The organism is Stenotrophomonas sp. LMG 10879 (assembly GCF_002750935.1).
Lineage (GTDB): Bacteria > Pseudomonadota > Gammaproteobacteria > Xanthomonadales > Xanthomonadaceae > Stenotrophomonas > Stenotrophomonas lactitubi_B.
In genome coordinates this window covers 168675-281684 of the sequence record NZ_PEJT01000006.1, presented here as the reverse complement: position 1 = coordinate 281684, position 113010 = coordinate 168675, and the positions used below count along the sequence as shown (strand labels likewise).

The window sequence follows — 113010 nt, the reverse complement described above, 5'->3', positions numbered from 1 at the left end:
CATCATTCCTGCTCGCCGCCGCCCTGCTGCTCAGCCTCCCGCTTGCCGCCAACGCAGCCACCCCGCAGCAGCAGCGCATGGCCGACTGCTCGGCCAAGAACAAAGGGCTGAAGGGCGACGCCTACAAGTCCGCGCAGAGCGCATGCCTGAGCTCGCACGCAGCCGCCCCGGCAACCCCCACCACGCCGCAGGAACGCATGAAGAAGTGCAACGCCGACGCCGCCACCAGGAAGCTCGCCGGCGACGCCCGCAAGACCTTCATGAGCAGCTGCCTCAAGGCATCGTAAAAACAGCGAAGAAAGGCCCATCCACGCATGGCGTGGATCTACTGAAGAAAGGCCCATCCACGCACGGCGTGGATCTACTGGCCACCGGAAAACTGTCGAAGGCGGGGCGGTGTCGGATTGCGGGGCATCCGCGCCATGGATGGCGCGGCTGAGCCTACAAGGACGTACTTGCGGCGTCCCCGCCATCCGACACCGCCCCGCCACCCCACGGATAGCCCGCTGTTGCTGTTGCTGTTGCTGTTGCTGTTGCCGTTGATTCGGCAGGTGCAGGGCGCAGCCCTGCCGGCAAACCTCACCCCAACGCCCGCGCCTTCAACTCGCCCTGCTCATGCAGCGTAACGAAACGCCCCTTCTCATCCCGCCCGACCTGCGCCAGCGCCACCTGCGGATCATGGGTGAAGAACAGATGCACGTTGCGCGCCAGCTTGTCCTCCAGGAACTGCCGCTTCTCGTCGATCAGCAGCTCGGCATTGCGGTCGTAGCCCATCGTGATCGGCACGTGCACCCACGAACGACCGGGAATCAGGTCGGCGCAGAACACCACGCCGCCGTGCGCCCCTGCGCCTGCATGGCCCTGCCCCACGATCTCGGCCAGCATCAGCCCCGGCGTGTGGCCGTCGCTGTAACTGAAACGCACGCTGTGGCCGAGCACCTTCGAATACTCACCGTCCACCACTTCCAGGCGCCCACTGGCCTGCAGCAGGCCCGGCAGTTCCGGAATGAAGCTGGCACGATCGCGCGGGTGCGGCTGCAACGCGCGCTGCCAATGCTGCGCACCAACCACGTACGTCGCATTGGGGAACAGCAGTTCCGGTTCGCGGCCTTCGCGCCACGCGGCCAGCAGGCCACCGGCATGATCGAAATGCAGATGGCTGAGAACCACCACGTCGATGTCTTCGTGCTCAAAGCCGGCTTCGCGCAGTGAATCGATCAGCACATGCTGGCTTTCCTGCACGCCATAGCGCTCGCGCATGCGCGGATCGAAAAACGCACCGATGCCGGTTTCGAACAGCACCGTCTTGCCTTCCAGCGGGCTCGCCAACAACGCGCGGCAAGCCAGCTCGATGCGATTGAGCTCGTCTGGCGCTGCCCATTTCTCCCACAACGCACGCGGCGCATTGCCGAACATTGCACCGCCATCCAGGCGCTGGGTATTACCGCGGATCGACCATAGTTTCATGGCGCAATTATCGGTCGCCGCTCGTTAAATAATCGCTAGCGGGAAAATGAAAAACCCCGCCGTTGCGGGCGGGGTTCTCAGGTTGCATCCGCCGGGCATGGCCCGGCGCTACCGCCGGATCAGGGAGCCGGCACGACCTGGGCGCTGCCGACCGGGTTGCGCGGATCGCTGCCGCCAAACAGCTTGTTGGCCTTGCGGTCCCACTCCACCGTCTGCAGGTTGCCCCATACGTGGCTGGAACCACGGCCGCCGGCAGCGACCTCGCCCGGCAGGTCGATCTTGTGGCCCATCGCCTGCAGCTGCTTGATGGTGGCGGCGTCGAACGCATTGCTTTCGGCTTCGATCAGATCCGGCAGCCACTGGTGGTGGTAGCGCGGCAGCGCGGCAACCTGCTGCGCATCCAGGCCAGCGTCGTAGCCGAGGATGCCCAGCAGCACCATGGTGATGATGCGGCTGCCACCGGGCGTGCCCAGCACGATCACCTTGTCGTCGTTCTCCATGAACGTCGGCGTCATCGAGCTGAGCATGCGCTTGCCCGCTTTCGGTGCATTGGCGGCGTAACCCATCACGCCAAACGCGTTGGGCGTGCCCGGCTTCAGCGCGAAGTCGTCCATCTCGTTGTTCAGCAGCACACCGGTGCCCTTCGGAATCAGGCCCGAGCCGTACAGCAGGTTGACGGTCTGGGTGGCGCCGACACGGTTGCCGTCGCGGTCGATGATCGAGAAATGGGTGGTCTCGTCATCTTCCAGCGGCGTCGGGTTGCCCGACAGCAGGTCGCTGGGGGTGGCCTTTTCCGGGTGGATGGTGGCACGCAGGCCCTGCGCGTAATCCTTGCTGGCCAGCACCTTCTGCGGGATCTGCACGAAATCCGGATCGCCGAGGAAGAAGGTGCGGTCACGGTAAGCACGACGCATCGACTCGACCACCAGATGGGTGCGGTGCGCGGCATCCATCTGCTTGATGTCCCAGCCTTCCAGGATCTGCAGCATGCTGGCCAAGGCGATGCCACCGGAGGACGGCGGCGGCGCGGTGGTGATCTTCCAGCCGTTGTAGTTGAAGACGATCGGCGCGCGCTGCTTCACGCGGTAGCCGGCCAGTTCCTCGGCAGTCCACTTGCCACCGGCCTGCTTCACGCCGGCCAACAGCAGCTTGCCGGTCTGGCCCTTGTAGAAGCCATCGAAGCCGCCGGCGGCCAGGCGCTCCAGGGTCTGCGCCAGTTCCGGCTGCTTGAACAGGTCACCGGTGGCGATCGGCTTGCCATTGCGCAGGTAGACCTCGCGCGTACCGGGATAGCGCTCCATCACTTCGCGGCGCGAGGCATAGCCCTTGGCCATGCGCTCATAGACCGGGAAGCCTTCACGCGCGATGCGGATCGCCGGCTGCAGCGAGGCCGCCAGCGGCAGCTTGCCGTGCTTGGCCGACAGTTCGACCAGCGCCGCCGGCAGGCCGGGAATGCCGGCCGACCACGGACCATTGACCGAACGATCGCGGTCCAGGTCACCCTTCTTGTCGAGGAAGGCCTGCGGCGTGGCCGCGGCCGGTGCGGTCTCGCGCGCGTCCAGCATCACGTCCTTGCCGGTGGCCGCATCATGCAGCAGGAAGAAGCCGCCGCCGCCCAGTCCAGAACTGATCGGCTCGACCACGGCCAGGGTCGAGGACACCGCCACCGCCGCATCGAAGGCGTTGCCGCCCTGGGCCAGGATGTCGACACCGGCCTGGGTGGCCAGGGCGTGGCCGCTGGCGATGGCAGCACCATCAGGACGCTCGGCGCGGGCCGGGGCATCAGCCCAGGCGACGGAACTCAGCAGCAGGCCGAGCAACAACAGGGGGCGGGCGAACGGCTTCATTCGGATGGGGGCTCCGCATAGAGTTCGGGATGATCGTGCTGCAGTTGGCGCAGCTTGGCCAGCAGCTCGATTTCGGTTTCGACGATGTCCGGATCGGGGTCGATGCATTCGACCGGGCAGACGACCACGCACTGCGGTTCGTCGAAATGGCCCACGCACTCGGTACAGCGGGCGGGGTCGATCACGTAGATGGTTTCACCCATCGTGATGGCCTGGTTCGGGCAGGCCGGCTCGCATACGTCACAGTTGACGCAGAGCTCATTTATTTTCAGCGACATGGCGATACTCCACGCCCGCGCCTTGGGACAAGGACCGGCCTGCGCGGGCGCGCGGGCCGGTCAGGTCATCAGCGGCGCCCATCACAGGGCGCCGCCCGGGTCGTGCCGCAGCACGACCGCCTCGGCTCGGTCTTACTTGGCTTCGACGAAAATGTACTCGGCACCGGTCGGCTGGACAACGGCCTGCACGCGGGCGTTGTCGGCGGACTGGCCGATGAAGACGACGCGCACGCCCTTCATCGAATCCGGCGAGACGTCCTTGAACACGACCTGGATCATGTCAGCCATCTTGCCCGAGGCCGACGAACCGAAGGCCAGCATGTTGCCCGGCTGCACGCCACGGGCCACGGCCTGGGTCGCGCTCTCGGTCTGGCGCTCGTACTTGGCCTGGAAGTCCGGGTCGGTTTCCGGCGAGAGGTAGTACAGGAACGGGCTGTTGGTGATGTTGCCCATGTTCTGGATGGCCACTTCCTGCAGGTACTTCTTCCAGCCTGCGTCGTCTTCCTTGGCCGGGGCGACCAGCGCCTGCTTGGCTTCGTCGACCGGAGCGGCTTCTTCCTTCTTGCAGGCGGTGAAAGCCAGGGCAAACGAGGCGATCAGCATCGCGCGCATGGTGTTGTTCATGGGTTTCCTCCCGGAATGTTGCGTGTTGGTGTGCGTAATGGGGTGCGTGGTACTACAGGATCTACTGCTGGGCAGGGCTTACGACTGCGCCGACTTCGCTTCGCGGACCTTGCGCAGCGCATCGAGCACGGCGGCCGGCACGAAGCCGGACACATCGCCCCCCAGGCGTGCGATCTCGCGGACCAGCGAGGACGAGATGAAGCTGTGCTGCTCGGCCGGGGTCAGGAACAGGGTCTCGACCTCCGGGATCAGGTGGCGGTTCATGCTCGCCATCTGGAATTCGTACTCGAAGTCGGACACCGCGCGCAGCCCGCGCAGCAGCACGCCGCCCTGCACCGAACGTACAAAATGGGCCAGCAGCGTATCGAAGCCGATGACCTCGACGTTGCTGTGGTGGCCGAGGGCGCCACGCGCCAGCTGCACGCGCTGTTCCAGCGGCAGTGCCGGTCCCTTCGAGGGGCTCTGCGCCACGCCCACCACGACCTTTTCAAACAGCGGCGCGGCCCGGCTCACCAGGTCGATGTGACCGTTGGTGATGGGGTCGAACGTGCCGGGATAGACGGCGATGCGGCGGTTGGCCACGGTCATGGGCGGTTGCAGATGTTCAGATGAGGTCAAAGTGTAGCAGCGGCACGGCGGTACAGGGCAAAGCGCACTTCGCGGGTGCTGCCATCGCGGTGCAGCAGCCATTCCGGGGGCAGCGCCGGCACGTGGCTGGCTGGCGACTCGAGGTACAGCCAGGCATCGGCGGCCAGATGCCGCGGCAGCTGGGCCAGCACGTCCTGCCACAGGCCATCGGCGAACGGCGGGTCGATGAACACCAGATCGGCCTGCTGCGCCGGCGCGGCCTGCAGCCAGCGCAGCGCGTCGGCCTGGGCGACCGTGACGCTGTCGCCCGCCTGCAGTTTGGATACGGCCGCGGTCAGATTGCGTCCCAGCTGCGGATCGCGTTCGACCAGGGTGGCATGCGCGGCACCGCGCGAGACGGCTTCCAGCCCAAGCGCGCCGCTGCCGGCGAACAGGTCCAGCACGCGTGCCCCGCCCAGCTTGGGCGTCAGCCAGTTGAACAGGGTTTCGCGCACGCGGTCGCTGCTGGGCCGCAGGCCCGGCAGGGTCGGCACCGGCAGCCGGGTATTGCGCCAGCGCCCGCCGATGATGCGGACCTGGCCGTCATTGCCACCACGGCCGCTCATCGGCGCCCCCGGCGGGAGGTATTCGAGAATTTCAGCATGAGCGGGATTGTAGTTCGGCCGGGCGGCGCCCGGCACCCGCAGAAGCCACAGCAACGGCCGAAGCAACGGCAAAAGCCTGCTATCCGTGGGTTGGCGAGGTGGGTCCGGTTGAGGGGGCCGCTGCAAGTACGTCCATGTAAGCTCGGTCGCCGCATCCATGCGGCTCACGCCCCCTCAACCGGACCCACCCCGCCTTCGACAGTTTCCTGCGATCTGTCGGAACGTCTCTTGGGGTCAGATCCTGGTTTGGATTTCGATATCTGAGAGATTTCATCCACGCATGGCGTGGATCTACTGCAGGTCGCGACGATCTGTCGAAGGCGGGGCGGTGTGGGTGGGCTGGACCGTTGGCGCCATGGGCCCGAGGCATGCCTCGGGCGGGTTGGGCAGGATGCCCAACCCCGGTCTTGCCGTGTGCGCAGGACAGCGCACACGAGCAAGGCGCCATCGAGCCCCCATGGGTGAGGGCGCTTTGCCTGCGAAGCACTGCTTCGCAAGCGCCCGAACGCCCAGCCGCTAGCGGCTGGGCCGGTCTGGGGGTCTACGGCGTGTCCTGCCCACCCACACCGCCCCGCCATCCCACGGAATGCCCGCTGTTGCTGTTGCCCTGGCCTCTGCGGGTGCAGGGCGCCGCCCTGTCCGACCAACCCCTTGATTTCGGGACAATCACCCTTACCCCTTGGCGAGGCCGCACGCGCTTGCGCGGCATTGCACATGGAGCCCTAACCGATGTCCGAGACGATCCAGACCGAAACCCTTGGCTTCCAGACCGAAGTCAAGCAGCTGCTGCAGCTGATGATCCACTCGCTGTACTCCAACAAGGAGATCTTCCTCCGCGAGCTGGTCTCAAATGCCGCCGACGCTGCCGACAAGCTGCGCTTCGAAGCCCTGACCCAGCCCGAGCTGCTGGAGGGCGACAGCGAACTGCGCGTGCGCGTCAGCTTCGATCCGGCCGCACACACCATCACCATCGAAGACAACGGCATCGGCATGAGCCGCGCCGATGCCATCACCCACCTCGGCACCATCGCCAAGTCCGGCACCGGCGACTTCCTGCGCCAGCTGTCCGGCGACCAGAAGAAGGATTCGCAGCTGATCGGCCAGTTCGGCGTAGGCTTCTACAGCGCCTTCATCGTCGCCGACGAAGTCGAAGTCACCTCGCGTCGCGCTGGCCTGGCCGCCAGTGAAGGCGTGCGCTGGACCTCGCGTGGCGAAGGCGATTTCGACGTTGCCACCATCGACAAGGCCGAGCGCGGCACCCGCATCGTCCTGCACCTGAAGGATGGCGAGCACGACTTCGCCGACGGCTGGCGCCTGCGCAGCATCCTCAAGAAGTACTCCGACCACATCGGCCTGCCGATCCAGATGCCCAAGGAAGGCGGCGAAGAAGGTGCTGCCGTCGAATGGGAGACCGTCAACCGCGCCAGCGCGCTGTGGACCCGCCCGCGTACCGAGATCAGCGATTCGGAGTACACCGAGTTCTACAAGCACGTCGCCCACGATCACAGCGATCCGCTGGCGTGGAGCCACAACAAGGTTGAAGGCAAGCTGGAGTACACCTCGCTGCTGTACGTGCCGGGCCGCGCGCCGTTCGACCTGTACCACCGCGATGCCCCCAAGGGCCTGAAGCTGTACGTGCAGCGCGTGTTCGTGATGGACCAGGCCGAGCAGTTCCTGCCGCTGTACCTGCGTTTCATCAAGGGCGTGGTCGATTCCAACGACCTGTCGCTGAACGTCTCGCGCGAAATCCTGCAGTCGGGCCCGGTCATCGATTCGATGAAGGCCGCGCTGACCAAGCGTTCGCTGGACATGCTGGAGAAGCTGTCCAACGACAAGCCCGAACAGTACGCCGCGTTCTGGAAGGAATTCGGCCAGGTGCTGAAGGAAGGCCCGGCCGAGGATTACAACAACCGTGAGAAGGTCGCCGGCCTGCTGCGCTTCGCCTCCACCCGTGGCGAGGCCGATGCACAGACCGTGTCGCTGGCCGACTACATCGGCCGCATGGCCGAAGGCCAGGACAAGATCTATTACCTGACCGGCGAGAGCTACAGCCAGGTACGCAACAGTCCGCACCTGGAAGTGTTCCGCAAGAAGGGCATCGAAGTCCTGCTGCTGACCGACCGCATCGACGAGTGGCTGATGGGGTACCTGACCGATTTCGACGGCAAGGGCTTCGTCGATATCGCCCGCGGCGACCTCGACCTGGGCGCTCTGGAAAGCGAAGCGGACAAGCAGGAACAGCAAGCCGCTGCAAAGGACAAGCAGGGCCTGGTCGAGCGCCTGAAGACCGTGCTCGGCGATGACGTGGCCGAAGTGCGCGTGTCGCACCGGCTGACCGATTCACCGGCGGTGCTGGCCATCGGCGAACAGGACCTGGGCCTGCAGATGCGCCAGATCCTGGAAGCCAGCGGCCAGAAGGTACCCGACAGCAAGCCGGTACTGGAGATCAACCCGGGTCACCCGCTGATCGCCAAGCTGGATGCCGAAGCCGATGGCGCACGTTTCGACGATCTGGGCCGGGTGCTGTTCGACCAGGCTGCGCTGGCCGCCGGCGACAGCCTGAAGGATCCGGGTGCGTACGTGGCCCGTCTGAACAAGCTGCTGCTGGAGCTGTCGGCCTGATCGATGCCCGGATCGCCCAGCCTGGAGGGTGCCAACCCCGGTTGGCACCGCCATTGGCCTGGTAGACGCCAACCTTGGTTGGCGCTTCAAAAGCTGCCGAGGATGGCTTGACAGCGAAAGCGTGCCAACCAAGGTTGGCACCTACCAGAGCCGCTCGGATCAGGCCCGTCCCAGAGCCGGTCGACTCGGGCCCGCCCAGAGCCGGTCGGATCAGGCCTGCCGGTCCAGCAGCGAGCCCAGCATCTGGTCCTCGCGGCGGATCAGCGCAGCGTTGGCAGCAAAGGCCACCACCTCGGCCTTGGCAGCCAACAGGTCACCCAGCGGCGCGGACGGGTCGGTGTCACCAGTGGAGATCACGCGGGAGTCCACCCCGCCCTGCGCTGCGGCATCGCGCTGCAGTTGCAGGCGCGGTGCAGCCGCGGTCGCCAGGTTGGCCACGTTGTGCGCGGCCACCTGCACACCCCGCTGGGCCGCACGCATCCCGCTGAGGGCAATACCGGTCACATCGTTCATCGGGAGGTCTCCCAGGCCACCCAACGCAGCCTTCCGCACCGGTTAACGGCCGCGCGGCTGCGACCTTGAGTCCACGCCGGCCAGACAGGCCCGGGTGGTAGCATATCCCTCTGATTTCAGCGCCTTTTGCCAATGCTCAGTTTTTTCCGCCGCAAGAAGCCCCAGGACGCCGCCACAGCGGACGCGCCCAAGACCCAGCACTACTCGGCTGAAGAGCTGGCGGCGGCATTCCCGTCGGCCGCGCCGCCCGAGCAGGCCCCGGCCGCACCGGTAGCCCCGCCCGTGGCGGATGCGCCTGTGCCAGCTGCCACGCCCGAAGTCGTCGCGCCCGCAACGTCAGCAGCGCCGCCCTCGCAGGCAACGCTGGAATCGCCGCAGGAAACCACTGCCGAAGCCCTGCCGGAACGCGTGCTGGCACCGGAGAACTTCGCAGCCGAGGCGGCCGCCGCTGCTGCGGTGCTTGCCCCGCTGGCCCCGGTCATCCCCGCGCAGGAACCGGCCGCCCCCGCTGCCGACCTGCCGGTGCTGGTCGATGCCCCGCCCGCCCCGGCCGGCAAGCCCGGCTGGCGCGAACGCCTGCGCAACAGCGCTTTCGCCCGCAGCTTCGGCGGCCTGTTCTCGCGCAATCCCAAGCTCGATGACGACCTGCTGGACGAGATCGAGACCGCACTGCTGACCGCCGACGTCGGCGTTGCCGCCACCACCGAGCTGATCGCCGACCTGCGCAAGCGCATGAAGGCGCGCGAATTCATCGATGCCAACGCCCTGCTGGCGGCACTGCGCGCCGATCTGATCGCGATCCTGCAGCCGGTGTCCAAGCCGCTGGTCATCGACCGCAACGCCAAGCCCTTCGTGGTGCTGACCGTTGGCGTCAACGGCGTCGGCAAGACCACCACCATCGGCAAGCTGGCCAAGCGCTTCAAGGACGAGGGCCACAGCCTGATGTTGGCCGCCGGCGATACCTTCCGCGCCGCTGCCGTGGCCCAGCTGCAGATCTGGGGCGAGCGCAACGGCGTGGCCGTGGTCGCGCAGGGGCAGAACGCCGATGCCGCCTCGGTGGCCTACGACGCACTGCAGGCCGGCAAGGCCCGTGGCACGTCGGTACTGATCGCCGATACCGCCGGCCGCCTGCACACCCAGTCCGGGCTGATGAACGAGCTGGGCAAGATCCGCCGCGTGCTCGGCAAGATCGACGAAAACGCGCCGCACGAAGTGCTGATGGTGATCGACGGCACTACCGGCCAGAACGCGCTTTCGCAGCTGCGCCAGTTCAATGCCGCAGTCAAGGTGACTGGCCTGGTGGTGACCAAGCTGGACGGCACCGCAAAGGGCGGCGTGGTGTTCGCACTGGCCCGTGAGTTCGGCATTCCGATCCGTTTCGCCGGCATCGGCGAGCGCCCGGAAGACCTGCGCGTGTTCGATCCGGAAGCGTTCGTCGACGCCCTGTTGCCCGAAGCGCTGGGCGCCTGATACACCGTGCAGCCACGCATGGCGTGGCTCTACTGCAACCCGGTAGAGCCACCCCATGTGTGACCGGCCGCTGCCGTAGTAGAGCCACCCCATGGGTGGCTGCCCCCTGGAGTACCGATGCCCCGCCAGCAGAACGCCAGCGCCATGCCAGCCCCCGAGCACGGCTTCGTCGCCCGCCTGCTGCACTGGTTTGACGACCACGGCCGCCACGACCTGCCCTGGCAGCATCCGCGCAGCCCGTATCGGGTCTGGTTGTCGGAGATCATGCTGCAGCAGACCCAGGTGGCAACGGTCATTCCTTACTTCCACCGTTTCCTGCAGCACTTCCCCACCCTGCCCGACCTTGCCGCCGCCAGCAACGACGCGGTGATGGCGCAGTGGGCCGGGCTGGGTTACTACGCCCGTGCGCGCAATCTGCATGCCGCCGCCAAGCGCTGCGTGAGCGAGCATGGGGGCGAGCTGCCGCGTGATTTCGATGCCCTGCACGACCTGCCCGGCATCGGCCGCAGTACCGCCGGCGCGATCCTCAGCCAGGCCTGGAACGACCCGTTCGCGATCCTCGACGGCAACGTCAAACGCGTGCTCAGCCGCTATCACGGCGTCGAAGGCTTTCCTGGCCTGCCCGCCGTCGAAAAGCAGCTGTGGTCCATCGCTGAAGCGCAGGTCGCGCAGGTACCGGCGGGACGCATGGCCGACTACACCCAGGCGCAGATGGACCTCGGTGCGACGGTCTGCAGCCGGTCCAGACCGGCCTGCGTGATCTGTCCCCTGCAGGCCGATTGCGTGGCACGTCGCGAAGGCCGTACGGCCGAGCTGCCAACAGCAAAGCCGGGCAAGGTGCTGCCCGAACGCGAGGCGGTGGCCCTGCTGCTGCGCGACAAGCAGCAGCGCGTGCTGCTGCAGAAGCGGCCGGATACCGGCATCTGGGCGCAGCTGTGGACGCTTCCGCAGGCCGATGCGGGCAGCGAGCTGCAGGACTGGTTCGACGTGCACGTCGATGGTTCACTGGAAGATGCCGAGGAACTACCGGTGCTGCAGCACACCTTCAGCCACTACAAGCTGCATCTGCAGGTATTGTCACGCCTGGTGCACGGCCTGCGCGTGGAAGAACCCACGCTGCGCTGGGTCGGCGCTGCCGAACTGCCCGCACTGGGCTTGCCAGCCCCCATCCGGAAGCTGCTTGATGGCACCCCCATCAAGACCCCGAAGCAAACCTCCGCGAAATCCCGCAACCACAAGTGAGTGCCATGCCCCGAACCGTCTTCTGCCAGTACGAACAACGCGATGCCGAGGGCCTGGACTTCGTGCCTTACCCGGGTGAGCTCGGCCAACGTGTGTTCAACCACATCGGCAAGCCGGCCTGGACCGCATGGCTGGCACACCAGACCATGCTGATCAACGAGAACCGCCTGTCGCCACGAAAGCCGGAGCATCGCGCGTTCCTGGAAACGGAACTGGTGAAGTTCCTGTTCGAGAAAGACGCCGAGAAGCCTGCCGGCTTCACCCCGGAAGCCTGATCTGGAGGCAGCGCCGGGCCATGCCCGGCGTTCCCGCATCCGCCGGGCATGGCCCGGCGCCACCGGCCTATTTCGCGGACTCTTCGCGTTCCTGCACCTGCGCCTGGCGCAGTTGCTTTTCCTCTGCCCGCAGCGACTTCACGTCCAGCTTGCGGATGGTCTTGATGAAGCACGGCATGCGCGGGCCGCTGGTCGGGTCGCGCACCAGCACCTTGTCGAACGGTGCCGAGACGCGGCCCATGTGACTGGTCAGGCCGATCGCCGGTGCGTAGGACAGATCCGGGCACGGCCCGCTCAGCTCCAGCAGGTAGGCCTCGCTGGGCTTGGTCCAGACCGCCAGCGCACTGTCGCCCAGTTCGGTCCAGCCGTTGAGGCTGCCGAAGAACTGCATGTCCTTCTGCGGTGCCCCGGCGTGGGCACGATACAGCTCCAGCTTCTCGGCACTGCCCAAGCGGCCAGTGGTTGCACAGCCAGCCAGGGCCAGGCACAGCCCGGCGATCAACAACGGGGTCTTCATGGCGATCTCCACGGGGGAACTGTGCCGATCATGCACCCGCCGGGGTGGTGCCGGCGCAACGGCCGGCAGCCCAGTTCAGCCGTTGGTCGGCGGTCCCAGGTCGCTTGCAACCGCGGTAATCGCCAACCTTGGTTGGCGCTTGGCCTGCTGGAGCAGCCGACGGTCGGCATCTACCAGAGCGGGGCCAGCCCGCTCAGACGTCGGCGTGGGCCAGCGCGTGCAGGCGCCCTTCGCGTCCGGTAGTCGCCAACCTTGGTTGGCACTTGGCCTGCAGGAGCAGCCGACCAAGGTCGGCATCTACCAGAGCGGGGCCAGCCCGCTCAGACGTCGGCGTGGGCCAGCGCGTGCAGGCGCCCTTCGCGCAGCTCCAGCACCCGGTCCAAGCGCCGCGCCAGCGAGCGGTCATGGGTGACCAGCACCAGGCTGGTGTGACGGGCACGGTTGAGCTCGAGCATCAGCTCGAAGACGGTCGCGGCCGTGCGGTCATCCAGGTTGCCGGTCGGCTCGTCGCCCAGCACGCAGGCCGGGTGATTGACCAACGCGCGCGCCACTGCAGCACGCTGGCGTTCGCCACCGGACAATTCGCCGGGCTTGTGGTCCAGGCGATGGCCGAGGCCGACCGATTCCAGCAGCGCGGTCGCACGCGTACTGGCCTCCGCAACTGCGGTACCGGCCAGCATCACCGGCATCATCACGTTTTCCAGCGCGGTGAATTCCGGCAGCAGGTGGTGGAACTGATAGACGAAACCCAGCGCCTGGTTGCGCAGCAGGCCGCGCGAGGTGTCCGACAGCGCGGACATGCGCTGGCCGGTGACGTAGACCTCGCCCGCGGTGGGCGTGTCCAGCCCGCCCAGCAGGTGCAGCAGCGTGCTCTTGCCGGCGCCCGAGGCGCCGATGATCGCAACCGTCTCGCCGGCGGTCACCGTCAGGTCCAGGCCATCGAACACCGGGGTCTGCATGCGCCCTTCAGCGTAGGTCTTGCCCAGCGCTTCGGCACGGATCACTTCATCGCCGCGATTGAAGACCTTATTCATAACGCAGGGCCTCCGCCGGCTGGGTGCGTGCTGCCCGCCAGGCGGGATACAGAGTGGCCAGGAAGCTCATCAACAGCGCGACCAGGGTGATCACCACGATGTCGCTGGTCTGCATGTCGGTGGGCAGGCCGGTGATGTAGTACACATCCTCCGGCAGCAGCTTGATCTTGAACACCGCTTCGATCGCGCCGAGGATGCGCTCCAGGTTCAAGGTCAGGGTGATGCCGCCGATCAGGCCTGCGAGGGTGCCGAAGATGCCGATCAGCGAGCCCTGCACCATGAACACCTGCATCACCCCGCCCGGGGTCAGGCCGAGGGTGCGCAGGATCGCGATGTCGGCCTGCTTGTCGGTCACCAGCATCACCTGCGAGGACACCAGGTTGAACGCGCCCATGGCGATGATCAGCGAGAGCAGGATGCCCATCACCACTTTTTCCATGCGCAGCGAGTGGTACAGGTTGGCGTTCTGCTGGGTCCAGTCGCTGACCCGATAGGCGCCACCGAGGTTCTGCGCCAGGTCCACGCCCACCTCCAGCGAGCGGTCCATGTCATGCAGTTTCAGGCGGACGCCGGTGGCACCATCGGAACGCAGTACGCGCTCCAGGTCCTTCATGTTGGCAAAACCCACACCGCGATCGACTTCGTTGTAACCGGCCTCGAAGATGCCGCTGACGGTGAAGCGTTTCATCCGCGGCACCGCGCCGGCCGGCGTGCCCTGCACTTCCGCGAAGGTCACCAGCACCTGGTCACCGACATCCACGCCCAGCCAGACGGCCAGTTCCTTGCCCAGCAGCAGGTTGAAGCTGCCCGGGGTCAGGCTCCCGTAGCTGCCCTTGGTGACCTTCTTGTCGATCACCGATACCTTGGGCTCCAGCGCCGGGTCGATGCCCTGGATGATCGCACCCTGCACGCGCGGGCCACTGATCATCGACTGGATCTCGATATACGGCGCAGCACCGGCCACACGCGGGTCCTTGTTGGCCACGTCGACCACGCGCATCCAGTCCGGCATCGGCTCGCCGTCGCGGCTGATGGTGGTGTGTGCGGTCATCTGCAGCAGGCGGCTGCGGATCTCCTTCTGGAAACCGCTCATCACCGCCAGTGTGGTGATCAGCACCGTCACCCCGAGCGCGATGCCCAGGATCGATGCCATCGAAATGAAGGAGATGAAGCCGTTGCGGCGCTTGGCGCGCAGGTAGCGCAGGCCAATGGCCACGGGAATGGGTTTGAACATGCAGGCACGCCAGTCGATTCAGCCTATGGTGCCACCGACCGGGGCTTACGGGAAACGGCGCGTGCGGATACGGCCAGTCGCAGTTCACGTCGCTGCCCGCGATCGAGTACATCCGGCCAGAACAACAGCCGTCGACGACGCCAGCCTTCGCGCCACTGCAGCAGCAGCCAGGGCCCGCGCACCACCAGTCGCGGCTCGGCAATGTCCTGCCCGTCCACGCGCAGCGGCTCAGGCAGGGGCGGCAACTGCAGCAACGCGCGGGGCCGCCGCAGGAGCCAGGCCAGCTCGGCCAGGCCCAGCACCCAGACCCCGATCAGTACGGGAACGAGGTGCCCCGGCGGCAGATCCGAGGCACGCAGCAGCCACGGCGCAGCCAACAGTACCGCCAGCTGGGCGCTGGCCTGCAGCCGCGAGGGGCGCCACTCAAGGCTTGAGGGCGAGGATCTTGTGCATGAGGGGGACGGCGTGCGCATGTGGGCAGGCCTCGTAGCCCATGAACCAGCGCCACAACTTATCGTCCTCGCAGTCGAGCAGGAACAGGAAAACCTCGCGCTCTTCGGTCGGCGCACTGCTCCATTCGCGGTCCAGGTAGCGACCGAACAACTGGTCCAGTTCACGCATGCCGCGCCGGCAACGCCAACGCAGCTTCTTCAGCAGAACATCTTCTTCCATCGTGTCTCTCCAGATACAGCAAAGCCACGCATGGCGTGGCTCTGCTGGGAGGCGCAGCCACGCGTGGCGTGGCTCTACCGGGTACAGCCGGGCCGTATCAGGCGCGGCGTTCCATCATCAGCTTCTTGATCTCGGCGATCGCCAGTGCCGGATTCAGACCCTTCGGGCAGGTCCGGGCACAGTTCATGATGGTGTGGCAGCGGTACAGCTTGAACGGATCTTCCAGATCGTCCAGGCGCGCACCGGTGTCCTCGTCGCGCGAATCGATGATCCAGCGGTAGGCCTGCAGCAGGATCGCCGGGCCCAGGTAACGCTCGCCGTTCCACCAGTAGCTCGGGCAGCTGGTCGAGCAGCACGCGCACAGGATGCACTCGTACAGACCATCAAGCTTCTTGCGGTCTTCCGGCGACTGCAGGCGCTCACGGTCCGGCGGTGCCGGGGTCTGGGTGCGGATCCACGGCTTGATCGAGGCGTACTGCGCATAGAAGTGGGTCAGGTCTGGAACCAGATCCTTGACCACGTTCATGTGCGGCAGCGGGTAGATCGGCACTTCCTTCTTGCCGCAGTCCGAGATGGCTCGGGTGCAGGCCAGGGTGTTGGTGCCGTCGATGTTCATCGCGCACGAACCACAGATGCCTTCGCGGCACGAGCGGCGGAAGGTCAGGGTCGGGTCGATCTCGTTCTTGATCTTGATCAGCGCGTCCAGGACCATCGGGCCGCAGGCGTCCAGATCGACGTCATAGGTGTCGGTGCGCGGATTGCTGTCGTCGTCCGGACTCCAGCGGTAGATCTTGAAGGTGCGCACGTTCTTGCCGCCGGTCTTGGCGGGGAAGTGCTTGCCCTTCGTGATCTTGGAATTCTTGGGGAGTGAAAACTCGGCCATGGCTGCTCTCGTTGGCTCAGGCGGCCCGCGCCCGAGGGCGCGGATTGCATGTTAGGCGGGGTCGGATCAGTACACGCGCGGCTTCGGCGGCACCACGGACACGTCATCAGTCAACGTGTACATGTGCACCGGACGGTAGTCGAAGCTGCACTTGCCCTTCTCGTCCACGCTGACCAGGGTGTGCTTCTGCCAATTGACGTCGTCGCGGTCCGGGAAGTCCTCGTGCGCGTGTGCGCCGCGGCTTTCCTTGCGCTGCTCGGCCGAGTTGATCGTCGCCACCGCATTCAGCAGCAGGTTGTTCAGCTCGTAGGTCTCGATCAGGTCCGAGTTCCAGACCAGCGAACGGTCGGAGACCTTCACGTCCTGGAACGAGTCGAAGATCTTGTCCATCTTCTCGCAGCCTTCCTTCAGCGTCTGGCTGGTACGGAAGACCGCCGCGTCAGCCTGCATGGTGCGCTGCATGCGATCGCGGATGACCGACGTCGGCGTATCGCCGTTGGCGTGGCGCAACTTGTCCAGCAGGCCCAGCGCCTTGTCGCAGGCGTCGGCCGGCAGGGTCTTGTGCGCCGCGCCCGGGGTGATCGTCGCAGCGCAACGATTGGCCACCGCACGCCCGAACACCACCAGATCCAGCAGCGAGTTCGAGCCCAGGCGGTTGGCACCGTGCACCGAAACGCAGGCCGCTTCGCCGATGGCGTACAGGCCCGGCACGACCGCGTCGGGGTTCTCGCCGTCCTTGCGCACCACTTCGCCGTGGTAGTTGGTCGGGATGCCGCCCATGTTGTAGTGCACGGTCGGGATCACCGGGATCGGCTGCTTGTGCACGTCGACGCCAGCGAAGATGCGGGCGCTCTCGGCGATGCCCGGCAGCTTGTCGTCGATCACGCCCGGGCCGAGGTGGGTCAGGTCGAGCAGGATGTGGTCCTTGTGCTCGCCGACGCCGCGGCCTTCGCGGATTTCGATGGTCATCGAACGGCTGACCACGTCACGCGACGCCAGATCCTTGTAGTGCGGTGCGTAGCGCTCCATGAAGCGCTCGCCGCTGCTGTTGCGCAGGATGCCACCTTCGCCGCGGACACCCTCGGTGATCAGGCAGCCGGCGCCGTAGATGCCGGTCGGATGGAACTGCACGAACTCCATGTCCTGCATGGCGATGCCGGCGCGCATGGCCAGGCCGCCACCGTCGCCGGTGCAGGTGTGCGCCGAGGTGGCGCTGAAGTAGGCACGGCCGTAGCCGCCGGTCGCCAGCACCACGCCCTGGGCGCGGAACAGGTGCAGCGTGCCGTCGGACATGTCCAACGCCAGCACGCCGCGGCAGGCACCTTCGTCATCGAAGATCAGGTCGAGTGCGAAGTACTCGATCATGAAGCGTGCGTCGTGCTTCAGCGACTGCTGGTACAGCGTGTGCAGCATCGCGTGGCCGGTACGGTCGGCCGCCGCGCAGGTACGCTGCGCCGCCGGGCCTTCGCCGTACTGGGTGGTCATGCCACCGAACGGACGCTGGTAGATCTTGCCTTCGGCGGTGCGGCTGAACGGCACGCCGTAGTGCTCGAGCTCGATGATCGCCGGAATCGCTTCACGGCACATGTACTCGATGGCGTCCTGGTCGCCCAGCCAGTCCGACCCCTTGATGGTGTCGAAGAAGTGGTAACGCCAGTCGTCCTCGCCCATGTTGCCGAGCGCAGCGGAGATACCGCCCTGGGCGGCGACGGTGTGCGACCGGGTCGGGAAGACCTTGGTCAGGCACACGGTCTGCAGGCCCTTGGCGGCCAGGCCGAACGTGGCACGCAGGCCGGCGCCGCCGGCGCCCACCACGACCATGTCGTACTTGTGTTCGGTAATCTTGTAAGCGGACATCTAGTCTGGATTCCTGTCTTGGCGCCTGGGCTCAGGCAACGCCGAGGGCGATGCGGCCCACCGCAAACACACTGACGATCATGCCGAGCACGGCGACGAACTTCACCGCGGTCTGCAGCACCAGGGCCAGCAGCGATTCGTGGATGTAGTCCTCCAGCACGACCTGCAGGCCGAGCTGGGCGTGCCAGAACATGGCGATCAGCAGGCCGATCAGCGGAACGGCGTTCCACGGCTTGGCGATCGCGGCAGTGGCGGTCACGTAATCCGAGCCCAGCAGGCCCAGCACGAACACCAGGAACCAGATGCCCAGCACAACCAGTGCGGCGGCGGTCAGGCGCTGATGCACGAAGTGCTCGGTGCCGGTCTTGGCCGAACCGAGACCGCGCACGCCCTTCAACGGGGTACGGAACTTGCTCACGCGGCACCTCCGAAAATCACATAGGCCCACACCGCCAGGGTGATCAGCAGGCTGCCGATCACCGACATCCAGCTGCTGCGGATGAAGGTGGCAATGCGGAATCCGATCGCGAAGTCCTGCACGATATGGCGGATGCCATTGCACAGGTGATAGGCGAACGACCATGTCCACGCGAACAGGAACACGCGGCCATACCAGGCCCCGGCATGGCCGGTGAAGCAGTTCCAGGATTCGGGCCCCATCATCAGAGCCAACAGGCCTCCGGCGATGATGAGGGCACCAACAGACAGAAAGACGCCAGTGGCTCGATGCAGGATCGAGGTGGCCATCTGAATCTGCCAGCGATACACCTGAAGGTGCGGAGAAAGGGGACGTTGTCTGGTCGCCATTCGCTGGGCTCGTTGTCTCGGCTGGGCGGCATAAGGCCGCGTTGGCTCAATGCTGATCAAAAATCGATGCAGCGTCCGTTTTTTTCCCAATCGCCATACCGCACCGGATCGAGTCCGCCGCGGCCACCGAATTCCTCTTCCACCTCTGGTTGTTCCACGGGCACAGGGACCGGGGGAACCAGCGGGGCTTCAGCTTCGGCGTCGGGAGTGGGGGTTGTTTGGCCTATCATGATGGGTCTCGCAACGCACAAATTTTAGACCTCGTTCACGTGCCTGACAACCTTCCCCCTGCTTTCGTCGCATATCCGCGCCTGCCCGGCCATCAATTGCTGAGCCTGCAGGGCGTGGATGCAGCGGCTTTTGCCCATGCCCAGTTCAGCAGCGACGTGACCGCCCTGCCCCTGCTGCACTGGCAGTGGAGCGCGTGGCTGAGCGCCAAAGGCCGCACCCTGGCGGTGTTTCAGCTGCTGCGGCTGGCCGATGACCATGTGCTGCTGGTGCTCGCCGACGGCGATGCCGATGCGATTGCGTCGCAACTGCAGCGTTTCGTGTTCCGCCGCAAGGTGAAGGTGGCGGTGCGCAACGATCTGGCCGTGGCCGGTGCGTTCACCGCGCCCGAGGCCGCCAGTGGCGCCGCCATTGCGCGCAGCGCAGGTGACGGCTGGGAGCTGGACCTGGGTAGCGACGCGCTGCCGCGCACCCTAGTTATTGCCGCCAGCGATACCTTTGCCGCCGGTAGTGACGCCGATGAGGCCGCTTTCGCCCTGGCCTGGCGCCAGGCCGATCTGCGCTACGGGCTGCCGCGGCTTGAAGAAAGCCAGCGCGAAGTGTGGACGCCGCAGCAATTGGGCCTGGACCGCCTCAACGGCTACAGCGTGAAGAAGGGCTGCTACCCCGGTCAGGAAATCGTCGCGCGCACCCATTTCCTCGGCAAGGCCAAGCGCGCGGTGCAGCTGCTGCATACCGCAGCATCGGCGCAGGCGGGCGATGGCGTGCAGCAGGATGGCGCCGCGCTCGGCACCCTGGCCAGCGTGGCCGGCGATCTGGCACTGGCCGTGCTGCCGCTGGAGACCAGCGACAGCGAACTGCAGGTGGGTGATGCGCCCGCGCAGCGGATGCCGCTGCTGGACGGGTTGGCGCGCTGAGGCGCCGATCCGGTACGTCATCCACGCATGGCGTGGATCTACCGAGCCCGAGCCCCTGTTCCGGTGGGTGCGGACCGTCGGTCCGCACTGCGATCAAGCAGCCGAGCGTGGACTCGGCTCTACAGGACTACAGGCGCTCGCCGGTTTCCGGGTTGAAGAAATGCAGGCCCTGCGGGTGGATCGCCACCCGGATGTCCTCACCCACGCCCGGCAGCGACTGCGGCGCCACGCGCATGGTCAGCGCGTGCTGGCCGCTGCTCATGTTGACGAAGATCTCGTTGCCGACCGGCTCGATGCCTTCGATGCGCGCGGTGAACGCATGCGTGTCTTCGCTGCCTGCCGGCTGCAGGTGCTCGGGACGCACGCCCACGGCGATCGGCTTCTGCAGCCACGCCGGATCGATCGTCGCCTGCCCCAGCGGAGCACGCCAGTCGCCGTCGACCACGGTCACGCCACCGGCATCGCCCTGCAGCGTACCGCGCAGCACGTTCATCGCCGGGCTGCCGAGGAAGCCGGCCACGAACAGGTTGGCCGGACGGTCGTACAGCGCCATCGGCGTGTCGATCTGCTGGATGATGCCGTCCTTCAGCACCACGATGCGCTGGCCCAGGGTCATCGCTTCGACCTGATCGTGGGTCACGTAGATCATGGTGGTGCCCAGCTTGCGGTGCAGCTGCGCGATCTCGGTGCGCACGCTGTGGCGCAGCTTGGCATCAAGATTGGACAGCGGCTCGTCGAGCAGGAACACCGCCGGCTCGCGCACCAGCGCACGGCCCAGTGCAACACGCTGGCGCTGGCCGCCGGACATCGCCTTGGGCAGCTTGTCCATCATCTCGGTCAGGCCAAGCGTCTGCGCAGCTTCGCTGATGCGCTTGTCGATGGTCGCCTTGTCATGCCCGCGCAGCTTCAGGCCAAAGGCCAGGTTCTCGGCCACGGTCATGTGCGGGTACAGCGCGTAACTCTGGAACACCATCGCGATGTCGCGATCCTTCGGTGCCACGTCATTGACCACGCGATCACCGATGGTCAGCGTGCCGCCGCTGATCTCTTCCAGCCCGGCCACCATCCGCAACAGGGTCGACTTGCCACACCCGGACGGGCCCACCAGCACCATCAGTTCGCCGTCGGCCACCTCGAAGGTGGCGTCCTTCACCGCGACCTGGCCGTTGTCGTAGACCTTGCGCACACCCTGCAACTGCACTTTTGCCATTTCACTCATCCAGTCCGCCCGACGCCGGGCTGTCTTTTGGGACTGCCTCGGCCCTCCCGATGGCAGTGATGATTGCGCGGTTGCCGCATGACGGCGACCACTGCAATCGAATACAGTTGCCCATTCTGCCATGTAAACGTTTTCACGTGGCACTATCCGAACGTCGGTGCGCGCCGACCTGCACCGTCGACCGAACGAAGGGTTGCCGCTGTAGTGGTTTCGATTGGAACGGTGCTCCGGCAAGCCGGAAAACCGATCCAGATGAGCCTCGGACAGGCAGTTGCGCGGATGTCCCCCGAACCCAGCCATGAAGCGATTGACAACGATGTCACCCGGATCTGAAACTCGAGCGATGCACGACACACTCTTCCTGTTTGGTGCCACAGGTGATCTGGCCCAGCGCTACCTGTTCCCTTCGCTGCTGCGCCTGCTTGGCGACGGCCTGCTGCCGGAGGATTTCCGCATCCGTGCGCTGGCCCTGTCAGGCCATGACACCGAAGCCTTCCATGACATCCTGCGCCCGCGCCTGCAGCAGGCGATGCCGATGGCCAGCCAGGAGGACATCGCCTCCCTGCTGCGTCGCATCGACTACCGCTCGGTCGACCTGCGTGACGTCGACTCGGTCGCCGCCGCGGTGTCGGACCTGGTCGACCGCCGCTGCGTGAGCTACCTGGCGATCCCGCCGGGCCTGTACATCTCCACCTGCGAAGGCCTGGCCAAGGGCGGCGCACTGGCTGCACCGGCACGCCTGATGCTGGAGAAGCCGATCGGCAGCGACAGCGAAAGCGCCGAGGAGATCATCACCACCATCGGCCAGTGGATCGACGAAGACCGCGTGTTCCGCCTCGACCACTACCTGGGCAAGGCGGCGGTACAGAACCTGATCGCGCTGCGCTTCGGCAACACGCTGCTGGAAGCGGTATGGAATCGCAACTACATCGAATCGGTGCACATCCTGGTCGCCGAAAGCGAAGGCGTGGATGGCCGTGACGCCTACTACGCACGCTCCGGCGCCCTGCGCGACATGGTGCAGAGCCACATCCTGCAGCTGCTGTGCATGGTGGCGATGGAGCCGCCGGCGTCGCTGGAAGCCGACCGCATCCGCGATGAGAAGGTCAAGGTGCTGCGTGCGCTGCGCCCGCTGGATGCCAAGCACGCCGCGCGTGACAGCGTGCGCGGCCGCTATACCGCCGGCAGCATCAACGGCCAGCCCGCACAGGCCTACCAGCCGCCGGAAGGCAGCGACGTGGAGACCTTCGCCGGCGTCACCGCGCACATCGACAACTGGCGCTGGAGCGGCGTGCCGTTCCACCTGGTCACCGGCAAGCGCCTGCCCGAGCGCACCACCCGCGTGGTGGTGACCCTCAAGCCGGTCACGCACTGGTTGTTCGAACGCCCGCAGCGTGCGCAGGCCGCACCGAACCGCCTGGTGTTCCAGCTGCAGCCGCAGGAGAACATCGAGCTGGGCCTGATGAGCAGCCTGGCCGGCCCGGAATGGGGCGCGCTGGAACTGCAGCCGCTGGAACTGGAACTGTCGGTACCGACCGGCCTGCATCGCCGTATCGCCTACGAACGCCTGTTCCTGGACGCCTTCAACGGCAACCACACCCTGTTCGTGCGCGATGACGAAGTGCGCGCCGCCTGGGCCTGGATCGACAGCGTCGCCGATGCCTGGAAGGCAGCCGACCTGCCGCTGGAACCCTACCCTGCCGGCCAGTGGGGCCCGGCCAACGCGGTCGACTTCCTGCCGCAGGGCGTGGATGCGCCGGATAGCGGAGCGTCGGAATGAGCGCCAGCAGCCAGCCCGTGCTGGTCGCCGACATCGGTGGCACCAATGCCCGCTTCGCCCTTGCCGACACCTCGCAGGACGCCCCGCTGCTGAAAGAGAGCATCCGCGAGTACGCAGTGGCGGAGTTCCCGTCGCTGGGTGATGCCGCGCGCCACCATCTGGAACAGATCGGCGCCACCGCAGGCCGTGGCGTGTTCGCAGTCGCCGGTCGTGTCGATGGTGACGAAGCCCGCATCACCAACCATCCGTGGGTGATCTCGCGCAGCCGCACAGCCGCGATGCTGGGTTTCAACGAACTGCACCTGATCAACGACTTCGCCGCGCAGGCGATGGCGATCTCGCTGCTGCAACCCGATGACGTGGTCCAGGTCGGCGGTGCCGCCTGGGTTCCGGGCAAGCCGGGCCAGCCGCGCAACTACGCAGTGATCGGGCCGGGTACCGGCCTCGGCGTCGGCGGCCTGATCCTTCGCCACGGCCGCTGTTACCCGCTGGAAACCGAAGGCGGCCATGTCAGCTTCCCACCGGGAACGCCGGAAGAGATCCGCATCCTGGAGATCCTGTCCGAGCAGTTCGGGCGCGTCTCCAACGAGCGGCTGATCTGCGGCCCCGGCCTGGTCAACATCCATCGCGCCATCTGCGAGATGGCGGGTATCGACCCGGGCCAGCTGCAACCGGTGGACGTGACCGCCCGCGCCCTGCACGGCGATCCACAGGCGATGCGTACCGTGGATGTGTTCTGCGCGGTGTTCGGCGCCATTGCCGGCGATCTGGTGCTGACCCAGGGCGCCTGGGACGGCGTGTTCCTGACCGGTGGGCTGACTCCGAAGATGCTCGATTCATTGCAGCACTCCGGTTTCCGCCAGCGCTTCGAACACAAGGGCCGGTTCTCTTCGATCATGGCGCGGGTGCCGTCGCTGGCCGTGATGCATCCCCACGCCGGACTGCTGGGCGCCGCTGCCTATGCCGCCGACGCCGAACGTGACGCACCAGGAGTTGCCGCATGACCCCGATTTTCCAGGACGACCGCATCGATTTCATCAACCACGGCGATGCCGATGGCTGGATCGAAGCGGTCGCTGCCGAAATGGCACAGGCGATCAACCACGACATCACCGAGCTGGGCCGCGCACGCATCCTGTTGTCCGGCGGTACCACGCCGGCACCGGTGTACCAGGCGCTGGCCGAGCTGGACGTGCATTGGGACCGCGTTGAAGTGAGCCTGGCCGACGAGCGCTGGCTGTCGCCGCAGGATCGCGACAGCAATGCATGGCTGGTGCGCGAGAACCTGCTTACACGTGCCGAAGGCGCGCACTTCGATCCGCTGGTGCGGATCGGCAAGCCGCTGCCCGAGTGCGTGTACACCGCCAACCTGCAGGCGCAGCACAGCCAGGCGCCGAGCCTGGTCGCACTGGGCATGGGCAATGACGGCCATACCGCCTCGCTGTTCCCGGGCTCGAAGGACCTGACCCGCGCGCTGGAAAGCACCCTGCCGTATGCCGCGCTGGATGCCACCGGCTGTCCCGGTGCCAACCAATGGCCGCTGCGCATCACTCTGACCCCGCGTGGCCTGGCCCAGTGCCGCCAGCGTCTGCTGCTGCTGCGCGGCAAGCAGAAGCTGCAGGTGCTGCGCCAGGCTCTGGACAGCAACGACCCCCAGCAGTATCCGATCCTCAACGCGATCAACCTGGACGGCGCGCGCCTGCGCGTCCACTGGGCTGATTGATGTCGGCGGCGGCGCCTTGCTGCCGCTTGCCTCTCGCCACCTCGAACGCCGGTAGCCAATGAGCCTCCATCCGCAACTGCAAGCCATCACTGAGCGCGTCATCCGCCGCAGCGCCGCCTCGCGCGCCGCCTATCTGGCAGCGATCGACGCCTCCCTGCGCGATGGCCCGTTCCGCAGCCGCCTCAGCTGCGGCAACCTCGCCCACGGTTTCGCCGCCTGCGGTGGCACCGACAAGAGTCGCCTGCGCGGCGGCGTGACGGCCAACCTGGGCATCATCACCGCCTACAACGACATGCTGTCGGCGCACCAGCCGTTCGAGGCCTATCCCGAACAGATCCGTGCAGTGGCCCGCGAACTCGGCGCTACGGCACAGGTTGCCGGTGCCGTGCCAGCGATGTGCGACGGCGTCACCCAGGGCCGTGGCGGCATGGAGCTGTCGCTGTTCTCGCGTGATGTGATTGCCCAGGCCACCGCGATCGGGCTCAGCCACGACATGTTCGATACCACCGTGTACCTCGGTGTGTGCGACAAGATCGTGCCGGGCCTGCTGATCGGCGCCCTCGCCTTTGGCCATCTGCCGGCCGTGTTCGTGCCGGCCGGCCCGATGACGCCGGGCATTCCCAACAAGCAGAAGGCCGAAGTGCGCGAGCGCTACGCCGCCGGCGAAGCCACGCGCGAAGAACTGCTGGAAGCCGAATCGGCCTCGTACCACGGTGCGGGCACCTGCACCTTCTACGGCACCGCCAATTCCAACCAGGTGCTGCTGGAGGCGATGGGCGTGCAGCTGCCGGGCGCGTCGTTCGTCAACCCGGACACCGCGCTGCGCGATGCACTGACCCGCGAAGCCACCGAGCGTGCGCTGGACATCACCGCGCTGGGCGACGATTTCCGTCCGCTGGGCCGGATCATCGACGAGCGCGCGATCATCAACGCGGTCATCGCGCTGATGGCTACCGGTGGCTCGACCAACCACACCATCCACTGGATCGCCGTGGCGCGCGCAGCCGGTATCGTGCTGACCTGGGACGACTTCGACGAGCTGTCGCAGCTGATTCCGCTGCTGGCACGCGTCTATCCGAACGGCGAGGCCGACGTGAACCGCTTCGCTGCAGCCGGTGGCCCGGCGTTCGTGTTCGGCGAACTGATCAAGGCCGGCCTGATGCATGGCGATCTGGTCAGCGTGGCCCGTGGCGGCATGGCCGACTACGCCCGCGAACCTCAGCTGCGCGAGGGCAAGCTGGTGTATCTGCCGGGCCTGGAACGCAGCGCCGATGAAGAAGTGGTGCGCGGTGTCGACAATCCGTTCGAGAGCCAGGGCGGCCTGCGCCTGCTGCGCGGCAACCTCGGCAAGTCGCTGATCAAGCTGTCGGCGGTGAAGCCGCAGTACCGCACCATCGAAGCGCCGGCCGTGGTGGTCGATGCGCCGCAGGTATTGAACAAGCTGCACGCGGGCGGCCTGCTGCCGGAGCATTTCGTGGCGGTGGTGCGCTACCAGGGCCCGCGTGCGAACGGCATGCCGGAACTGCATTCGCTGGCACCGCTGCTCGGCCTGCTGCAGAACCAGGGCCGGCGCGTGGCGCTGGTCACCGATGGTCGCCTGTCCGGCGCGTCCGGCAAGATTCCGGCGGCGATCCACGTGACCCCGGAAGCCGCACGCGGTGGTCCGCTGGGCAAGGTACGCGAGGGCGACATCATCCGCCTGGATGGTGAGGCCGGCACGCTGGAAGTGCTGGTGGACGCGGCCGAATGGGCGGCGCGTACGCATGCGCCGAATACTGCGCCGGCCGCCAATGACCTGGGCCGCAACCTGTTCGCGATCAACCGGCGCGTGGTGGGTCCGGCGGATCAGGGTGCGATCTCGATTTCGTGCGGTCCGGCGGCGGCTGATGGTGGGCCGTGGGATTACGACGCGGAGTATGAGCTGGGGCACGATGCGGCGGCTGCGGCGGCGCCGCATGAGGCGAAGGACGCCTGAGGGATTGAAGAGCGTTGCGGGTATGCGTGGGCGGTGAGTGTCCTGGTTGAGGCGGCGGGTAGCCCCCACCAGGACACGCCGTAAACCCATCCATGGGGGCTCGGTCGCGGCATCCATGCCGCTCACGGTCCTGGTGGGGGCTACCCGCCGCCTCCGGACAGTTTCCCGGCGCCCTCGCGCCGCGAAGTGATCACTGAAAATCAAATTCGAAAGCAAAGGCAGAAGCAGAGCTATGGGTATCGAACAACATCAGGTGCGGGCGGCGGAGTTGCTGCATGCGGCCGGCATCCTGCCGGTGGTGACGATTCATACGCTGGACCAGGCGCGTGCGGTCAGTGCGGCGTTGCTGGAAGGCGGATTGCCGGCGATCGAGCTGACGCTGCGGACGCCGGTGGCGATGGAAGCGCTGGCGATGCTCAAGCGCGAGCTGCCGGATGTGGTGGTCGGCGCCGGTACGGTGCTGACGGTGGAGCAGATGCAGCAGTCCATCGATGCGGGCGCGGATTTCCTGGTGACCCCGGGTACGCCGCCGGTGCTGGCTGATGCGCTGGCTGCGGCACCGCTGCCGGTAGTACCGGGTGCGGCGACGCCGACCGAGCTGCTGTCGCTCTACGCGCGCGGCTTCCGTGTCTGCAAGCTGTTCCCGGCCACGGCCGTGGGCGGCCTGGCCATGATCAAGGGCGTGGCCGGCCCGATCGCCGACCTCAAGCTGTGCCCGACCGGTGGCATCACCGAGAACACGGCGGCCGAATACCTCGAGCAGAAGAACGTGGTCTGCATCGGCGGCTCGTGGATGGTGCCGGGCAACTGGATCGACGCCGGCCAGTGGGACAAGGTGCGCGAAAGCGCGGCGCAGGCCGCGAAGATCGTCAAGCGCGTACGCGGCCACTGAGTCTGACGCAGCTGTAGAGCCGAGCCCACGCTCGGCTCCACGCCAGCGGAATGGAAAGCAGCCGAGCATGGGCTCGGCTCTACAGGGCCAGCATCCAGAGCGCGCGCAGCGCGCGACCCGCTCCTGCACTTCCCTCTTCATTCCGCGGTAGCGGCGCACGGAACCTGTCCGTGGCCCTGCGGAGGGATGGCGCAGGGGCGTAAGCGCCATGGATGGCGCGCCCGAGCCTCCAGGGATGGATTCACGGCGTCCCCTGCGCCATCCCTCCGCAGGGCCAACCCCATGAAACCAACCGCACACCGCGAGGGGCTCAGCCGTTGGCCGAAACCCTTACAGCGGCCGTGCCGGATCCACCAACCCATACTGGCTGGCCATCCGCGCCAACGCGATGTTGTCGTGGATTCCCATCTTCTCGAACAACCGCGCCTTGTGCGTGTTCACCGTCTTCGCACTCAGGCTCAGGCGCCGCGCGATGTCTTCCTGGCGCAGGCCCTGGGTCAGCAGCAATGCCACTTCCAGCTCACGCGGCGACAGGTTGTCGAACGGCGAGCCGTTGCCTTCCACGGTGGACAACGCCAGGTTCTGCGCGATGCTCGTGCCCAGGTAGCGTCGTCCGGCGGCCACGTCGCGCACCGCGCGCAGCAGTTCCTGTGCATCACAGCCCTTGCCGATGTAACCGGCAGCACCGGCTTCGAGCAGGCGCTTGGGCAGCGGACCGTCCTCCAGCACCGACACGATCACCACCCGCGTGCTGCGGTGGCCACGGACGATGCGCTCGGTCACTTCCATTCCGCTCACCCCGGGCAGGTGCAGATCACACAGCACCACGTCCGGTTGCAGCTGGCGGATCGCGGGCAGCGCGTCTTCGCCGGTCTCGGCCTCGCCCACCACTTCAATGTCGGTTTCACTCGACAGTATCATCTTCATCCCGGTGCGGACCAACGCGTGGTCATCCACCAGCTAGACTCGAATCGTCATTCACGTACCTCTTCGAATGCGGCCAATACGGGTCAACCTAGGCAGGAGCACCTGACCACTGCAAGCGCGGATGTTGCGCAATTCCGGCGTTCTGCCTTGCGCATCACATTCTTCACGCACTGATCGTGCCCCTTGCCCTGCAGAACCCGTTACAACGAAACAACCCGTCCCTCAGGTAGACGCCCTTGGGAGGGCATCCACGTCACTCCCCTTGCGTGATCGCTTCGCTGGCCGTCGCTGGCGGCGAACCGTGCCGTCGCCATGGATGACGGCGGCTGAACATGACCAGGTAGCACCCTACCACCCAAACCAGCGCGGCACACCATCCGGCCAGGATGTCGGAGGGATAATGCACCCCCAGATAAACCCGGGAAACGCTTACCAGCAGGCTGAACGACGGCGCCAGCAGCAGCACCGGCCAGCGCCAGCGGGTATTCCAGGCCAGCAGCACCAGGGTGACCGCCAGGGTCATCGAGCCCATCGCGTGGCCACTGGGGAAACTGAACGTGGATTCCGGCGCGATCGATTCCCACAGGCTGGGCCGGTCGCGCTGGAAGAAGTGCTTGCTGCCCATGTTCAGCAGCGCCGACCCGACGAAGCTCACGGCCACGAAGGTCGCTTCACGCCAACGCCGGTGCCAGGCCAATGCGCCGACAATCAGCACGTCGGCCGGGATCAGGAACCACTCGTAACCCAGTTTCGACAGCAGCACGAAGATGCGGTCCAGCCACGGCGAATGCAGGCCGTGCATCTGCCACAGCAGCGGCGCATCGAAGTGGAAGGACTCGAACTCGTGCACTTCGTCGGCCAGGGCGACGAATCCGGCCAGCGGCAGCAGCACACCGGCAAACAGCAACAGCAGCCGCCAGGCATTGCGCGCCATCCAGTGGCGGAAACCGGAGGCTGGCTCCGGTGCAGCGAGGATCGTCGGCTTACCCGGCGCTTCGGACATAGGTGCGTTCAACGTAATCATCGATCAGGGCGACGAATTCCTGGGCGATGTTCTCGCCACGCAGGGTCACCTTCTTCTCGCCATCGACGAACACCGGTGCCGACGGTGCTTCGCCGGTACCCGGCAGCGAGATGCCGATGTTGGCATGCCGCGACTCACCGGGCCCGTTGACCACGCAGCCCATCACCGCCAGGGTCATGTTCTCCGCACCCGGGTGCTGGATCTTCCACAGCGGCATCTTTTCGCGCACGTGGTTCTGCACCACCTTGGCCAGTTCCTGGAAGAACTCCGAGGTGGTACGGCCGCAGCCCGGGCAGGCCGTGACCAGCGGGGTGAACGCGCGCTGGCCGGTGGTCTGCAGCAGTTCCTGGGCGACGATCACTTCCTGCGTACGCGACTGGCCCGGTTCGGGCGTCAGCGAAATGCGGATGGTGTCGCCGATGCCTTCCTGCAACAGCACGCTCAGCGCCGCCGCCGAGGCGACGATGCCCTTGCTGCCGATACCGGCTTCGGTCAGGCCCAGATGCAGGGCGAAGTCCGAACGCTGGGCCAGATCGCGGTAGACCGCGATCAGTTCCTGCACGCCGCTGACCTTGGCCGAAAGGATGATGCGATCGCGCGGCAGGCCGATGTCCACGGCCTGCTCGGCCGAATCCAGCGCCGAACGGATCAGCGCCTCGCGCAGCACGCGGCCGGCGTCCCAGGGCTGTTCGCGATGGTTGTTCTCGTCCATCAGCTTCGCCGCCAGGGCCTGGTCCAGCGAGCCCCAGTTGGCGCCGATGCGCACCGGCTTGTTGTAGCGGATGGCGAACTCGATCAGCTGGGCGAACTGCAGGTCCTTCTTCTTGCCGAAGCCCACGTTGCCCGGGTTGATGCGGTACTTGGCCAGCGCTTCGGCACAGGCCGGTTCGGCCGTCAGCAGCTGATGGCCGTTGTAATGGAAGTCGCCGATCAGCGGGACATCGATGCCCATCATCGCCAGCTTGTCGACGATGCGCGGGATCGCCGCCGCCGCTTCGACGGTGTTGACGGTCAGGCGCACCATTTCCGAGCCGGCGCGCCAGAGCTCGGCGACCTGCTTCACGCTGGACGCCACGTCGGAGGTGTCGGTGTTGGTCATCGACTGCACCACCACCGGCTTGCCACCGCCCACGGTGACTCCACCGATCTGGACCGATTGGGTCAGGCGACGGGGCCAGGCAGTGGCATCGGAGGGGGCTGTAGGGCGGGTGACGGCGTCATGCATGCGGGCATTCTAACGCCCGCCCCGACCTTGCGGGTGTGTCGCATTCAGGCGGCAGTGCGGCTGCGGCCGATTGTCGCAGGCAGGCATCCCCGCGAACGCATACGATGGGCGCGAATGACCGGTCCCGACGCCCCGTTTCTCCGAACCCTGTGCAGCCTGCGCTGGCTGGCCGTGGCTGGCCAGGCGGCCACCATCCTGGTCGCCACCTGGGTGCTGGGACTGCCGTTGCCGCAACTGCCGTTGTGGTCGGGCGTGGCCGTGCTTGCCGTATTCAACCTGTATACGCAACTGCGCCCGGAACCGGCCGATACCGCGCCGCTGACCGCCTTCGGCCACATCCTGGTGGACGTGATCATCCTCACCTGGATGGTCAGCTGGAGCGGCGGCATCGCCAATCCGTTCGGCTCGCTGTTCCTGATCCTGATCGCCCTGGCCGCGTTCGCCCTGCCCCTGCGCTGGGCCCTGGCCGTGGCCAGCGCCTGCCTGCTCGGCTATGCCGCCAGCGGACTGTTCGGACAACCGCTGCCGGCCGGCTACTTCAACGCACTGGACCTCAATCGCTGGGGCGTGATCGCCACCTTCCTGCTGTCCGCTGCGGTGGTGCTGATCTTCTCCACCCGGCTGGCGATCGCCCTGCGCGAGCGCGAGCTGGAACTGTCGGCGCTGCGCGAACGCTTCGCGCGCAACGAAGGCATCGTCGCCCTGGCCACGCATGCGGCCTCGGTGGCGCACGAACTGAACACGCCGCTGGCGACGATGACACTGCTTGCCGACGACGTGGCCGAGCGCAGCGAAGAGCCGGAAGTGCGCGAGGACATGGAGACCCTGCGCGAGTTGCTGGTGCAGTGCCGTGAGCGCGTGCTGGCACTGGCCGCGCCGGCCTCCAACGACCGCCCCGGGCGCGCCCGCTCCACCGCCCAGCAGGTGCTGGAGCAATGGCGGCTGGTGCGCCCGACCATCGATCTGCACCGCAACGACGACGCGCCGCTGCGCCTGCCGCTGGACCCGGGCGTCGGCCACCTGCTGATGGTGCTGCTGAACAACGCGGCCGATGCCGGCGAGCAGGCTGGCCGCCCGCGCGTCGACCTCAGCCTGCGCATCGAAGGCGAGGACCTGATCGGCGAAGTACGCGACTACGGCCATGGCTTCGATGCCCGCGCCGCCGTCCTGCCGGGCAAGCTGTTCGGCAGCAGCAAGAGTGAAGGCATGGGCGTCGGTCTTGCCCTGTCCCATGCCACCATCGAACGCCTGGACGGCGAGATGTGGATGCGCCCGGCCCAAGGGGCCGGTAGCCGCGTCGGCTTCCGCCTGCCGTTGGCCCCCCGCGAGGAATGACCATGACTGCTTCTACCCTTGGCCTGCTGGTCGACGACGACGAACTCTACCTGCGCACGCTGCAGCGCAGCCTGGCCCGCAAGGGGCTGGAGACGCAGACCGCACAGGATGCCGCCAGCGCACTGGCACTGGCCCGCCAGCATCCGCCAGCGTTCGCACTGATCGATCTGAAGCTGGGCAGCGATTCCGGCCTGGCGCTGATCCAGCCGCTGCGCGCGCTGCGTGCGGACATGCGGATCCTGCTGGTGACCGGCTATGCCAGCATCGCCACCGCGGTGGAGGCGATCAAGCTCGGCGCCGACGACTACCTGCCGAAGCCGTCGACGGTGCCGATGATCCTGCGCGCGCTGGGCGAAGAAGACGATGGTCCCGCCGATGACGGCGAGATGGAAGTGCCCGATGCGATGACCCCGATCAGCCGCCTGCAGTGGGAACACATCCAGCAGGCGATGCACGAAACCGGTGGCAACGTGTCGGCGGCCGCGCGTCTGCTGGGCATGCACCGGCGTTCGCTGCAGCGCAAGCTGGCCAAGCGGCCGAGCCCGGAACGCGATCCGAGCCGGTAACGCGGCGTCGTATCCGCCGGCATGGCCTGGCGCTACCGGGGTAACGAAGGGTAGCGCCGGGCCATGCCCGGCGGCATTCCCCGCCCGCGTCAGCCCTTCAGCTGGGCCAGCAGCTCACGGGTCAGCGGGTCGTTGACCTCGACATCCTCACCCTGCAGAGCGGGCAGCAGGCCGCTGGCCAACTGCTTGCCCAGCTCGACACCGAACTGGTCGAAGGCGTTGATGTTCCAGATCACCGACTGCACGTACACCGCGTGTTCGTACATCGCGATCAAGGCACCCAGCGCCTGCGGGGTGAGCGCATCGAGCAGGATCATCGTGCTCGGGCGGCCACCCGGGTAATCGCGGTGCGGATCGTCGCTGCCCTGGCCGTTGGCCAGCGCTTCGGTCTGCGCCAGCAGGTTGGCCATCAACGCCTGGTGGTTGACCGTATACGGGTCGTCGTTGTGCACGCAGCCGATGAAATCGGCCGGAATGATGCTGGTGCCCTGGTGCAGGGCCTGGAAGAAGCTGTGCTGCACGTCGGTGCCGGCACCGCCCCACCACACCGGCACCGTGTCGGTGGTGACCGGCTGGCCATCGCGCTGCACGCGCTTGCCCAGGCTTTCCATCACCAGCTGCTGCAGGTAGGCCGGCAGCAGCGCCAGGCGCTGGTCGTAGGTCATCACCGCGTGCGTGGCAGAGCCCAGCAGATTACGGTTCCAGATGTCGGTCAGGCCGTGCAGCACCGGCAGGTTGCGCTCCAGCGGCGCGTCCAGCGCATGCGCATCCATCTGCGCGGCACCTTCCAGCAATTGCTCGAAGCGCTCGAAGCCGATGGCCAGTGCGATCGGGAAACCGACGGCCGACCACAGCGAATAGCGGCCCCCCACCCAGTCCCACATCGGCAGCACGCGTTCGGCGGCAATGGCGAAGGCCTTGGCGGCGCGTTCCGGATTGGCGCTGACCGCGTACAGGCGCTCGCTGCCGCCCAGCCAATCGTGCAGGATCTGGCCGTTGAGCAGGGTTTCCTGGGTACCGAAGGTCTTGGAGATCAGGATGCCAGCGGTCTTCGCCGGATCCAGCGTGGCCAGCGTGCGCTGCATGGCGGCGCCGTCCACATTCGACACGAAATGCACGCGCAGGCGTGCACCGGTGACCGGACGCAACGCGTCGGCGACCAGGCGCGGACCGAGATCGGAACCGCCGATGCCGACGCTGACCACATCGGTCACGCCACTGTCTTCCAGCGCGCGCACCAGCACACCCATGCGCTGGCGGATGCCGCGCGCGGTGGCATAGGCCTCGGCCGCCACCGGCGCATCGACCACATCACCGCGCAGCGCGGTATGCAGCGCGGCGCGGCCTTCGGTCAGGTTGACCTGCTCGCCACGGAACAGGCGCGTGATGGCACCGCCGACATCACGTTCGGCAGCCAGCGCCAACAGCGCCTGCAACGCCGCGGCATCGTATTTCTGCCGGGCGAAGTTGACATACAACGGACCGACCCGCAGCGCCAGGTCCTGCACACGGCCGGGTTCGGCGGCGAGCAGGCCGGGAATGCTTGCGCCCTTCAGGCGCTGGGCGTGGGAATGCAGCGAGTCGAATCCGTTGTTCGTTGTCATGCGGCCTGGGTCGGGATCGTGTCGTTGGTGTGGGAGATCTGGTTGTTGCCATCAACGTACACCAGCTTCGGCTTGAAGCTGTCGGCTTCCTGCTCGGTCATGCTGGCGAAGGCGGCAATGATGATGATGTCACCGACCTGCACGTGGCGCGCGGCGCCACCATTGAGCGAGACGACGCCGCTGCCGGCTTCGGCGCGGATCGCGTAGGTCGAGAAGCGCGCACCGTTGGTCACGTCCCAGATGTGCACCTGCTCGAATTCACGGATGCCAGTGGCAGCCAGCAGATTGTCATCGATGGCGATCGAGCCTTCGTAGTTCAGCTCGGAATGGGTGACGGTGGCGCGGTGAATCTTGGTCTTGAGCAGGGACAGGTGCATGGGGGCGCTGCAACGGCAAAGGAAAGAGCGGATTCTAGCACCCGCTTGGCCGTCATCAGGGGGCTGCGACGGGACGCTGAAGACCGTTCAGGCGCCCTCGACCGGTAGCGCTGCCGGGGCATGCCCGCAGGCGCCGTACAGCGACAGGCCGAACACCGTATGGAAGGTCAGCCCGGCGACCAGGCCGAAGCCGCCCGCGGCCAGCACCGACAGGCCGTAGCTGATCACGTCGAAGGTATCGACATAGCGCAGGCGCTGCAGCAGCGGACCATTGTCCGCGCCCGGCCAGGCACAGGTCGCCATGGCCAGCGCGCCCAGACCGAACCCCACGAGCAGAAAGGCGGTCCGGCGCAGACGCCGCTGGGACTGCAGGATCAGCGCCATCGGCAGCAACACCGCGATGGCGTTGCACACGCCCAGCACGAACATCAGCGCACCGCCGGTGAGTGCCGGTACGGGCGTACGCGCGAAGTCGAGCGCAAACAACAGGCCGCCCATCAGCTGGGCAGGCACCATGCCGGCGGCCAGTACCGCCAGGATCGAGGCCCGGGCAAGACGGCCGGTAGTAGTAGTGGGGGTATTCATTTCCGGTCTCCCGTCCATGGGAAGGTGAGAGGCGCCCGCTGCGGGCGCCCCTGAGCCGCATGCGGCTCAGAACTCCAGGTTGTCGATCAACCGGGTGGTGCCCAGGCGGGCGGCGATCAGGGCCACGCGGCCACCGCCATCAAAGGTCGGTTCGGCCAACTCCGGGGTGCGCAGCACCGCGTAATCCACCTGGAAGCCGGCCGCCTGCAGCGCAGCCGTGGCTTCGGCCTCGATCTGCGTGCGCGTCTGCCCGGCCACGTAGCCTTCGCGCATGCCCAGCAGGGTGCGATGAAGGGTGGTCGCCAACGGGCGCTGCTCGGCGCTGAGGTACTGGTTGCGCGAGCTCTTGGCCAGGCCATCGTCATCGCGCACGATCTCGGCACCGACGATCTGGATCGGGAACGACAGCTCGGCCACCATCTGCTTGATGACTGCCAGCTGCTGGTAGTCCTTGCGACCGAACACGGCCACGTCCGGCTGCACCTGCAGGAACAGCCGTGCCACCACCGTGCAGACGCCATCGAAATGGCCCGGGCGGCTGGCGCCTTCCAGCACTTCACTGACACCGGGCGCATGCATCTGCGTGGTCTTGTCCACGCCCAGCGGGTACATCGCTTCGACGCTGGGCAGCCACACCGCATCGCAGCCCACCTGCTCCAGCCCAGCCACATCGGCTTCGGGGGTGCGCGGATAGCGGCTGAAATCCTCGTTCGGCCCGAACTGCGTCGGGTTGACGAAGATGCTGGCCACCACCTTGTCGGCGTACTGCTTTGCCAGGGTGATCAGCGCGTGGTGCCCGCCATGCAGGTTGCCCATGGTCGGCACCAGCGCCACGCGCAGGCCCTCGCCCTTCCACTGCGCGATCTGCGCGCGCAGTGCACCGAGTTCGTTGAAGGTCTGGATCATTGGGCGTACGCGTGCTCTTCGTCGGGGAAGCTGCCATCGCGCACGGCATCGGCGTAGGCGCGGGTGGCGCCGGCCACCGAGCCGCCTTCGGCCAGGAAGTCCTTGACGAACTTCGGACGGCGATGGCCGCTGTCCAGGCCGAGGAAGTCGTGCAGCACCAGCACCTGGCCATCGCACTGCGGACCGGCACCGATGCCGACGGTCGGCACGGGAACGGCAGCGGTAACGGCAGCGGCAACCGGCGTCGGCACGCATTCGAGCACCATGATGCTGGCGCCCGCCTCGGCAACGGCCTTGGCGTCTTCCACCAGCTGGCGCGCGGCATCGCCACGGCCCTGGATCTTGAAGCCACCCAGGCGCAGCACCGACTGCGGGGTCAGGCCCAGGTGCGAGCAGACCGGGATCTCGCGCTCGACCAGGTAACGGATGATGTCGACCTTGAAGCCGGCACCTTCGATCTTGACCATCTCCGCGCCTGCCTGCAGCAGCTGCAGCGAAGCATCCAGCGCGCGTTCCGGGGTGGCATCGGCACCGAACGGCAGGTCGGCGATCAGCAGCGCACGCTGCAGCACGCGGGCGACCGCGCGGGTGTGGTAGACCATGTCGGCCACGGTCACCGGCAGGGTCGAATCGTGACCCTGCACGACCATGCCCAGCGAATCGCCGATCAGGATCAGGTCGACGCCATTGGCATCGAAGGTGCGCGCGAAGCCTGCGTCGTAGGCGGTCAACATGACCAGCTTCTGGCCATTGCGCTTGGCCTCGGCCAGGGCGGGAACGGTCCAGGGCTTGCTGTCTGCGTGGGTGCTCATGTGCTGATAACCGGGGGAGATAACCCGGGCATTATCACCCTAACGGCGCGATCCCGCAGGCATCCACCCGCATCACTGCATCCCGCACGCGGCCATGGCCGGGAATGGCCAGATCGGCGGCGATTTCGGCCAACGGCACCAACACGAACGCACGCTCATGCAGATAGGGATGCGGCACTTTCAGCTCGGGGAGGTCCAGCACCTGCTCGCCGAACAGCAGCAGGTCCAGATCCAGCGCACGCGGCCCCCAGTGCACGGCAGGGTCGCGTACGCGGCCGAAGCGCTGCTCCAGCGCGAGCATGGCCTGCAGCAGCGCGACAGCGGACAGATCGGTGTCGACCGAGGCCACTGCGTTGACGAAGGGCGGCTGGTCCTCGTTGCCCCATGCCGGCGTCGCGTACAACCGCGACGCCAGCGTCAGACGGGTTCCGGGCAGTTCGCCCAGCGCGGCGACGGCCGCGCGGACGGTGTGGGCTGCGTCGCCAAGATTGGCGCCCAGCCCGATCCAGGCAGCGGTCATCGATTACTCGGCGGCACCGGCAGCGGCGCCATCAGGACGACGACGACGGCGACGACGCTTGCGCGGTGCCCCAGCCTCCTCATCGCCGGCTTCGCTGTGCAGCGAATCCAGCGACGAATCCAGCTCATGCCCGGACTGCGCCTGCGCTTCGCGCCAGAACGCGACGTCGGCTTCGTGCTCTGCCGATGCCACCTGGCGCAGGGCCAGGAAATCGAAGGCGGCACGGAAACGGGGGTGGCTGAGCGTGCGCATCACGCGCTTGCGCTGACGCGAACTGAAGCGCGCCTGCAGCAGCCAGATCTCCTGCATCGGCAGCGAGAAACGGCGCGGCAATGCGATAGTGCTCAACTGCTGCACAGTGACGCGGTCGGCGGCACGGCGCTGCGCCTCTTCCGGTGCCACGCCCTGCTTGAGCAGGGTTGCCTGCGCGCGGCAATAGGCCGGCCACAGCAACAGCGCGAACAGGAACGCCGGCGACACGGGCTCGTCATTGGCCACGCGTGCATCGGTGTTGGCCAGGCCCTCGACCAGCATGCGGCGCAGCGCACCGGTGCGGTTCGACTTCAGCGCCTTGGCGCTTTCCGGGAACAGCACGTCGAACAGGCCATAGCGTTCCAGCCCTTCGAAGCTGGCCACGCCGTGCCCGGACAGGAACAGCTTGAGGACTTCCTCGAACAGGCGCGCCGGTGCGGCTTCGTTGAGCAGGCCGGCCAGCTGCGGGATCGGTGCGGCGGTGCCCTCTTCGATCTGGAAGCCGAGCTTGGCCGCCAGACGGACCGCACGCAGCATGCGCACCGGATCTTCCTGGTAGCGCTGCACCGGGTCGCCGATCAGCTTCATCAGGCGTGCCTGCACGTCTTCGAAGCCGCCGGTGTAGTCACGCACCGAGAAGTCCTCGATGGCGTAGTACAGGGCATTGCAGGTGAAGTCGCGGCGGATGGCGTCGTCTTCGATGCTGCCGTACACGTTGTCGCGCACGAGCATGCCGTTTTCCATCTCGCGGTCGCCGCTGCCGTCATCGATGTTGGCACGGAACGTGGCGACTTCGATGATCTCGCGGCCGAACACAACATGGGCCAGGCGGAAACGGCGGCCGATCAGGCGGCAGTTGCGGAACAACTGCTTGACCTGTTCGGGCGTGGCATCGGTGGCCACGTCGAAATCCTTGGGTTGGCCATTGACCAGCAGATCGCGCACCGCGCCGCCGACAAGGTAGGCGCCGAAGCCGGCATCGCGCAGTCGATAAAGCACGCGCAAAGCGTTCGGGCTGATGTCCTTGCGGGAGATCGTGTGCTGGTCGCGCGGGATGACGCGCAGGCTGAACGGTGATGTAGCAGAGGAAATGATGTTGGCGCTTCCGGTTGAAGTTTCGGGATTGCCCAATGGCATCGAGGTGCATATACTAGCGCTCCTGCACCGGCAGCGACACACTGCTCCCTTCGTCTAGTGGTTAGGACGTGGCCCTCTCAAGGCTAAAACAGGGGTTCGAGTCCCCTAGGGAGCACCAGTCGCCGCAGCAGGAACCGAAAAAGCCCGCCTTGTGCGGGCTTTTCTGTTTTCCGGATGCTCGATTCCAACCGGCGTGGTCGCTTTGGCGCCTCCCTGTTCCTGCGCGGGAGGGGGCGGGCCACCCTTTCCTGGACACGCCAAAGCCCATCCATGGTGCTCGATGGCGCCATCCTTGGCGCCAACGGTCCAGGAAAGGGTGGCCCGCCCCCTCCTGACAATTTCCCGCGACGGCGGCCGCAACAGACTCGGCACCAGGCTTTGAAGCATCCGCCGAAGCCGTATGGCCGGGCGCGAAGGCGGGGCAGCCCGAGCCGGGACCGTTGGCGCCATGGATGGCGCCATCGAGCCCCCAGGGATGGGTTTACGGCGTGTCCCGGCTTGGGCTGCCCCGCCTTCGCTATCGACGACAATCAGGCGCCGACGAAATGCAACCGAAGCCAGGCACACGTCAGCCTTCCATCTGCTCCAGTTCCTTGCCCTTGGTCTCGCGCACGTAGCGGATGACGAAGATGATCGAGAGGATCGCGGCAACGGTGTAGATGCCGTACGCACCGGCCAGGCCGATGCCGGCCAGCAGCATCGGGAAGGTCACGGTGATCGCGAAATTCGACGTCCACTGCGCCGCACCAGCCACAGCCAACGCCGGGCCGCGGATCTGGTTCGGGAACATCTCGCCCAACATGACCCACATCACCGGGCCCCAGGACATGTTGAAGAACACCACGTAGACGTTGGCCGCCACCAGCGCCAGCCGGCCCATGCCGTCGGACAGCTGCAGGCGACCATCGGCCAGGCCGCCACTGGCGAAGGCGACCACCATCAGCAGCAGCGCCACCGACATGCCGACCGAACCGACCCACAGCAGCGGCCTGCGGCCGATGCGATCGATCAGCAGCACCGTCAGCAGGCAGGCGCCGATGCTCAGCGCACCGGACAATACGTTGATCAGCAGCGCATCGCTTTCCGAGAAACCCACCGCCTGCCACAGCACGGCGCCGTAGTAGAACACCACATTGATGCCGACCAGCTGCTGGAACATCGCCAGGCCGATGCCGACCCAGACGATGGGACGCAGCTTGCCGGTGGCCTTGCTGAGCAGGTCACCGAATCGCGGCTTGTGCTGGTCCTGGGCCAGGCTCGCTTCGATCTCGGCCTGCTTGTTCACCGCGGCGCGTTCACCGTACAACCGGCCAAGCACCGCCCTCGCCTGCGCCTGCCGGCCCTTCATCACCAGGAAACGCGGGCTCTCCGGGATCACCAGCAACAGCAGCAGGAACAGCAGCGACGGCAACGCCTGCATCCAGAACATCCAGCGCCACGCCTCCTGCCCCAGCCAGAGCGGCTCGGTCGAGGCACCCGCGGCCCGGGCCAGAAGATAGTTGCTGAGGAACGCCGCGAACAGGCCGCAGATGATCGCCATCTGCTGCACCGTCGCCAGCCGGCCGCGATAGCGCGCCGACGCGACTTCGGCGATGTAGGCCGGCGACATCACGCTGGCCGCACCGACGGCGAATCCACCGAGCACGCGCGCGCAGACGAACAGCCAGGACGCATGTGCAGCGCCGGCGCCCAGCGCCGACACCAGAAACATCACGGCCGCCACGATCAGCACGCCACGACGTCCCAGCCGATCACCCAGCCAGCCGGCTGCGAACGCGCCGATCGCGCACCCCAGCAGCATCGAGGCCACCTCGAAGCCGAGCGCGGCCTCGCTGGAGTTGAAGGCCTGGCGCAGACCGTCGACGGTGCCATTGATGACGCCACTGTCGAAACCGAACAGGAAACCACCAAGAGTGGCGGCGCAACTGATCAGGACGATGAAGGCCGTGTTCTCACCGCCATTGGAGGCGGCACCGGGCTGGACTGGCGACATGAAGGATCCTGCAAGGAAGGGGGCCGACCGAAGCGGGCCGGCGGCCTTGGCAGCGTCGCACAGGGCGGGCATGCCGCCAAATGGGCATTAGGTGCGCCAATCTGCCCCACTTTCACACGGCAACCGACACCGGGGGCCAACCTGTTCTAGAATTGGCAGGTTCAGAAAGCGATTCGCCCCCTACCCATGCCCTTTGTCGTCACCGAAAACTGCATCAAGTGCAAACACACCGATTGCGTGGAAGTGTGCCCCGTGGATTGCTTCCACGAAGGCCCGAACTTCCTGGTGATCGACCCGGACGAGTGCATTGACTGCACCCTCTGCGAACCCGAGTGCCCGGTCAACGCGATCTTCCCGGAAGACGATGTGCCCGCGGGCCAGGAAGGTTTCGTCGCCCTCAACGCCGAGCTGGCGAAGGCGTGGCCGGTACTGACCGTGCGCAAGGACCCGCCGGCCGACGCCGGTGAGTGGGATGGCAAGCCGGACAAGCTGAAGCTGCTGGAGCGCTGAGGCGCCACCAACGGCAGAAAAAAGGGCGCCATGGGCGCCCTTTTTTGCTTCCGGTAGCGCCGGGCCATGCCCGGCGGAACCTTGGACCGCGCTGCGCGCTCGCCGGGCATGGCCCGGCGCTACCGGCCATTACGGGGCCAGCTTCGCCTTCAGCGCGGCAATCAGCTTCACCGGCGCTGCGGCGGTGGCCGGCAGGCCACGCGGGTCGACCGCGGAGATGTAGGCACCGGCGTCGACGGCGACCACGCGGACCAGGAAGTTGCTGCCTTCGTAGGCCACGTCGTACGAGCCCAGCAGCTGCGCGCGGGTAGCGATGGTCAGGCCTTCCACGCCTTCCAGCGCGGTACCGACCTTGGCGAAGGCTTCATCCTTGCTGCCGGCAACAGTGAAGCCGGTGGCGCTGACCGCCGGAGCGGCGGCGGCCGGCGTGGCCGGCTTGGTCGCCGAGCTCAGGGTCGGCACCTGGTTGTTGCCGGCGCCTGCCGGCAGGTTCAGGTCCGGCGGCACTTCCAGCGGACGCACTTCCGGGGCCAGGGCATAGTCACCCTTGACGCCACGCTTGAAACAACCGGTGGTGCCGGCGGCGACAGCTACAGCAAGCAGGGCGCAGGACAGCACGCGGACGGCGGAAACGGATTGGCGCATGTGAATCTCCTGGATCAGACCAAGACGGAAGGTCAGTGGCTGGAAAGGGCTTCGAGGGCGGCGATATCGCCGGCGAGATGGTCGGCGGCAGGCGTGTGTGCTGCCGAAAGCGGGAGCAGCGGCAGGCGCAGATCGTGACCGATGCCGATCCGACGCAACAGCGCCTTGACCGGAATCGGGTTGGATTCGATACCGCAGAAGTCATGGAACGGCTGCAGGCGCGCATCCCAGGATTCGACGGCTTCATGGTCGCGGGCAGCGGCCAGGTCGCACATCCGGCGGTAGGCGCCGGGCAGCACGTTGGAGCCGACCGAGATCAGGCCGTCCATGCCGGCCTGGATCGAACGCGCGGCAGTGCCGTCATCACCGGTGAGCACGGCGAAGGTCGCGCTGCGCAGGTCCAGCAACGCGCGCACGCGGCCGGTATCACCCACCGCTTCCTTGATGCCGACGATGTTCGGATGGCTGGCGAGCTCGGCCACGGTCTCCGGCAGCATGTCGCAACCGGTACGGCCGGGCACGTTGTACAGCACCACCGGCAATCCGGCCTGGTCAGCGACCGCGCGGTAATGCGCGATCAGGCCGGCCTGGGTCGGCCGCACGTACGGCGGTGTGACCACGAGAGCGTGGGTGGCACCGAGCGCGGCGGCGCGGCGGGTCTGCTCGATGGTCTTGGCGGTGCCGGACAGGCCGGTGCCGGCCAGGACCGGAACGCGGCCGGCGATGCGCTCGACCGCGCTGGCCAGCAGCTGGTCGTACTCCGCATCGGACAGGGTGGCTGCCTCGCCGGTGGAGCCGGCAACGACAACGCCTTGGACGCCGCCCTCCAGCTGCAGGTGCAGCAGGCGCTGCCAACCGTCGGGGTCGAGTGCACCGTCGGCCCGGAAGGGGGTCGCCAGCGCGGTGATGAGGCCGGAAAGGGACAAGGACGTGCTGCTCTTGGCTGGGGAGGGAAAACGCCCGCCACGAAAGGCCGGGGGCGATCTGAATGTTACTTGCGGCGCGAAAGCACGGGCAAGTATGCTGGACACCGGTGGATCCCCGCCTCTGGCGGGCATTCAGACTAACGCATGCATTACCCGGAATCGCCTTGACCGACACCACCCCGCGCCCAGCGCCGAGCGAAAACCACCTCCTGATCAACGCCTATACGACGCATCCGGAGTCCCCCCTGTTGTCCGTCACCCGCCGCATCGCCGACAGCGGGTGCAATCTGGTGGATGCACGTCTGGCCACCGTGGGCCGTGATGTCTCGGTGACCGCACTGGCCACCGGCTCCTGGGATTCGGTCGCCAAGCTGGAAGCGATGCTGACCCGGCTCGAACGCGAGGAAGGCCTCAAGCTGGTCTGGTATCGCACCGAAGCCAAGCAGGCGCAGTCCAACCTGCTGCCGTACATCGTCGAGGTGATCGCTGCCGACAAGCCGGGCATCCTGTTCCAGCTGGCCGATTTCTTCGATCGCCAGGGCATCACCATCGAGACCCTGCAGAGCACGCGCTACCGCGCCATGCAGACCGGTGCGGAGATGTTCAGCGCACAGGTCACCATCGGTGTGCCGGCCAACATGCACATCGCTGCCCTGCGCGACGATTTCCTCGAGTTCTGCGACCACTTGAACCTGGACGCGATCATGGACCCGATGAAGTTCTGATTGAAACCCTGAATTTTTCGCGCGCTCCTCACGGGCGCGTGGCGTTTCATGCAATTGTCGTAGAAAGAACCCAGGCTCGACAGAAGGACCTCATGAACAACGGCGATACCCTGGACAGCACCACCCTCTCCCTGCCGCTGGCGCTGTCCGGCGGCGCCCACGCCACCCTCGGCGATTACGCCGGCCAGTGGCTGGTGCTGTACTTCTACCCCAAGGACAGCACCCCGGGCTGCACCACCGAGGGCATCGACTTCAACGCACTGCTGCCCGACTTCAGGAAGGCGGGTGCGGTCGTGCTTGGCGTCTCCCGCGACTCGGTGAAGTCCCACGACAACTTCTGTGCCAAGCAGGGCTTCGCGTTCCCGCTGGTCAGTGATGCCGACGAAGCGCTGTGCACCGCCTTCGACGTCATCAAGATGAAGAACATGTACGGCAAGCAGGTACGTGGCATCGAGCGCAGCACCTTCCTGATTTCCCCCGACAGCCGCATCGTGCAGTCATGGCGCAAGGTCAAGGTCGCCGGCCATGCCGACGCCGTGCTTGCCGAACTGAAGGCCCATCCGTCCAAGTGAGTCCCATCGCCCACTTTGTCCGCCACCACCCTGCCCTGCAGCAGGTCGTGGTGGTTTTTCCCTGTCCGTAACCAGGAACCGATGATGACCCGAGGCAAGCGCATCTACGTGCTGGATACCAACGTGCTGATGCACGATCCCACCGCGCTGTTCAAATTCGAGGAGCACGATGTCTACCTGCCCATGCAGGTGATCGAGGAGCTGGACAACGGCAAGAAGGGCACGACCGAAGCGAGCCGCAATGCGCGCCAGGTCAGCCGCTTCCTCAACGAGCTGGTGCAGGCTTCGGGCCTGGACAACCTGGCCGAGGGCATTCCGCTGCAGCGGCCGCAGGGCCTGCAGCTGCGCGGCAAACAGAGCGTGGGCAAGCTGCGCTTCCAGACCAGTCATTTCGACGCGGGCAAGAGCTTTGGCAAGGTCATCCCGGACAACGCCATCCTCGGCGCGATCCTGGCGCTGAAGGAAGAAACGCCTGAAATCCCGGTGGTGTTCGTCTCCAAGGACATCAACCTGCGGATCAAGGCGGCCATCGCCGGCATCGTTTCGGAAGACTACGAGAACGACCGTGCGCTGGACGATTTCAGCCTGCTCTACACCGGCGCCACCGAGCTGCCGGAAGACTTCTGGAAGCGCCACGGCGAGGATCTGCGCAGCTGGAGCGACAAGGGCCGCACCCATTACGAAGTCCTCGCCCAGGAGGGTGAGGAGTGGTACCCGAACCAGTACGTCTACCTGCCGGGCGAAGATGAAGTCGAACTGCGTGTCAGCAAGATCGTCGGCGATGGCAAGGTGGTGCTGTCGCTGGTCGATGACTTCCGCCATGGCAGCCACGCCGTGTGGGGCATCAGCGCGCGCAACCGCGAACAGAACTTCGCGCTCAACGCACTGATGGACCCGGAAATCGACTTCGTCACCCTGCTCGGCACCGCCGGCACCGGCAAGACCCTGCTGGCGCTGGCCGCCGGCCTGGCGCAGACGATGGACCAGCAGCGCTACCGCGAGATCATCATGACCCGCGCCACGGTCAGCGTCGGCGAGGACATCGGCTTCCTGCCCGGCACCGAGGAAGAGAAGATGACGCCGTGGATGGGCGCGTTGACCGACAACCTGGAAGTGCTGACGCACAACCAGGAAGGCGGCACCTGGGGCCGCCAGGCCACCAACGACCTGCTCGCCAGCCGTATCAAGATCCGTTCGATGAACTTCATGCGCGGCCGTACGTTCCTGTCGCGTTACCTGATCCTGGACGAGGCGCAGAACCTGACGCCCAAGCAGATGAAGACGTTGATCACCCGTGCCGGCCCCGGCACCAAGATCGTCTGCCTGGGCAACGTCGAACAGATCGACACCCCGTACCTGACCGAAACCACGTCGGGCCTGACCTATGCGGTGGACCGCTTCAAGAACTGGCCGCACAGCGCACACATCACGCTGCGTCGCGGTGAACGTTCGCGTCTGGCCGATTACGCGTCGGAGGTGTTGTGAACCGTTGCACCCGTCTGCTGCTGCCCTCGATGGCGATCGCCATCACCACGCTGCTCGCTGCCTGCGCGACCACGCAGGGACCGGCCAGCGTGCCGACCACCGAACGCAGTGGCCAATCCTGGGTGGTCACCCGCCCGATCATCGCCGCACAGGTGCTCGATACCTGCTCGCGCCCCAGCCCCGGCCGCGAGGCCGGGCGGGTCAGCGGCTACTGGGCACCGAGCCGGCAGCAGGTGGACCAGCTGGAAGCGAAGCTCGCAACGCTGGAAACGCAGGTGCCGCACGTCATGGATTTCGATCGCCAGTACGTCGGCATCGAGCTGGACGGAAAGCGGGTGATCTACATCAACGCGTTCCATCTGCCTGAAGACAACCGTCTGCGACCCGCCCGCGAAGCGGTGCGGGTCTGCGATGGTGGCGCGCAGTTCTGGGGCGCGGTCTTCGATCCGGCCAGCGGCACCTTCAACGAGCTGCAGTTCAACGGCGGCTTCGGCGGGCCCTGAGGGCCCGCCATGGGAATCCGCCTGCCCACCTGGGTCTGGATCGGCGCGGTCGCGCTGTCGTGCGTGGCCGGCATGGTCAATGTGGTCGGCTTCCTGGGTTTCGAACACCAGGCGGTCAGCCACATGACCGGCAGCACCAGCCAACTCGGCATGGCGCTGGCGCAGGGGGATTGGCGCGCGGTCGGCCACCTGTGGGGTCTGCTGATCGCGTTCTCACTGGGCGCGATGGTCAGCGGGCTGCTGATCCAGGACAGCGCACTGCAGCTGGGCCGCCGCTACGGCGTCGCGCTGGCGCTGGAATCACTGTTGCTGCTGGTGGCCATTCCGCTGTTCAAGCAGCATCAGATATGGGGCGCACTGGCAGCCGCGATGGCCTGCGGACTGCAGAATGCGATGGCCACCACGTTCAGTGGCGCCGTCGTACGCACCACCCATCTCAGCGGCATGTTCACCGATCTCGGCATCGGCCTCGGCCACCTGCTGCGCGGACTGCCGCTGCAGGTACGGCGCCTGACCCTGAGCGGCCTGATCATCAGCGGCTTTCTCGCAGGCGGCGTCATCGGCGCCTGGCTGTTCGTGCGCTGGCAGTACGACGCCCTGCTCGCCCCTGCCCTGCTGACCGGACTGACCGGCCTGGGCTATGTGCTCTACCAGCAGTGGGCACGCTGGCGGCGCTGAGCATGGCGTCATCCACGCATGGCGTGGATCTACGTTGTCCCTCCGATCATTTCCGCGATCTCCACGCATGGCGTGGATCTACTGCAGGAAGCCGTCAGAGGCGGGACGGTGTGGGGCTGCAGGACCGTTGGCGCCATGGATGGCGCCATCGAGCCCCCATGGACGGGTTTACGGCGTGTCCTGCAGGCCCACACCGCCCCGCATCCCACGAGATGCCGCCGTTGCTCCGGGTGTTGCTGTTGCTTCTGCGGGTGCCGGGTGCAACCCGGCCGGCACTACCCCCACACTGGGCAGCACGGCACAATCACCGCATGAGCCCGACCACCCCCGTTTCCGCCCTGACCATCGCCGGCTCCGATTCCGGCGGCGGCGCCGGCATCCAGGCCGACCTGAAAGCCTTCGCCGCGCATCGCGTGCATGGCCTGTCGGTGATCGCCGCACTGACCGCGCAGAACACCCGCGGCGTCAGCGCCGTGCACGTGCCGCCGGTCGACTTCCTGCGTGCGCAGATCGAGGCCTGCTTCGACGACTTCGATATCCACGCAGTGAAGCTGGGCATGCTGGCCAACGCCGAGGTGATCCACGCCGTGGCCGATGCACTGGAACGCCATCGACCACCGCACGTGGTGCTGGACCCGGTGATGGTCGCCACCAGCGGCGCCCGCCTGCTGGAGGACAGCGCGCTGCAGGCAATGCGCGAACGGCTGCTGCCACTGGCCAACCTGGTCACCCCCAATGCACCGGAAGCGGAGCTGCTGGTGGGCCGCAGCATCGCCAATGGCAACGACGCAGAGCAGGCCGCCGCCTCACTCCTTGATCTGGGTGCCGGTGCGGTACTGCTGAAGGGCGGCCACCTGCATGAGGGCAACCGCGTGGTCGACCGTTACTTCGATGGCGTCAGCAGCGAAGAGTTCATCCATGCCCGCCTGCCCTTGGATGCGCACGGCACAGGCTGCACGCTGGCCTCGGCCATCGCCGCGCAGCTGTGCAACGGGCTGAGCCTGGCCAATGCCTGCGAAGCCGGCATCGACTACGTAGCGCGCGGCTTGCAGCAGGGCTACGCGCCCGGCCGCAGCGAGGTGCTGGTACTCGACCACTTCGGCGCGGCACCACACGCATGAGCGATTCGCCACGCGCACTCGCCGTGGACAGCGGCGATGGCCACCATTACGAGGTCATCGCCTGCGTACCTGCACAGCCGCTGGCGCGGTTGTTGTGGCTGCCAGCGCTGGGCGTGGCCGCACGCCATTACCTGCCGCTGGCGCAGGCACTGTCCGCCCGGGGCGTGGCGGTCTACCTGCACGAATGGCGCGGCAATGGCAGCAGTTCGCTGCGCCCGTCACGCACCCAGGATTGGGGCTACAAACAGATCCTCGACCACGACCTGCCGGCCAGTCAGGCGCTGCTAGCCGCTGACGACAACGCGCAGGACGTGCTGCCATGGATCATTGGTGGTCACAGCCTGGGCGGCCAGCTGGCCTGCGTACACGCCGGGCGCCAGCCGCAGGCGTTCGATCGATTGTGGCTGGCCGCCAGCGGCACCCCGTTCTGGCGTACGTTCCCGTCACCACGTGGCTGGCTGCTGCCCCTGATCTATCGCTTCCTGCCATGGATCGCGCGACGTCAGGGCGTGCTGCACGGGCGCCGGCTGGGCTTCGGCGGTACCGAAGCACGTGGATTGATCGCCGACTGGGCGCGCGTAGGGCTGAACAATCACTACGCGGCTGTGGGCATGGACGAGGATCTGGACGCCCAGATGACGCGTGTGCATGGCAGTGCGCAGGCGGTGCTGATGGAAAACGATTGGCTGGCGCCTATCGGATCGATGCAGGCGCTGCTGGCGAAACTGCCGAATGTCGCCTCACAGCTGCGCGTGCTTTCTGCGCAGGAGCTGGGTACGCGAGCCGACCACTTTGCGTGGATGAAACACCCGGAGGCTGTCGCAGAGGCGTTTTTCATTCAGTTGGGTGAAAATTTTCACAAAAGCGTTGACGACTCGCGCCGACATCCGCATAATTCCGCTCCTGTCGCAGGGCGCCCGTAGCTCAGTTGGATAGAGTACCTGGCTACGAACCAGGCGGTCGGGAGTTCGAATCTCTCCGGGCGCACCACTCGACAGACCTTCAGCATCCGCCGCTGGAAGTGCAGTAAAATAGAGAAGTAAGTTGATTGTGTACCGCGCGCCCGTAGCTCAGTTGGATAGAGTACCTGGCTACGAACCAGGCGGTCGGGAGTTCGAATCTCTCCGGGCGCACCACACACGATCAACACAACAAGTTTATGTAATTGGCGCCCGTAGCTCAGTTGGATAGAGTACCTGGCTACGAACCAGGCGGTCGGGAGTTCGAATCTCTCCGGGCGCACCATTACACCGAAACAGCAGGCCTCGGCCTGCTGTTTTTTTTTGTGTGTTTTTCGGCAGGGTTGCACCCTGCACCCGCAGAGGCAACAGCAACAGCAGAAGCAGGCATTCCGTGGGTGGCGGGGCGGCATGGGTAGGCAGGACACGCCGTAAACCCATCCATGGGGGCTCGATGGCGCCATCCATGGCGCCAACGGTCCTGCCTACCCATGCCGCCCCACCTCTGACAGATTTCCGCGATCTGGTAGATCCACGCCATGCGTGGATGAATCTCATCGAGATCAAATATTTCGACAATTGAACGAAAAGCATCCACGCATGGCGTGGATCTACGTGTCGACCAAGGTCGACACCCACCAAGAGCAGGCCAAGAGCAGGCCATGCCATCCAACAGATCGCGGAGATCTGTCGAAGGCGGGGTGGGTCCGGTTGCGGGGGCGTGAGCCGCATGGATGCGGCGACCGAGCTTACATGGACGTACTTGCAGCGCCCCCCGCAACCGGACCCACCCCGCCATCCCACGGAATGCCCGCTGTTGCTTTGGCTGTTGCCGTTGCCGTCGATTCGGCAGGTGCAGGGCGCAGCCCTGCCGCACCCTACCCCTCTGCCATCGCCTGCCACCATTGCGCCAGCAGCTCCGGCCGTCGCAGGCGCTCGCGCCACCAGCGCAGGGCCGCGCCATCTTCGCCGGTGCGCCACGCCAGCCAGAAGGTCTCTTCCGGCTTGTGCTCCTCGACCTCGCGGATCACCAGCTGGCCGCGTGCCACCGCCGCGCGCGCGCACGGTTCGGGCAGGAAGCCGAATCCCAGCCCCTGGCACTGCAGCTTCAACTTGCTGGCCATGTCCGGCACGGTCAACGTCTCCTGGCCCATCAACAGACCCACGGTGCGTGGCAGCAGGCGTCGTGCCGAATCGGATACCGCGATCGCGCAGTACGGCGCCAACTGCTCGCGGCCCAGCACACCCCGCACGGTCGCCAGCGGATGCTCCGGCGCCACCGCAAACACGAAACCCACGCTGCCCAGCGGCTCGACCACGTAGCCCCCGCCACTGGGACCCTCGCCCGGTGCACCGACCAACAGGTCGGCGCGCCGGTCCAGCAGTGCTTCCCAGGTGCCGGACAACGCCTCGCCAAACAGGCGCAATCGGGTCGGCGCCGCCACCTCACGGAATGCAGCAATATCCGGCCCCAGCAGCCAGGTCGGAAACACCGAATCCACCGCCAGGGTCAATTCCGCCTCCCAGCCCGAGGCTACGCGCCGTACCCGAAGCTCCAGCTCCCGGGCCGCACGCAGCAGGTGCCTGCCCTCCTCCAGCAACGCGCGCCCGGCCTCGGTCGGCTCCGCCCGCGGGCCGATCCGGTCGAACAGCTGCACCCCAAGGTCCTCTTCCAGCTTGGCCACGGTGTAGGAAATGGTCGAGGGCACCTTGTGCAGGGCCTTGCCGGCGCCGGCGAAGGAGCCTCGGCGGCCGATCGCGTCCAGGATCTGCAGGGCATCGAGGCTGAGCTTGAGCATTCGAAATTTTCGATGATGGCTGTCAAAACTATCCGTTTTTCAAACCCAAGGTGCAAGCGGATACTTCTCCTCAACGGGAAAACACAGCGGCTGCCAGCCCATCCCGCCCCATCGAAACCATCGAACAAGGAGATTCCATCATGCTGCAGATCCGCAAGAGCGCTACTCGTGGCCTGGCCGAGCATGGCTGGCTGTCCTCGCGCCATACCTTCTCGTTCGCCAGCTACTACGACCCCCGCTATGTGAGCTTCGGCCCGCTGCGGGTCATCAACGAAGACAAGGTGACCGGCGGCCAGGGCTTCGGCACCCACAGCCACAGCAACATGGAGATCGTCTCCTACGTGCTGGGTGGCGCGCTGGAGCACAAGGACTCGATGGGCACCGGTTCGGTGCTGCGCTACGGCGACGTGCAGCGCATGAGCGCCGGCAGCGGCGTCAGCCACAGCGAGTTCAACCATTCGGCCACCGATCCGGTGCATTTCCTGCAGATCTGGATCTTCCCGCAGACCGAGAACATCACGCCGTCGTATGAGGAGACCCACTTCACGCCGGAGAGCAAGCGCGGGCAGCTGCGCCTGATCGCCTCGCCGGATGGCGCCGATGGCTCGCTGCACATCCACCAGGATGCGCGCATCTTCGCCACCATCCTCGATGGCGAGCAGAAGCTGCATCACGCCCTGGCTGCCGGACGCGGCGCGTATGTGCAGGTGGCGCGGGGCCAGCTGCAGGTCAACGGCATCACCCTGGAAGCGGGTGACGCCCTGCAGGTCAGCGACGAGGCACAGCTGACCCTGGAAAACGGCAACGACGCCGAAGTGCTGGTGTTCGACCTGCCGCTGTAACCCACACGCCCGCGATGCCGTCCGGCATCGCGGGCGTGTCATGTCGCAACGCGATCAGAACTTGTACGTCACCGCCAGCCGCACGTTGCGCGGCTCGCCCCAGGTGTAGGTGCTGTACCAGCTGAAGATCGTGTAATAGCGCTTGTCCAGCAGGTTGTTGACGTTGACGGTGGCCGACAGGCGATCGTTGAACTGGTAGCGCGCCATGGCATCCAGCAGCCAGTACGGCTGGGTGCGATGGACCACCGACGCACCATTGGCCGGGTTGGTGATGATGCCGAACGTGGAATCCTGCCAGCGCGCGCCGCCACCGACGGTCAGCCCCTGCCAGTCGCCGCGCAGGCGGTAGCTGGTATGCAGGCTGAACTGGTTTTCCGGCTCCAGCGTGGACACCTTGGTCCCTGCCTGGCGGGCGATCTTGTGCGCAAAGCCGCCCTGCACCTGCCAGCCCTCGGCCAGTTGTCCGGACAACTCCAGTTCGTAGCCCTTGGTGCGCACCCCCATCAATCCGCGATAGGCGATATCGCCGGTCGGCGTCTTGCCACCGGTAGGCTGGGCGAAGTTGTCCTGGTCAAGCTGGAACAGCGCCGCGCTGGCATTGAAGCGGCCGTCGAAGAACTCCGCCTTCAGACCCATTTCATAGCTGCGGCCTTCCAGCGGATCCAGTGCTTTGCCCTGTTCGTCGCGCTCACCCTGCGGCTTGAAGATGGTGCTGTAGCTGGCATACACCGAATAGTGCTCGCCAAGGTCGTAGACCACGCCGGCATACGGCACGAACACGCCGCTCTCGCGCGTCTGCGGCGAACGGTAGCTGGCCAGGCGGCTGCCGACGATCACCTTCAACGGGTCGGCCACATCGAAGCGACCGACCACGTACAGGCCGTTCTCGCGGGTCACTTCATTGTTGCCGTAGCCGCGCTGCCATTCCGGTTCCGGGATATCACCCTTCCAGCTGTTGTAATCGGCAACGGCGGTCGGGTAGCCGGGCTGCGGCGAATAACCGGTGTTGGTCCAGCGCTTGCGCGACGCACTGCCGCCGACCACCAGTTCATGCTGACGACCGAACAGGCCGAAGTTGCCGCTCAGGTAGAAGTCGGCAGCGTTGCTGACGGTCTTGCCGACATACTTGCCCAGCCACAACGAAACGCCTTCGCCGGTGACCGGATCGGGGTTGCCACCGGCAGCACCAGCCAGCGCCGCATCGTAGCCGTTGACCTGGTGGTTGAGCTGCAGCTTGGCCACCCAGTCGTTGTCGAAGGTGTGCTCCAGCGTGGCAAAACCGGTGCGCACGTACTGGCGCCAGCCACTCCAGTGGGTACCGTTGTTGAACGAGCGCGGCATGTCATTGAAATTGCCCTGGCTGTCCAGCAACGGAATGCCGCCCCACGTCGAGCCCTTGGGATCGCTCTCCAGCACGTCGCCGCCCACGGTCAGCAGCGTGCGTTCGCCCAGATCGGCTTCCAGCACGGCATAGCCGACCTTGCTGGTGCGCTGGTAGAAATCCAGATTGGAATGCTTGTCCTGCCAGGCACCTACCGCACGCCCACGCACGCGGCCATCGGCAGTCAGCGGGCCGCCGACATCGACTTCGGCACGGTAGTCATCCCAGCGGCCGACGCCGAGCGTCGCGCTGCCAGCAAACTCCTTGCCCGGCTTCTTGCGCACCAGGTTGATGGTCGCGCCGGGATCGCCCATGCCGGTCAGCAGGCCGGTGGCGCCCTTGAGCACTTCGATGCGGTCGTAGATCGCGGTATCGCTGAGCGTATTGCCGGCCGAATAGGCCGAGTCGCGCGACATCGGAATACCGTCGTACTGGAAGTTCTGCACGGCAAAACCACGCGCGTAGTACTCGGTGCGCTCACTGTCGTAGGTGACGATGCTGATGCCCGGGGTCACCCGCATCACGTCATCGATGCCGTCCAGGCCGAAGTCATCCATCTGCGCACGGGTGATCACGCTGATGGTCTGCGGGGTCTGCCGCGGCGTCAGTACCAGGCGGGTAGCGGTGGCGATGGTGCCCGGCGTGTAGGCGCCGCTGCCTTCGGTGATGGTGCCCAGCTGGTTGGCGGTGACCTGCACGGTCTGCAGCGTCTGCGAGGGCGTTTTGCCCTCTTCTTCAGCCGGTGCGGATTGCGCCGAGGCGGCGCCGGCAGCGGCCACTGAGGTCAGCAGAAGACCATGGGCAAGAGCCCTCGCCAACGGGCGACGACGCAGGGAGAGCACGGAAAAACGAACAGGCACGGACGACACGACGGGACCTCCACGAAGGGGTGGGATCCTCTGGCGGCGGCTCGAGGGAATGGGGGAATGGCGGCCAAGGGCCGCAGGCGCAGGAGTTTACTCTCCTGCGCTTCCGCTGTCGTGGGTGGCGCCCGGGCCCGAGCAGGCGCTGCCCCGTGGCAAACGTCAGCCGTCGACGGCCGCCACCGCCTCCAGGATCAGTGCTGCCACTTCGGCCGGATGCGAGGCCATCGAGGCATGGCTCGCTTCCAGCTGCAGCAGGCGCTTGGGCTGCAGGCGTTCTGCCATGGCCTTCTGGTTCTGTGGCGAGATCATCCGGTCCTGGCTGGAAAGCTGGTACCAGCTCGGCTTGTGCTTCCACGCCGGATCGCTGATCGCATCGCCGAAGGTGCTGGCCAGCGGCGCCTTCTGGGTCACCGCCATCACCCAGCCTTCGTCGGCGCTGAGGTCCTGGCAGAAGCTCTCATGGAACTTGTCCGCGCGCAGCCACAGATAGCCATCGCTGTCCGGGGCAAGGTTCGGTGCCGCTTCGGGCAGGTGCTGCTGGGTAATGCCGCCCGGGCTTTCACCGCTGTCCGGCGCAAATGCAGCGATATAGACCAGGCCCTGCACGTTGGGCTCGTTGCCGGCTTCGGTGATCACCGCGCCCCCGTAGGAGTGCCCGACCAGCACCACCGGGCCATCGATCTGGCGGATCATCCGGCGCGTCCGCTCGGCGTCGTTGACCAGCGAGGTCAGCGGCAGCTCGACCGCCTTCACCTGGTCGTGGCCCTTGCGGTGCAGTTCCAGGATCACCTTGGCCCAGTGTGCGGCCCCGCCCCAGAAGCCATGGACGAGGAGGATGGTCGGTGTGGTGCTCATGCGCTGATCTCCGGCAGCGGCCGGGCGGAATGCCGACCGTCGGGCTACTCTCCACCGATGGCGTTAATCAACGGTGACGCATCCGGACCACTGCAATCGTATGCGTCGCCCGATGTCACGCATTGCACTTGCCCGGCGCGCCTGAAAACGTTTTCATGAGGGCGATCCTCTGGAGCCTTCCTCGCGCATGACGCCTTCTTCTCCCCGCGCCCAGCAGCACGCGACCCGCGCTGCGTTCTTCATTCCCGGCTTTGCCACTGCTGCCTGGGCACCGATGGTGCCGTTCGCCAAGGCCAAGGCCGGGTTGTCCGATGCCAGCCTCGGCGGGCTGCTGCTGTGCCTGGGGCTGGGCTCATTGCTGGCGATGCCGCTGGCAGGTGCGTTGACCGCGCGGCTGGGCTCGCGCCGCTTGATGATCGCCACCACGGCGTTGATTCTGCTCGCCCTGCCACTGCTGACGCTCGCTCCTACGCCGCTGGCACTGGGGGCGACGCTGTTCGTGTTCGGTGCGGGTGTGGGCGCGATGGACTGCACGATGAACATGCAGGCGGTGGCCGTCGAGCGCGATGCGGGCCGCCCGATGATGTCCGGCTTCCACGCGTTCTACAGCATTGGTGGCTTCGTCGGCGCCGGCTGCATGACCGGCCTGCTGGTTCTCGGTACGCCGCTGTGGCTGGCGTCACTGGTCGCCGTGGCGGCCATGCTGCTGGTGGCCGTGCTGTCGGCCCCGCACTGGCGCCCGCAGCGCATCCTGCATGATGGCCCGATGCTGGCCGTGCCGCACGGCGTCGTGCTGTTCATCAGCGTGCTTGCCTTCGTGGTGTTCCTGGCCGAGGGCTCGATGCTCGACTGGAGCGCGGTATTCCTGGCCGAAGTGCGGCAGGTGCCGCGCGACCAGGCCGGTGCCGGCTTTGCGGTGTTCACGCTGGCGATGACCGCGATGCGCCTGTTCGGCGATGGCATCGTCGAGCGCCTTGGCCGCACCCGCACCATCGTCATTGGCGGCATCACCGCAGCAGCCGGCTTCGCGCTGGCCACGCTGGTGCCCTCCTTCGCGATGGCACTGGTCGGCTACGTGCTGGTGGGCCTGGGCTGCGCCAACATCGTGCCCGCCCTGTTCTCGATGGCCGGCCAGCAGCGCGCGATGCCGGAGAGCATTGCGATCACCGCAGTCACCACGCTGGGCTATGCCGGCATCCTTGCGGGCCCCGCAGCGATCGGCGCGCTCGCCCACGCCACCAGCCTGGGCTTTGCCTTCCTGTGCGTGGCGGCGATGCTGCTGGGCGTGGCGGCGTCGGCGCGTTCACTGGCCCGCCGCCTGCCCTGAAGGCTCAGCTGCGCGCTGGGGTCTTTGCCGGTGCATCGACGCCGTGCACCAGCCACTCGGCCTGGGCCGGCAACTGCGGCGCTGGGCACGCGGACTTCGGGTGGTGTTCGTCGCGCGCCATCCAGTCATCGACCACCCCGGCCAGCAGGTCCAGCCGCAGCGGCAGGGTGATGTGATCTTCGCCGCGCATCTCGATGTAGTGCGCACGCGGGTTGGCCTGTGCCAGCGCACGCCCCTGGCTGACCGGAATGTGCTGGTCGCCCTGTCCGTGCAGCAGCAGCACGCAGGCACGGGTATCGGCCAGCGCGCGTGCCACGTCCACCTGGTCCAGGTCCACGTCGATGCGGCGGCTGGCGGCGGCCACCACCTGGTTGATGTCCTGGCCGCCGTAGCGCCAGCGTGCATACGAGGCGATGGCCTGTGCCTTCAACCCTTCCGGCTGCAGCGCCATCAGATGCGGAATCATGGTGCGGATCGCTACGCCGGCATTGGCGAACGATTCCATCGCCACCACGCCGGCCACCTGGTCGCCCAGTTTGTCGGCGGTGAACAGTGCGGTGGCCGCGCCATAGGAAACACCGAACAGGTACAGCGGGCCAGTCACTTCGCCGCGCGCGCGCAGCTCGGCGATGACGTCCACCACATCATCCGATTCGTAGGTGCCGTAGCCGGAGGGACCGGTGCCGGACTGGCCATGGTTGCGCAGGTCCAGGGTGACCACGCGGTAGCCCGACTCGGCCAGCTGCAGCGACCACGGCAGCATCGAATCGCCGTTCATCATCCAGCCGTGCAGCAGCACCACGGTGCCACGCGGCGCCTGCGCGCGGAACGGCTGCGGTACCGCCAGGCTCAGCCCGGTATCCAGCGGCAGGCCGTTCTGGTGCTGCTGCGGCAGGTAGTGGTAGCGCGCGCCATAGTCGCCCGGATCGAAAGCACGCCAGAAGATCGGCACGCCATCACGGCCCGCGGCGAAGCCATGCCGGTTCGGCAACGCAGCCACGGCCGCGGCGATCCGCGGCTGATCAAGCAGGGTCGAAACGCCACCGGGCGCGATCAGGCGGTCGCTGAGCGAGGTGGACGAGGCGGTCATCGAAGAAGAGCATGCAGCCAGCCACAGGCCGGCGCACGCCAGCAAAAGCAGCAGCAGGCGCTTCATGGGCAGTCAGGGGAAAAGTGCGACAGCGTGGCAGGTTAGCGGTCACGCCCGACGCCATCTATCGCAGCCGGATGACGGGTTGATGACAGCGCAGGATCGATTCAGCTTGTCACAATGTCGCGACCGGCCGAAGCATTGATCCGGATCAATGAACGCCATCGCATCAATGGCCACAGTGCCGGCATGCGCACCTCGTTCAAGCTCGCCATTGCCCTGGCCGCCACATTGGCCGCCGCCTACGGCATCGCCCGCAGCACGCCGTACTGGTTCGCCCCGCGGCAACAGGCCGAGGTCGATATCCACGACCCGACCCTGATCGAGCAGGGCCGGTATCTATCGCGTGCCGCCGACTGCGCCGCCTGCCATACCGCACCCGGCGGCAAGCCCTTCGGCGGTGGGCTTGGCATGCAGACACCGATGGGCACGCTGTACTCGACCAACATCACCCCGGACCCGGATACCGGTATCGGCGCGTACGACTATGCGGATTTCGAGCGCGCGGTGCGGCGTGGCATCCGCCATGACGGCCAGCCGCTGTATCCGGCAATGCCCTACGCCTCGTACGTGATCGCCAGCGATGCCGAGATCAAGGCGCTGTATGCCTACTTCATGGGCGCAGTGCAGCCGGTCCGGCAGGACAACGCCGACAGCACCATTCCATGGCCGGCCAACATGCGCTGGCCGCTTGCCTGGTGGCAGCTGCTGTTCGCGCGCCCGCGCAGTTTCATCCCTGATCCAACCCTGGATGCCGGCCAGCAACGCGGCGCCGAACTGGTCGAAGGCCTGGCCCATTGCGGCGCGTGCCATACCCCACGCGGGCTGGCCTTCCAGGAAAAAGCGATGGCCGATGACGGCAGCCGCCAGTTCCTGTCCGGATCGGTGCTGGAAGGCTGGTATGCGAAGAACCTGCGCAACGAATCAACTGGCCTCGCCAGCTGGAGCGAAGCCGAGATCGTCGAGTTCCTGCGCACCGGCCGTACCGATCGTTCCGCGGCCTTCGGTGGTATGGCCGATGTGGTCGAGCACAGCACGCAGTACCTGTCCGACGCCGATCTGCTGGCGATGGCGCGGTATCTGAAGCAGCTGCCAGCACGCGACGGTCGCAGCGCGCAGTGGACGCCGGGCAGCGACAACACCACCGCCGCACTGCGCGGCGGCGACTACCGGGTGGCCGGTTCGCTGGCCTACGCCGAACACTGCCAGGCCTGCCATCGTGCAGATGGCCGTGGCATGCCACGGGTCTACCCTGCCCTGGCCGGCAACTCCATCGTGTTCGCCGACGATCCCAGTTCGCTGGTGCAGGTGACCCTGATCGGTGGACGCACGCCGCACACGCCGCATGACCGGATGGCGTTCACCATGCCGGGCTTCGAGCAGCTGCCCAATGCACAGCTCGCCGACATCCTCACCTTCATCCGCAACAGCTGGGGCAACCAGGCCAGTGCGGTCAGTGAACTGGACGTGGCGCGCATGCGCCGGGTAGTGCGTGACAAGCCGGTGCATGTGGTCCCGCAGGAGACGGCGCAATGAGGCGTTCGAAGAAGCGTTCCAGAGCGATGATCGCCAGCGCAGTGGTTGCGGTGCTGCTGGCCGGCGCCGGCACGCTGCTGTACCAGCATCTGTACCCGGACCTGGACGCGGAGGTGGCGAGGACTCTGGATATCCTCGACGGTCACGGCCAGGTGGTGGGCCAATACCACGTGCCCAGTGCCGAAGAGATCGCCAGCCTCGGCAACGCCGACGCGGTGATGTTCGGCCGTCGCCTGCTCAACGAGACCGCACGCCTGCTTCCGGACAACGTCGGCAACGATCTGAACTGCAATTCCTGCCACATGGCCGAGGGCAAGCGACCGTTCGGCAATCATTACTTCAACACCGGCGGCGGCAGCTACCCGCGCTACATGCCGCGCCCGGGCAGGGAAATCGGTCTGGCCGAGCGCATCAACGGCTGCCTGCAGCGTTCGATGAACGGCAAACCGCTGGCCAAGGATGCACCGGAGATGCGCGCGATGCTGGAATACATGGCGTGGCTGAGCCGCCCGGTACCGGAGGGTGCACGCGTAGCCGCGCCCAGCGAAGGGCCGATCGACAGCACGCTGACGCCGGACCCGATACGTGGGCAGGCGCTGTATGCCGCGCAGTGCGCTGTCTGCCACGGCAACAACGGAGAGGGCCAGCGCGATGCCAGTGGCGATATCGCGTTCCCGCCGCTATGGGGCGAGCGCAGCTTCAACATCGGTGCCGGCATGGCGCGGTTGTACAAGGCCGCAGGCTTCGTCAAGCACAACATGCCGCCGGCGGTGAGCCGTGAACCGCCTCTGGGCCAGCAGGTGATGCCCGACCAGGATGCAGTGGATATCGCCAGTTACTTCATCAACCAACCGCGCCCGGACTTTGCCGGCAAGGCCAAGGACTGGCCACGCGACCCGAAACCGAAGGACGCGCGCTACTGAGGGACGTCGCCGGTGTTGCCGGCGTCACACAACACACTCCCTGCATCTGCGCGTCACCGCCATGTCATCGGCGCTGCCGACACTCCCGGACTTTCCTCTCCTGAAGGTCCGGTTTCGATGCGAACGATTGCGCGCTTTCCCCGTATCTCGCTGCTTGCCCTGCTGATTGCTCCCGCACTGGATGCCCTGGCTGAAGCACCGCAGGGCGATGCCGCCGATACGCGAAGCGCCGACGCGCGGACCCTGGACCAGGTGCAGGTGATCGGCCAGGCCACCAGCTATGCCAAGACCTCGGTGCGCCAGGAAACCTTGAACCGGCAGACCGTGTTGAGCAGCGTCAATGGCGCGCTCAACGAAGTGCCTGGCGTGGTCGTCAGCGAAGCCGATGCCACCGGCTCGTCGGTCTGGGGCACCCAGATCAGCATGCGCGGCTTCGTCACCAACCGCGATACCCAGCAGATCGGCACCACCATCGACGGCCTGCCCAATGGCGGCTCCGGGTATGGCGGCGGATCGCTGGCCAACCGCTACATCGATACGCTCGACCTGGAAACGGTGGAAGTGAGCCAGGGCACGGCCGATATTTCCTCGCGCTCGAACGAAGCGCTGGGCGGCACCCTGAACTTCCTCACCAGCGATCCGCTGCAGGAACAACGCCTGCGCATGGTGGTGGGCGCCGGCGACAACGAAGCGCGCAAGTACTACGTGCGCTACGACACAGGCCTGCTGGGTGGACATACCCGCGCGTGGATCAGCGCATCCTCGGCGCGCGTGCATGACTGGATCGATGGCACCGGCCACACCAGCAACGACAACATCGCCGGCAAATTCATCACAGAGCTGGATCGCTGGACCCTGACCGGCTACCTGTCCTACAACGATGCCGACGAGCCGGAGTACACCAGCGTTTCACCGAAGGGGTTCGCCACCAACCCGGACCGCGACGGCCTGGTCGGCACCCTGACCGGCATTCCGTATCTGGACCAGAACTACCGCTCCGGGTCACGCGCACTGCGCGAGAACACCTTCGGCTACCTGCGCGCGGCCTTTGATGGCGGCAACGGTTTCAAGGCCTCCATGGCCGCCTACGGGCACCGCATGCAGGGCCGCGGTGACTGGCTGCCGCCGTACCTGGCCGATGTCAGCGACGATGGCGCCGGTCGCCCGCAGTCGGAGTACCTCGGCGGCAGGACCGTCTACGGCGGCAGCAACCGTGGCCAGATCTACTTCGTGAACCCCGATGGCAGTTCCGCCCAGCGTCTGGCCAACTGCACGCCGCGACTCGGCTTCAGCGCCGAGTACGACCCCGACTGCTACGCCGGCAATGTGCAGGGCGCGCAGTCCTACCGCCATTCCCACTACGACAACGATCGCATGGGCGTCACCGCCGACGTCGAATGGCGGCAGACCTTCGGCGCGATCGACAACACGATCCGCGGTGGCCTGTGGGTGGAGAAGCTCGACCGTTCCGTGCGCCGCGACTGGCACCGCCTGCTCAACGTCGGCCAGGACATCGCCTTCGACCACCAGCCCTACTGGGTGCAGTTCGAAGACAAGTACAAGGTCGATGAGCAGATGTACTACGTCGAGGACGTGGCCCGCTTCGGTCCGTTCAGCGCGCGCCTCGGTGTAAAGCAGTTCTTCGTCGACCAGTCGCGTCGCCGTGTGATCGGCGCCGCCGAGAATGTGAAGTCAGATTCGAAGTCCGATCCGCTGCTGTCCACCGGCTTCACCTGGACCCCGGGTGTGGAAGGCATGGAGCTGTTCGCCGGCTACTCGCAGAACTTCGCCGCGATCCCCTCCGGCGTGCTGGGTGAAACCGATCCGCAGCGCTTCCGCAACGTCGAACCGGAAACCGCCGACAACATCGAACTGGGCATGCGCATCAGCCGCTGGCCGCTGACCGCTTCGGTCACCCTGTACAACATCAAGTTCGACAACCGCATCGTCTACCTGCCGGCCGGCCTGGTCAGCGGCATCGACTACCTTGGCGAGACCGATGGCGTCTACGAGAACTTCGGCGGCGTGGAGAGCAACGGCCTGGAAGCGGCCTTCGGCTACGGCTGGGACAATGGCTGGCGCATCAATGCCGCCTACACCTACAACCGCTCCAAGTACCTGGGCAGCGGCAACGACGCGCGCGACACGCAGCTGGGCATCGTCGACGGTGCCAAGGTGATCGGCCAGCCCGAGCAGATCCTGGTGGTGTCGGCCGACTGGCAGGGTGAGAACTGGAACTTCGGCCTGTCCGGTCGCTACCTCGGCGAGCGCTACCTGGATGCGGCCAATGTCAACAAACTGCCTTCGGCTACCGTGTTCAACGCCAACATCGGTTTCGACCTGCAGGGCCTGTCGCCGCGCCTGAAGGGCATGGGTGCCAACCTGGTGGTGAGCAACCTGACCGACAAGCGCTATCTTGCAGGGGTGGACGGCCGCGACAACGCCTTCATCGGCGCCCCGCGCACCGTCGGCATCTCCTTCCGCGTGGACTTGTGAGTGTGACCCTGTGACCGATACCGGCCGACGCCGACTGTTGCAGGCCGGCGTCGCCGCCGGCCTTTGGCCGCTGCTGCCCAGCATCGCCCGGGCAGCAGCGATCGCCCCTGCTTCGCGCACGCGCAGCCTGCAGGACCTGCAGCACATCGTGGTGTTCATGCAGGAGAACCGTTCGTTCGACCACTACTTCGGCACCCTGCCGGGCGTACGTGGTTTCGGCGACCGCTTCGTTGTCCCAGCGCCGCCCCTGCCCGGCAGCGACCACCCGCGCAGCCTGTGGCTGCAGCCCGATGCCAGCGGGCAACGCGCGATCGCCCCCTTCCCGTTGGATACCGCTGCGCACTTCGGCTACATGCGGGTGGAAGGCACGCCGCACACCTGGCCGGATGCACAGCAGGCGTGGGACCACGGACGCATGGCGCACTGGCCCAAGGCCAAGCAGAACCATTCGATGGGCTACTTCCAGCGCAGCGACATGCCGTTCCAGTTTGCCCTGGCCGATGCGTTCACCCTGTGCGATGCCTACCACTGCGCGATGCAGGCCGGCACCAACCCGAACCGCGTGTTCCTGTGGACCGGCCACAACGATGCCCAGGCCCGTGCAGGCGGCCCGGTGATCGCAAACTCGCACGACAATTTCCCCGAGCAGGGCGGCCATCCGGACTCGTACCGCTGGACCAGCTATGTCGAGCGACTGCAGCAGGCCGGCGTGTCCTGGCAGATCTACCAGGACATGGCCGACAACTTCACCGACAACCCGCTGGCCGGGTTCGAGGCCTTCCGCCAGGCACACCGCGGTGACCCGGGGCATGACCCGGAACTGCGCGCACGCGGCGTCAGCACCCGTGGTCTGGCGCAGCTGCGCGAGGACGCGATCAACGGCCGCCTGCCGCAGGTCAGTTTCATCATCGCCGATGCGGCCGGCAGCGAGCATCCGGGGCCGTCCAGCCCCGCGCAGGGCGCCGCCTATACTGCACGCCTGCTGGATGCATTGACCGCCGACCCGGAGGTGTGGAGCCGCACCGCCCTGCTGTTGATGTTCGATGAGAACGATGGCTTCTTCGACCATGTGCCGCCACCGGCACCGCCCTCACCGCTTGGCGATGGCTGGGCCGGTGCGTCGGCGGTCAGCACCGAGGGCGAGTACCACCGCAACCCGGCACCAGGCGACGAGAAATACGATGCCGCCGGGCTGCGCGGGCGCCCCTATGGGCTCGGCCCGCGCGTCCCGTTGTATGTGATTTCGCCGTGGAGCCGTGGCGGCTGGGTCGACTCGCAGGTGTATGACCACACTTCGGTGCTGCGTCTGATCGAGCGACGCTTCGGCGTGGCCGCGCCGGACATCTCGCCGTGGCGGCGTGCGGTCTGCGGTGATCTCAGCAACGCCTTCGACTTCGCCCAGCGCGACACGCGCCCCTTCGTCAAGGCGCTGCCGGACGTCACCGCCGTGGCAGCGCGCGCCGCCGCCCTGCCCGGCCGTACCGTGCCTGCGCTGCCCGATGGCCTGCATCCGGCCCGCCAGGAGCCGGGCGTGCGTCCTGCGCGGGCACTGCCCTATCGGCCGCAGGTGCAGGCCACGTCGGTGGATGGCCTGGGCATCACCCTGCAGCTGGCCAGCGATGGCGCCACGGCCGTGCTGCATGTCTACGACCGCCTGCGACTGGACGCCATCCCGCGCCGTTACACCGTGGTACCGGGTGCCCCGTTGCAGGATCGTTGGCCGCTGGATGCACAGGGTCGTTACGACCTCTGGCTGCTGGGGCCGAATGGATTCCATCGCCACTATCGCGGTGCGGGCACGCTCGCGCCGCTGCATGCACAGGTGGAACGCGCGGACGGCCAGCTGCGGCTGGTGCTGCGCAATCCATCGCCTTCAGCTCGCAGCGTCAAGGTGCAGGGCGGTGCCTACGCGGGCCACATGCCCGTTAGGGAACTGCAGCTGGTGGCCGGCGCGGAAACCGTCCTGGCCTGGGACCCGACACCCACCGCAGGCTGGTACGACCTGATCGTGCGCTCGGAGGGCGTCGAGCAACGCCTGGCCGGCCGTGCCGAAGATGGCCGCGCCGGCACCAGCGACCCCGCCATGGGCACCGCACCGTTGCGCTTCGAACACGGCTGAGAGTACTTCCGTAGCGCCGGGCGCTTGCCCGGCTCTACAGGGCAGGACAGCCGGCTCAGGCCTCCTGCAACCCCGGTCGGCCGTGCTCCACTGCATAGCGCTTCCAGCTCTGCAGCGTGCCGTTCGGTCGCATGACCGTATCAAGGGTCTTCATGTCACCGATCCAGGCATCGCGGGTGACATCACACAGCACGTAGCCGCGCTTGTCCGTCGTCGCCTTCAGGTGCGGACTGTGCCGCAGCTGGTTCTCAGCATACGCATCCACGCCCTGCCCGTCGGCGCCCGAGCTGATCGAGGTCGCCAGGAACTCGCTGGAGATCACCCCGGAATGGGTGTTGTCCTGCACCAGGTCGCTGGCATAGTGGCGGTGCGCATCGCCACAGGCGGTCACCACGTTGCCGAAGCCCACCTTCTGGATGTGATCAAGCAGGCGCCGGCGGCTGCACATATAGCCGGACCACTGGTCATCGGAAGACTGCACCACGCCGTCCTTCTCGCGCATGTAATTGCCCAGTGAGACCTGGTGCGCGATCGCGTGCCAACGCGGCGCGGCATCGGCCAGGCCATCGAACAGCCATTGCTCCTGCTTCGCACCCACAATGCTGCGCTCGGCAGATTCCACCTGTCCGCGCTGCGCCATGTCCACCTGCTTGCTGCGGTACTGGCGGGTATCGAGCAGATGCAGGTCCAGCAGCGTGCCGTAACGCGCGCGACGGAACATCTGCATATGACCATCGCGCGGGAACGACGAAGCGCGCAACGGCATGTTCTCGTAATACGCCTGGAACGCCTGTGCGCGGCGCAGCAGGAACAGTTCGCTGGGCGTACCATCCGGGTCTTCGGCACCCGCCCAGTTGTTGTCCACTTCATGGTCGTCGAACGTCACGAACCACGGTGATGCGGCGTGCGCGGCCTGCAGGTCCGTATCGGTCTTGTACTGCGCGTAGCGGCGGCGATAGTCGTCGAGCGTATAGGTCTGTGGGCCAACGTGGTTGCGCAGGTTGGTGAACGGCTGACCGTTCATCTTGCGCACGCCGGTCTGGCTTTCGCCCTCGTAGATGTAGTCGCCGTAATGGAACACGAAATCGAGTGGTTCCTCGGCAATATGTCGCCACGCCGTGTAGTGCCCCTCCTCGAAATGCTGGCAGCCGGCCACCGCGAAGCGCACGCGCTTGATCAGCGCGTTCACGGCAGGCAGGGTGTGGGTGCGTCCGATCGCACTGGCATGGCCTCCCACGGTGAAGCGGTACCAGTACGGCCGCCCAGGCAGCAGGCCGTCCAGTTCCACGTGCAGCGCATGGCCAAGTTCGGGGTGGGCCAGCGAGGTTCCCTGCCGCACCACGGTGCGCATGGTCTCGTCCGTGGCCACCTGCCATCCCACCACCATCGGCCGGGTGGGCATGCCGCCACCGAACACCAAGGGCTCGGTGGCCAGCCGCGTCCACAGCACCATGCCGTCGGCCGACGGATCACCGGATGCCACGCCGAGGGTGAACGGCGTACTGGCAAAGCGCGGCGACGCCAGCAGATTGCGTGGATTCAGTGCTGCTGCATCGCTCTGCGCAGCCAGCGCGCTCGCAGTCCCGGCCCACGCCCCCAATGCGGAAAGTCCCGACAGGGCAAGGAAGCGCCTGCGATTGATCGTATCCAAGACGGCCGCCCTCAGTTGTAGATGATGTGGAAGTAGAAGAAGCGACCGTAGTCATCGATCTCGGTGCGGAAGCGTCCGTTCGGACCGGTGCTGTAGGTCGGCTGGGTATTGAACAGGTTCTTCGCCTCGTACTTCAGCGTCACGTGCTTGCTGACCTTGTGGCTGAAGGCCAGGTTGAAGGTCATGTACGGGTCGTAATACGAGTCCAGCCACTGGGTATCGCCGAAGTCGACCAGCATGCGGCTGCGGTAGGTGCCGGACACGCGCAGCTGCGAGCTCTTCCACGGCATGCGCCAGATCACCGAGCCGTTCACCGACCAGTCCGGCTGGTACAGCAGGCGGTCGAGGCGGCGCTCGCTGCCATCACTGATGCGGTAGTTGGTCTGTCCGTCCAGTCGGGTGGCATTGAGGTACATGTCGAAGCGCTGGCGGCCCCACTGCAGATTGCGGTTTGCCACCGCGAACTCGATACCGCGCAACGTCGACTCATCGGTGTTCATCGGCTGGGTGATCCGGTAGCGGACATCACCGATGTTCTCGAACGTGGTCAGGGTATAGATGTCGTCCTTGATCACCTTGTCGAACATCGCGACCGACACCAGGCCGTTGTTGCCGTTGAAATACAGGTCCCAGGCCAGGTCGAGATTGGTCGAGCGGCGCGGCTGCAGCGAGGCATTGCCCTGCTTGATGGTGCAGAAGCCTCCGCCCAGCTCGTCGTCGCCACAGCTGGTGCTGGTGGCCTGGGCGATGTTGCTGGGCGTCGGCCGCCCCAGCGTGCGGCTGGCGGAGAAGCGCAGGCGCTGGTTCTCGCTCAGCTTGAAGGTCGCATTCAATGACGGCAGCAGGTTGTTGTAGCCGCCACTGCTCTTGCGGAATGCCGAGGTGTAGGTGGTACCGCCATCATCGCTGAACGGGCTGAACGCATCGAAGGTAGTGTGGTCATAGCGCAGGCCACCGATCAGCAGCAGCCGGTCCCAGGCGTAATGCGCCGAGACGTAGGCATTGGCGATGTCCTCCACGTACTTGTAGTCGCTGGTGAAATCGGCATTCGGGTAGGCCGCATCGTTGTTGCCCAGCTTCGGGTACAGCTCGTCATGCCACTTGCGGTTGTCGATCAGCGGGAAGCCGGGGACGCTGCCAAGCAGGGTCGAACCCGGATACAGATAGTCGTTCAGGGTCGCGCTGGTCTTGTAGTAGTCGAAATCGATGTCCTGCCAGATCTTCAGGTGGCGATACTCGGCACCGGCGGCAAGACCGAAGCCGCGCGCATCGGCATCGATGTTGTAGCTGAAGTCGGCACGCAGGTTGTCGATGCTCTCCTTGGCGTCGCGCGGTGAGATGTAGGCCTGCGCGGGATTGAGCTTGAACGCCGAGCTGGTCAGCAGACTGGAGTCCGACACACCCACCGCGTTCGGAAAGCCATGGCTGTCGTTGGCATAGTCGACGAACAGGTTGCTCGGGTACGCGCGTACGCCCCAGTAGACCTGGGTGTTGTGGAAGGTCTCTTCGGTGTGGCCGGCGCGCAGGGTCAGCCGCGAAAGGTCGCCGATATCCCAGTTGAAGCTGGCGATCGCACCGCGGTTGCTGCGGTCCCAGCGGTCATGGCGGTTCTTGATGTAGATGCTGTTGATCTGGGTGGTGCCGCCGTCCTCGGTCTGGTTGCGTATCGGGAACTTGGCATTGCCATACAGATCGGTCTTGTTCATCGTCGAGTTCTCGTAGAACCGGTACGAGTACAGCAGCAGCGAGGCATAGAACGGATCGTCCGACGGCTTCCATTCCAGCTTGGCCGAACCACCGAAGTTGGTGATGTAGTTGGTGTAGGTGCCGGTACTGAAGTTGCCCGGCGCGCGCAGGCCGTTCCAGCCTTTCGCCTCGTCCGGGCCGGTGGTGCCATCGGTGAGGTACTTGCCGGCATCGTTGTAGTAATAGTTCGATTCGACCCAGCGCTTGACGCTGTTGCGCGAACGCTGTTCATAGCGCGCGACAGCGACGATGCCGAACTGATCATCGGCACCGAACTGGTTGGAGAACACCGCCTTGGCGCTCTTGCCGAAGTGCCCCAGGGTCTTGTGGTCGCCACCCGCGCTGCGCCCCACGTTGGTCTCGGCCGTGGAATAGATGCCGGCCACGTCGGCGAACACATACTTGCCGGAGCGGTCAAAGGCACTGCGGCTGATAATGTCGATCACACCACCAATGGCATCCGGCGCCTGCTCGGCGCTGAAACTCTTGTAGATGTCCGTGCGGGTGCCGATGTCGCTGGGAATCAGCTGCAGGTTGTTCATGCGCTCGCCGGAGCCACTGCCACCCACGCTTGCGATCGCGATGCCGTCGATGGTCGTGTAGTTGAGATTGGCCTGCACACCGCGCACGGTCACATAGCGCGGCTCTCCCGCATCTTCCACCGCACTCAGGCCGGGCGCGGCCATCAGGCTCTCGGCCAGCGTCTCATCGCCGTAGCTGTCCATCTCATCGTAGATCACCGAATCCTTGATCACCGGCGAGGTTTTCTTCTGATCGATCACCTCATGGGCGGCGATCACCTTGATCGTTCCCAGGGTCGGAGCGATCACTGCTTGCGGCTGCTGCGGTGCCGGTGCGGCCGGCCTGGTTTCGCGCTGGGCCGGTGCCGCATCGATGGCGATCACGTTGCCGTCCAGCACCGTGTAGCGCAGGCCGGTGCCGGCCAGCAGCGTGTCCAGCGCCTGCTTGACGGTGGCGCCCCGCGGTACCGCGCCCGCCATCGGTGCATTGCCCGCGCCGGCATACAGGAACTGCACGCCGGAGCTGCGTGACAGCTGCTCCAGTGCCTGGCTCAATGGCTGCGCGGCGATCGCTGCAGTGACCTTGGTCTCAAGCCCGTTGGACGACACCGCCTGCGCATGTGCGCCCAGACAGGGAGACAAGGCCAGTACCACCGACAGATAGAGCTTCTTGCGCATCACGGTTCCTTGCAGGAGAGAGGATTGCTGCTACCGCGTCGGCATTCGACAGCGGCTTCTCCCAAGTAAGAGCCGGCATCGGCGGAAGTGGAGAACGCCGATTCGATGAATTTTTTCTGACAGCCCATCAGCAGATCAGGATCAGCGGCTGGAGACCCATACCGTGTCCTGTTCGCGACGGATGACGAAGCGCGCGTCCCGCTGCAGGAATGCCTGCAGCGCTGCGACCCGGTGCGCCTCCAGGCTGCCCGACAGGCGCGCCGCCCGCGCCACGTCATCGGTCACCCGTACCTGCACCTGGTTGTGCCGGTTGAACGCAGCAGCCACCTCGTCCAGGCGCTCATCACGGAACGACACCCGGCGCTGCTGCCAGTCCAGCAGCATGGACATCGGTATTTCCAGCGGCTGCACCGCATGGCTGAGATGATCGACCTGCACCACCCGCCCGGCGGGCAGCTGCGCCAGCCGGCGTTGCCCGTCACCGGCGGTCCAGACCTCCACCTCGCCGGATACCACGCCGATGCGCGTGCTCTGCAACCGGCGCGACACATCGAACACGGTGCCGATGTCACGGATCTGCAGATCACCGACCCGTACCTCGAAGGGCCGGCGATCCGCTGCGATATCAAATGTGGCCTCGCCCTGCAGCAGTTCGACGCGGCGGCTGAACCAGCCAATCTTCACCCGCAGACGGCTGTCTGCATTCAGCCGCACCTGCGTCTGGTCAGCCAGCAGCACCTCACGCAGTTGCCCGTGCCCGGCGACCAGCATCTGTTCGCGCGGCATCAGCCACGGCAGCAGACCGGCCACCAGCAACAGTCCGCACGCCACCGCAGCCACCCGCCTCCAGAGCGGCCGGCGCGTTCGTGTTGCAACCACGGCGCGCGGCGCGGGCACGGGCGCGGCAAACAAAGGCACCACTTTCGCCGTTGCCGGCAGCATCGGCAGCACTTCCCTGCTTCCCTGTTCCTGCGGGTGCACCGACATCGCCGCGCCCACCTGCCGGTGCAGATGCAGGACATGCAGGTACGCGCGCACGTGCTCGGGCGAGCCCTTCATCCACGCCATGAACCCGGCGCGCTGCGCAGCGCTCAGGTCACCCTCGCGGTTGCACAGGAACCAGTGCGCAGCCTGTTCGGCCACCTCGTCATCCATCGCTGCAGGCTCCTGCTGGTTCATCCGTCCTTCCCGGCGCCCAGCGCCTTCCTGCAGGCTTCCAGCCCCTTGCCGATGTGCTTGCGCACCATGTGCACCGACACGTCCAGCTGCGCCCCCACCTGATGGCAATCCAGTCCTTCGCGGTAGTGCAGCTCCATCACCCGCCGCGTCGTGGGCGGCAGTTGCGCGATGGCGCCACGGATTCCGCTCCAGCGCTGCGCCCGCTCGAAATCAGCCTCGATGTCCTCTTCGCTGCTGAGTACCTCGGCCAGCAGGTCGACGTCCTCGATCTGCGGCAGGCCGGAGCGCGAGCGTGCCTGTTCACGGGCCAGGTTGGCTGCCACCGCGAACAGATAGGCTTCAGGGTTCTCGATCGCCGCGGCGTCTTCGCCGGTGCTGCGCAGCAGGCGCAGGTAGACCTCCTGCGCCAGATCCTCGGCATCGGCAGCCTGTGAACCACGCCGAAGGAAGAAGCCACGCAGCAGGCGGCGCCGCAGGGCGTAGCTCTTCTCCCAGATCCTGACGCTGTTCACAACCGACCAACCACCCCGAGGCTGGAAAACCCAGCAGGGTGCACACCGACGATGACACCCGCATTGCAGCGGCGCCGGGCAAAGCGCAGGTTCGCGCAGACCCAATCGCCACCTGTCTACCGGCCAGCTGGTGCGCCGCCTACGCTTGTCTCCCCGGCAGCCACCAAGGCTGCCCCCGCGCCACGGCCCTGCCGGCGCGACTCCGCTCCAGAGCTGTCGCCCTGCCGGCGGTGTCGCGCAGATGCCGGCCGGCGCTCTCTGGAGACGCAGCATGAACCAGGCACACTTCCCTCTCGACACCGATCCGCAGGAAACCCGCGAATGGCGCGAGTCCCTGCACGCGGTGATCGAGGCTGGCGGCCGCCCCCGCGCGCACTATCTGCTGGACCAGCTCGATGCACTCGATGTGCAGCAGCATGGCGACCTGCACACCCGCGCGTGGACCGCCTACACCAACACGATTCCCCCCGAACGCCAGCCCGCCTACCCGGGTGACCTGGCCATCGAGCGTCGGTTGAACGCGATGATCCGCTGGAACGCCATGGTGATGGTGCTGCGCGCCGGCAGGCATTCCAACGTCGGCGGCCACATCGCCACTTACCAGTCCGCAGCGGTCATGTATGACGTGGGCTTCGATCACTTCTTCCGTGGCCGTACCGACACCTTCGACGGCGACATGATCTACATCCAGGGCCATTCCGCGCCGGGCATCTATGGCCGTGCGTTCGTGGAAGGCCGCATCAGTGCCGAGCGCATGGACAACTTCCGCCGAGAGGCTGGGCGCGAGGGCTTGTCTTCGTACCCGCACCCGCGATTGATGCCGGAGTTCTGGCAGTTTCCCACCGTATCGATGGGCCTGGGTCCGCTGACCGCCGCCTACCAGGCGCGCTTTATGCGCTACCTGGAATACCGCGGCTTGAAGCAGCACCAGGGCCGCAAGGTCTGGGCCTTCCTCGGTGATGGCGAAATGGACCAGCCGGAATCGCTGGCGGCCATCTCGCTGGCCGGGCGCGAGCGACTGGACAACCTGGTGTTCGTGGTCAACTGCAACCTGCAACGCCTGGACGGACCAGTGCGCGGCAACGCCAAGGTGATCCAGGAACTGGAAGGCACCTTCCGTGCCGCCGGCTGGAACGTGATCAAGGTGATCTGGGGCGGTGGCTGGGACGAGCTGCTGGCACGCGATCACAGCGGGCTGCTGCGCCAGCGCATGATGGAATGCGTCGATGGCGACTACCAGACGTTCAAATCACAGAACGGTGCCTATGTGCGCGAACACTTCTTCGGTCGCTACCCGGAACTGCTGGCGCTGGTCGCGGACATGAGCGACGACGAGATCTGGGCGCTGGCGCGTGGTGGCCACGACCCGCAGAAGGTGTACGCCGCCTACCAGCAGGCGGTGAACACCAGCGGCCGGCCGACCGTGGTGCTGGCCAAGACGGTGAAGGGCTTCGGCATGGGCGAGGCCGGCGAAGGCCAGAACATCAATCACCAGTTGAAGAAGATGAGCGCCGATGCGGTGCGCGCCTTCCGCGACCGTTTCGATCTGCCGATCAGCGATGAACAACTGGAAGAGATGCCGTACCTGCGCCCGCAACCGGGCAGCCCGGAGGCGATCTACTTCGCGCAGCGTCGCCAGGCGCAGGGTGGCCAGCTGCCGGCACGACTGGCACAGGTCGATCCGCTGCCGCTGCCGCCGCTGTCCACGTTCAACGTCCAGCTGCAGGGCAGTGGTGATCGCGGCCAGTCCACCACCATGGGCTTCGTGCGCATCCTCTCCACCCTGCTCAAGGACCCCGAGCTGGGCAGTCTGGTGATCCCGATCGTGCCCGATGAATCACGCACCTTCGGCATGGAAGGCCTGTTCCGCCAGATCGGCATCCATTCTTACCTCGGCCAGTTGTACACGCCGCAGGATGCTGGCCAGCTGAGCTATTACAAGGAAGCCAAGGATGGCCAGATCCTGCAGGAAGGCATCAACGAATCCGGCGCGATCTGTTCGTGGATCGCCGCCGGTACCGCGTACGCCAACCACGGCCTGGCCACGATTCCGTTCTACATCTTCTATTCGATGTTCGGCCTGCAGCGCGTCGGCGACCTGGCCTGGGCAGCGGCCGACGCGCGCACCCGTGGCTTCCTGCTTGGCGCCACCTCGGGCCGCACCACGCTGATGGGCGAAGGCCTGCAGCACGACGATGGCCACAGTCACGTGCTGTCTTCGGTGATTCCCAGCTGCGTGTCCTATGACCCGACCTACAATTTCGAGCTGGCGGTGATCATCCACGACGGCCTGCGCCGCATGTATGTGGAGCAGGAAGACATCTACTACTACATCACCCTGCTCAACGAGAATTACCCGCACCCGGCCCTGCCCGACGGCGCCGAAGCCGGCATCCTGAGGGGCCTGTACCTGCTGCGCCGCGCCGCGATCGATACGGTTGCACGGCCGCGCGTGCAGTTGATGGGCAGTGGCTCGATCCTGCGCGAGGTGCTGGCCGCCGCCGATCTTCTGCAGCAGGATTTCGGTATCGGCAGCGATGTCTGGAGCGCCACCAGCCTGACCGAACTGCGCCGGGATGGTCTGGCCGTCGAGCGCTGGAATCTGCTGCACCCGGCCGACGAGCCGCGCGTTCCCTACGTGCAGCAGTGCCTGCAGGACCATGCCGGCCCGGTGGTGGTGGCGACCGATTACATGAAGATCGTCGGCGACCAGATCCGCCCCTTCATCAACAATCGTCGCTTCGTCGCACTCGGCACCGATGGTTTCGGCCGCTCGGATACACGCGAATCGCTGCGGACGTTCTTCGAGGTCGATCGCCACTTCATCGTGCTGGCCGCACTGAAGGCCCTGGCCGACGACGGACATGTCGAACGGAACCTGCTGCAGCAGGCAATCGACCGCTACGGGATCGATACCGGCAAGCGCGACCCTGCCGCCGCGTGACAGCGCAGCAACGGCATCCGCAGAGTGCGCCTCTGCGGGTGTCGCTGCATCACGCCGCTACGGCAAGCGCTTGAACAGGTTGGTCTGCAGGATCGGCGTGCCGTCATGAGCGAAGAACGCCTTGGTTTCGGTCATCGTTGAACGGTCAGCGGCCACCGTATACACACGGGTGGACGCCGGCGCACCGTGATCGACCAGTTGCATCACCAGCGTGTTCGGCGCCGGCAGTTTCAGCGTCGCCTGGTTGGCGCCGTAGCTGCCGGTCAGCGCCGCGGGCGTGCCGTCCAGCGCCAGCGTACCGTCGGATTTCATCGTCTTGCCATCCTGCAGGACGATATCCACGTGCGAGCTCCACCTGCCCGCACCGGCGTCCTTGAATTCCAGCACGACCCGTTGCGGACGCTGTGCTTCAGGCAGCGCGGACGTGGCGATATCCAGCGACCAGCGGCCCAGCAGCGGCGAGGACTTCGAGCTTTCAGCCAGCGCAGGCATCGCCTGCAGCAGGGCCACGGACAGCAACGCGGCGGACAACAGCTTCATGCGAGGCTCCGTTCGAGTGAGGAGGGTGCTGCAGGTGCGTTGTGGGGTACCAGCAAAAGCCGATGCTGCGCGCCAACGTCCGGTCGTGCAAGCGCTGGCCGATGTCCCCCCTCCCCTCCGTCTTGTGACGCTGAATAGTTACGTTATAACATTTCACATTCTTCTCACGGAGTGTGTCATGCGTCGTCACCTGCTTGCTGCAGCCATCCTGTTCGTCGTCCACAACGTCCATGCCAGCGACGGCCCCACCCTGCCCACCGTCCGGGTCGAGGCAAGCAAGCCCTCCCGGATCGACAGCATCGTCACCGTCGAGACCCCGCAGGCCCAGAACCGCACCCTCGGCGGCATGCTTGAACATGTCTCCGGCGTGCAGAACAGCGCCTTCGGGCCCAACGCCGGCGCACCGGTCATCCGCAGCCTCAGCGGCAACCGCGTGCAGATCCTGGAGGACGGCCAGTCCATCCTCGGCATGAACGCCTTCAGCGGCGACATCAACATTCCGTTCGATCCGCTGTTCGTGCGCAGCGTCACCGTCAACAAATCCTCCGATACCGTCCGCTATGGCGGCAACGCCATCGGCGGCAGCGTCGACGTCGATTCCGGCCTGATCTCGCGCACGATGGAGGACAAGGACCAGTCGATGGAACTGGTCCTGCGCAAAGGTTTCAACGCGGCCGATGCGCAGGGCTTCCGCATGAACTTCAACAACCAGCGGAATGTGTCGACGAACCTGCAGGTCTCGCGGCAACGCATCTCGTACTACGACATTCCCGGCAACAGCAAGGCCAGCGTCTGCAACACCCGGCTGTTCCCGGCCACCGGTGGTGTCAATTCGGCACTGGCCGACAGCTGCCAGAAGGAAGCGCGCGTCCAGCAGCTCTACAACAAGGCCTCGCAACCCTACATCGACCAGTTCATGACCGAGAATCCCGATTGGGCCGATGGTGATTTTTCCTTCTACACCAACAGTCCGACCTCGGTCTGGCAGCGCCGCACCTACATCAATCCGGTCAATCCGGCCTATGTCGCCGGCACGCCGTCGTACGTACAGAAGCAGATCAACAACGATGTGACCCCCGATTACCACCATCGGCTGGGCAACAGCTACTCACGCAGTTCGCAGGTGGCACTCGGTTCGACCTGGTTCTTCGATCGCGGTTATGTCGGCGTCAGCATCGATGCCAAGGACAGCGAATACGGTGTGCCGGGCTTCTCGATGCAGAACCTGTCCTTCGGCGCGAACCCTGCCGACGGCCTGCCGGTGGGCGTGGTGATCAAGCAGCAGCGCTACGCCCTGGAAGCGTTGCTGCGGGACCCGCTGCCGTACGTCGAACGCGCCGAACTGCGGGTTTCAAAACTGGACAATACCTCGGGCGAGCGCCTGGGCTCGACCAGGGCCAACGACTACGACTTCCAGAGCACCAAGGCCGAACTGCTGCTGGCACATCAACCCGTCGGGCCGCTCAGCGGCGTGCTCGGTCTGAGCCATCAGGCGCGCGACGTCACCGGCAGCGGCACGCTGCGCTACCTGCCTGATGTGGAAACGCGCAGCAACGCCGTATTCCTGAAGGAAACCCTCGACTTCGGCTGGGTTTCCTTCGATGCCGGTGTCCGCCATGAACGCGTGGACCATGACCTGCAGCCCAGCCGCTTCAAGACCTCGCGCAATGCTGCCAACACCACGCTGCAGGACCGCTCCTATCGCCTCAACAGTTACAGCCTGGGTTCGTATGTCGAGCTCGGGCCGCTGTTCGCCGCCAAGGTGCGCTATTCGTCTTCGCAGCGCGCACCGGAGATCAACGAGCTGTATGCCAGCAACGCGCACTATTCGGTGATGACCCAGGAAGAAGGCAACCAGAACCTGCAGCCGGAACGCGCGAAGAACCTGGAGCTGACCGGACTGTTCCACCTTGGCGGCTTCGCGCTGTCAGCCACCGCCTACCGGATGAAGTACGACAACTACCTCTACCAGGGCCACTCCGGCATGCAGATGGCCAACCGCCTGCCCCTGAAGTACTGGAAGCAGACCGACACCACGGTGAAGGGATTCGAGATCGATGCTTCGCAGGCGCTCGACCTTGGCGGCTACGGAACATTGAATCTGTCCGCCTTCGCCGACCTGGTCAGGAACCAGGCCGATCGCCCGGACACGCTGCGCGCGCACAACGACGGCGAGTACCTGCCGAACATGCCCACCAACCGCTATGGCGCCACCCTGCAATGGCAGCGCGACAGCTGGAAGGTGCAACTCTCGAGCACCTATTACGACAAGCAGAAGTACCTGGGCCGCAACGTCAGCGAAGAGATTCCGCTGGATGCATTCAACCTGGTCGATCTGCAGGTCAGCCGCGAACTACCGGTGCGCAATGCCTACATCGCGGGGATGGAGGTGTTCGTCAATGGCAGCAACCTTCTGGATGACGACGCCCGCCCACACAACTCGCCGTTGAAGTACATCGCACCGCTGCCCGGTCGCGGGTTCCAGGTCGGCGTGACCGTAAGGCTTTAAGGGACCGGAAAAGAAAAACGCCTGCAGATCGAGGATCTGCAGGCGCTTCTTTGTATCTGGCGGAGCGAGAGGGATTCGAACCCTCGATAGAGCTTTTGACCCTATACTCCCTTAGCAGGGGAGCCCCTTCAGCCGCTCGGGCATCGCTCCGGGGTTTTCTCCGCGTCTGGTGCGTTGCACCTCAGCGGGGCGTGAATCATAACGTTAATCACGCGCGAAGGTAAAGCCTTATTCCGCAGAATTTTCACCACCGGTGCTGCCGGCTTCGTCACCACGCTGGATGCGCTGGTAGATCTCTTCGCGATGCACAGCGACGTCCTTCGGCGCAGTGATGCCGATACGCACCTGGTTACCCTTGACGCCAAGCACGGTGACGCTCACCGAGTCACCGATCATCAGGGTTTCGCCGACGCGGCGAGTCAGGATCAACATTTTTTTAAGTCTCCATGGAACCGTGTGGAAGGGTATCCCCCACCGGCTTGACGCTCCGTCAAGAAGCGCGCCCACGACAAAGGGAAAAGATTCGCAATGGTACCGTCAGCCGTCCCGCTCCTACAAGGAGGGGGACGGCAGGGGTTCATCACAGGCGGGGGCTGACCCATTCGACGACCGCAGCCAGCGCGGTGGCAAGGGCGGGCCCGTCCTCGCCACCACCCTGGGCGAGGTCCGGGCGTCCGCCGCCCTTGCCCCCGATCTGACCGGCGATATGGGACAACAGTTCCCCGGCCTTGACCTTGCCCATTGCACTGCCGTTCACGCCCGCGACCAGGGCTGCCTTGCCGTCCTGGGCACCGGCCAGCACGATCACCGCGTTGCCCAGCTGCTGCTTCAGGCGGTCCATGGCATCGCGCAGGGCCTTGGCATCGAAGCCTTCCAGGCGGACGGCCAGGACCTTCACGCCGGCGACCTCGACGGCCTGGCCGGACAGATCCGCCGTGGCGCCGGCAGCGACCTTGGCCTTCACGGCCTCCAGCTCGCGCTCCAGCTGCTTCTGGCGCAGGCCCAGCGCACGGATCTTTTCGACCACGTCGGCAGCGCTGCCACCCAGCAGTTCTGCGGCCTCGGCCAGGCGCGCCTCCTCGGCATCCACGTAGTCCAGCGCGCCCTGGCCGGTGACGGCCTCGATACGACGCACGCCGGCCGATACGCCGCCCTCGGAGGTGATCTTGAACAGACCGATGTCACCGGTCCGGTTGACGTGGGTACCACCACACAGCTCGGTGGAGTAGTCACCCATCTTCAGCACGCGCACGTTCTCGCCGTACTTCTCGCCGAACAGGGCCATCGCGCCGAAGTCCAGCGCTTCCTGCATGCCCATGTTGTGCACTTCGGCGGCATTGTTGGCGCGCACCTGCTGGTTGACCTTGCGCTCGATGATCGCCAGTTCCTCGGCGCTGATCGGCTGGAAATGCGAGAAGTCGAAGCGCAGGCGGTCCGGCGCCACCAGCGAGCCCTTCTGCTGCACGTGGGTGCCCAGCACTTCGCGCAGGGCAGCATGCAGCAGGTGGGTGGCCGAGTGGTTGAGGATGGTGGCGCCACGGCGCTCGCCATCGACCTGGCCGGACAGCACATCACCGATCTTCAGGCTGCCCTGGGTCAGCTTGCCGACGTGGCCATGGAACTGGCCCGCGAACTTCTGGGTGTCGCTCACCTGGATCTGCACGCCGGCAGCGGACAAGGTGCCGGTGTCACCGACCTGGCCGCCGGACTCGGCGTAGAACGGGGTCTGGCTGGTCAGCACGATGACCTCGTCACCGGCCTGGGCAGCGTCCACCGGGCGGCCATCCTTGAGGATCGCGACCACGTTGAGGCCATCGGCCTGCAGGCGGTCATAGCCGAGGAAGACGGTGGGCTTGAGCGTGGCGACCAGATCGGCCGACAGCGTCACGCCACCGCCGAACTTGCCGGCCGCACGCGCGGTCTCGCGCTGCGTCTCCATCGCGGCGTTGAAGCCGTCGATGTCCACGGTCAGGTCACGCTCGCGGGCGATGTCCTGGGTCAGGTCAAGCGGGAAACCGTAGGTGTCGTACAGGCGGAACGCGTCCACGCCCGGGATCACGCCATTGCTGACCTTGGCCGCAACGTCGTCGAAGATCTTCATGCCCGAATCGAGGGTTTCGGCGAAACGCTCTTCTTCGGCCTGCAGTGCACGCACGACGGTATCGGCCTGCGCCGGCAGTTCCGGATAGGCCTCGCCCATCTGCTCGACCAGGGTCGGCACCAGCTTGCTGAAGAACGGCTGGCGCACGCCCAGCATCCAGCCATGTCGCAGTGCGCGGCGGATGATCCGGCGCAGCACGTAGCCGCGGCCTTCGTTGGACGGCAGCACGCCATCGACGATCAGGAACGAACAGGCGCGGATGTGGTCGGCGATCACCCGCAGCGACTTGTTTTCCAGATCGGCGGTGCCGGTCAGCTCCGATGCCTTGCGGATCAGCGCCTGGAACAGGTCGATCTCGTAGTTGGTATGCACGTGCTGCAGGATCGCGGCCAGGCGTTCCAGGCCCATGCCGGTATCCACGCACGGCGCCGGCAGCGGCATCAGCGTGCCGTCCTGCTGGCGATCGAACTGCATGAAGACCAGGTTCCAGATCTCGATGAAACGGTCGCCATCTTCGTCCGGCGAGCCCGGCGGGCCACCGGCGATATGGTCACCATGGTCGTAGAAGATCTCGGTGCAGGGACCGCACGGACCGGTATCGGCCATCTGCCAGAAGTTGTCCGAGGCGAACGGCGCACCCTTGTTGTCGCCGATGCGAACGATACGTTCTTCCGGAATGCCGATCATGTCGCGCCACAGCGCGTAGGCCTCGTCGTCGGTCTGGTAGACCGTGACCAGCAGGCGCTCGGCCGGCAGCTTCCAGACCTGGGTCAGCAGCTCCCAGGCCCAGGCGATCGCATCCTTCTTGAAGTAATCGCCGAAGGACCAGTTGCCCAGCATTTCGAAGAAGGTGTGATGGCGGGCGGTGTAGCCCACCTGATCGAGATCGTTGTGCTTGCCACCGGCACGCAGGCAGCGCTGGACGTCGGCCGCGCGCACGTAGCTGCGCTTTTCCGCGCCCAGGAACACGTCCTTGAACTGCACCATGCCGGAGTTGGTGAACAGCAGGGTCGGATCGTTGCCCGGCACCAGCGGCGCCGACGGCACGATGGTGTGGCCTTTGCCCTTGAAGAACTCAAGGAAGTCGCTGCGGATCTGGGATGTCGTGAATTTGGCGGATGCGTTCATGGGGGCTGGCAGTCTGCGGGCCGGGGCCCGTGCCGCCGGCCGCAGTGGCCAGGGTCGAACGGACCGCCGAAACCCCAAAGGGTATCAGGCCCGGCGCCATCAGTCTCAGTCGTCCGGATCGTAACGGGTCGCACGGCGGATGCTGTCGCCATCAAAGCCCCGGCGAGCCAGCAGATCGGCGGCCTTGCGACGCTGCGCCAGGTCCTGCGGGCCAGCCTCACCGAAGCGGCGACGGACCAGATCCCGGGCGTTCTCCGTCCAGTCGCCTTCAAAGGTCTCCATGGCGGCAGCGATCTGCTCGCTGTCCAGTCCATGGGTGCCCAGTTCGGCACGCACATGGATGGGGCCGTAGCCGGTATTGGCGCGCATGCGCACCAGATTTTCGGCAAACCGGGTGTCGTCCTGCCAGCCAGCCTCGGTCAGCTTGTCGACCGCGGCCTGCGCCGCCTCGCCCTCGATACCCCGGGAGGTCAGCTTGCGGGTCAACTCCTTGCGCGAATGCTCACGCCGCACCAGCAACCCCAGGGCACGCTGGACGGGCGTCTGTTCGCGTACGCGGCGCTTGCGGCCGGGTTCCGGGGCGTCGGAATCGTTCATGCTCGCCTTCAATCAAATGCGCCGTCCCTGGCGCGTCCCCCGTCGGGGAAACCGAATCTGCAGGACAGGGCGACGTCACTGACGGCGCCGCCCTGCCCCACAGCAAGCCTTACTCGTCGTCGCCTTCGTCTTCGCCTTCTTCACGGACGGCTTCGGTCGGCTGGAACTTTTCGCGCAGCTCGGCCTCGAGCTTGGCGGCAACCTGCGGGTTGTCGCGCAGATAGCCACGGGCGTTGTCCTTGCCCTGGCCGATGCGCTCTTCACCGTAGCTGTACCAGGCACCGGCCTTCTCGACCAGCTTGGCCTCCACGCCCATATCGATCAGTTCGCCTTCGCGGCTGATGCCTTCGCCGTACAGGATCTCGGTGATGACCTGCTTGAACGGCGGCGCCAGCTTGTTCTTGACGACCTTGATCTTGGTCTGGTTGCCGATGATCTCGTCGCCCTTCTTGATCGCACCGATACGGCGGATGTCCAGGCGCACCGAGGCATAGAACTTCAGCGCGTTGCCGCCGGTGGTCACTTCCGGGCTCTGGCCCGGCATCATCACACCGATCTTCATGCGCAGCTGGTTGATGAACACCACCAGCGTGTTGGAACGCTTGATGTTGCCGGTCAGCTTGCGCAGCGCCTGGCTCATCAGGCGAGCCTGCAGGCCCGGCAGCTGGTCGCCCATCTCGCCTTCGATTTCGGCCTTCGGGGTCAACGCGGCGACCGAGTCGACCACCAGGATGTCCACCGAGCCGGAGCGGACCAGCATGTCGGCGATTTCAAGCGCCTGCTCACCGGTATCCGGCTGCGACAGCAGCAGATCGTCGACGTTGACGCCCAGCTTGCCAGCGTAGATCGGGTCCAGCGCATGCTCGGCATCAATGAAGGCCGCCGTACCACCCAGCTTCTGGCACTCGGCGATGGCCTGCAGGGTCAACGTGGTCTTGCCGGAGGATTCCGGGCCGTAGATTTCCACGACGCGCCCCTTGGGCAGGCCACCAATGCCCAATGCGATATCCAGCATCAGAGAACCGGTCGGAATCGCCTCGACAGGCTCGACCACACGGTCGCCCATGCGCATCACCGAGCCCTTGCCGAACTGCTTTTCAATCTGGCCCAGAGCTGCAGCGAGGGCGCGCTTCTTGTTCTCGTCCATCGGATTGGTCCTTGCAGAGGTCACGTCGTTGGAGGTGCTGTCTTTGGAAGTCTTCTTGGCCATGGGTTCACTTTAAGGCTGGCGTATCGCACAGGCTGAGATTCTGCCCGGCGTTCGGAAAAAAATTATCGGACATCCGTACCAACCTCAGCAGAACCAGAGAATCGCCACAAAAGACCGCGGGAATTACAGGATGAATCGTCAACGGTTTGGTCGCAGCAGCCCGCAGTACAGGCCCTCGATCGAGAAATCCTGGTCAGGAAGCACGTCAATCGGTTTGTAATCGGGATTGCGCGGCAGCAGGCGGATCCGGTCCTTGGCGATTTTCAACAGCTTGACGGTGATCTCGTCATCGATGCGCGCCACCACGATCTGCCCGGAATGGGCGTCGCGGGTGCGGTGCACGCCGATCAGGTCGCCGTCGAAGATGCCTTCATCGATCATTGAATCGCCCTGCACTTTCAGCAGGTAGTCCGGCGCCGGCGAGAAAAACACCCGGTCCAGCACCACGAAATCATCCGAGCCGATGTCGGCGCCGATCGGCAGACCCGCCGCGACCCGACCCAGGATCGGCAGGCGCAGGACGCTGTCGGGCAGCCCCGGCTCGGCGAGCTTTTCCACCGGTGGCGCCTGCACCAGACGAATGCCGCGGGCCTGGCCCGGTACACGGCGGATCGCCCCGGCCTGCTCCAGCGCCTCCAGGTGGTACTGCGCTGCACGCACCCCCTTGAAGCCGAAGGCACGTGCGATTTCAGTCTGCGACGGCGGTGCGCCTTCGCTCTCGATACGCTCGGCGATCAACTGCAGGATCGCCTGCTGGGTGTCGGTCAGGTCCATGGTTAGTAGTATTACTACTAACATCCGGGACTGCAAGTGCCGGGGGCGATTGCGGGAAGCGCGAATACCGCCGGGCATGGCCCGGCGCTACCGGGAATGCGACGTGACGGGTCGGCGGTGGCGGAAGCGAAAGCAGCCGACCAGCGGGCGGCTCTACAGGAATCGCTGCGCGACTCCGCGGTTCCCGGCGGGAATCACCGCGGCAAGCGCACTACGTGTGCTTGCCGCTGCGCCAGATCGAGAACAGGATCCACACCCCGCAGAACCCTGCGCCGATGAAACCGCACACGCCCAGCGCCAGCAGCCAACGGCTGGAAACGCCTCCTACGCTGTGCATCACGATCGAGGAGCCGATGATCAAGGCTGCCGTGACGATCCCCATCACCAGCCGGTTCGCGGCGCGATTGACCTGGTCGCCGAAGCCCTGCAGCGCGCTGGTCTCGACCTTCAGCTGCAGGCGGCCCCGGCGCGCAGCCTGCACCAGCTTGCGCAGATCCCGCGGCAATTCACCGGCAAAGTCGATCATGCCCAGCAGACTGCGGCGGCCACGCTTGAACAGCGCCCGCGGCGCATAGCGCTGCAATACCACCCGCTCCAGGAACGGGCGCGCGGCGCTGGCCATGTCGAAATCCGGGTCCAACTGGCGGCCCATGCCCTCCAGGGTCAGGAAGGCCTTGATCATCAATGCCAGATCCGCCGGCAGGGTCAGGTTGTAGCTGCGCAGCAGCTGGGTGATGTCGCCCAGCATCAGGCCGATGCGCAGGTCCTTCAGCGGCACGCCACGGTACTGGTCGACGAACAGGCTGATGTCGTGCTGCAACCGGTTCTCGTCCACTTCCACGCCGCCCGCCCAGTCCAGCAGCACATCGGCCACGCCCTGCGGGTCCTGTTCCACCAGACCATGCAGCAGCTGCGCGACCTGGAATCGGCGCACCTCCGACAAGGCGCCGACCATGCCGAAATCGATCACGCCGATGCGGCCATCGCGCAGGTAGATGATGTTGCCCGGGTGCGGATCGGCGTGGAAGCTGCCGTCCTCCAGCACCATCTTCAATACGATGTCGGCACCACGCCGGGCCAGTTCACGGCGGTCGAGGCCGGCCGCATCGACGCCGGCCAGATCACGCCCCGCAATGCCGTCGACGAAGTCCTGCACGTTCAGGCTTTCGCAGGTCCATTGCCAGTGCACCGCCGGAATCAGGATGTCGTCCCGCCCTTCGAAGTTGCGCGCGATGCGCTCGGCATTGCGGCACTCCGCGGCGAAATCCAGCTCGCGCCGCAGCGACACGGTGAACTGCTGCACCACCTCGGCGGGCCGGTAGCGGCGCAGGTCCGGCAGGCGGGCTTCAACGATCTCGGCCAGCCGTGCCAGCAACCGCAGGTCGGCTTCAACCACGTCACGGATACCCGGGCGACGCACCTTCAACACCACTTCGCGGCCATCGCGCAGCCGCGCACGGTGGGCCTGGGCCAACGATGCAGCGGCCATCGGGCTTTCATCAAGGAAGGCGAACACCTGCGACGGCGGTGCACCGAGGTCGGCCTCCAGCTGGTCGCGGATCTTCTCGTAGGGCAATGCAGGGACCGCGTTCTGCAGCTCGGAGAGTTCGGCGATCCAGTCCGGCGGCAGCAGGTCGACGCGGGTGGCGAGCACCTGGCCCAGCTTGACGAAGGTCGGCCCAAGCTCCTGCAGGGCGCTGCGCACGCGCACTGGCGCGGTCATCCGCAGCATCTCCTGCCGCTCCTCGTTCCAGTGCAGCAGGCGGCCAGTACGTTCCAGCACCGTGGCCAGGCCGATGCGCCGCACGACGTCGCCGAAGCCGTAGCGGATCAGGACGGCGGCGATTTCCTGCAGCCTACCAAGGTCACGGACGGTGCCCAGCGTCTCCCACATCGTTGCCTACTCCGGTTGATTGCCGGAGCAGCATGTCACAGCTGGGCGTCGATACCGTGCAACGCCGCTGCTACGGTCTGCCGGCGGATGGCTTCGCGGTCACCGTCGAACTGGAACAGCTCGGCACGCGCATAGCCGCCGCGGCGCTTCCAGCCGATCCAGACACTGCCGACCGGCTTGTCCGTGCTGCCACCGCCCGGACCTGCGATGCCGGTGACCGCCACCGCGATGCCGGCGCCGGAATTGACCAGCGCCCCGGACACCATCTCCAGCACGGCTTCGCGGCTGACGGCACCGAACTGTTCCAGCGTCTGCGCGCGCACGCCGAGCAGGCGCTGCTTGGCTTCGTAGCTGTAAACCACCATGCCGCAATCGAAGAACGCCGAGGAACCGGCGATGTCGGTCATGCACTTGGCGATCCAGCCACCGCTGCAGCTTTCAGCAGTCACCAGTTGCAGCGAAGCCTGCTGCAGGCGCTGGCCCAGCGCAGCGGCCTGGGCGTTGAGTTCGGCGTCGGTCGGGAAGGCCATCGGGGTAGCTGAAAGGTGAAGAACCTGCACGTTGTACCGCAGATCGCAAGGTGGTGTCGCGGCACGGGCCCGCGGGAGCTGCCGGCCAGCGGCCGGCACTACCTCACCATTCGGGCAGCTTTTCCGGCAGCAGGGCCCGGATCGGCTCGCCATCGGCGCTGGCCGCCAGCTTCTCGGCCTCGGCGATGGGAAGATCGACTTGCAACAGCCAGCCTTCTTCATCGACCTGTTCACTGCGGACCACTTCCAGCTGGTGCAGGCGCGCGCGCAGGCGGCCGGCACTGGGCGGCAGGCGCAGCTCGCCGGTGACGTGCTGCAGACCCAACCGCTTGCCGAGCACGGCCTGCAACAGCTCGATGCCCTGCCCGTCGCGTGCGGAAATCCACACCCGCTCACGCCGCGATTCATCCGGCACGCCGTCCTGGCCGTCGTGGCGCACGTCGGCACCCTCGATGCGGTCGATCTTGTTGAACACCAGCAACTGCGGCAGGTCGCCGGCACCGACGGCGGTCAGCACTTCGTCGACCTGGGCGATGCGCTCCTCGCGGTGCGGATCGGCGGCATCGACAAGGTGCAGCAGGAAATCCGCTTCCCGCGCTTCGGACAGGGTCGAGCGGAAGGCCGCCACCAGGTCATGCGGCAGGTCGCGTACGAAACCTACCGTATCGGCCAGCACCACGTTGCCACCGGGCACGGCAATCCGGCGCACGGTCGGATCCAGGGTGGCGAACAGCTGGTCAGCCGCATAGGCCTCGGCGCCGGTCATCGCATTGAACAAGGTCGATTTGCCGGCATTGGTGTAGCCCACCAGGGCGACCCGCGGCAATTCGCTGCGCACCCGCGCACGACGCATCTGGGTGCGCTGCACTTCGACTTTTTCCAGCCGCTTCTGCAGCTGTTCAACCCGCTTCTGCAGCAGGCGACGATCGGTTTCCAGCTGGGTTTCACCCGGGCCGCGCAGACCGATCGAACCACCACGCTGGCGCTCCAGATGGGTCCAGCCACGCACCAGGCGGGTTGCCATATGGCGCAGCTGGGCCAGCTCGACCTGCAGCTTGCCTTCATGGCTGCGCGCACGCTGGGCAAAGATGTCCAGGATCAGACCGGTACGGTCGATCACCCGGCGCTCCAGGAAACGTTCCAGATTGCGTTCCTGACCCGGGCTCAACGCGTGATTGACCAGGATAAGATCTGCGCCGGTTGCTTCGGCGGCGGCCTTGATCTCATCCAGCTTGCCGCTGCCGAGCAGGGTCGATGGATTGGGGCGATCCAGGCGCGCGGTGATGGTCACCGCGATGCTGGCCCCAGCCGAGCGGGCCAGATCACCGAATTCTTCCAGCACATCGTCTTCCAGCTTGCCGAAATGCGGCTGGATCAACAGGGCGTGTTCGCCCTTTTTCGAGCGGTCAAACATTCACCGCTCCAACATCATTCGTCTGCTTCATCACCCGCCTGACCATCCTCACCTGATTGCACGTACCCACCACCCGGGCCGACCTTGACGTTGCGCGCCGGCACCACGGTGGAAATGGCGTGCTTGTAGACCATCTGACTGACGGTGTTGCGCAGCAGGACCACGAACTGATCGAACGATTCGATCGTGCCCTGCAGCTTGATGCCGTTGACCAGGTACACCGAAACCGGCACGCGTTCGCGCCGCAGTGCATTCAAGAAAGGATCCTGCAGCGATTGCCCCTTGGACATTGCACACTCCTGATTATTGTTCTTATTGGTAGCCGGCGGTCGCCGCGGCCCCCGAGCCGCTTGCCGGCCCATGATGGTACACGGCCAGCGTCGGTTCAGCGTGCAACGAAGGTCGACACCGCGCCTGCCAGGCGCTCCCCATCCATATGGGGGTCGAACCAGCGTGCATCAAGCTCGCCGCGCAGCCAGGTCAGCTGGCGCTTGGCCAGTTGCCGGGTGGCGAAAATGGACTTGTCACGGAAGCGAGCCTGGTCCCCCTCGCCGTCCAGGTACTCCCAGGCCTGGCGATACCCCACCGCGCGGACGGCGGGGAGGTCCAGCGGCGCGGCGACCGCCTGCATGTCCGGCAACGCACGCAGGGCGCGCACTTCGTCGAGAAAGCCCTGGGCGAGCATGGCGTCGAAGCGGGCCTCGATGCGCTGGTGCAGCACCGCGCGGTCGCGCGGCGCCAGAATCAGCTTCAATGTACGCACCGGCAACGGGGCGACGCCGGGGCGGCGCTGCCATTCACTGATCGGCGTGCCGGTCAGGCGGTAGACCTCCAGCGCCCGCTGGATGCGTTGCGGGTCGGTGGCATGGATGCGCACGGCGGCGGCGGGATCGACGGTGGCCAGTTCGGCGTGCAGGGCCGCCCAGCCACGCTCGGCGGCCTCGGCGCTCAACGCGTCGCGCATCGCCGGATCGGCCTCCGGCATCGGCGACAACCCCTGCAGCAGCGCACGGAAGTACAGGCCGGTGCCGCCGGCCAGGATCGGCGTCTTGCCCCGGGCAACGATGTCGGCCACCACGCGGCCGGCGTCGGCAGCGAACTCGGCGGCCGAATAGGTCTGCCAGGGATCGCGCAGGTCCAGCAGGTGGTGCGGCGCCTGCGCACGTTCGCCGGCATCAGGCTTGGCCGAACCGATATCCAGCCCGCGATAGACCAGCGCCGAATCGACGCTGACGATTTCGCCATCCAGCCGCTGCGCCAGCGCGATCGCGGTGGCGGTCTTGCCGCTGGCGGTCGGCCCCATCACGGCGATCGCCAGCGGCCGCTGATCGACGGCCATCAGTCTTCGTCCGGCCAGCGGAGGCTCGGTTTGGCATCCACCCGGACAGCAGGCACCGCGTCGACCGCCTGCCAGACCTTCAACGCATCGACCGTCGCTGCCACATCGTGCACGCGCACGATACGGGCACCGCGCTGCACGGCGATGAGGTGTGCGGCCACCGACGCAGCGACCCGCTCTGCCGGTGACTCGCGCCCGGTCAGCTCGCCCAGGCTGCGTTTGCGCGACAGACCCGCCAGCATCGGCACACCCAGCTCGAGAAAACGCTCGGAACGGGCCAACAGGGTGATGTTGTGCGCAGTGGTCTTGCCGAAGCCGAAGCCGAGGTCGATCAGCAGATTCTTCTTGGCGATGCCGGCCATCTCGGCGGCGAACAGGCGCTGCACCAGGAAGCCATGGACCTCGGTGACGACATCGTTGTACTGCGGGTCGGCCTGCATGTGGCCCGGCTCGCCCTGCATGTGCATCAGCACCACCGGCACGCCAGTGTCTGCCGCGGCCTGTAGCGCACCGTCCTGGCGCAGGCCGAAGATGTCATTGATCATCCCAGCGCCTGCAGCCACTGCGGCACGCATCACCTCCGGCTTGAAGGTGTCGATGCTGATCGGCACCGATGTGCGTGCCGCCAGCTGCTCGATGACCGGCACGACCCGACGCAGCTCTTCGTCGATCGACACCGGCGCCGCGCCCGGGCGGGTGGATTCGCCGCCGATGTCGAGCAGGTCGGCGCCCTCCTGCACCAGCTTCAGGCCATGCGCGACTGCTGCTTCGGTAGTGTCATGGGCACCGCCGTCGGAGAACGAATCGGGGGTGACGTTGACGATCCCCATGACCCGGGCACGGTCCAGGCGCAGGATGCGGCCGGCGCAATCGAGCTGGGGAGAGATATCGAACATGGCAGATCCTGCGGGCAACGAAGGGTAGTTTACGGCGGCAGGGCGGCGCCCTGCACCCGCAGAGGCCAGGTCTGGAGCAACAGCAATAGCGGGTTTTCGTGGGATGGCGGGGTGGGTCCGGTTGCGGGGGACGCCGTGAATCCCCAGACCTGCCCAGCCGCTGGCGGCTGTGCGTTCGGGCGCTTGCGAAGCAGTGCTTCGCAAGCAAAGCGCCCTCACCCATGGAGGCTTGGCCGCGGCATCCATGCCGCGGACACCCCCGCAATCGGACCCACCCCGCCTTCGACAGTTTCCCGGTGCCCGGTAAATCCACGCCATGCGTGGATGAATCTCCATTGGAATCGAATATCTCGACAATTGAACGAAGAGCATCCACGCATGGCGTGGATCTACGTGTCGACCAAGGTCGACACCTACCAACAGCAGCCCAACAGCAGCGGGGAATCGTCGAAGGCGGGGCGGTGTCGGATTGCGGGGTGTCCGCGGCATGGATGCCGCGGCCAAGCCCCCATGGACGGGTTTACGGCGTCCCCGCAATCCGACACCGCCCCGCCATCCCCAGGAAGCCCAGCTCTTGCCGTTGCTTCGGCGGTAGCTGTGGCCTCTGCGGGTGCAGGGCGCAGCCCTGCCGCAACACCCTACGTGCGCCGACGCTTCCGGTCCACGTACAGCGTCTTGATGATGCTCAGCAGGATGCCCACCGCGATACCCACGCCACAGCCCAGCAGCAGATTGTCCACGGTCAGGCCGACGGCGACGCCGACCACGGTGGCGATCACCATCTCGGCAGTGTGGGAAATCGGTTCAGGCTTGGGGGCGGACATGCGGACTCCAGCGGACGGTCGGGATCGGATGGGCCGGGGCCCGGAAACAACAAGGCCGGGTTGCCCCGGCCTCATCTTGCATTGCGTACGGCAGGCCGTCAGATCGATTCGGCCGGACCGGCGATCGGCGGCAGCGGACGGGCGTCACCACCCTTGTCATTGCCACCATCGTCCTTGCTCGACTTGGTCCACCCCATCGGCGGCGGCGGATCGCGGCCTTCCATGATGGCGTCGATCTGCGGCGCGTCGATGGTTTCGTACTGCAGCAGCAGCTGGGTCATCGCATGCAGCTTGTCGACGTTGGCGGTCAGCAGCTCGGTGGTCCGGGCATAGGCCTTGTCCAGGATGCTGCGCACTTCCTCATCGATGCGGCGCGCCGTGTCGTTGGACACGCTCTTGTGCTGGGTGACCGAACGGCCGAGGAACACTTCATCGTCCTCTTCACCGTAGGCGATCGGTCCCAGGGTCTCCGACAGGCCCCACTTGGTGACCATGTTGCGGGCCATCTTGGTGGCACGCTCGATGTCGTTGGACGCACCGGTGGTGACCTTGTCCGGCCCGAAGATCAGTTCTTCGGCGACGCGACCGCCATACAGCGAGCACAGCTGCGAGTTGATCGCCACGCGGTTGATCGAGTACTTGTCGCCTTCCGGCAGGTACATGGTCACACCCAGCGCACGGCCGCGCGGAATGATGGTGACCTTGTAGACCGGATCGTGCTCGGGCACCAGGCGACCGACGATGGCGTGACCGGCTTCGTGATAAGCGGTGAGGGTCTTCTCTTCCTCGCTCATGGCCATCGAGCGGCGCTCGGCACCCATCAGGATCTTGTCGCGGGCACGGTCGAAGTGGTCCATGCGGACCTCCTTCTCATTGCCACGGGCGGCGAACAGGGCGGCCTCGTTGCAGAGGTTGGCCAGGTCGGCACCGGAGAAGCCCGGCGTACCACGCGCGATCACCATCGGCACGACGTCGTCGGCCAGCGGCAGCTTGCGCATGTGCACCTTGAGGATGTGCTCGCGGCCCTTCACGTCCGGCAGACCGACCACCACCTGGCGGTCGAAGCGGCCCGGACGCAGCAGCGCCGGGTCCAGCACGTCCGGACGGTTGGTCGCGGCGATCACGATCACGCCTTCGCCGCCTTCGAAACCATCCATCTCGACCAGCAGCTGGTTCAGGGTCTGCTCGCGCTCGTCATGACCGCCGCCCAGGCCGGCACCACGGTGGCGACCGACGGCGTCGATTTCATCGATGAAGATGATGCACGGCGCGTGCTTCTTGGCCTGCTCGAACATGTCGCGCACACGGCTGGCACCGACGCCGACGAACATTTCCACGAAGTCCGAACCGGAAATCGAGAAGAACGGCACCTTGGCTTCGCCCGCGATGGCCTTGGCCAGCAGCGTCTTGCCGGTACCCGGCGGGCCAACCATCAGCACGCCGCGCGGAATCTTGCCGCCGAGCTTGGTGAACTTGGACGGGTCACGCAGGAAGTCGACCAGTTCGCCGACTTCTTCCTTGGCCTCGTCGCAGCCGGCAACGTCGGCGAAGGTGACCTTGATCTGGTCTTCGCCCTGCAGCTTGGCGCGCGACTTGCCGAAGGACATCGCGCCCTTGGCACCGCCGCCACCGCCCTGCATCTGCCGCATGATGAACAACCAGAAGCCGATGATCAGGATGACCGGCAGGAAATTCATCAGGATCGCGCCGAGGGAGATGCCGCTGGACGGCTCTTCCTGCACGATCTCGACGTTCTTGGTGCGCAGCACGTTGATCAGGTCGCGATCGAACGGCGCGGTGATGGTGGACGACTGTCCACCACGGGTGGTGTAGGTGATCTGGCTGGTACCGCCGCGCGTATCGCCGCCGAAGGCGACCTTCTGCACGTTGCCGGTGTCCACCTGGTCCAGGAACTGCGAGTACGAAGCGCCCTGCGCCCCGGCCCCCGAGGTCTTGGGCGAGAAGCTCTGGAAGACCACCATCAGCACGACGGCGACGACCACCCATAGCAGGAGGTTCTTGGTCAAGTCGTTCATCCTCATTGGCTCCGGTGTTCCTCTCAGTGCTGGCGTTGCGTTGGGGTCGAACTTACGGGGTCGAGCTTACTTCATGTGGGTGCGTTTTCCCTGACCCAAGGCATACACCTCGGGAGAGCGCTTGCGCGAGGCTTCCGGCTTGCGGATGGAGACCTTGTCGTACCGGCGGCGCATGTCGCGCACATAGTCGTCAAAGCCTTCACCCTGGAACAGCTTGATCAGGAATGCCCCACCGGTCTTGAGGTGGTTGTCGGCAAAATCCAGCGCCAGCTCCGCCAGGTGCATCATCCGCGGCTGGTCGACCGCGCCCACACCACTCTTATTGGGGGCCATGTCCGACAGCACAAGGTCTACCGGCTGATCCCCGAGCATGGCTTCAAACTCCGATAGGACGGTTTCTTCCCTGAAGTCACCATGAAGGAACTCCACGCCGGCCAGTGGCGGCATGTCCAGAATGTCCAGGGCCAGCACGCGGCCAGTGTCGCCAATCTGTCTCCGAACCTGCTGAGACCAGCCGCCCGGGGCCGCGCCGAGGTCGACCACCACCATGTGCGGCTTCAGCAACCGGTCACGTTCGAGCAGTTCTTCGAGCTTGTAGGCCGCACGGGAGCGCATGCCTTCGGCCTGGGCCTTCTTCACGAAGGGATCGGAGAAATGTTCCTTGAGCCAGCGCTGGCTGCTTTTGCTGCGGGTAGCCATTGGAAATAGGGGCTGATGGGGTCGCCATGATACCCTGATCGTCCCATTCAACCGTGTTTTCTGCATGCCCACTGCCTTGACCCCTTCCCAGACCCGTTTCCTGCGCGGCCAAGCCCACGACCTGAAGGCCCTGCTGCAGACCGGCGGCAAGGGCGTCACGCCGGCCTTCCTGACCGAGCTGAACGAAGTGCTGGAGCGCCACGAACTGGTCAAGGTGAAGGTTGCCGCCGAAGACCGTGACGCCCGCGACGTGATGATCGGCGAGATCGTGCAGGCCACCGACAGTGCGCTGGTGCAGCGTATCGGCCATGTGGCCGTGCTGTATCGCCCGAGCAAGGAACACCGCCAGATCGTGCTGCCGCGCGGCTGATCGGTCCCTGCCATGCAGCTGAACCACGAACTGCCCGACTACGCCTACAGCCTGCGCGCCGCGGACGGTCGCTCGGCGCGGGTGAATGATCGCGTTCTGGGCAACAGCTTCTTCCTGACCCCTGATCAACTGGTCGAGCAGTGGCCGGTCACCGACGTCGCGGCGCTGCAGGTGGCTGACCTGGAGCCGATCCTGGCACTGAAGCCGGCGTTGATACTGCTCGGCACCGGCGAGCGTCAGGCGTTTCCGCCGGCGGTTGTGATGGCCGCCTGCCTGTCGCGCGGTATCGGCCTGGAAGTGATGAACAATCCGGCCGCCGCGCGCACCTTCAACATCCTTGCCGGCGAAGGCCGCAAGGTGGCGGCTGCCTTCATTCTGGAAGGCTGAGGCCTGAAGCCGCCGGGCATGGCCCGGCGCTACCGCCCCTGGACCACACGTTGCGTGTAGCGCCCGAGATCATGCTCGGGCGGCGTCGTATCGCAGCAAAGAGCGGCCGAGCATGGCTCGGCGCTACAGGTGAGTTACGCCGGGCATGGCCCGGCGCTACCCGTATCTGCCCGCGCTAGCGCGCCGGCAGATACTGCTGCGGGTCGACCGGCTTGCCGTTGTAGCGGATCTCGAAGTGCAGCATGTCCCGGTTGGCGCCGGTACGGCCCATCTCGGCGATCTGCTCGCCGGCCTTCACGCTCTGCCCTTCATTGACCAGGCGCTTGCGGTTGTGGCCATAGGCCGACAGCCACTGGTCGCTGTGCTTGATGATGATCAGCTCGCCATAGCCGACCAGGCCGGCGCCGGAATACACCACCACGCCGTTGGCCGTGGCCTTCACCGGCGCGCCGCTGGTGCCGGCGATGTCCACACCCTGCTTGGTCGCGTCGCCGGCCACGTAGCGGCCCACGACTGCGCCATCGGCCGGCCAGCGCCAGGCGATGTTGCTCTTGACCGGACCGGCCGGACCCGGCGTCGGCGCGGTACTGCCGCCGGACGTGCTGCCACCCGGACGCGGTGCGGTCACCACGGTGGTCGGCGCACGGCCGCCGCCGGAGCCGGCCGGATACAGGCGGATCACCTGCCCCGGGTAAATGGTCGACGGATTGTCCAGGTTGTTCCAGGCGATCAGGTCTGCCGGCGTGATGTCATGGATGCGGGCCAGTGCATAGATGGTGTCGCCCTTGCGCACGACCACCGTCTGCCCCGGCTTGGGCACCGATGTCTTCGGCGTGCTGACGCCACTGCCGCCGCTGCCACTGGGCCGGACCACGGTGGCGGTGCCACAGGCGGCCAGGGTGGATACCAGCAACGCCAGTGCGCCGATGCGCACTCCCTTGCTCAGACGATCTGCACTCATGCGAACTTCGACCTCCATACAAGCCAGGCGATCAGCACCACCACCAACGCGGTGGCGATCCAGCCCAGCGGTTCAATCCATCGGCGCAGCACTGCTTCGGCGCGCGCACCACCGATACGGATGACCGCGGCCAGCACGAACACGCGCTTGCCACGACCGATCAACATGCTCAACAGGTACTGCGGCATCGGCACGCCGACGATACCCGATGCCCACGTGAAGACCTTCATCGGAATCGGCATGAAGCCGCCGAGCACCAGGAAGGTGAACACCGCCCAGGGCGACTCCACCATCTTGGCCTGCACGGTAGCGATGCCCTGCTCGATCGCCGGCAGCATGCCCAGCGCCTCGAACACCGGCTTGACTGCCTCGAACGCGTAGTGGCCCAGCGCGTAACCGATCACCGCGCCGACCATCGAGCCGGCCAGGCTGAGGGTGGCGAACCACCAGCCGCGCTTGGGCTGGGCCACGCACATCGGCGCCAGCATCACTTCCGGCATCACCGGGAAGATGATGGCTTCGAAAAAGCTCAGCACCATCAGGTAGGTCGGCGCACGCTCATGCGCGGCCCACTTCATCGCCCGCTCGTACAGCGGCCCGAAAATCTTCATGCAACCCTGCTCCGTGGATTCAATCGAGCATGCCAGACAGCAGCGGTACGAAGGTGACCGGCGCCAGCACGCGTTGTTCGATGCTGCCGTCGTCCTTGCGGTCGAGCTGCACCAGCGACTGTGCGCCTGCGCCACCGACCGGGGCGACCAGGCGGCCCCCTTCGGCCAACTGCTCGACCAGGGCATCGACCAGCGCTGGTGCGGCGGCGGTGACCACGATGGCATCGAACGGGCCATGCTCGGCCCAGCCAACGCGGCCGTCGTCGTGCTTGGTGCGGATGTTCATGCCCAGCGCACGGAAACGCTTGCGCGCCTGCCGCAGCAGATCGCCGATGCGCTCGACGGTATAGACCTCCAGCCCCAGCGCGCCAAGCACCGCCGCCTGGTAGCCCGAGCCGGTGCCTACTTCGAGCACCTTTTTCGGCGCCACCTGCAGCACGGCCTCGGTCATCCGCGCCACCACCCACGGCTGCGAAATGGTCTGGCCGTGGCCGATCGGCAGCGCGGTATCTTCATACGCGCGCGAGGCCAGGGCCTCGTCGATGAACAGATGACGTGGCACCACCCGGATCGCGTTCAGCGTCGACTCGTCGACGATGCCAGCTTCGCGCAGGCGGTCGACCAGGCGGTCGCGCACGCGCTGCGAGGTCATGCCGATGCCGACCGCTTCCGGCTGCAGGCGCAGGCGTGGGCTCATGCCGGCTGGTCCAGCGCGGCGGTAAGGCCGCCGACCCAGCTGGCGACCTTTTCCAGCGCCTGGTAGCGGGTCAGGTCGACCTGGATCGGGGTGATCGAAATGTGGCCGGTGCGCACCGCATGGAAATCGGTACCGGGGCCTGAGTCCTGCTCGCGGCCGGCCGGACCGATCCAGTACACCTCGTTGCCGCGCGGATCCTTCTGCGCGATGCAGCCTTCGGCGCGATGGCGGTTGCCCAGGCGGGTGACTTCGAAGCCCTTGACCTCGCTCCACGGCAGGTCCGGCACATTGACGTTGAGAATGGTGTCGGCCGGCAGCGGATCGGCCTTCAGCCGGGCAACGATCTCCACCGCGGCACGCGCCGCCGTCTCGAAATGCTTCGGATCGTGGTTGCGGGTCACCAAGGACACCGCGACTGCGGGCAGGCCGAGGAAACGACCTTCCATCGCCGCCGAGACGGTGCCGGAATAGATCACGTCATCGCCGAGATTGGCGGCATTGTTGATACCGGACACGACAATGTCAGGCTCGAACTCCAGCAGGCCGGTCAGCGCAAGGTGCACGCAGTCGGTGGGCGTGCCGGCCACCGACACGGTGTAGTGGTCGATGCGCTTGAGCCGGATCGGCAGATCCAGGGTCAGCGAATTGCTGGCGCCGGAGCGATCACGGTCCGGTGCGACCACCGTGACTTCATGCCCGGCCTCGCGCAGCACGGAAGCAAGCATGCGGATGCCTGCCGCGTCGACCCCGTCATCATTGCTGACCAGGATGCGCATCTTCGATTTAACCGCTTGATTTTCCAAGAATTCGATCCCGTCACCTTGCAGCGTGGGCGAAGCCGACCCGTCTCCTCCAGGGAGGCGGCAGCTCCGCAAGTGCGCCGACTATTGTGCCGCAAGCGGGCGCTGGGTCCTACCCTGTCTGCGGTCACGGCCGACATCAAACGGTCATAGGCAGACCTGCGCAGCCGGTTTAACCTGTGCGCATGTCGCACCCTGAAGACGAAGATCCGGCTGCATTGTTCCGTGCAGCCATCGGCGAAGTGACGCCGCTGCGCAAGGAAGTGGAGCCCGCGCCTGCCGCGCCGCGCCCCAAGCCGCGCGCGCGCATGGCCGAGCGCGACGACGCCGAAGCTGCCGGAGAGTTCGCCCGGCTGCTGCGCGACAACGCGCCGCTGGAAGCGGGCGACGTCGCCAGCTACCGGCGCGACAACCTGCCACCACGCCTGTTCCAGCGCTTGAAGCGCGGGCAGTACTCGGTACAGGACGAGCTGGACCTGCATGGCGCCACTGCCGCGCAGGCCGAGGCGATGCTGCGCCAGTTCCTGCTGGAGGCGCACGCCCACGAGTACGGCTGCGTACGCATCATCCACGGCAAGGGCCTGCAGTCCGATGGCAGTGCGCCCGTGTTGAAGAACCTGGTGGACCGACTGTTGCGCCTGCGCAACGACGTGTTGGCGTTCCATTCGGCCCCGACCGGGCAAGGCGGGACCGGCGCAGTGCTGGTGCTGCTGGCGCGGCGCTGACGTTTTGCCGGTGGGATTCATCCACGCATGGCGTGGATCTACTAACGACTCATCCACGCATGGCGTGGATCTACTGGCGATTCATCCACGCATGGCGTGGATCTACTGGCGGCCCGTCCACGCATGGCGTGGATCTACTGACGGCCCGTCCACGCATGGCGTGGATCTACTGACGGCCCAGCCACGCATGGCGTGGATCTACTGGCGATTCATCCACGCATGGCGTGGATCTACTGCGGAGAGCGGAGGAAAGTAGATCCACGCCATGCGTGGATGCTCTTCGCCTCCGCCACCATTTCCGTCAGGCCTGCGAAGCGTCTTCGACCGGCCCGAGCTCGTGCAGGACGGCCGTGGCATAGCAGCCCGGCGGCAGTGCGAAGGACAGCTCCAGCACGTCGGCGGCCAGCCACTGGTGCTGCAACAGCGCCGGACGCAGCCGCAGCGCGCGCCGCTCCTGCTTCAGCCGCGCCTCTTCCAAACCGACACGCAGCGCCTTGGATTCGTCATCGTCCAGCGCCGCCAGTTCCAGTTCGCGGGCCGCGTCAGTGCTGCGCAGCTCACCCTCGCCCCACAGCGGCGCGCTGGGGTGGATGTCGAAGCGCGCCAGGCGTTCGGCCAGCACGTCGCTGTACGGCTCGGGACCGAACACGCTGCGGCTGCCATCCAGCATCCACACTTCACCCTGCAGCGGCTGGTCCCAGCTGCCCTGCTCCACGCGCGCGGCCAGCACCCGGTTGAACAGCGCCGAACGGGCGGCCGACAACAGCAGCGACCGCTGGTCCTTGCGCATGCGCCGGCCGCCAAACATCGCCAGCGCCGCAGGAACATTGCCGCCATCACGACCAAAGCGCTGCTCGCCGAACCAGTTCGGCAGGCCGCGCGTGGCGATCTGCTGCAGGCGCTCGTCGATTGCCGCCGCATCTCCCTGCACATCGCGCAGCACCAGCTTGAAGCGGTTGCCGGCCAGCGCGCCGCGCTGCAGCTTGCGGTTGTGCCAGGTGGACTCGATCACTTCGATCTCGTCACTGGCCAGTTCGGCCAGGTCCGGCGCGACGCGCTTGGGCAGGTGCACGCTGAAACGCTGGGTAGTGACCGCGTTGCGATCCTTCATGCCGGCATAGCTGACCGCCATTTCCGGCAGGCCCGCCCACTTGGCCAGCACCTTGGCCACATGCACCGTGTTCGCGCCACGCTTGCGGATATGCAGCAGCAGGTGCTCGCCTTCCCCCGTCGCCTCGAAAGCCGGCAGTTCATCGACCTGGAAATCTTCCGGCGTGGTGCGGATACGCGCCTGCAGCAGCGGCGCGCCGAACGCGAGCGGCAACGGAATCATGCCGCCACCAGCAGAACGACGGCCTGCGCGGCGATGCCTTCGCCCCGCCCGGTGAAGCCCAGCTTCTCGGACGTGGTGGCCTTGACGCTGACCGCATCCAACGGCAGCTGCAGCAGTTCACCGATGCGCTCGCGCATCGCCAGCGCATGCGGGCCGACCTTGGGCCGCTCGCAGATCACGGTGATGTCGGTGTTGCCGACACGCCAGCCGCGCTCGCGCAGCAGGCTGTCGCAGTGGCGCACGAACGCGCTGCTGTCCGCGCCCTTCCAGCGGTCATCGCTGGGCGGGAAGTGCTGGCCGATGTCACCCAGCGCGATCGCGCCGAGCATCGCGTCGCACAACGCGTGCAGGATCACGTCGCCGTCGCTGTGCGCAAGCACGCCGCAGCTGTGCGGCACCGCAACGCCGCCGAGCATGATGTGGTCGCCTTCACCGAAGGCATGGACGTCGTAGCCCTGACCGATACGGACGGGCGGGAACGGGGAGGTGCTCATGGATGCAGCCCTTGCAGCAGGGCCGCGCGGGCGATCAGCCGGCGCGGCGGGAGAGTACGAATTCGAAACGATCGAGATCGGCCGGGGTGGTGACCTTGAAGTTGTCCTCGCTGCCTTCCACCAGCAGCGGGCGCTGGCCCTGGCGCTCCATGGCCATGGCGTCGTCGGTGACGTCGACACCGGCAGCAGCCGCTTCGGACAAGGCGCGGATCAGCTGGTGACGGCGGAACAGCTGCGGCGTCAGTGCACGCCACAGGCGCTCACGCGGCTCGGTGCCATCGATGCCGCCATCGTCGCCAGCACGCTTGAGCGTGTCGCGCACGGGGGCGGCGAGGATGGCGCCGACCGGGTCGGTACGCCCCACTTCCAGCAGGCGGCCAAGATCGGCCTGCGACAGGTTCGGACGCGCCGCGTCGTGCACCAGCACGAATTCGTCGGCACGCACGCTGTCCGGCAGGGCCTGCAGCCCCGCCAGCACCGAGGCGGCGCGGGTGGCGCCACCGGTGCAGGTCAGCACCGGCTTGCCGGCCCACTCGGTCCAGCCCGGCCAGTCGGCATCGTCCGCGCCGATCACCACCATCGCCCCGGCCACGGCCGGGTGCGCCAGCAAGGCGTCCAGAGTGTGGGCGAGCAGGGTCTGCCCGCCGGCCTGCAGGTACTGCTTGGGCAACGGCGCACCAAAACGCGTGCCGCGCCCTGCGGCCGGAACCACCACCCAGATCGCCGCGCTCATGGCACGTCCGCCGGATGGTCACCTGCCTGCGCCGTGACCGGCGCAGGCTGCACCGGATGCACGGGTGCATCTTCCACGACGCGATAGAACTTCTCGCCGGGCTTGATCATGCCCAGCTCGCTGCGCGCGCGTTCTTCGATGGCGGACTGGCCTTCCTTGAGGTCCTTCACTTCGGCAGCAAGCGCATCGTTGCGCTGCCGCAGACCGTCATTGTCCCGCTCCTGGCTGGCGACCTGGGCTTCGAGCATCATCACTTCACCCGAATTGCCCGGGCCGAACCAGAAACGGTACTGCAGCCATGCCAGCAGCAGGGCCAGCAACAGCAGCAGCCAGCGCCAGTCGCGCATCGGCTCAGCGCTTCAGCGACACGAACGCGTCACGACCCGCGTAACGCGCGCCGGCACCGAGAGCTTCCTCGATGCGCAGCAGCTGGTTGTACTTGGCCACGCGATCGCTGCGGCACAGCGAGCCGGTCTTGATCTGGGTGGCGGTGGTGGCCACCGAGATATCGGCGATGGTGGTGTCTTCGGTTTCACCCGAACGGTGCGATACCACGGCGGCGTAACCGGCACGGTCGGCCATGGCGATCGCTTCCAGGGTTTCGCTGAGGGTGCCGATCTGGTTGACCTTGATCAGGATCGCGTTGGCGGTGCCCGAATCGATGCCTTCCTGGAAGATCTTCGGATTGGTGACGAACAGATCGTCGCCGACCAGCTGCACCTTCTTGCCGATGCGATCGGTCAGCAGCTTCCAGCCCGCCCAGTCGTTCTCGGCCAGGCCGTCTTCGATGGTGATGATCGGGTACTGCGCGGCCCAGTCGGCGAGGAAGTCGACGAACTGCTCGGAGGTCAGGCGCTTGTTCTCACCGACCAGGTTGTACTTGCCGTTCTCGAAGAACTCGCTGGAGGCCACGTCCAGGCCCAGCAGCACGTCTTCACCGGCGGTGTAGCCGGCCTTGCCGATGGCTTCGAGGATGGTGTCCAGTGCTTCGACGTTGCTGCGGAAATCCGGCGCGAAGCCGCCTTCGTCGCCCACCGCCGTGCTCAGGCCGTGGCCCTTCAGCACCGACTTCAGCGAATGGAAGATTTCGGTGCCGGCACGCAGCGCTTCGGAGAACGAGGTGAAGCCGACCGGCAGCACCATGAACTCCTGGAAATCGACGTTGTTGTCGGCGTGCGCGCCGCCGTTGATGATGTTCATCATCGGCACCGGCAGCGACGGGGTCGCGCCGGTCTTGCCGGCCAGGTACTGCCACAGTGCCTGCTTGCTGGAGGCAGCAGCGGCGTGTGCGGCGGCCATGGAAACACCCAGCAGTGCGTTGGCGCCCAGGCGGCCCTTGTTCTCGGTGCCATCCAGATCGATCAGGCGACGGTCCAGGCCGGCCTGGTCGTTGGCCTCGAAGCCCTTCAGTGCGTTGGCGATGGCGCCGTTGACGTTGTCGACGGCCTTGCGCACGCCCTTGCCAAGGTAACGGGTCTTGTCGCCGTCACGCAGCTCCACCGCCTCCTTGGTGCCGGTCGATGCGCCGGAGGGAACCGCGGCGCGACCGAACGAACCGTCCTCCAGGGTGACTTCGGCTTCCAGCGTGGGGTTGCCACGGCTGTCGAGGATTTCACGGGCATGGATGCTGCGGATCGTACTCATGGTCGGGCCGGTTACCTGTATGGAGAGGGGGCGACAAAAACGAATGCCGCGTGATTATCCCCGGCTACCCCTCACTTGCCAAATGGCCTGAGTGGCATCAGCCCCAGCTGGACCCGATCACGATCACCACCAGCGACACCAGCATCACCAGCAGCGCACCGGCAATGGCCGCGCACACCGCTCCGCGTCGCCGTCGCCAGGCCATCACCATCGCCACCAGGCTGCCCACGAAAGACAGCACCAGCGTGATCAGCGCGCCCAGCATCCAGTACTGCACGGCCTGCACGCCGTTGTTGCCATCCCCCGGGGGGCGGAAGCTGGCGGCAAAGGCCAGCACGCCCAGCAGCAAGGCGCCCCAGGCGAGCACCGACAGCAACAGGGCGATCAGGCCCCAGGGCCGGCTGCGCGAGAGTTCAGGCGTCGTATTCATCAAAGCAGATCGTGCAGCAGGATGCCCGCCCACAGCGACAGCAGGACCATCGCCAGTGCAGCGGTGACCCTGCCCCGGTTCAGACGCCAGCCGAGCACCGCGGCGCAAAACCCTGCGGAGATGGTCAGCACCTCGGCCACCGCCAGGGCGATGACGAAAGGCATCAGGTTCACTACCGGGCCGCCCGCACTGGACGGGCGCATGCCGGCACCGAACAGCATGCCGATGGCGAATACGCCCGATACCGAGAGCAGGGCCAGACCGAGTGCGATCGGGCCCCACGGCCACTGCCGCCAGTGCCGGCGACGACGCTGGATCTCCAGCGCCGCCTGCGGGTGCTGACTCACGCGAAGCGCGAGAAGCCGTGCTTCTTGGTCACCGCGTCAAGCTCCATCAAGGTCTCGAGCAGGGCTTCCATCTGGTCCAGCGGCCACGCGTTGGGGCCATCGGACAGCGCCTTGGACGGGTCCGGATGGGTCTCGGCGAACAGGCCGGAGATGCCCACGGCAACCGCGGCACGCGCCAGTACCGGCACATGCTCGCGCTGGCCACCGGAACTGGTGCCCTGCCCGCCCGGCAGCTGCACCGAATGGGTGGCGTCGAACACCACCGGGCAGCCGGTATCGCGCATCACCGCCAGCGAACGCATGTCGCTGACCAGGTTGTTGTAGCCGAAGCTGGCGCCACGCTCGCAGACCATGATCTGCTCGTTGCCGGTGGCCTTGGCCTTCTCGACGACAGGCTTCATGTCCCACGGCGCCAGGAACTGGCCCTTCTTGATGTTGACCGGCTTGCCGGCCGCGCACACCTTGCGGATGAAGTCGGTCTGGCGGACCAGGAACGCCGGGGTCTGCAGCACGTCCACCACCGAGGCCACTTCGTCCATCGGGGTGTACTCGTGCACGTCGGTCAGCACCGGCACGCCGATCTGCTTCTTGACCTCGGCCAGCACCTTCAGGCCCTCTTCCATGCCCGGGCCACGGAAGGCGGTGCCGGAGGTGCGGTTGGCCTTGTCGAAGCTGGACTTGAAGATGAAGTTCACACCGAGCTTGTCGGTCACTTCCTTCAGCTTGCCGGCGGTATCCAGCTGCAGCTGCATCGACTCGATCACGCAGGGGCCGGCGATCAGGAACAGGGGCTGGTCCAGCCCGACCTCGAATCCACACAGTTTCATGGCGTTTCCTTGTTGTCCGCTACACCGGCAGTGCCGGTGCGCTGGGGTTGAAGCGAGCAAGATGGGGGCCGGCGGCCCCCATGACAAGTCAGGCGCGCACTTCCTGCAGCAGCTTGCCACCGGCCTTGCGCTCGCGCGCGGCACGGATGAAGCCGATGAACAGCGGGTGGCCATCACGCGGGGTGGACAGGAATTCCGGGTGCGCCTGGCAGGCCAGGAACCACGGATGCTGGTCGCGCGGCAGTTCGACCACTTCCACCAGGGTGTCGTCCATCGACTTGCCGGCGATCACCAGGCCCGCGTCTTCCAGCTGGGTGCGGTAGCGGTTGTTGAATTCGTAGCGGTGGCGGTGGCGCTCGGCGACCACGTCCTTGCCGTACAGCTCGCGGGCCAGCGTGCCCGGCTTCAGGCGCTGTTCCTGCAGGCCGAGGCGCATGGTGCCGCCGAGGTCGCTCTTGTCGTCACGCTTTTCCACGTCGCCGGTGGCGGTGCGCCACTCGGTGATCAGGCCGATCACCGGGTTCGGCGACTGGCGATCGTTCTCGGTGCTGTTGGCGTCTTCCAGGCCCACCACGTGGCGCGCGTAGTCGACCACGGCAGCCTGCATGCCATAGCAGATGCCGAAGTACGGCACCTGCTGCTCACGGGCGTACTGCGAGGTGAGCACCTTGCCTTCGAAGCCACGGTCACCGAAACCACCCGGCACCAGGATGCCGTCGACATCGGCCAGCGCGGACATGTCGCTGCCCTCCAGATCCTGCGCTTCCAGCCACTTCAGGGTGACCTTGGTGCGCTGGCGCAGGCCACCGTGCTTGAGTGCCTCGCCGACCGACTTGTAGGCGTCCTGGTGGTCGATGTACTTGCCGACCACTGCGATGGTCACCGCATCCAGCGGATGCAGGGTGGCATCGACGGCGTCTTCCCACATCGACAGGTCGGCCGGGCCGGCCTTGTCGGCCAGCTTCAGCTGGTTGATGACGATCTCGTCCAGGCCCTGCGCGTGCAGGCCCATCGGAATGCGGTACAGCACATCGACGTCGGGGACGCTGATCACCGCGCGCTCGGAGACGTTGGTGAACTGGGCGATCTTGCGGCGCTCCGAATCCGGTACCGGCTGTTCCGAACGGCACAGCAGCACGTCCGGCTGGATGCCGATCGAGCGCAGTTCCTTCACCGAGTGCTGGGTCGGCTTGGTCTTCAGTTCACCCGCGGCGGCGATGTACGGCACCAGGGTGAGGTGCATGAACAGTGCCTTTTCCGGGCCACGCTCGGTGCGCACCTGGCGGATCGCCTCCAGGAACGGCAGCGACTCGATGTCACCGACGGTGCCGCCGATCTCCACCAGGGCCACGTCGAAGCCCTCGGTGGCTTCGTCCATGCAGCGACGGATCTCGTCGGTGATGTGCGGAATGACCTGCACGGTCGCACCCAGGTAGTCGCCGCGGCGCTCCTTGCGGATCACCTCTTCGTAGATGCGGCCGGTGGTGACCGAGTTCTTGCGGCTCAGGCGGGTGCGCACGAAGCGCTCGTAGTGGCCCAGGTCGAGATCGGTCTCGGCGCCGTCGTCGGTGACATACACCTCACCGTGCTGGAACGGGCTCATGGTGCCCGGGTCGACGTTGATGTACGGATCGAGCTTCATCATCGTGACCTTCAGGCCACGCGCTTCGAGAATGGCGGCCAGTGACGCGGCGGCAATACCTTTGCCGAGCGAGGACACCACGCCGCCGGTTACGAAAATCAAGGGAGTCATGGCTGCAAGCATCCTGTCTGGAAATGGAAAACGGCAGCGCCACGCCTGCCCGGGGGGCGGGCGTGGAGCAGAAAGGGGGTTTTCCGGTTCGCTGGAGCAGCGAGGGAGGTGCGGGCCCGGCCGGCGCCAGGCGCCAACGGGGAACCACCCTGCGAGGTCGGGGCGGCCGTGCCGGTCACTTCGACCGTCACCTGCGACCCGCTTTGCTGGAGGCCACGCTTGGCCGTGCCAGCCCATTCGCAAATGGTGGACACGCACTTACTCCCGGAAAGCCATAGTTTACAGATAGATGGCCGCCAACCCAAGGGGCAGATGGCGCCATCGGCAAAAAGAAACGCCCCGCTGGGCGGGGCGTTCAAGGGTGAAACCCTTGTGGCAAGGGCTTCGCAGGGGCAGAAGAATTACTTCTTCTTGCGTGCCTCTTCCTCTTCTTCCTGCTGCGGCACCGGCTGGCCCTTGGCCTTCATCTCGGCATTGGCCTGCGCGCGGCGCTTGGCCTTGGCGTCGGCTTCGGACTGCGCCTTGTCGGCCTGGTCACCCTGCTGCGGAGCAGGCTGGCCGGCGTTCTGCGCCAGCACCATCGGCACTGCAACAGCGGCGGCAGCCAGGATCGCAATGGTCAGCAACTTCTTCATGGAGTCCTCCTCGCGGTATGGCTCGGATGTGGGGGGCGCCGGTGTTCGGTTCCAGCGGCTGCCATTTTACCCCCTCCCCGCCAACGAGGCTGAACCGCAGGCGTGCAAATTCCCGGTCCAGACCGCACACTTGCCCGTCGCTCCACGCTTTCGAAGACAGATGAACGCCCGCTATAACGCCGCCGATATTGAAGTCCTGTCCGGCCTTGACCCGGTCAAGCGCCGCCCCGGCATGTATACCGACACCGCGCGCCCGAACCACCTGGCGCAGGAAGTGATCGACAACTCGGTGGACGAGGCCCTCGCCGGCCATGCCCGCTCGATCGAGATCACACTGTTCAAGGACGGCAGCGTGGAGGTCAGCGATGACGGCCGCGGCATGCCGGTGGACATCCATCCGGAAGAGAAGATCCCGGGCGTCGAGCTGATCCTTACCCGCCTGCATGCCGGCGGCAAGTTCAACAACAACAACTACACCTTCTCCGGCGGCCTGCATGGCGTCGGCGTCAGCGTGGTCAATGCGCTGTCGACCCTGGTGGAAATCCACATCAAGCGCGAAGGTGCCGAACACCGCATCACCTTCCGCAACGGCGACCGCGCCTCGCCGCTGGAAGTGGTCGGCACCGTCGGCAAGAAGAACACCGGTACCCGCCTGCGCTTCTGGCCGGACCCGAAGTATTTCGATACGCCCAAGTTCGCCGTGCGCGCGCTCAAGCACCTGCTGCGCGCCAAGGCCGTGCTGTGCCCGGGCCTGACCGTCAAGCTGACCGACGAAGCCACCGGTGAAGTCGACACCTGGTACTACGAAGACGGCCTGCGCGATTACCTGAAGCTGGAGCTGGGCGATCGCGAGATGCTGCCGGCCGAGCTGTTCGTCGGCAACCTGAAGAAAGACACCGAGATCGTGGACTGGGCCGTGGCCTGGCTGCCGGAAGGCGAGCTGGTGCAGGAAAGCTATGTCAACCTGATCCCGACCGCGCAGCACGGCACCCACGCCAACGGCCTGCGCACCGGCCTGACCGAAGCGCTGCGCGAGTTCTGCGACTTCCGCAACCTGCTGCCGCGTGGCGTCAAGCTGGCCCCGGAAGACGTGTGGGACCGCGTGTCGTTCGTGCTGTCACTGAAGATGACCGACCCGCAGTTCAGCGGCCAGACCAAGGAACGCCTGTCCTCGCGCCAGGCCGCCGGTTTCGTCGAAGGCGCCGCGCACGATGCGTTCAGCCTGCTGCTGAACCAGAACGTGGAGCTGGGCGAGAAGATCGCGCAGATCGCCATCGAACGCGCCAGTGCGCGCCTGAAGACCGAGAAGCTGGTCGTCCGCAAGAAGGTCACCCAGGGCCCGGCCCTGCCCGGCAAGCTGGCCGACTGCATCAGCCAGGACCTGTCGCGCACCGAGCTGTTCCTGGTCGAGGGCGACTCGGCAGGCGGCAGCGCCAAGCAGGCCCGCGACAAGGACTTCCAGGCGATCCTGCCGCTGCGCGGCAAGATCCTCAACACCTGGGAAGTGTCCTCCAACAGCGTGCTGGCCTCGGAGGAAGTACACAACCTGGCGGTGGCCATCGGCTGCGACCCGGGCAAGGAGGACATCAGCGGCCTGCGCTACGGCAAGGTGATCATCCTCGCCGACGCCGACTCGGACGGCCTGCATATCGCCACCCTGCTGACCGCACTGTTCCTGAAGCACTTCCCGGCACTGGTCGATGCCGGCCACGTGTTCGTGGCGATGCCGCCGCTGTTCCGCATCGACGTGGGCAAGCAGGTGTTCTACGCCCTGGATGAGGAAGAGAAGCGCTCGATGCTGGACAAGATCGAACGCGAGAAGATCAAGGGCGCCATCAACGTGACCCGCTTCAAGGGCCTGGGCGAGATGAATCCGCCGCAGCTGCGTGAATCCACCATCCACCCGGACACCCGTCGCCTGGTGCAGTTGACCGTCGACGATCGCGAGCAGACAAGCTCGCTGATGGACATGCTGCTGGCCAAGAAGCGCGCGTCGGATCGCAAGGGCTGGCTGGAGAGCAAGGGCGATCTGGCTTCGCTGGAAGCCTGATTCCGGTGCGGGGTCGGATCCGTTTCCCACCGGGAAACGGCTCTGACCCCGGACACCCGGCAATGGGGTCGGCACTGGGGTCAGAGCCCTTTCCTGAGGAAAGGGATCCGACCCCGGTGCTTCCGCCCCCGGGGCATCACGCCCCCAGCGGCAAACCCTGCGGGTCCATAATGCGCGCTCATCCGCGTGGACGACCCCATTGCCCGCCAACTCGCTGCTGTTTCCCGGGCTGCCGCTGCACAGCGCGCGCTTGGTGCTGAGCCCCATCCGCCGCGATGACGCCGCGGCCCTGTTCGCCCTGCAGTCTGACCCGGACGTGATGCACTGGTGGAACCACCCGGCGTGGACGCGTCCCGCCGAAGCACGCGCGCAGATCGACGACGACCTCGCCGCACAGGCGACCGGCACGCAATTGAAGCTGGCCCTGCGCGAATCGGTGGACGGCCCACTGCTGGGCATCTGCGTGGTGTTTGCGCTGGATCGCGACGCGGCGCGTGCCGAAATCGGCTATCTGCTGGCACCTGGCAGGCAGGGCCATGGCTACATGCATGAAGCGCTGCAGCGGGTGCTGGACTATCTGTTCAACACCCTGCAACTGCATCGGGTGGAAGCCGAGATCGACCCACGCAACCAGGCCTCGGCACATGTGCTCGAGCGCCTGGGTTTCCACCGCGAAGGCCTGCTGCGGCAGCGCTGGCGCATCCGCGGTGAACTGGCGGACTCGGCCGTGTATGGGCTGCTGGCCGATGACGCTGCGCGAGCTGCCACCTCGGCTTGACCGGATCAGGCCGCAACGCTGGCCCATGCCTTTGGACACATACGGCAGGCGGCACCCCGTCCTAGCATCGGGGTCCCTTCCGCTGCCGTTCCGGTGCCATGAAGTTCCTGCTGCACTCTGCCGCGCTCTGCGTCGGCCTGCTGATCGCCCCTGCCTGCGCGCTGGCCGCTCCTGCTGCTGACAGCGCCTCCGAAACGAAAGAAGAGAAGACCGAAGCCGTTCCGCTGCCGGCCGATGCGTCGGCTCGCCAGAGCATGCGCCTGGCGGGCCGCACCCTTGACTACACCGCCACCGTCGGCACGCTGCCGGTACGCGATGCGAAGGGCAAGGTGATCGCCGATGTGGTGTTCACCGCCTACACCCTGCCGGGCAAGGATCGACCGGTGACCTTCGCCCTCAATGGCGGCCCCGGCGCGTCGTCGGTGTACCTCAACCTGGGCGCCATCGGCCCGAAGGTGGTGACCTTCGGTTCGGAAGGCGACAGCGCATCGGCGCCAGCGAAGCTGCACGACAACCCCGGCACCTGGCTGGACTTCACCGACCTGGTGTTCATCGACCCGGTAGGCACCGGCTTCAGCCGCGCGCGCATCGGCGATGACGAAGCGAAGAAGCAGCTGTACACCCCCAGCGCCGACATCGAGTACCTGTCGCGCTCGATCTACGACTGGCTGCTGCGCAACCAGCGCATGGCCTCGCGCAAGTACCTGACCGGCGAAAGCTACGGCGGCTACCGCGGCCCGCGCATCACCCACTTCCTGCAGACCCGCCTGGGCGTGGCGATGAACGGCCTGGTGCTGGTGTCGCCGTACCTGAGCCCGACCCTGGAAGACAACGCCGATGTTTCGCCGATGGCGTGGATGCAGACCCTGCCCTCGATCGCGGCGGCGCACCTGGAGCGCCAGGGCAAGCTGACCGACGCGGCGATGCGCGAGGTGGTCGAGTACACCCGCGGCGACTACGCCACCGCGCTGATGAAGGGCCGTAGTGATCCGCAGGCGACCGAGGCGATGCTGCGCCGGGTGGCCGCGTTGACCGGCCTGGACCCGCAGTTCGTGCGCCGCGCCGGTGGCCGCCTGGAGACCCAGGCCTACCTGCGCGAGGTGTTCCGCGACAAGGGCACGCTGGGCAGCCGCTACGACTCCAACGTCACGGCATTCGATCCGTTCCCGAACGATCCGGAGCAGCGCGCCAACGATCCGCTGCTGGACAGCATCATCGCGCCGACCACCACCGCGATGGTCGACTTCGTCACCCGCGAGGTCGGCTGGAAGGTGGATGCGCGCTACCAGGCGCTGAACTACGACGTGAACCGTCTGTGGGATCGCAATGGCGACCTGCGCGAGGGCGCAGTGACCCAGCTGCGCCAGGCCGTGGCGATCGACCCGCATCTGCAGGTGCTGATCGTGCATGGCTGGAATGACCTGTCGTGCCCGTTCATGGGCTCGATCCTGACGGTGGACCAGATGCCGACGATGGGCAGCAATCCGGACCGCGTGCAGGTGCGCAGCTATCCGGGCGGGCACATGTTCTACAGCCGGGCGGACAGCCAGGCGGCGTTCCGCAGGGATGTGCAGGCGCTGTTCCAGCGCAATTGAGGGGGGTGTGGGCCGGGCCTGCGGCCCGGCACCCGCAGAGGCCGGAGCAACGGCAAAGGCTCGGTCTCTGGAGGGCGGCGGGATGGGGTGGGTGTGCAGGACACGCCGTAAACCCGTCCTTGGGGGCTCGATGGCGCCATCCATGGCGCCAACGGTCCTGCACACCCACCCCACCCCGTCGCTGGCAGGTTCACGCGACCTGCAGTAGATCCACGCCATGCGTGGATACGGGAAAATGATCTTCCATGAAAAAAGCCCGCCGGAATCCGGCGGGCTTTTTGATTTGCCGGGGTCAGATCCTTTTCCCGTAGGGAAAGGGCTCTGCCCTCAATGCCTCGGGCTTCAGGCCCAGCCGAACAGTTCGAACAGCTTCAGGATCAGGTAGGCGCAGCCGCCTGCTGCCGGGATGGTCAGGATCCAGGCCCAGACGATGCGCTCGATCACGCCCAGGCGCAGCGAACGCGGATTCTTGGCGAAGCCGACGCCCATGATCGCGGTCGAGATGCTGTGGGTGGTCGACACCGGCATGCCGAAGTGGGCAGCCACGGTCAGCACGGTGGCCGAGCTCGTTTCCGCGGCGAAACCGTGGATCGGGTGCAGCTTGACCATCTTGTGGCCCAGGGTCTTGATGATCTTCCAGCCGCCCGAGGCGGTACCGGCGGCCATCACCACCGCGCAGGTCAGTACGATCCACATGGCGATGCCATCACCGGCGTGCGCGTCCGGATGCATGAAGGCCAGCCACGACGGCAGGTCGTTCAACGCGCCGGTCGCTTCGGCACCGATCAGGGTCATGGCGATGATGCCCATGGTCTTCTGCGCATCGTTGTGGCCGTGGGCGAAGCCCATGTAGGCCGCCGAGGCGATCTGTGCCTTGCCGAAGAACGCATTGACGATGCGCGGGCGTGCCAGCCGACCGATCGCGCCGCCGATCTTGGCCAGACCTGCGATCAATGCCCACAGCAGCACCATCACCACGATGCCGAGCAGGAAGCCGGCGATCGGCGAGGTGATCATCGGCACGAACACCTTCCACAGCAGGCCCTTGTTCTGCACCCAGCTGCCGAAGCGCTCCGACCAGATCAACGCATCCCAGTTGTTATGGGCTGCGGCCAGGCCGGCACCACACAGGCCGCCGATCAGCGCGTGCGAGGACGAGGACGGCAGGCCCTTCCACCACGTGATCAGGTTCCAGATGATGCCGCCCAGCAGCGCGCACAGGATCACCTGCGGGGTCACATCGACCACGTTGGTGTTGAGCAGGCCCGATGCGATGGTCAGGGCTACGGCGGTGCCGGTCAGTGCGCCCAGCAGGTTCATGAACGCGGCGAGCATCACCGCCCAACCGGGCGAGAGCACCTTGGTCGCCACCACGGTGGCAATGGAGTTGGCGGTGTCGTGGAAGCCGTTGATGAACTCGAAAACGAGCGCGGCCAGGATCACCACCAGGACGAGGGTCAGCATGCTGTGGCGTCCGTCAGCTGTTCTTCAACACGATCTGGTACGCCACCACGCCGGCTTCGCGGCAGCGGTCGATGGCCTTTTCCAGGATCTCGAAGAATTCCTTCAGCAGGAACATCTGCAGGTTGTCCAGGCGACCGGAGTAGATGTCGCGGTACAGCTCGAGCATCAGGCGGTCGGCTTCGTTTTCCAGCGAACGCAGGCGCTCGTTGAGCGCGGTCATCCGGTCCAGGTTCATGTGGCGCAGGTCGGCGACCATCTCCACCACCACGCCGGCGGCCTGCTCCAGCATCGCCGCGCGCGGCGCGAAGTCGATGTGCTCCAGGTGGGTCGTGGCCAGCGAATAGCGATCGGCGAACTTCTCGATCTGCTTGGGAATCTTGTACAGGGCCGAGCCCAGCGCTTCGATGTCTTCGCGCTCGATCGGGGTCATGAAGCTGTCCACCAGCGCCTGGCTGATCTTGTCCGAGGCCGCGCGTTCGCGCAGACGGGCCAGCTTGAAGGCATCCAGGGCGGGCTGGCGATCGGCGTCGCGCAGCATCGAATGCAGTGCCTTGGCGGCATCGGAAGCCGCGACGGCAGCCTCATCAAGCAGGGTGTAGAACTGTTTGCCGGAACCGAAAATGGTCTGCAGAGAGAACATTGAGAAACCTGTCAGCCGTCGCGGGAAGGACGGCACCAGGGCGAATTATGACGGCTAGATGACCATCACGGGTATCCCTGCCCCCTTTTCGGGGCTGGAAGGCCCAAAACTGAACAGGCATTTGCCACCCAGCCACGGCCCTTTGCTAAGATGCCAGCGCGCCTTCGGGCGCACCTTATGGACGACGACCCTTATCCCCCAGCGCCGCGCCGGACCCTGTTCCTGAGCGCCTGCCGCCATCGCAAGCACCCGCCCTCCCTGTCACCAACCGGGGACGATGCCCGTGTTTGAAATGATCCTGATTGTCTTCGCGCTCGTTCTGTTGAACGGCTTCTTTGCCATGTCCGAGATGTCGGTCATGACCTCGCGCAAGAGCCGCCTGAAGCAGCTGGCCGGCACTTCCAAGCGCGCGGCCAAGGCGCTGGAGCTGTCGGAGAAGCCGGAAGCGTTCCTGTCCACCGTACAGATCGGCATCACCGTGATCGGCGTGCTGACCGGCTTCCTCGGCGGCGAAGCGCTGGGCGAGGCCATCGGCGGCTGGATCCAGGGGCTGATGCCGGGCTTTGCCTATGCCGGCGCGGTTGGCAAGGCGCTGGCAGTCACCTTCATCACCTTCATCACGCTGATCTTCGGCGAACTGGTGCCCAAGCGCCTGGCCCTGACCCGCTCGGAGGACATCGCCGGGCTGGTGGCGCTGCCGATGAGCTGGCTGGCCAAGCTGGCCTTCCCCTTCGTCTGGCTGCTGTCCAAGACCACCCAGCTGGTGCTGCGCCTGTTCGGCCTGGGCAAGGACGAGGTCGCCTCGGTCACTGAAGAGGAGATCCGCATGCTGGTGGCAGAGAGCCACGAAGCCGGCGTGATCGACAGCCACGAACGCGACATGATGAACCGCGTGATGCGCCTCGGCGACCGTACCGCCGACAGCCTGATGACCCCGCGCAACCGGATCGCTTGGCTGGACACGCTGGGTGGCCTGGACAAGAACCTGGAGATCATGGCCGAGCATGAGTTCTCGCGGTACCCGGTGTACCGCGACAACGACATGGACGTGGTCGGCGTGCTTGAGCTGAAATCGCTGGCCACGCGCATGGCGCGCGGCGACAACGCGCTGTTCCAGACCCTGCGCGAGCCGCTGTACGTCTCTGAATCCACCCATGCGATGAAGCTGCTGGAGATCTTCCGCGAAGAACAGCAGTCAATGGCGCTGGTGGTGGACGAGTACGGCGAGATCCAGGGCCTGGTGACCATCAGCGACCTGATGGGCGCGGTGGTCGGCCGCCTGCAGGCAACGGAGAATGCCGACGAAGACGCGCTGGTGGTGACCCGTGAAGACGGTTCGCTGCTGGTGGACGGCTCGCTGCCGATCGAGGATCTGCGCGAGTTGATCGGCAGCAACGACCTGCCCGACGCCGAGGATGGCGACTACTACACCCTGGCCGGCATGTGCATCCACTTCTTCGGCCGCATCCCGCACGCGGGCGAGTACTTCGACTGGGCCGGCTGGCGCTTCGAGGTGGTCGATCTGGACGGCGCGCGCGTGGACAAGCTGCTGCTTCGCACCCTGTCCGACGAGCAGGCCGATGAGCTCACCGCCTGAGTCTGGCCCCGACGCTGCGCCGCCGGAGTACCGCAACGAGGGCATCCGCACCCTGCTGGCGATGTTCGCCTTCGGTGACCCGGCCCAGCACATGAAGCTGGGGCAGATCCTGCAGGATCTGCAGCAGAGTGCCTTCGGTGTATTCCTGTTCGTCGCCATCCTGCCGGCCTTCATCCCCATCCCGGGGCTGGGCGGCGCGGTCAGTGGGCCGCTGGTGATCCTGATCGGCCTGCAGATGCTGTTCTGCATGCGCCGGCCCTGGCTGCCGGGATTCATCGCCCGGCGTGGGCCCAAGCGCGGCACCATGCACCGGTTCCTGGACCGCATCGACGGTGCCCTGCGCCGGCTCGACCGCATGCTCAAGCCGCGCATGCCACAGCTGCTGACGCCTGCCCCGGCCCACGCCTTCAGCGGCCTGCTGCTGGTGC

The 113010-nt window shown here is 66.2% G+C and carries 107 protein-coding genes and 5 tRNA genes (2 of these 112 running past the window's edge); 41 read left to right on the top strand and 71 right to left on the bottom strand.

Features of this window, described 5'->3' with window-relative positions:
• On the top strand, positions 1 to 287 hold the 3' portion of the coding sequence (locus tag CR919_RS11760; protein WP_099820158.1) for a PsiF family protein. The gene continues 7 nt to the left of window position 1, outside the view; only the last 287 of its 294 coding nucleotides appear in the window; its start codon lies off the left edge, out of view; it ends in the stop codon at positions 285 to 287.
• A gap of 292 nt (positions 288 to 579) precedes the next feature.
• Here the strand turns inward: CR919_RS11760 and CR919_RS11750 are convergent, their stop codons facing one another.
• From CR919_RS11750 to rsmD, 6 genes are all read right to left on the bottom strand, one after another.
• Positions 580 to 1467 carry an MBL fold metallo-hydrolase gene (locus tag CR919_RS11750; RefSeq protein ID WP_099820157.1) on the bottom strand — a complete coding sequence of 296 codons (888 nt, stop codon included), beginning with the start codon at positions 1465 to 1467 and terminating at the stop codon, positions 580 to 582.
• A 119-nt stretch (positions 1468 to 1586) separates the two neighbouring features.
• The gene (gene ggt / locus CR919_RS11745) at positions 1587 to 3314 is read right to left on the bottom strand and encodes a gamma-glutamyltransferase (RefSeq protein WP_099820156.1); all 1728 of its coding nucleotides are present in this window, start codon (positions 3312 to 3314) and stop codon (positions 1587 to 1589) included.
• Positions 3311 to 3592, bottom strand: coding sequence for a YfhL family 4Fe-4S dicluster ferredoxin (locus tag CR919_RS11740; protein WP_025878828.1), 282 nt, complete (start codon positions 3590 to 3592; stop codon positions 3311 to 3313). Before CR919_RS11740 ends, ggt begins: the two co-directional genes overlap by 4 nt.
• 132 nt (positions 3593 to 3724) lie before the next feature.
• Positions 3725 to 4216, bottom strand: a complete 492-nt coding sequence (locus CR919_RS11735; RefSeq protein ID WP_089240385.1) for a hypothetical protein — start codon at positions 4214 to 4216, stop codon at positions 3725 to 3727.
• A 78-nt stretch (positions 4217 to 4294) separates the two neighbouring features.
• Positions 4295 to 4804 (bottom strand): pantetheine-phosphate adenylyltransferase, encoded by a 510-nt coding sequence (coaD, locus tag CR919_RS11730; RefSeq protein WP_099820155.1) that lies wholly within the window; start codon positions 4802 to 4804, stop codon positions 4295 to 4297.
• Positions 4805 to 4830: 26 nt separating this feature from the next.
• A complete protein-coding gene (rsmD, locus tag CR919_RS11725) occupies positions 4831 to 5409 on the bottom strand; it encodes a 16S rRNA (guanine(966)-N(2))-methyltransferase RsmD (protein ID WP_099820154.1) in 579 nt (192 codons plus the stop codon).
• Between the two features lie 768 nt (positions 5410 to 6177).
• Between rsmD and htpG the strand changes: the two genes are divergently transcribed.
• On the top strand, positions 6178 to 8070 hold the full coding sequence (htpG, locus tag CR919_RS11715) for a molecular chaperone HtpG (RefSeq protein ID WP_099820152.1): 1893 nt from the start codon (positions 6178 to 6180) through the stop codon (positions 8068 to 8070).
• 210 nt (positions 8071 to 8280) lie between these two features.
• Here htpG and CR919_RS11710 read toward each other — a convergent pair whose 3' ends face one another.
• Positions 8281 to 8583 (bottom strand): hypothetical protein, encoded by a 303-nt coding sequence (locus CR919_RS11710; protein ID WP_099820151.1) that lies wholly within the window; start codon positions 8581 to 8583, stop codon positions 8281 to 8283.
• A gap of 132 nt (positions 8584 to 8715) precedes the next feature.
• On the opposite strand from CR919_RS11710, the gene ftsY reads away from it, so the two are divergent.
• From ftsY to CR919_RS11695, 3 genes are all read left to right on the top strand, one after another.
• On the top strand, positions 8716 to 10053 hold the full coding sequence (ftsY, locus tag CR919_RS11705) for a signal recognition particle-docking protein FtsY (protein ID WP_099820150.1): 1338 nt from the start codon (positions 8716 to 8718) through the stop codon (positions 10051 to 10053).
• A 117-nt stretch (positions 10054 to 10170) separates the two neighbouring features.
• Complete coding sequence (gene mutY, locus CR919_RS11700) at positions 10171 to 11295, top strand: A/G-specific adenine glycosylase (RefSeq protein WP_099820149.1); 1125 nt, start codon at positions 10171 to 10173, stop codon at positions 11293 to 11295.
• 5 nt (positions 11296 to 11300) lie between these two features.
• Positions 11301 to 11570 (top strand): oxidative damage protection protein, encoded by a 270-nt coding sequence (locus CR919_RS11695; protein WP_025878821.1) that lies wholly within the window; start codon positions 11301 to 11303, stop codon positions 11568 to 11570.
• A 67-nt stretch (positions 11571 to 11637) separates the two neighbouring features.
• Here the strand turns inward: CR919_RS11695 and CR919_RS11690 are convergent, their stop codons facing one another.
• The 10 genes from CR919_RS11690 to CR919_RS11645 all read right to left on the bottom strand — a co-directional run bounded on the left by CR919_RS11690 (position 11638) and on the right by CR919_RS11645 (position 18804).
• A complete protein-coding gene (locus CR919_RS11690; RefSeq protein ID WP_099820213.1) occupies positions 11638 to 12087 on the bottom strand; it encodes a DUF6491 family protein in 450 nt (149 codons plus the stop codon).
• A gap of 320 nt (positions 12088 to 12407) precedes the next feature.
• A complete protein-coding gene (lolD, locus tag CR919_RS11685) occupies positions 12408 to 13121 on the bottom strand; it encodes a lipoprotein-releasing ABC transporter ATP-binding protein LolD (RefSeq protein ID WP_089240372.1) in 714 nt (237 codons plus the stop codon).
• The gene (locus CR919_RS11680) at positions 13114 to 14355 is read right to left on the bottom strand and encodes a lipoprotein-releasing ABC transporter permease subunit (RefSeq protein WP_099820148.1); all 1242 of its coding nucleotides are present in this window, start codon (positions 14353 to 14355) and stop codon (positions 13114 to 13116) included. Before CR919_RS11680 ends, lolD begins: the two co-directional genes overlap by 8 nt.
• A gap of 23 nt (positions 14356 to 14378) precedes the next feature.
• Positions 14379 to 14828 carry a hypothetical protein gene (locus tag CR919_RS11675; RefSeq protein WP_099820147.1) on the bottom strand — a complete coding sequence of 150 codons (450 nt, stop codon included), beginning with the start codon at positions 14826 to 14828 and terminating at the stop codon, positions 14379 to 14381.
• Positions 14779 to 15027, bottom strand: coding sequence for a succinate dehydrogenase assembly factor 2 (locus CR919_RS11670; RefSeq protein ID WP_089240366.1), 249 nt, complete (start codon positions 15025 to 15027; stop codon positions 14779 to 14781). The genes CR919_RS11675 and CR919_RS11670 overlap by 50 nt, the downstream gene beginning before the upstream one ends.
• 97 nt (positions 15028 to 15124) lie before the next feature.
• The gene (locus CR919_RS11665; RefSeq protein ID WP_025878815.1) at positions 15125 to 15910 is read right to left on the bottom strand and encodes a succinate dehydrogenase iron-sulfur subunit; all 786 of its coding nucleotides are present in this window, start codon (positions 15908 to 15910) and stop codon (positions 15125 to 15127) included.
• A gap of 66 nt (positions 15911 to 15976) precedes the next feature.
• Positions 15977 to 17767, bottom strand: a complete 1791-nt coding sequence (sdhA, locus tag CR919_RS11660; RefSeq protein WP_025878814.1) for a succinate dehydrogenase flavoprotein subunit — start codon at positions 17765 to 17767, stop codon at positions 15977 to 15979.
• A gap of 31 nt (positions 17768 to 17798) precedes the next feature.
• Positions 17799 to 18185 (bottom strand): succinate dehydrogenase, hydrophobic membrane anchor protein, encoded by a 387-nt coding sequence (gene sdhD / locus CR919_RS11655; protein WP_025878813.1) that lies wholly within the window; start codon positions 18183 to 18185, stop codon positions 17799 to 17801.
• On the bottom strand, positions 18182 to 18574 hold the full coding sequence (gene sdhC / locus CR919_RS11650; RefSeq protein WP_099820146.1) for a succinate dehydrogenase, cytochrome b556 subunit: 393 nt from the start codon (positions 18572 to 18574) through the stop codon (positions 18182 to 18184). The genes sdhD and sdhC overlap by 4 nt, the downstream gene beginning before the upstream one ends.
• A gap of 56 nt (positions 18575 to 18630) precedes the next feature.
• Positions 18631 to 18804, bottom strand: a complete 174-nt coding sequence (locus CR919_RS11645; protein ID WP_080149151.1) for a DUF1674 domain-containing protein — start codon at positions 18802 to 18804, stop codon at positions 18631 to 18633.
• Positions 18805 to 18843: 39 nt separating this feature from the next.
• On the opposite strand from CR919_RS11645, the gene CR919_RS11640 reads away from it, so the two are divergent.
• A complete protein-coding gene (locus CR919_RS11640; protein WP_099820145.1) occupies positions 18844 to 19719 on the top strand; it encodes a folate-binding protein YgfZ in 876 nt (291 codons plus the stop codon).
• 127 nt (positions 19720 to 19846) lie between these two features.
• Here CR919_RS11640 and ugpC read toward each other — a convergent pair whose 3' ends face one another.
• Positions 19847 to 20929 (bottom strand): sn-glycerol-3-phosphate ABC transporter ATP-binding protein UgpC, encoded by a 1083-nt coding sequence (gene ugpC, locus CR919_RS11635; RefSeq protein WP_099820144.1) that lies wholly within the window; start codon positions 20927 to 20929, stop codon positions 19847 to 19849.
• A 352-nt stretch (positions 20930 to 21281) separates the two neighbouring features.
• Between ugpC and zwf the strand changes: the two genes are divergently transcribed.
• The 5 genes from zwf (at position 21282) to CR919_RS11610 (ending at position 27308) form a co-directional block, all read left to right on the top strand.
• The gene (gene zwf, locus CR919_RS11630) at positions 21282 to 22718 is read left to right on the top strand and encodes a glucose-6-phosphate dehydrogenase (RefSeq protein ID WP_089240355.1); all 1437 of its coding nucleotides are present in this window, start codon (positions 21282 to 21284) and stop codon (positions 22716 to 22718) included.
• Positions 22715 to 23722: a glucokinase gene (gene glk / locus CR919_RS11625; RefSeq protein WP_099820143.1), complete on the top strand. Its 1008-nt coding sequence runs from the start codon at positions 22715 to 22717 to the stop codon at positions 23720 to 23722. Before zwf ends, glk begins: the two co-directional genes overlap by 4 nt.
• Positions 23719 to 24441 (top strand): 6-phosphogluconolactonase, encoded by a 723-nt coding sequence (gene pgl, locus CR919_RS11620; RefSeq protein ID WP_099820142.1) that lies wholly within the window; start codon positions 23719 to 23721, stop codon positions 24439 to 24441. Before glk ends, pgl begins: the two co-directional genes overlap by 4 nt.
• A gap of 58 nt (positions 24442 to 24499) precedes the next feature.
• Positions 24500 to 26416 (top strand): phosphogluconate dehydratase, encoded by a 1917-nt coding sequence (gene edd / locus CR919_RS11615; protein WP_099820141.1) that lies wholly within the window; start codon positions 24500 to 24502, stop codon positions 26414 to 26416.
• A 232-nt stretch (positions 26417 to 26648) separates the two neighbouring features.
• Complete coding sequence (locus CR919_RS11610) at positions 26649 to 27308, top strand: bifunctional 4-hydroxy-2-oxoglutarate aldolase/2-dehydro-3-deoxy-phosphogluconate aldolase (RefSeq protein WP_099820140.1); 660 nt, start codon at positions 26649 to 26651, stop codon at positions 27306 to 27308.
• A gap of 330 nt (positions 27309 to 27638) precedes the next feature.
• Here the strand turns inward: CR919_RS11610 and CR919_RS11605 are convergent, their stop codons facing one another.
• The 3 genes from CR919_RS11605 to ispG all read right to left on the bottom strand — a co-directional run bounded on the left by CR919_RS11605 (position 27639) and on the right by ispG (position 30484).
• Entirely contained in the window at positions 27639 to 28268 is a 630-nt protein-coding gene (locus tag CR919_RS11605; protein ID WP_279324056.1) for a response regulator, read from the bottom strand.
• Positions 28269 to 28488: 220 nt separating this feature from the next.
• Complete coding sequence (locus tag CR919_RS11600) at positions 28489 to 29238, bottom strand: phosphatase PAP2 family protein (RefSeq protein WP_089240345.1); 750 nt, start codon at positions 29236 to 29238, stop codon at positions 28489 to 28491.
• Complete coding sequence (gene ispG, locus CR919_RS11595) at positions 29219 to 30484, bottom strand: flavodoxin-dependent (E)-4-hydroxy-3-methylbut-2-enyl-diphosphate synthase (RefSeq protein ID WP_099820139.1); 1266 nt, start codon at positions 30482 to 30484, stop codon at positions 29219 to 29221. Before ispG ends, CR919_RS11600 begins: the two co-directional genes overlap by 20 nt.
• 114 nt (positions 30485 to 30598) lie before the next feature.
• Between ispG and CR919_RS11590 the strand changes: the two genes are divergently transcribed.
• Both CR919_RS11590 and CR919_RS11585 read left to right on the top strand, forming a co-directional pair.
• Positions 30599 to 31819: an ATP-binding protein gene (locus CR919_RS11590; protein WP_099820138.1), complete on the top strand. Its 1221-nt coding sequence runs from the start codon at positions 30599 to 30601 to the stop codon at positions 31817 to 31819.
• Positions 31816 to 32385: a response regulator transcription factor gene (locus tag CR919_RS11585; protein WP_032952096.1), complete on the top strand. Its 570-nt coding sequence runs from the start codon at positions 31816 to 31818 to the stop codon at positions 32383 to 32385. The genes CR919_RS11590 and CR919_RS11585 overlap by 4 nt, the downstream gene beginning before the upstream one ends.
• 89 nt (positions 32386 to 32474) lie before the next feature.
• On the opposite strand, the gene pgi is transcribed toward CR919_RS11585, so the two are convergent.
• The 7 genes from pgi to pcnB all read right to left on the bottom strand — a co-directional run bounded on the left by pgi (position 32475) and on the right by pcnB (position 38572).
• Complete coding sequence (pgi, locus tag CR919_RS11580; RefSeq protein ID WP_099820137.1) at positions 32475 to 33989, bottom strand: glucose-6-phosphate isomerase; 1515 nt, start codon at positions 33987 to 33989, stop codon at positions 32475 to 32477.
• On the bottom strand, positions 33986 to 34366 hold the full coding sequence (panD, locus tag CR919_RS11575) for an aspartate 1-decarboxylase (protein WP_004153087.1): 381 nt from the start codon (positions 34364 to 34366) through the stop codon (positions 33986 to 33988). The genes pgi and panD overlap by 4 nt, the downstream gene beginning before the upstream one ends.
• Positions 34367 to 34453: 87 nt before the next feature.
• Positions 34454 to 34951 carry a hypothetical protein gene (locus CR919_RS11570; RefSeq protein ID WP_099820136.1) on the bottom strand — a complete coding sequence of 166 codons (498 nt, stop codon included), beginning with the start codon at positions 34949 to 34951 and terminating at the stop codon, positions 34454 to 34456.
• A 66-nt stretch (positions 34952 to 35017) separates the two neighbouring features.
• Positions 35018 to 35857, bottom strand: coding sequence for a pantoate--beta-alanine ligase (panC, locus tag CR919_RS11565; protein WP_099820135.1), 840 nt, complete (start codon positions 35855 to 35857; stop codon positions 35018 to 35020).
• A complete protein-coding gene (gene panB / locus CR919_RS11560) occupies positions 35854 to 36669 on the bottom strand; it encodes a 3-methyl-2-oxobutanoate hydroxymethyltransferase (RefSeq protein WP_099820134.1) in 816 nt (271 codons plus the stop codon). Before panB ends, panC begins: the two co-directional genes overlap by 4 nt.
• A gap of 34 nt (positions 36670 to 36703) precedes the next feature.
• Positions 36704 to 37189, bottom strand: a complete 486-nt coding sequence (gene folK, locus CR919_RS11555; RefSeq protein ID WP_099820133.1) for a 2-amino-4-hydroxy-6-hydroxymethyldihydropteridine diphosphokinase — start codon at positions 37187 to 37189, stop codon at positions 36704 to 36706.
• Positions 37190 to 37192: 3 nt separating this feature from the next.
• Positions 37193 to 38572: a polynucleotide adenylyltransferase PcnB gene (gene pcnB / locus CR919_RS11550; RefSeq protein ID WP_099820132.1), complete on the bottom strand. Its 1380-nt coding sequence runs from the start codon at positions 38570 to 38572 to the stop codon at positions 37193 to 37195.
• A gap of 49 nt (positions 38573 to 38621) precedes the next feature.
• Between pcnB and CR919_RS11545 the strand changes: the two genes are divergently transcribed.
• Positions 38622 to 38696 (top strand) — tRNA-Glu (locus CR919_RS11545).
• Between the two features lie 450 nt (positions 38697 to 39146).
• On the opposite strand, the gene CR919_RS11540 is transcribed toward CR919_RS11545, so the two are convergent.
• Positions 39147 to 40571, bottom strand: coding sequence for a sugar porter family MFS transporter (locus CR919_RS11540; protein WP_099820131.1), 1425 nt, complete (start codon positions 40569 to 40571; stop codon positions 39147 to 39149).
• A 186-nt stretch (positions 40572 to 40757) separates the two neighbouring features.
• Between CR919_RS11540 and fdxA the strand changes: the two genes are divergently transcribed.
• A complete protein-coding gene (gene fdxA / locus CR919_RS11535) occupies positions 40758 to 41081 on the top strand; it encodes a ferredoxin FdxA (protein ID WP_049411316.1) in 324 nt (107 codons plus the stop codon).
• 129 nt (positions 41082 to 41210) lie between these two features.
• Here the strand turns inward: fdxA and CR919_RS11530 are convergent, their stop codons facing one another.
• A complete protein-coding gene (locus CR919_RS11530; RefSeq protein ID WP_099820130.1) occupies positions 41211 to 41726 on the bottom strand; it encodes a hypothetical protein in 516 nt (171 codons plus the stop codon).
• A gap of 32 nt (positions 41727 to 41758) precedes the next feature.
• A complete protein-coding gene (gene dapA, locus CR919_RS11525) occupies positions 41759 to 42652 on the bottom strand; it encodes a 4-hydroxy-tetrahydrodipicolinate synthase (RefSeq protein ID WP_089240321.1) in 894 nt (297 codons plus the stop codon).
• Positions 42653 to 42816: 164 nt separating this feature from the next.
• Between dapA and CR919_RS11520 the strand changes: the two genes are divergently transcribed.
• From CR919_RS11520 to CR919_RS11475, 10 genes are all read left to right on the top strand, one after another.
• Positions 42817 to 43377: a glycine cleavage system protein R gene (locus tag CR919_RS11520; protein WP_025879444.1), complete on the top strand. Its 561-nt coding sequence runs from the start codon at positions 42817 to 42819 to the stop codon at positions 43375 to 43377.
• Between the two features lie 92 nt (positions 43378 to 43469).
• Complete coding sequence (locus tag CR919_RS11515) at positions 43470 to 43949, top strand: peroxiredoxin (protein WP_099820129.1); 480 nt, start codon at positions 43470 to 43472, stop codon at positions 43947 to 43949.
• 84 nt (positions 43950 to 44033) lie between these two features.
• Positions 44034 to 45434, top strand: a complete 1401-nt coding sequence (locus CR919_RS11510) for a PhoH family protein (RefSeq protein WP_099820128.1) — start codon at positions 44034 to 44036, stop codon at positions 45432 to 45434.
• A 29-nt stretch (positions 45435 to 45463) separates the two neighbouring features.
• On the top strand, positions 45464 to 45937 hold the full coding sequence (locus CR919_RS11505; RefSeq protein WP_207761033.1) for a hypothetical protein: 474 nt from the start codon (positions 45464 to 45466) through the stop codon (positions 45935 to 45937).
• Between the two features lie 9 nt (positions 45938 to 45946).
• Positions 45947 to 46615, top strand: coding sequence for a YoaK family protein (locus CR919_RS11500; RefSeq protein WP_099820126.1), 669 nt, complete (start codon positions 45947 to 45949; stop codon positions 46613 to 46615).
• Positions 46616 to 46926: 311 nt separating this feature from the next.
• Entirely contained in the window at positions 46927 to 47736 is an 810-nt protein-coding gene (thiD, locus tag CR919_RS11495) for a bifunctional hydroxymethylpyrimidine kinase/phosphomethylpyrimidine kinase (RefSeq protein ID WP_099820125.1), read from the top strand.
• Positions 47733 to 48659: an alpha/beta fold hydrolase gene (locus CR919_RS11490; protein WP_099820124.1), complete on the top strand. Its 927-nt coding sequence runs from the start codon at positions 47733 to 47735 to the stop codon at positions 48657 to 48659. Before thiD ends, CR919_RS11490 begins: the two co-directional genes overlap by 4 nt.
• Positions 48650 to 48726 (top strand) — tRNA-Arg (locus CR919_RS11485). The genes CR919_RS11490 and CR919_RS11485 overlap by 10 nt, the downstream gene beginning before the upstream one ends.
• A gap of 69 nt (positions 48727 to 48795) precedes the next feature.
• Positions 48796 to 48872: transfer RNA gene (locus tag CR919_RS11480), tRNA-Arg, on the top strand.
• A gap of 32 nt (positions 48873 to 48904) precedes the next feature.
• A tRNA-Arg gene (locus CR919_RS11475) sits at positions 48905 to 48981 on the top strand.
• A gap of 592 nt (positions 48982 to 49573) precedes the next feature.
• On the opposite strand, the gene CR919_RS11470 is transcribed toward CR919_RS11475, so the two are convergent.
• The gene (locus CR919_RS11470; RefSeq protein ID WP_099820123.1) at positions 49574 to 50494 is read right to left on the bottom strand and encodes a LysR family transcriptional regulator; all 921 of its coding nucleotides are present in this window, start codon (positions 50492 to 50494) and stop codon (positions 49574 to 49576) included.
• A 140-nt stretch (positions 50495 to 50634) separates the two neighbouring features.
• Here CR919_RS11470 and CR919_RS11465 point away from each other — a divergent pair, with 140 nt between their 5' ends.
• Entirely contained in the window at positions 50635 to 51336 is a 702-nt protein-coding gene (locus CR919_RS11465) for a pirin family protein (RefSeq protein WP_099820122.1), read from the top strand.
• A 54-nt stretch (positions 51337 to 51390) separates the two neighbouring features.
• Here the strand turns inward: CR919_RS11465 and CR919_RS11460 are convergent, their stop codons facing one another.
• Positions 51391 to 53586 (bottom strand): TonB-dependent siderophore receptor, encoded by a 2196-nt coding sequence (locus CR919_RS11460; RefSeq protein ID WP_099820121.1) that lies wholly within the window; start codon positions 53584 to 53586, stop codon positions 51391 to 51393.
• A 156-nt stretch (positions 53587 to 53742) separates the two neighbouring features.
• Positions 53743 to 54438 carry an alpha/beta hydrolase gene (locus CR919_RS11455; RefSeq protein WP_099820120.1) on the bottom strand — a complete coding sequence of 232 codons (696 nt, stop codon included), beginning with the start codon at positions 54436 to 54438 and terminating at the stop codon, positions 53743 to 53745.
• Between the two features lie 187 nt (positions 54439 to 54625).
• Here CR919_RS11455 and CR919_RS11450 point away from each other — a divergent pair, with 187 nt between their 5' ends.
• A complete protein-coding gene (locus CR919_RS11450) occupies positions 54626 to 55765 on the top strand; it encodes an MFS transporter (protein WP_099820119.1) in 1140 nt (379 codons plus the stop codon).
• 4 nt (positions 55766 to 55769) lie between these two features.
• Here the strand turns inward: CR919_RS11450 and CR919_RS11445 are convergent, their stop codons facing one another.
• Positions 55770 to 56921, bottom strand: coding sequence for an alpha/beta fold hydrolase (locus CR919_RS11445; protein WP_099820118.1), 1152 nt, complete (start codon positions 56919 to 56921; stop codon positions 55770 to 55772).
• Positions 56922 to 57104: 183 nt separating this feature from the next.
• On the opposite strand from CR919_RS11445, the gene CR919_RS11440 reads away from it, so the two are divergent.
• The 4 genes from CR919_RS11440 (at position 57105) to CR919_RS11425 (ending at position 63989) form a co-directional block, all read left to right on the top strand.
• Positions 57105 to 58451, top strand: coding sequence for a cytochrome c (locus CR919_RS11440; protein WP_099820212.1), 1347 nt, complete (start codon positions 57105 to 57107; stop codon positions 58449 to 58451).
• On the top strand, positions 58448 to 59374 hold the full coding sequence (locus CR919_RS11435; RefSeq protein WP_099820117.1) for a c-type cytochrome: 927 nt from the start codon (positions 58448 to 58450) through the stop codon (positions 59372 to 59374). Before CR919_RS11440 ends, CR919_RS11435 begins: the two co-directional genes overlap by 4 nt.
• A gap of 117 nt (positions 59375 to 59491) precedes the next feature.
• Entirely contained in the window at positions 59492 to 61870 is a 2379-nt protein-coding gene (locus CR919_RS11430) for a TonB-dependent receptor (protein ID WP_099820116.1), read from the top strand.
• Between the two features lie 10 nt (positions 61871 to 61880).
• A complete protein-coding gene (locus CR919_RS11425; RefSeq protein ID WP_099820115.1) occupies positions 61881 to 63989 on the top strand; it encodes a phospholipase C, phosphocholine-specific in 2109 nt (702 codons plus the stop codon).
• A gap of 55 nt (positions 63990 to 64044) precedes the next feature.
• On the opposite strand, the gene CR919_RS11420 is transcribed toward CR919_RS11425, so the two are convergent.
• The 4 genes from CR919_RS11420 to CR919_RS11405 form a co-directional block, all read right to left on the bottom strand.
• The gene (locus CR919_RS11420; RefSeq protein WP_099820114.1) at positions 64045 to 65640 is read right to left on the bottom strand and encodes an alkaline phosphatase D family protein; all 1596 of its coding nucleotides are present in this window, start codon (positions 65638 to 65640) and stop codon (positions 64045 to 64047) included.
• Between the two features lie 11 nt (positions 65641 to 65651).
• Entirely contained in the window at positions 65652 to 68585 is a 2934-nt protein-coding gene (locus tag CR919_RS11415; protein WP_099820113.1) for a TonB-dependent receptor, read from the bottom strand.
• Positions 68586 to 68726: 141 nt separating this feature from the next.
• Positions 68727 to 69764 (bottom strand): FecR domain-containing protein, encoded by a 1038-nt coding sequence (locus CR919_RS11410; protein WP_099820112.1) that lies wholly within the window; start codon positions 69762 to 69764, stop codon positions 68727 to 68729.
• Positions 69761 to 70276, bottom strand: a complete 516-nt coding sequence (locus CR919_RS11405) for a sigma-70 family RNA polymerase sigma factor (protein WP_099820111.1) — start codon at positions 70274 to 70276, stop codon at positions 69761 to 69763. Before CR919_RS11405 ends, CR919_RS11410 begins: the two co-directional genes overlap by 4 nt.
• Before the next feature lie 271 nt (positions 70277 to 70547).
• On the opposite strand from CR919_RS11405, the gene aceE reads away from it, so the two are divergent.
• The gene (gene aceE / locus CR919_RS11400) at positions 70548 to 73220 is read left to right on the top strand and encodes a pyruvate dehydrogenase (acetyl-transferring), homodimeric type (protein ID WP_099820110.1); all 2673 of its coding nucleotides are present in this window, start codon (positions 70548 to 70550) and stop codon (positions 73218 to 73220) included.
• A gap of 57 nt (positions 73221 to 73277) precedes the next feature.
• On the opposite strand, the gene CR919_RS11395 is transcribed toward aceE, so the two are convergent.
• The gene (locus CR919_RS11395) at positions 73278 to 73760 is read right to left on the bottom strand and encodes a LuxR family transcriptional regulator (protein ID WP_099820109.1); all 483 of its coding nucleotides are present in this window, start codon (positions 73758 to 73760) and stop codon (positions 73278 to 73280) included.
• Between the two features lie 178 nt (positions 73761 to 73938).
• Between CR919_RS11395 and CR919_RS11390 the strand changes: the two genes are divergently transcribed.
• A complete protein-coding gene (locus CR919_RS11390; protein WP_099820108.1) occupies positions 73939 to 76269 on the top strand; it encodes a TonB-dependent receptor in 2331 nt (776 codons plus the stop codon).
• Between the two features lie 57 nt (positions 76270 to 76326).
• Here CR919_RS11390 and CR919_RS11385 read toward each other — a convergent pair.
• The 15 genes from CR919_RS11385 to rlmE form a co-directional block, all read right to left on the bottom strand.
• Positions 76327 to 76419: transfer RNA gene (locus CR919_RS11385), tRNA-Ser, on the bottom strand.
• Between the two features lie 78 nt (positions 76420 to 76497).
• Positions 76498 to 76701: a carbon storage regulator CsrA gene (gene csrA / locus CR919_RS11380; RefSeq protein WP_025878924.1), complete on the bottom strand. Its 204-nt coding sequence runs from the start codon at positions 76699 to 76701 to the stop codon at positions 76498 to 76500.
• Positions 76702 to 76849: 148 nt separating this feature from the next.
• A complete protein-coding gene (gene alaS / locus CR919_RS11375; RefSeq protein ID WP_099820107.1) occupies positions 76850 to 79498 on the bottom strand; it encodes an alanine--tRNA ligase in 2649 nt (882 codons plus the stop codon).
• 105 nt (positions 79499 to 79603) lie between these two features.
• On the bottom strand, positions 79604 to 80095 hold the full coding sequence (recX, locus tag CR919_RS11370; protein ID WP_099820106.1) for a recombination regulator RecX: 492 nt from the start codon (positions 80093 to 80095) through the stop codon (positions 79604 to 79606).
• Positions 80096 to 80204: 109 nt separating this feature from the next.
• Positions 80205 to 81242, bottom strand: coding sequence for a recombinase RecA (gene recA, locus CR919_RS11365; RefSeq protein ID WP_025878921.1), 1038 nt, complete (start codon positions 81240 to 81242; stop codon positions 80205 to 80207).
• Between the two features lie 201 nt (positions 81243 to 81443).
• On the bottom strand, positions 81444 to 82079 hold the full coding sequence (lexA, locus tag CR919_RS11360) for a transcriptional repressor LexA (RefSeq protein ID WP_025878920.1): 636 nt from the start codon (positions 82077 to 82079) through the stop codon (positions 81444 to 81446).
• A gap of 211 nt (positions 82080 to 82290) precedes the next feature.
• Entirely contained in the window at positions 82291 to 83973 is a 1683-nt protein-coding gene (gene ubiB, locus CR919_RS11355) for a 2-polyprenylphenol 6-hydroxylase (protein ID WP_099820105.1), read from the bottom strand.
• A 35-nt stretch (positions 83974 to 84008) separates the two neighbouring features.
• The gene (locus CR919_RS11350) at positions 84009 to 84503 is read right to left on the bottom strand and encodes a nicotinamide-nucleotide amidohydrolase family protein (RefSeq protein ID WP_099820104.1); all 495 of its coding nucleotides are present in this window, start codon (positions 84501 to 84503) and stop codon (positions 84009 to 84011) included.
• Positions 84504 to 84606: 103 nt separating this feature from the next.
• A complete protein-coding gene (gene hflX / locus CR919_RS11345) occupies positions 84607 to 85917 on the bottom strand; it encodes a ribosome rescue GTPase HflX (protein WP_099820103.1) in 1311 nt (436 codons plus the stop codon).
• 14 nt (positions 85918 to 85931) lie between these two features.
• The gene (gene hfq / locus CR919_RS11340; RefSeq protein WP_025878916.1) at positions 85932 to 86207 is read right to left on the bottom strand and encodes an RNA chaperone Hfq; all 276 of its coding nucleotides are present in this window, start codon (positions 86205 to 86207) and stop codon (positions 85932 to 85934) included.
• Positions 86208 to 86302: 95 nt separating this feature from the next.
• Positions 86303 to 87256, bottom strand: coding sequence for a tRNA (adenosine(37)-N6)-dimethylallyltransferase MiaA (gene miaA, locus CR919_RS11335; RefSeq protein ID WP_099820102.1), 954 nt, complete (start codon positions 87254 to 87256; stop codon positions 86303 to 86305).
• A complete protein-coding gene (gene folP / locus CR919_RS11330; RefSeq protein WP_099820101.1) occupies positions 87256 to 88152 on the bottom strand; it encodes a dihydropteroate synthase in 897 nt (298 codons plus the stop codon). Before folP ends, miaA begins: the two co-directional genes overlap by 1 nt.
• 638 nt (positions 88153 to 88790) lie before the next feature.
• A complete protein-coding gene (locus tag CR919_RS11320; protein WP_099820100.1) occupies positions 88791 to 88976 on the bottom strand; it encodes a hypothetical protein in 186 nt (61 codons plus the stop codon).
• 98 nt (positions 88977 to 89074) lie between these two features.
• Entirely contained in the window at positions 89075 to 91012 is a 1938-nt protein-coding gene (gene ftsH / locus CR919_RS11315; RefSeq protein WP_162292006.1) for an ATP-dependent zinc metalloprotease FtsH, read from the bottom strand.
• 66 nt (positions 91013 to 91078) lie between these two features.
• Positions 91079 to 91711: a 23S rRNA (uridine(2552)-2'-O)-methyltransferase RlmE gene (rlmE, locus tag CR919_RS11310; protein WP_099820099.1), complete on the bottom strand. Its 633-nt coding sequence runs from the start codon at positions 91709 to 91711 to the stop codon at positions 91079 to 91081.
• A 64-nt stretch (positions 91712 to 91775) separates the two neighbouring features.
• On the opposite strand from rlmE, the gene yhbY reads away from it, so the two are divergent.
• Together yhbY and CR919_RS11300 are read left to right on the top strand one after the other, a co-directional pair.
• A complete protein-coding gene (gene yhbY / locus CR919_RS11305) occupies positions 91776 to 92081 on the top strand; it encodes a ribosome assembly RNA-binding protein YhbY (protein WP_025878910.1) in 306 nt (101 codons plus the stop codon).
• Between the two features lie 12 nt (positions 92082 to 92093).
• On the top strand, positions 92094 to 92468 hold the full coding sequence (locus tag CR919_RS11300; protein ID WP_032976512.1) for an Mth938-like domain-containing protein: 375 nt from the start codon (positions 92094 to 92096) through the stop codon (positions 92466 to 92468).
• 175 nt (positions 92469 to 92643) lie between these two features.
• Here the strand turns inward: CR919_RS11300 and CR919_RS11295 are convergent, their stop codons facing one another.
• The 4 genes from CR919_RS11295 to surE are packed head-to-tail and all read right to left on the bottom strand — an operon-like array spanning position 92644 to position 95513.
• Positions 92644 to 93429 (bottom strand): peptidoglycan DD-metalloendopeptidase family protein, encoded by a 786-nt coding sequence (locus tag CR919_RS11295; protein WP_099820098.1) that lies wholly within the window; start codon positions 93427 to 93429, stop codon positions 92644 to 92646.
• Positions 93426 to 94040, bottom strand: a complete 615-nt coding sequence (locus CR919_RS11290) for a DedA family protein (protein WP_099820097.1) — start codon at positions 94038 to 94040, stop codon at positions 93426 to 93428. Before CR919_RS11290 ends, CR919_RS11295 begins: the two co-directional genes overlap by 4 nt.
• Before the next feature lie 19 nt (positions 94041 to 94059).
• Positions 94060 to 94737 (bottom strand): protein-L-isoaspartate(D-aspartate) O-methyltransferase, encoded by a 678-nt coding sequence (locus CR919_RS11285; protein ID WP_089240249.1) that lies wholly within the window; start codon positions 94735 to 94737, stop codon positions 94060 to 94062.
• A complete protein-coding gene (gene surE, locus CR919_RS11280) occupies positions 94734 to 95513 on the bottom strand; it encodes a 5'/3'-nucleotidase SurE (RefSeq protein WP_089240247.1) in 780 nt (259 codons plus the stop codon). Before surE ends, CR919_RS11285 begins: the two co-directional genes overlap by 4 nt.
• A 209-nt stretch (positions 95514 to 95722) precedes the next feature.
• Here surE and CR919_RS11275 point away from each other — a divergent pair, with 209 nt between their 5' ends.
• Positions 95723 to 96262, top strand: coding sequence for a Smr/MutS family protein (locus CR919_RS11275; protein WP_099820096.1), 540 nt, complete (start codon positions 95723 to 95725; stop codon positions 96260 to 96262).
• A 301-nt stretch (positions 96263 to 96563) separates the two neighbouring features.
• Here CR919_RS11275 and truD read toward each other — a convergent pair whose 3' ends face one another.
• The 10 genes from truD to CR919_RS11225 form a co-directional block, all read right to left on the bottom strand.
• The gene (gene truD, locus CR919_RS11270) at positions 96564 to 97595 is read right to left on the bottom strand and encodes a tRNA pseudouridine(13) synthase TruD (RefSeq protein ID WP_099820095.1); all 1032 of its coding nucleotides are present in this window, start codon (positions 97593 to 97595) and stop codon (positions 96564 to 96566) included.
• Positions 97592 to 98089, bottom strand: a complete 498-nt coding sequence (gene ispF / locus CR919_RS11265) for a 2-C-methyl-D-erythritol 2,4-cyclodiphosphate synthase (protein ID WP_099820094.1) — start codon at positions 98087 to 98089, stop codon at positions 97592 to 97594. The genes truD and ispF overlap by 4 nt, the downstream gene beginning before the upstream one ends.
• Before the next feature lie 34 nt (positions 98090 to 98123).
• Positions 98124 to 98822, bottom strand: a complete 699-nt coding sequence (gene ispD, locus CR919_RS11260; RefSeq protein WP_099820093.1) for a 2-C-methyl-D-erythritol 4-phosphate cytidylyltransferase — start codon at positions 98820 to 98822, stop codon at positions 98124 to 98126.
• Entirely contained in the window at positions 98819 to 99169 is a 351-nt protein-coding gene (gene ftsB / locus CR919_RS11255) for a cell division protein FtsB (RefSeq protein ID WP_099820092.1), read from the bottom strand. The genes ispD and ftsB overlap by 4 nt, the downstream gene beginning before the upstream one ends.
• Before the next feature lie 4 nt (positions 99170 to 99173).
• Positions 99174 to 100466 carry a phosphopyruvate hydratase gene (gene eno / locus CR919_RS11250; protein WP_099820091.1) on the bottom strand — a complete coding sequence of 431 codons (1293 nt, stop codon included), beginning with the start codon at positions 100464 to 100466 and terminating at the stop codon, positions 99174 to 99176.
• Between the two features lie 97 nt (positions 100467 to 100563).
• Positions 100564 to 100896 (bottom strand): hypothetical protein, encoded by a 333-nt coding sequence (locus CR919_RS11245; protein ID WP_099820090.1) that lies wholly within the window; start codon positions 100894 to 100896, stop codon positions 100564 to 100566.
• On the bottom strand, positions 100896 to 101243 hold the full coding sequence (locus tag CR919_RS11240) for a hypothetical protein (RefSeq protein ID WP_099820089.1): 348 nt from the start codon (positions 101241 to 101243) through the stop codon (positions 100896 to 100898). Before CR919_RS11240 ends, CR919_RS11245 begins: the two co-directional genes overlap by 1 nt.
• Positions 101240 to 102070 (bottom strand): 3-deoxy-8-phosphooctulonate synthase, encoded by an 831-nt coding sequence (kdsA, locus tag CR919_RS11235; RefSeq protein WP_099820088.1) that lies wholly within the window; start codon positions 102068 to 102070, stop codon positions 101240 to 101242. Before kdsA ends, CR919_RS11240 begins: the two co-directional genes overlap by 4 nt.
• Before the next feature lie 88 nt (positions 102071 to 102158).
• Positions 102159 to 103823 (bottom strand): CTP synthase, encoded by a 1665-nt coding sequence (locus tag CR919_RS11230; RefSeq protein WP_099820087.1) that lies wholly within the window; start codon positions 103821 to 103823, stop codon positions 102159 to 102161.
• Positions 103824 to 104224: 401 nt separating this feature from the next.
• Positions 104225 to 104458 carry a hypothetical protein gene (locus CR919_RS11225; protein ID WP_089240228.1) on the bottom strand — a complete coding sequence of 78 codons (234 nt, stop codon included), beginning with the start codon at positions 104456 to 104458 and terminating at the stop codon, positions 104225 to 104227.
• 160 nt (positions 104459 to 104618) lie between these two features.
• Between CR919_RS11225 and parE the strand changes: the two genes are divergently transcribed.
• The 3 genes from parE to CR919_RS11210 all read left to right on the top strand — a co-directional run bounded on the left by parE (position 104619) and on the right by CR919_RS11210 (position 108881).
• Complete coding sequence (gene parE, locus CR919_RS11220; RefSeq protein WP_099820086.1) at positions 104619 to 106508, top strand: DNA topoisomerase IV subunit B; 1890 nt, start codon at positions 104619 to 104621, stop codon at positions 106506 to 106508.
• Between the two features lie 199 nt (positions 106509 to 106707).
• Positions 106708 to 107286 (top strand): GNAT family protein, encoded by a 579-nt coding sequence (locus CR919_RS11215; protein WP_099820085.1) that lies wholly within the window; start codon positions 106708 to 106710, stop codon positions 107284 to 107286.
• A 98-nt stretch (positions 107287 to 107384) separates the two neighbouring features.
• A complete protein-coding gene (locus CR919_RS11210; protein WP_099820084.1) occupies positions 107385 to 108881 on the top strand; it encodes a S10 family peptidase in 1497 nt (498 codons plus the stop codon).
• 342 nt (positions 108882 to 109223) lie between these two features.
• Here the strand turns inward: CR919_RS11210 and CR919_RS11205 are convergent, their stop codons facing one another.
• The gene (locus CR919_RS11205) at positions 109224 to 110345 is read right to left on the bottom strand and encodes an inorganic phosphate transporter (RefSeq protein ID WP_099820083.1); all 1122 of its coding nucleotides are present in this window, start codon (positions 110343 to 110345) and stop codon (positions 109224 to 109226) included.
• A 13-nt stretch (positions 110346 to 110358) separates the two neighbouring features.
• Positions 110359 to 110985 carry a DUF47 family protein gene (locus tag CR919_RS11200; protein ID WP_025878890.1) on the bottom strand — a complete coding sequence of 209 codons (627 nt, stop codon included), beginning with the start codon at positions 110983 to 110985 and terminating at the stop codon, positions 110359 to 110361.
• Positions 110986 to 111277: 292 nt separating this feature from the next.
• Between CR919_RS11200 and CR919_RS11195 the strand changes: the two genes are divergently transcribed.
• Both CR919_RS11195 and CR919_RS11190 read left to right on the top strand, forming a co-directional pair.
• Entirely contained in the window at positions 111278 to 112582 is a 1305-nt protein-coding gene (locus tag CR919_RS11195; RefSeq protein ID WP_223880018.1) for a hemolysin family protein, read from the top strand.
• Positions 112566 to 113010, top strand: the 5' portion of a protein-coding gene (locus CR919_RS11190) for an exopolysaccharide biosynthesis protein (protein ID WP_099820082.1). It continues 209 nt past the right edge of the window; 445 of the gene's 654 nt are visible here — the first part of the coding sequence; the start codon lies at positions 112566 to 112568; the stop codon falls past the right edge of the window. The genes CR919_RS11195 and CR919_RS11190 overlap by 17 nt, the downstream gene beginning before the upstream one ends.

Excerpts from the sequence above, each read along its gene's own strand:
- CR919_RS11750 (WP_099820157.1), bottom strand. The coding sequence starts at position 1,467 with ATGAAACTATGGTCGATCCGCGGTAATACCCAGCGCCTGGATGGCGGT.
- ggt (WP_099820156.1), bottom strand. The coding sequence starts at position 3,314 with ATGAAGCCGTTCGCCCGCCCCCTGTTGTTGCTCGGCCTGCTGCTGAGT.
- CR919_RS11740 (WP_025878828.1), bottom strand. The coding sequence starts at position 3,592 with ATGTCGCTGAAAATAAATGAGCTCTGCGTCAACTGTGACGTATGCGAG.
- CR919_RS11735 (WP_089240385.1), bottom strand. The coding sequence starts at position 4,216 with ATGAACAACACCATGCGCGCGATGCTGATCGCCTCGTTTGCCCTGGCT.
- coaD (WP_099820155.1), bottom strand. The coding sequence starts at position 4,804 with ATGACCGTGGCCAACCGCCGCATCGCCGTCTATCCCGGCACGTTCGAC.
- rsmD (WP_099820154.1), bottom strand. The coding sequence starts at position 5,409 with ATGAGCGGCCGTGGTGGCAATGACGGCCAGGTCCGCATCATCGGCGGG.
- htpG (WP_099820152.1), top strand. The coding sequence starts at position 6,178 with ATGTCCGAGACGATCCAGACCGAAACCCTTGGCTTCCAGACCGAAGTC.
- CR919_RS11710 (WP_099820151.1), bottom strand. The coding sequence starts at position 8,583 with ATGAACGATGTGACCGGTATTGCCCTCAGCGGGATGCGTGCGGCCCAG.
- ftsY (WP_099820150.1), top strand. The coding sequence starts at position 8,716 with ATGCTCAGTTTTTTCCGCCGCAAGAAGCCCCAGGACGCCGCCACAGCG.
- mutY (WP_099820149.1), top strand. The coding sequence starts at position 10,171 with ATGCCCCGCCAGCAGAACGCCAGCGCCATGCCAGCCCCCGAGCACGGC.
- CR919_RS11695 (WP_025878821.1), top strand. The coding sequence starts at position 11,301 with ATGCCCCGAACCGTCTTCTGCCAGTACGAACAACGCGATGCCGAGGGC.
- CR919_RS11690 (WP_099820213.1), bottom strand. The coding sequence starts at position 12,087 with ATGAAGACCCCGTTGTTGATCGCCGGGCTGTGCCTGGCCCTGGCTGGC.
- lolD (WP_089240372.1), bottom strand. The coding sequence starts at position 13,121 with ATGAATAAGGTCTTCAATCGCGGCGATGAAGTGATCCGTGCCGAAGCG.
- CR919_RS11680 (WP_099820148.1), bottom strand. The coding sequence starts at position 14,355 with ATGTTCAAACCCATTCCCGTGGCCATTGGCCTGCGCTACCTGCGCGCC.
- CR919_RS11675 (WP_099820147.1), bottom strand. The coding sequence starts at position 14,828 with ATGCGCACGCCGTCCCCCTCATGCACAAGATCCTCGCCCTCAAGCCTT.
- CR919_RS11670 (WP_089240366.1), bottom strand. The coding sequence starts at position 15,027 with ATGGAAGAAGATGTTCTGCTGAAGAAGCTGCGTTGGCGTTGCCGGCGC.
- CR919_RS11665 (WP_025878815.1), bottom strand. The coding sequence starts at position 15,910 with ATGGCCGAGTTTTCACTCCCCAAGAATTCCAAGATCACGAAGGGCAAG.
- sdhA (WP_025878814.1), bottom strand. The coding sequence starts at position 17,767 with ATGTCCGCTTACAAGATTACCGAACACAAGTACGACATGGTCGTGGTG.
- sdhC (WP_099820146.1), bottom strand. The coding sequence starts at position 18,574 with ATGGCGACCAGACAACGTCCCCTTTCTCCGCACCTTCAGGTGTATCGC.
- CR919_RS11645 (WP_080149151.1), bottom strand. The coding sequence starts at position 18,804 with ATGATAGGCCAAACAACCCCCACTCCCGACGCCGAAGCTGAAGCCCCG.
- ugpC (WP_099820144.1), bottom strand. The coding sequence starts at position 20,929 with ATGGCAAAAGTGCAGTTGCAGGGTGTGCGCAAGGTCTACGACAACGGC.
- zwf (WP_089240355.1), top strand. The coding sequence starts at position 21,282 with ATGCACGACACACTCTTCCTGTTTGGTGCCACAGGTGATCTGGCCCAG.
- glk (WP_099820143.1), top strand. The coding sequence starts at position 22,715 with ATGAGCGCCAGCAGCCAGCCCGTGCTGGTCGCCGACATCGGTGGCACC.
- pgl (WP_099820142.1), top strand. The coding sequence starts at position 23,719 with ATGACCCCGATTTTCCAGGACGACCGCATCGATTTCATCAACCACGGC.
- edd (WP_099820141.1), top strand. The coding sequence starts at position 24,500 with ATGAGCCTCCATCCGCAACTGCAAGCCATCACTGAGCGCGTCATCCGC.
- CR919_RS11610 (WP_099820140.1), top strand. The coding sequence starts at position 26,649 with ATGGGTATCGAACAACATCAGGTGCGGGCGGCGGAGTTGCTGCATGCG.
- CR919_RS11600 (WP_089240345.1), bottom strand. The coding sequence starts at position 29,238 with ATGTCCGAAGCGCCGGGTAAGCCGACGATCCTCGCTGCACCGGAGCCA.
- ispG (WP_099820139.1), bottom strand. The coding sequence starts at position 30,484 with ATGCATGACGCCGTCACCCGCCCTACAGCCCCCTCCGATGCCACTGCC.
- CR919_RS11590 (WP_099820138.1), top strand. The coding sequence starts at position 30,599 with ATGACCGGTCCCGACGCCCCGTTTCTCCGAACCCTGTGCAGCCTGCGC.
- CR919_RS11585 (WP_032952096.1), top strand. The coding sequence starts at position 31,816 with ATGACCATGACTGCTTCTACCCTTGGCCTGCTGGTCGACGACGACGAA.
- pgi (WP_099820137.1), bottom strand. The coding sequence starts at position 33,989 with ATGACAACGAACAACGGATTCGACTCGCTGCATTCCCACGCCCAGCGC.
- panD (WP_004153087.1), bottom strand. The coding sequence starts at position 34,366 with ATGCACCTGTCCCTGCTCAAGACCAAGATTCACCGCGCCACCGTCACC.
- CR919_RS11570 (WP_099820136.1), bottom strand. The coding sequence starts at position 34,951 with ATGAATACCCCCACTACTACTACCGGCCGTCTTGCCCGGGCCTCGATC.
- panC (WP_099820135.1), bottom strand. The coding sequence starts at position 35,857 with ATGATCCAGACCTTCAACGAACTCGGTGCACTGCGCGCGCAGATCGCG.
- panB (WP_099820134.1), bottom strand. The coding sequence starts at position 36,669 with ATGAGCACCCACGCAGACAGCAAGCCCTGGACCGTTCCCGCCCTGGCC.
- folK (WP_099820133.1), bottom strand. The coding sequence starts at position 37,189 with ATGACCGCTGCCTGGATCGGGCTGGGCGCCAATCTTGGCGACGCAGCC.
- CR919_RS11540 (WP_099820131.1), bottom strand. The coding sequence starts at position 40,571 with ATGTCGCCAGTCCAGCCCGGTGCCGCCTCCAATGGCGGTGAGAACACG.
- fdxA (WP_049411316.1), top strand. The coding sequence starts at position 40,758 with ATGCCCTTTGTCGTCACCGAAAACTGCATCAAGTGCAAACACACCGAT.
- CR919_RS11530 (WP_099820130.1), bottom strand. The coding sequence starts at position 41,726 with ATGCGCCAATCCGTTTCCGCCGTCCGCGTGCTGTCCTGCGCCCTGCTT.
- CR919_RS11515 (WP_099820129.1), top strand. The coding sequence starts at position 43,470 with ATGAACAACGGCGATACCCTGGACAGCACCACCCTCTCCCTGCCGCTG.
- CR919_RS11510 (WP_099820128.1), top strand. The coding sequence starts at position 44,034 with ATGACCCGAGGCAAGCGCATCTACGTGCTGGATACCAACGTGCTGATG.
- CR919_RS11505 (WP_207761033.1), top strand. The coding sequence starts at position 45,464 with ATGGCGATCGCCATCACCACGCTGCTCGCTGCCTGCGCGACCACGCAG.
- CR919_RS11500 (WP_099820126.1), top strand. The coding sequence starts at position 45,947 with ATGGGAATCCGCCTGCCCACCTGGGTCTGGATCGGCGCGGTCGCGCTG.
- thiD (WP_099820125.1), top strand. The coding sequence starts at position 46,927 with ATGAGCCCGACCACCCCCGTTTCCGCCCTGACCATCGCCGGCTCCGAT.
- CR919_RS11490 (WP_099820124.1), top strand. The coding sequence starts at position 47,733 with ATGAGCGATTCGCCACGCGCACTCGCCGTGGACAGCGGCGATGGCCAC.
- CR919_RS11470 (WP_099820123.1), bottom strand. The coding sequence starts at position 50,494 with ATGCTCAAGCTCAGCCTCGATGCCCTGCAGATCCTGGACGCGATCGGC.
- CR919_RS11465 (WP_099820122.1), top strand. The coding sequence starts at position 50,635 with ATGCTGCAGATCCGCAAGAGCGCTACTCGTGGCCTGGCCGAGCATGGC.
- CR919_RS11455 (WP_099820120.1), bottom strand. The coding sequence starts at position 54,438 with ATGAGCACCACACCGACCATCCTCCTCGTCCATGGCTTCTGGGGCGGG.
- CR919_RS11450 (WP_099820119.1), top strand. The coding sequence starts at position 54,626 with ATGACGCCTTCTTCTCCCCGCGCCCAGCAGCACGCGACCCGCGCTGCG.
- CR919_RS11445 (WP_099820118.1), bottom strand. The coding sequence starts at position 56,921 with ATGAAGCGCCTGCTGCTGCTTTTGCTGGCGTGCGCCGGCCTGTGGCTG.
- CR919_RS11440 (WP_099820212.1), top strand. The coding sequence starts at position 57,105 with ATGCGCACCTCGTTCAAGCTCGCCATTGCCCTGGCCGCCACATTGGCC.
- CR919_RS11435 (WP_099820117.1), top strand. The coding sequence starts at position 58,448 with ATGAGGCGTTCGAAGAAGCGTTCCAGAGCGATGATCGCCAGCGCAGTG.
- CR919_RS11430 (WP_099820116.1), top strand. The coding sequence starts at position 59,492 with ATGCGAACGATTGCGCGCTTTCCCCGTATCTCGCTGCTTGCCCTGCTG.
- CR919_RS11415 (WP_099820113.1), bottom strand. The coding sequence starts at position 68,585 with ATGCGCAAGAAGCTCTATCTGTCGGTGGTACTGGCCTTGTCTCCCTGT.
- CR919_RS11410 (WP_099820112.1), bottom strand. The coding sequence starts at position 69,764 with ATGAACCAGCAGGAGCCTGCAGCGATGGATGACGAGGTGGCCGAACAG.
- aceE (WP_099820110.1), top strand. The coding sequence starts at position 70,548 with ATGAACCAGGCACACTTCCCTCTCGACACCGATCCGCAGGAAACCCGC.
- CR919_RS11395 (WP_099820109.1), bottom strand. The coding sequence starts at position 73,760 with ATGAAGCTGTTGTCCGCCGCGTTGCTGTCCGTGGCCCTGCTGCAGGCG.
- CR919_RS11390 (WP_099820108.1), top strand. The coding sequence starts at position 73,939 with ATGCGTCGTCACCTGCTTGCTGCAGCCATCCTGTTCGTCGTCCACAAC.
- csrA (WP_025878924.1), bottom strand. The coding sequence starts at position 76,701 with ATGTTGATCCTGACTCGCCGCGTCGGCGAAACCCTGATGATCGGTGAC.
- alaS (WP_099820107.1), bottom strand. The coding sequence starts at position 79,498 with ATGAACGCATCCGCCAAATTCACGACATCCCAGATCCGCAGCGACTTC.
- recX (WP_099820106.1), bottom strand. The coding sequence starts at position 80,095 with ATGAACGATTCCGACGCCCCGGAACCCGGCCGCAAGCGCCGCGTACGC.
- recA (WP_025878921.1), bottom strand. The coding sequence starts at position 81,242 with ATGGACGAGAACAAGAAGCGCGCCCTCGCTGCAGCTCTGGGCCAGATT.
- lexA (WP_025878920.1), bottom strand. The coding sequence starts at position 82,079 with ATGGACCTGACCGACACCCAGCAGGCGATCCTGCAGTTGATCGCCGAG.
- ubiB (WP_099820105.1), bottom strand. The coding sequence starts at position 83,973 with ATGTGGGAGACGCTGGGCACCGTCCGTGACCTTGGTAGGCTGCAGGAA.
- CR919_RS11350 (WP_099820104.1), bottom strand. The coding sequence starts at position 84,503 with ATGGCCTTCCCGACCGACGCCGAACTCAACGCCCAGGCCGCTGCGCTG.
- hflX (WP_099820103.1), bottom strand. The coding sequence starts at position 85,917 with ATGTTTGACCGCTCGAAAAAGGGCGAACACGCCCTGTTGATCCAGCCG.
- hfq (WP_025878916.1), bottom strand. The coding sequence starts at position 86,207 with ATGTCCAAGGGGCAATCGCTGCAGGATCCTTTCTTGAATGCACTGCGG.
- miaA (WP_099820102.1), bottom strand. The coding sequence starts at position 87,256 with ATGGCCGTCGATCAGCGGCCGCTGGCGATCGCCGTGATGGGGCCGACC.
- folP (WP_099820101.1), bottom strand. The coding sequence starts at position 88,152 with ATGTTCGATATCTCTCCCCAGCTCGATTGCGCCGGCCGCATCCTGCGC.
- CR919_RS11320 (WP_099820100.1), bottom strand. The coding sequence starts at position 88,976 with ATGTCCGCCCCCAAGCCTGAACCGATTTCCCACACTGCCGAGATGGTG.
- ftsH (WP_162292006.1), bottom strand. The coding sequence starts at position 91,012 with ATGAACGACTTGACCAAGAACCTCCTGCTATGGGTGGTCGTCGCCGTC.
- rlmE (WP_099820099.1), bottom strand. The coding sequence starts at position 91,711 with ATGGCTACCCGCAGCAAAAGCAGCCAGCGCTGGCTCAAGGAACATTTC.
- yhbY (WP_025878910.1), top strand. The coding sequence starts at position 91,776 with ATGCCCACTGCCTTGACCCCTTCCCAGACCCGTTTCCTGCGCGGCCAA.
- CR919_RS11300 (WP_032976512.1), top strand. The coding sequence starts at position 92,094 with ATGCAGCTGAACCACGAACTGCCCGACTACGCCTACAGCCTGCGCGCC.
- CR919_RS11295 (WP_099820098.1), bottom strand. The coding sequence starts at position 93,429 with ATGAGTGCAGATCGTCTGAGCAAGGGAGTGCGCATCGGCGCACTGGCG.
- CR919_RS11290 (WP_099820097.1), bottom strand. The coding sequence starts at position 94,040 with ATGAAGATTTTCGGGCCGCTGTACGAGCGGGCGATGAAGTGGGCCGCG.
- CR919_RS11285 (WP_089240249.1), bottom strand. The coding sequence starts at position 94,737 with ATGAGCCCACGCCTGCGCCTGCAGCCGGAAGCGGTCGGCATCGGCATG.
- surE (WP_089240247.1), bottom strand. The coding sequence starts at position 95,513 with ATGCGCATCCTGGTCAGCAATGATGACGGGGTCGACGCGGCAGGCATC.
- CR919_RS11275 (WP_099820096.1), top strand. The coding sequence starts at position 95,723 with ATGTCGCACCCTGAAGACGAAGATCCGGCTGCATTGTTCCGTGCAGCC.
- truD (WP_099820095.1), bottom strand. The coding sequence starts at position 97,595 with ATGATTCCGTTGCCGCTCGCGTTCGGCGCGCCGCTGCTGCAGGCGCGT.
- ispF (WP_099820094.1), bottom strand. The coding sequence starts at position 98,089 with ATGAGCACCTCCCCGTTCCCGCCCGTCCGTATCGGTCAGGGCTACGAC.
- ispD (WP_099820093.1), bottom strand. The coding sequence starts at position 98,822 with ATGAGCGCGGCGATCTGGGTGGTGGTTCCGGCCGCAGGGCGCGGCACG.
- ftsB (WP_099820092.1), bottom strand. The coding sequence starts at position 99,169 with ATGCGCGACTGGCGCTGGCTGCTGCTGTTGCTGGCCCTGCTGCTGGCA.
- eno (WP_099820091.1), bottom strand. The coding sequence starts at position 100,466 with ATGAGTACGATCCGCAGCATCCATGCCCGTGAAATCCTCGACAGCCGT.
- CR919_RS11245 (WP_099820090.1), bottom strand. The coding sequence starts at position 100,896 with ATGAATACGACGCCTGAACTCTCGCGCAGCCGGCCCTGGGGCCTGATC.
- kdsA (WP_099820088.1), bottom strand. The coding sequence starts at position 102,070 with ATGAAACTGTGTGGATTCGAGGTCGGGCTGGACCAGCCCCTGTTCCTG.
- CR919_RS11230 (WP_099820087.1), bottom strand. The coding sequence starts at position 103,823 with ATGACTCCCTTGATTTTCGTAACCGGCGGCGTGGTGTCCTCGCTCGGC.
- CR919_RS11225 (WP_089240228.1), bottom strand. The coding sequence starts at position 104,458 with ATGAAGAAGTTGCTGACCATTGCGATCCTGGCTGCCGCCGCTGTTGCA.
- parE (WP_099820086.1), top strand. The coding sequence starts at position 104,619 with ATGAACGCCCGCTATAACGCCGCCGATATTGAAGTCCTGTCCGGCCTT.
- CR919_RS11210 (WP_099820084.1), top strand. The coding sequence starts at position 107,385 with ATGAAGTTCCTGCTGCACTCTGCCGCGCTCTGCGTCGGCCTGCTGATC.
- CR919_RS11205 (WP_099820083.1), bottom strand. The coding sequence starts at position 110,345 with ATGCTGACCCTCGTCCTGGTGGTGATCCTGGCCGCGCTCGTTTTCGAG.
- CR919_RS11200 (WP_025878890.1), bottom strand. The coding sequence starts at position 110,985 with ATGTTCTCTCTGCAGACCATTTTCGGTTCCGGCAAACAGTTCTACACC.
- CR919_RS11195 (WP_223880018.1), top strand. The coding sequence starts at position 111,278 with ATGATCCTGATTGTCTTCGCGCTCGTTCTGTTGAACGGCTTCTTTGCC.